This window comes from Streptomyces katrae (genome assembly GCF_000717655.1).
Classification (GTDB): Bacteria; Actinomycetota; Actinomycetes; order Streptomycetales; family Streptomycetaceae; genus Streptomyces; species Streptomyces katrae_B.
On record NZ_JNZY01000008.1, the window covers coordinates 114491 to 222448 of the forward strand.

Genomic DNA, 107958 nt, shown 5'->3' on the forward strand with positions numbered 1-107958 from the left:
GTATCGACGCGGCCTCCACGGCGACCGTGCAGGAGGCCCACCTGGTGGCCGTGCACCTACTGTGCGAGTCATTCGACACCGCCCTCGCCGCCTCCGGTACCTTCGCTGTGGGTTCGGAGCCCCGGCGCGCCGTCGCCCGCGTCCGGAGCACGCGATGAGCGGCCGCGAACCGCTGGTCGTGGTCGGCGACGTCCTGCTGGACCGCGACGTCCGAGGCGTCGCGTCGCGTCTCGCTCCGGACGCCCCGGCGCCCGTCGTCGACGTCACGGACGACCTCTCACGGCCCGGAGGCGCCGGATTGGCCGCCGTGCTGGCCGCCCGTTCGGGCCGCGAAGTCGTTCTGGTCACGGCACTGGGCGAGGACAGTGCCAGCAACCGCGTGCGGGAGGCGCTGAGCGGCCGTGTCCGGCTGGTGGAGATTCCTCTGGAAGGCTCCCTGCCGGTCAAGACACGGGTACTGGCCGACGGCCGCCCCCTCGTCCGGATCGACCGCGGCGGCGGCGAGGTCGGCCCCGTCAGCGCTGCCGTGGGCCGGGCACTGGCCAGTGCGCACGCCGTCCTGGTCGCGGACTACGGCAGGGGCACGGCAGAGGCACTGCGGCCCCTGCTGACCGGCATCGCGCGCCGCGTTCCTCTGGTGTGGGACCCGCACCCGCGGGGCGGACCTCCGGTGCCCGGAGCACGTCTGGTGACACCGAACGCGGCGGAGGCGACCGTGCTGTGCCCCGATGACGGAAGCTCCTTGGCGGCGCACGCCCGGCGCGGCGCGGAGCTGGCGGAGCGCTGGGGCGCCGCTGCGGTGGCCGTCACCCTCGGCGAACGCGGGGCCTTGCTGACCCGGCCCCTGTCCACGGCGCCGATGCTCGTATCGTCCCCCTACCGGGCCGTGGGCGATCCGTGCGGAGCGGGCGACTGCTTCGCCGCCGCGGCGGCCTGCGCACTCGCGGACGGGGGCCTCCCGGAGGAGGCGGTACAGCTGGCGGTGGCCGCTGCCGCGGCCTTCGTAGCGGCCGGTGGGACCTGCGACCCCGCCCTGTGGCGAACGGCCGTCGAACCCGGCCTCGTCCGCCCTGCGGGCGACGACGCTTTCGCGCTGGCCGCCGGCGTACGGGCTCGCGGCGGCACGGTGGTCGCCACGGGCGGCTGCTTCGACCTGCTGCACGCCGGGCACGTCGGCCTGCTGGACAGCGCGCGGCGGATCGGTGACTGCCTGATCGTCTGTGTGAACTCGGACGCCTCGCTTCGGCGGCTCAAGGGGCCGGGGCGCCCCCTGAACCCGTTGGAGGACCGGGTACGGGTGCTGGCGGCGCTCGGCAGTGTCGACGCCGTCGTGGCCTTCGAGGAGGACACGCCCGAGACACTGCTGGGCCTCCTGCGGCCGGACGTGTGGGTCAAGGGCGGCGACTACTCGGCCGACGATCTTCCGGAGGCGCAGGCGCTGCGCGCCTGGGGCGGTCAGGCCGTCGTCCTGCCCTATCTCGACGGCCGTTCCACGACCGGTCTTGCCGATCGCGCGGCCCGGGCCGCCTCGGGGGCCCGGCCCGCCCTGTGAGCGGGCCTGGACGGCACGCGCACGAGGTGCCGGCCGCGCCGGGGCCTCGTGCGCGTCGTGCGCGTCGTGATCAGGCCGCGGTGCTCAGCCGGGCACGGGCGGGCACGACCGCATCGGGCACGGGGATGAGCGCCCCGCTGCGGGGCCTGCGGCCCCTCAGCAGATAACCCGTGGTCACGAACGTGGCGATGGCCAGCCCGCCCACGATCAGCGTGACCCGGACGCCGGCCAGCTCCATGAACAGTCCCAGCATCGGCGGCGCCGCCAGGCCCCACACGGTGCGGATGCTGGACCAGGCACCGAGCACCCGGCCCCTCATCTCGGCGGGCGGGTCGGTCTGGAGGACCGTGGACTGTGCGGTGTCCCCGACCGATTCCGCCACCGCCATGGGCAGGACGAGGACCAGCAGCACCAGGAGGGAGGGGGCCAGTCCGGCGGGAATTTGCAGGAGCGCCCCGGCCAGGGTCAGGACGGCCACCATGCGGACGCCGGGCTTGCGCAGCCGGGCGCCCAGGACCGCACCGACGATCCCGCCGGCGGCCAGCACCGTGGACACCTTGCTGAAGGAACCCGCGTCACCGGCGAGGGGTCCGGTGACCAGCACCACCAGGGTGAGGGAATAGTTGCGGCCGAACAGCGCACTGACTCCGTTCAGCGCGGCGAGGGCGACCAGCCGGGGGCGCCGCATGAAGAACGCGAGCCCTTCCCTGGCGCTCATGCCCCGCGCCGCGACCGCTTCCGGCGCCGGCTGCTTGGCGGGAACGGGCAGCACCGACCGGGTTGCCACGGAGGGGCGCGCCGCCTTGAGGAACGGGATCACGCAGGCCACGAACATGAACGACAAGCCGTTGGCCGCGTAGGCCGCCGCCGTGCCCAGGAAGCCGACGGCCACGCCGGCGAGGGCGGCGCCCGCGAGCCGCCCGGCGCTGTGGACCAGCGAGCCCACTCCGATGGCGGAAGGAACGTCCGGGGCGGGGACGAGATCGTTGCCGAGCAGCGCGCACGCAGGACCGTCGACCGTGGCTATCAGGCCGGTCACCGCGGCCAGCGCCAGCAGCACCGGGAGGTCGAGGCGGCCCAGCGCGACGAGCACGGCCGTCACCAGCGCCACCGCCCCGAGCAGGGCCTGAGCGACGGCGGCGGTCAACTTGCGGGGCCAGCGATCGACGGCCGCGCCGCCTGCCAGCCCGAGGAGCAGGCCGGGTGCCATCTGGATGGAGACGGACAGACCGGTGGCGGCGGCCGATCCCGTGATCTGGAGGACCAGCAGGTTCTGCACCGTCAGCTGCATCCACGTGCCCGCGTTGGACACGAAGTTCGCGACGGCCCACCAGCGCATGCTGCGGTAGCGGAGCGACCGCCACGGAGAGCGGTCGGGGGTGGGGGCGGAAGAGGACGCGGAGGAGGACGGGGAGACAGTGACAGACACAGGCAGGACCCAGGACGGAGCGCGAGGCGCAAGAGGCGGAAGGCGGGGCGGGGAACGGGCGCTCCGCACCGCCGGCGCGCACGGCGACGCCCGGCAGCAGAAGGGGGAGGAACGGTTCCGCGGACCATGGTGGCAGAACCTGTTGCCTGCTTGGGGGGCCTGAGGCGTCCGGCGGCCCGTCCGCGGGGCCCCGGGCCCTGGACCGCCAAGGCCGAGGGGGCAGCCGGTGTGTTTGCTCACAGCGGCCGTCCGGAGCCGGCCGCCCACCTTGCGGCCTAACCCGGCGTGCCCCGCAGGACCGTCCTCGGGACAGTGGAGTGCGGCAGCCGCGCGACGCGGCTTCTCGCGGTCGCAGCGGCCCGGCGGCGACGCGGGTGGGAGCACCGCAGGCGCGGATCCCGATCCTGGCGGCAACAGTCGGGCGAGCGGCCCTGCCAGCTGCGGAAGGACTTCATGAGTGCGCACGAGCGAGCGGGCCCCGCTCCGACGCAGCGGGTGCCCGGGGACGGCCGCCCGCAGCTGCTGGTCCTGCGGGCCTTGGGCCTCGGCGACCTGCTCACGGTGGTGCCCTGCCTGCGGGCGCTGCGCAGGAACATGCCGGGTTGCGACATCGTCCTGGCAGCACCCGCCCGGCTGGCCACCGTCGCCGTCGCCACCGGCCTCGTGGACCGTGTGCTGCCCACGACTGCGCGAGGCCGCGGCGTTCCCTCCGAACTGAGCTGGCAGGGACCGCCTCCCGAGCTGGCGGTGGACCTGCACGGGAACGGGCCGCCCAGCCATCTGCTCCTCCAGCGGCTGCGGCCGCGCCGGCTCCTGGCCTACCGGCACGCGCAGACCCCGGACGTCCTCGGCCCCGAGTGGCGCGACGACGAGCACGAGCGGGAGCGCTGGTGCCGCCTGCTGCGCTGGTACGGCATCGACGCCGACCCCATGGACCTCTCGATCGCCGCCCCGCCGTGTGCCTCGCCCGTCCCGGGTGCCGTCGTCGTCCACCCCGGGGCCGATGCCGGTTCACGCCGGTGGCCCCCGGAACGGTTCGCAGCGGTCGTACGTGCCCTGCGCCGGGCGGGCGAGGACGTGGTCGTCACAGCTGGCGCGGGCGAGGGTGCGCTGGCGCGGCGGGTGGCGGGTGACGCCGGGCTGCCACGGGAGGCGGTGATCGGCGGCTCCGGTGACGTGCCCTTCCACGAGCTCTGCGCGCTGGTGGCCGGCGCGCGCTGCGTCCTGGTCGGCGACACGGGTCTGGCGCACCTCGCCACGGCCCTGGGTACCCCGTCCGTCGTCCTCTTCGGCCCTGTGGCCCCCCGCCTGTGGGGCCCGCCCCCGCACGCGAAACACCGGGCACTCTGGTGCCCCCGCGCGGGTGAGGACCCATTGCGTCCGGGCGACGCACACGCGTCGCTGCCCGACGCCCGGCTCCTGCGCATCACCGTCGGCCAGGTGGTCGAGGCGGTTCTCAGCCACTGTCCCTGAGCGGCGGGCAAGGTGTCGACGCAAGGAGCAGGTGGCGGAGAACCGGTGGGACGGGCCCGCGCGGGTAGGCGCCCGACATGGACACAGTCAACCCACTGGCAGTCGTCACCGGCGCATCGAGCGGCATCGGATACGAGCTGGCCAAACAATTCGCCGAACACGGCTTTGACCTGGTCATCGCGGCGGAGGACGCCGCCATCGCCTCCGCCGCCGCCACGCTGCTCAACCAGGGCACAGGCGTGGAGGCCGTCCAGACCGATCTGACCACCGGGGAGGGCGTGGAAAAGCTCCACCGTGCCATCACGGCCACCCGACGGCCCGTCGCGGCTGCGGCGCTGAACGCCGGTGTCGGGCAGGGTGGCCCCTTCCTGGAAACCGATCTGGCGGACGAAATGGAGATCATCGACCTGAACATCACCTCCACGGTCCGCCTGGCGAAGCTGCTGCTGCCGGACATGGTGGAGGACGGGGAGGGGCGGATACTGATCACGTCATCGATCGCGTCCACCATGCCCGGTTCCTTCCAGGCCGTGTACAACGCGAGCAAATCGTTCCTCCAGTCTTTCGCACAGGCGCTCCAGAACGAGCTGAAGGACACCGGAGTCACGGTCACCTCGCTGATGCCCAGTCCGACCGAGACCGAGTTCTTCGAACGGGCCGACATGCTGGACACCAAGGTCGGCCGGTCGGACAAGGACGATCCCGCCCAAGTGGCCGCTCAGGGCTTCGAGGCGATGATGGCCGGCAAGGACAAGGTCGTCGCCGGCTCCTGGAAGACGAAGGCGCAGGGCTTGGCCAATCGCGTCCTGCCCGACAGCGTCAAGGCAGAGATCCACCGCGGCATGGCAGAACCGGGTTCCGGGGCCGCCGGCTGAACCGGCGAGGGAGTCGGGCAGCATGACGAACATCGTGCCGGCCTGCGCAAGGGGGACGCCCGCTCGGCCCGCGCGAGGTGCGGCGCGATCGCGGTACCCGCACCATGACCGTGACACCACATCGTCGATGAAGGGTTCCGTCATGCCTCGAGGATCAAGCCCCAAGCGCGAGCGCCAGTACGAGCACATCAAGGAGTCGGGTGAGAAGCGCGGTATGTCGGAGGGCCGTGCGAAGGAGATGGCTTCCCGCACGGTGAACAAGGAACGCGCACGCTCGGGCGAGAGCAAGACGGCGAGCCGCAGCTCCACTCAGGGCAAGTCCGCCTCGCAACGGGGCGGTGAGAAGTCCCGAAGCAGCGGCAGCTCCTCCGAACGCACCAAGGACGACCTCTACCAGGAGGCGAAGAAGCGGGGCATCGAGGGCCGCTCGACGATGACCAAGCAGCAGCTCGAGAACGCCCTGGGCCACTGACGGCCCACGGGAGCTGTCCCGTCCGCCGGAGGGTTCGCTGCGCCGCCTGCGCGAGGGTCAAGAGGAGGGCCGGCGGCGGGTGGCGTGATCGGCCAGGGCCTGGGCGGGGCGGCTGTGGAGGGTGAAGACGGCGTCCGTGTCGGTGACGGACAGCATCCGCATGGCTTGTCCGGGTACGGCGGCCAGGGCGAGGCTGCCGCCGGCTGCGGCTGCGTGGCGGCGCAGCCGGAGCAGGGTGTTGAGGCCGGAGGAGTCGCAGAAGGTGACCTGGGACATGTCCAGGACCAGGTGGGGGTGGGTGGCCGGCACGGCGGTGGCCTGCTCGTGAAGGTCCTGGGCGGTGTGGATGTCCAGTGCGCCGGCGACTGCGGCGACAGCCAGGCCGTCGCCTGTCCCCTGGAGGACCAGTTGCGGTTGCGGGTCACTGTTCACCGGCGGGCCCGCCTTCATCGCTGCTCGGTGCGGTTGGCCGTCCGGGGGACGCCGGCGAGGGCTGCCGCCCGCTCCGTGGGGCGTCGGGTGGGGCCGAGCCATTCGCACAACAGGACGGTGGCGTCGTCCTGGAGGTGGCCGTCGTGGTGCTCCAGGACGGCGTGGATGAGTCGGCGCAGGGTTTCGGGGACGGGCAGGCCGTCGGCGTGGTGGCGGATGAGGAAGTCGATGAACCGGTCGAGGCCGAATTCCTCGTTCGGGGTTCGGCGGGCCTCGGTGATGCCGTCGCTGTACAGCACGATCCTGTCACCCGGCTCCAGTTGGTGGCGGCACAGACGGATGGGGAGACCGAGGTCGGTGCCCATGGGATGGCAGGGCGGGCAGTCCAGCAGGGTGCTCCAGCGGCCGCCACGGATGATCACCGGCGGATGATGGCCCCGGTTGACCCATGTGAAGACGCCGTTGCGCGTGTCGAGGTCGGCGAGGATACCGGTGGCGTAGCGGCCCCGGCGGTACTGCTCGATGAGTACTTCTTCGACCCTTTCGCTGGTCTCCACCAACCCCGCGCCCCCGCGGCGCGCGTTGCGGCAGGCGCCCATGGCCAGGTTGGCGGTCAGGCCGGCGGCAGTGTCGTGTCCCATCGCGTCGATGAGCGACAGGTGCACCACAGCCCCGGCGGTCGCGTAGTCGTAGGCGTCCCCGCTGATCTCGTAGGCGGGCTCCATCGCCGCGGAGATCATCACGCGGCCGTCCGCGTAGGTGGGCGGGGGCATCAGGTGCCACTGCATCTCCGCTGCGATGTTCAGCGGCCGGGTGCGGGTCAGACGGGCGTGGAAGTCGCTGCTGCGCCGCTTGCTGTCGATGATCAAGGCGACCAGAGCCGCCAGCAGTTTCATGTCCTCCGCAGCCCGCGGGTCGTCAAGGGGCGTGGTGATCCGCAGGACGCCCAGACGATCGGTGCCGTCGACCAGGGGGACCCACCAGTAGCCCCCGCCCTCACCCGGGTCGGCGCCGGCAAGGACCTGCCCGTACTGGAACGCGCGCCCCGCGACGGTTCCCTCGATCTTCAGCTCGGTCTCCTCACCGGCCGCCGCGGCGGTGTCGGCCGCCTCACCGGACAGCAGGCGCATGACGTCGCCCTGGAGATCCGCCACGTAGATCAGCACCTGCGTGAAGCCGACCTGTGCAGCGTGCTCGGCCGTCTTGGCCGACAGGAGCTCCAGCGGCATCAGGTGGCTCGCCGACAGCAGGCCGGCCAGCATGGCCCGCCCGTGTGTGTCGCGGTCCCGGTCCTTCACAGCAGCACCTCTGCTCCTCGGCCCCAGCCGACACCACCTCTGCTCCTCGGCCCCAGCCGACATGCTGCCTATCGCCGATGCACAGGTGCCCGTACCTCCACTGTCCTCCTCCCCCGCCCATTCGGACAGCAAGAGCCGAACCACGGACGTGACCGTCGGCTCCCGGAAGCAGGCTCGGCGTACGGGGTGGGCACGTCGCTGCAAAGGACCGAATCCTCCGCCGCGCAAGGGGCTGTCCGGTGGTACGGGTACACGGGCCGGGGTGGGCCCGGGAAACACCGTGCTCCTCCATTACCGAAACGCTCCGGATGTTCTGGAGCTGGATGTGGAAACGAACCTGACGCATGACGAGCTGGTCCCGGCCCCGCCCGCCGACGAGCCGCGACTGGTCGTCCACGAGATCTGCTTCGCCACCCGGCAGGTTCGCGCAGGAACGAGCGGCTGCTGATCTTCTGGATGCCTCCTGAGGCCGGCGGGCAGGGGGAGGCGTACACCGGCGGCTGCGCCGCCCTGAAGGAGTTCCTCACCGACGTCCACGTCCACCTCACGGCCCGGCGGACGGACCAGCTGGCCTACCCGAGACTCGTCGCCCTGGCCGGCTGAGGCCCGAGCACTGCCACGGCCGGACGCCCGAGCACGCCGGCTGCCGCCGTGCGGGGTTCCCGCTCGGCGGCAGCCGGCCGCTGCGTTCCCCCGTCAGGCGGAAAGGGCTTCGAGGAGATCGCCGACCTGCGGATCGGGAAGCGAGCGGGCGACATCGGCCTGGGCGACGATCCCGACGAGGGTGTGGCCGTCGATGACCGGGAGACGGCGGACCTGGTGCTCGCTCATGGTCCGCAGGATCTCATCGGCCTCGTCGTCGGCGCCGATCGTGACCGCTTCTCCCTGAGCCAGTTCGCCGGCCTTCACCTGCGCAGGGTCCTTGCCCGCGGCGAGGACCTTCACGACGATGTCCCGGTCGGTGAGCATCCCCTTGAGTTTTTGGTCGTCCCCACAGATCGGCAGCGCGCCGACTCCGTGCGAGGCCATCTTCTTCGCCGCCTCCAGCACCGTCTCCTGTGCGCCGATGCAGGTGGCATCCGGTGTCATGATCTCCCGGGCGGTGGTCACGGTGATCCCTCCTTGTACCTCGGATGACTTGTCAGTGGTCATAAAGGCGCCTGCCCGGCCGGCCTCTCCGTACACGATTCGGAGAAAGCCGTCGACCGGATTCGCGGCGGGGTACCCGACGACGGTGGTCCCTGGTCAGGGCTCGCGGCGCCAACGCTGCTGCTCACGGGTGCGGCGCCTGATCACGTAAAGGTCAGCGAGAGCCACGGCGGCGAGCAGGAAGCAGAAGGCCGCAAGCACCGCGCAGAGGGTGCCGGCCGAGGGCGTGTGATCACTGGATTCGGAGGCCAGGAACACGAAGAGGGCGCCTCCGGCCGCGAAGACGGGCGCGAAGACGGCCGAAAGCAGGCGCCGCAGCCGCAGATCGCTGCGGGCCCACTGGGCTTCCAAGCCGTCGTGACGCCACCTGGTGGCCGCCGCACGCGCGTGCCGGTCCGCCGCACGTCCAGCAGCCGGGCCGTGCCGCTTGCGAGCGGAGTTCATGCCGGCCACCTCCCGTTTCGCGCCTCATGATGCGCCTGCCCGTGCTGCGGGCGCCGACACGCCCCTGCCGGTACGAAGGCGCCGGATTCGCGGTCATCGGCTGTTTTCCCCCGGTCGTTCGCGGACCACTTCGCGAGCGGATTTTTCCTCGCGCAGGCCCAGGCAGCGGGGGTGGCGGAGCAGTCCGGCACAGTGCGCGGTCCGCTCCCGTACCTCGGCGGCCGGGAACGGGGCGTGGTCCTCTTCGAGGGCGTCGAGCCTCCGGCACAGGGTGCAAGGGTGGCGGTGTCGTAGCGCGTGACGACCTTTCCGGCGAAGCGCAGTCGGTCGTGCTCGTATTTGCCCAGCAGCAGGGCTCCGAAGCCCACCGCTGGCCGGCCGGCTCGGTGAACCCGCAGATGAGGAACTCCTGACCGGCCTTGCGGGTGCGCAAGGGCAGTTGGGTGATGTCGTTGCCGTCCAGGCGCAGGAGGCCGAAGAGGTAAGAGGTGACTTGGATGTGCCCGGCGGCCCGGACGGCCGCGGGACCGGTGCTCACCGTCCGCGGTGCAATCACCGCGGTGTTGCGCCGCCAGCGCCTCGGCGACCTCCGAGTAGGTGGCGTTCAGCAGCCTTCCGTTATGGGAGAGCAGCTCCACCTCGCCGTCCCGGCGGGTGGCGAGAGCACGGACGCCGTCGAGTTTGCGCTCGGAGATCCAGTCGCGTCGAACTCCCGGCGCGAGCTGAGGGTGGTGAGCATCGGTGTGTCCAGCGGCCCGTGTGCGGGACGCAGCAGGTGCCGTTGGGCTCCGGTGACCGGTGCAGGGGCCCTCGCCACCGCTCACCCGCCGATGCCGCGGTACGACGGCGCCGGCCGGGTCGGGGTCGCCATGGCGTCCTCCTCACACCCGGTGCGCACACCCCCGGTTCCTACTCCAGCACGGTGGCGGCCACGGAGAGGTCGGCCACCAGACCCGCGAAGGCCGCCTCCCGGTCGTCCGCCCGCAGGACGGCGGAGGGGTGAACCGTCGCCAACAGCTGTCCGGCGGGGGAACCGGCCTCCTCGCCGATGGGGCCCGGCATCGGCAGCAGGACACCACGCCGCTCGCCGACCCGGAACGAGGACCCGAGCAGTGCCTTTCCCGCCGTCCCTCCCAACACCACCAGCACCTCGGGGGCGACCCGTCTCAGTTCCTCCGTCAGCCAGGGCTTGCACGCGGTCATCTCACGCAGGCTCGGAGCCTTGTGAATCCGACGCTTGCCCCGTGGGGCCGGTGTGAACTTGAAGTGCTTGACCACGTTGGTGAAGTACGGGTCCTCGTCCCCCAGCCCGGCCTCGTCGAGCGCCCGGCGCAGCAGCTGCCCCGCGGGGCCCACGAACGGCTCTCCCTTCACATCCTCCTGGTCTCCGGGCTGCTCCCCGACCAGCATCAGCCGCGCACGCGCCGGGCCCTTGCCGAAGACCGTCTGCGTGGCGTCCCGGAACAACGGGCACCCGTGGCAGTCGGCCGCCGCCCGGCGCAGAGCCGCCAGCCCGCCGCGCGAAGGCAGGTAGGGAGTCGCGTCGTACCCCTGGCCGCTGTCCGAAGCCGGGGCGGCACCTGCGTCCACGTCCATGGCCACCGCCTTCGATCCGTGTATCCCGTCGGCGTCTGCCCGAGCCGCTCGGTCCGAAACCGCCGGGCGCGCGGGCCCCGGGGGACCACCCGGTTGGGCAACAGCCGCCTCCAGACCTGATCCGGCGCAGTGATCAGCCGCCCTGCGACAGCTGCCGCGGCTCCAGCCGGTTGACGGCGATCATCTCCTCCGCTGCCAGTGGCGCGCCGTGCGCACTGCGCTGGCCCATCACGACGCAGAGGGCGTACGCGGCCTCCTCCAGCTCGCGGACGAGGTACGGCGCTTCTACCCCTTCGCCCCCTCGTCGGCGGCCTCGCGGCGCAGGACCTGACCTGGCACGGCGAGAACATCGCGCAGGACTCTCTCGTCCTGCGCGACCTGTACGACCGGGACCACGACCCCGGCCCGTGGGACACCCGTACCGCTTCGGCCCGCTCCGCTTCGCCGCCCCGAGGGGCCCGCAACCTCCCCCCATGGACAACCTCGCCCCGCAGGGCGGCGCGGAACCGGCCCACGGGCGCCGCTGCCGCGGCGATGACACCACCGCGTGACGGTACTCGCGGCCCTCGCCGGCGAGCTGGCGCGCCTGGACCACGGCGTCCCCGAGCAGGATCTGAGCAACGCCCTGTCCCGCATGCCGACCCGGCCGCGCAGCGGTTTCGAGCTGTGCCCGGCCTGACCGGACCGGTCCCCTGCCCGCCCCGCCCACAGGAGTGCCGGGACACCGGCCGGGTAGTGCTTCGGTGACAGCGACCTCTACTTCCTGGCGAGGTGAGACGCCATGGAATGCGACTTCCGTATCACCGAGCGGCAGTACGGGCCCACCGTGCACCTGGCACCGGCCGGCGAGCTCGACCGCGACGCCCGCCCGGTGTGGGACGGGGTGGAGGCCAGGATCGACGACACGGTCGACGTGGTCGTCTGCGACATGGCGCGCGTCGGGTTCATGGACATGACCGGCCTCACCCGCCTCATCGCCTTCGCCGACACCCTCCGTGCCCGGGGGACCACCCTGTTCGTCCTCAACGTCCGGACCCAACCGGCTCACGTCATGGACGTCCTGGACGACCTCGCAGAACGCAGGAACGCCTGCACCGGCGGCGGCTCGGCCGAAGCGCCGACCGCCGCCCTGCGCCGCACGCTCACCCTTCGCGCCACTGCCGTCCGGTACCGCGCCGCCGACCACGAGCACAGGCCCGTACGGTCCGAGGACGAAGCGCGGCATTCCGTCTGAAAGCGCACCCCGCCGTCGTTGCTCCCCGCCGAAAGTTGCTCCCCGCCGACGCGCGTTCGGCGGGGAGTCCGCGTGCCGCAGGGATTCAGCGGCCGAGTGCGCGCTCGAGTTCGGCCTTGTCCATCTTGGAACGGCCCTCGATGTTCCGCTGTTTCGCCTCGTTGTACAGCTGCTCCTTGGTAGGGCCCTGCGAGCCGCTGTGGGAGCGTTGCCCGCCGCGCTTGGAGGACGACATGTCCTGGAGGGAGGACCGGCTCGCGGTCTTAGACTCGCCGGAGCGGGCTCGTTCCTTGTTGACGGTGCGCGCGGCGATCTCCTTGGCGCGCTCGGTGCTCTCGCCGCGCTCCTCGGCGCTCTCCTTGATGTGCTCGTACTGGCGTTCACGCTTGGGGCTGGAACCGCGGGGCATGGTCACTCCTCGACTCGTCACCGTGGCGATCCGGTGGCGGATTCCACCAGACCCGAACGGCGCCTGCCCGGACGAGGACGGTTCACACCGCCTCAGCCGGTCACACCGCCTCAGCCGGCCGCGCCGTCGACACGAAGGCGCACCTGCTCCTCCAAGCGGGCGAGGCTGCCGTCGAGGGCCTCGTTCGCCGCCTGCTCCCCGGGGTCGCTCTCCCCGGTGAGGAACGAAAGGTGGACCGTCACCTCCGCGGGACCCCCGTCATGGCCGGCCACCTGCAGCCACCCGGTGTACCCACCGTTCTCCCGTGTCCCCCACTCGAGCCGCATCTGATCCTTCCTGGCGCGCAGAACGGCTGCCTTGTCCTCCTCGACGCCGTCCTCGCGCACGCTCACGGCAGGCAGCTCCTCGGCATGCACGTGCAGTTCGCGCGGGAGCCAGTGGTCCATCTGCCCGACGTCGGACGCCTGGTCGAAGACGTGTTCCGGGAGCGCGGGCATCGTGCGGGAGCGCTCGTACTCGGTCATCGATCGTCACCCTTTCGTCCGTTCCGCATCGTCCGTACCGGCGTCTGCCCGCGCCGGCCGCTGCCACGCACACGCGTCAGGCCGGGAGCCCGCGACGGTGCCTGCGGCACGCCGTACCGGGCTGCACGTCCGCAGTCCGGCATTTCCTGGGGCGGGCACGGGTTCGCCCGCTCCGAAAGGTGGGATGGTGGGAGGGATGGACCAGCCTGGTTCCGTCGTATCGAGGCTTCGGCGCCCCCGCCTGCCGGACGGGCTCCCCTCGCGGCCTTAACGCGCCGGACATGTTCACGGCGCCTGCCGTGCACCCGGACCAAGGCCCTCCCGGGTCCGATGTTCAAGGCTGCCGCCCCCGGATGGGGAAGCCCGTGACCTCCTGTCTTGCCCGGACCCAGTTCCTGGGCACCTACGCCGTACTCACCCTGTGCCCCGAGGCCCACACCGGCCAGGCCGTGGAATGCCGGAGCCGACTCGCTCCCGCCCTGGCTCTGCTCCCGTCCCGCGTCACGTGCCTCCTGCTGGATCTCGGGCACCTCCCTGCCGTCGACACCGCAGACGTCCTGTCCATCGTGGAGGCCTGGGCGGCGAGGCGCTCGGTGTCCCTGGTCCGGATCGGGGCCGGTGGCGCCCCGGGCCCTCCGCCCGTCCGCCTCATCCACCTGCCGCCCGCCCCGGAGGGACCATCGCTCCAGGACGCGCTCGCGGCGCGGGTACTCGCACAACGGGCAACCGGGATCTGCCTCGCCCGCAGGGCGGATCCGCCGTGCCGCAACAGCACCTGAGCCCCGTACCGGCGCGTGGAACGGTCCCTGGCCAATGGCGCGAGCGCGGTGCCCGATGGAGGAAGATGGGGTTGCGGGCCGCCACTGGAGGTGAAGCGCCGTGGATCCTGTCCACCCCGACGACGTACCTGCCGGCGGCAGCGCTCCTCTCCCGCAGGGCGAGGAGGAGAGCAGGCTGCACGGCCTGTTCAGCGGGGCGGTCGACGGCGCTGCCGCCCGCGACGTGCCCGCCGCCCTGTGCCGGGCCTGCGTGGATCTGATGGACGTCACCGGAGCCTCGGTGTCGCTCTCGGGTGAGGACCCCGAGGCCCGCACCCTGTGGTGGTCGAGCGACGACGTGGCGGGGCGTCTCGCCGAAGCCCAGTACACCCTCGGCGACGGCCCCTGCGTCACCGCGCTCACCCACCTCGCCCCCGTCCTGGCCGCCGACCTCACCCGGGGGCCGGACGCCGTCCGCTGGCCCGTCTTCGCCCAGCAGGCCGTCGAGCTGGGCGTTCGGGCGGTGTTCTCACTGCCCCTGGCCCTCAGCGCCGTCGCGATCGGCACCCTCGACCTCTACCGCGACCGTACCGGCCCCCTCTCCGAGGAGGACCGGGCCTTCGCGTTCCCCGCCGCCGACGCGATCACCACGGCCCTGCTCGCCGTCCAGGCCCAGGACGACTTGAACGGCCTGGGCGGATCCTGGCTGGACGAAGCGGAGACCGATCACGAGGAGGCCCACCAGGCAACCGGAATGATCATGGTTCATCTGGGAGTGGATCCCCATTACGCACTGGCCCGCCTGAGGGCCCACGCCTTCGCCAACGGTCAGACCGTGACCGAGGCGGCTTTCGACGTCATCGCCGGGAGAATCAGGTTCCATGACTAGGCCCGCCCCCACCTGTGGGCCGGAGCAGGGAAGCGGTGAAACCGGCATGAACACCCGAGAGCAGCAGCTCACCGAAGCTTTCGTCGCGCTCAGCGACACCCTCTCCGACGACGTGGACGCCCTCGTCCTACTCGACCGGCTCACCCGGCACAGCGTCGCCCTGACCGGCATCGACGCCGCGGGCGTCATGCTCGTCAACGCACGCGGGCAGCTGCGCCCCGCCACGGCCACGGTACACACGGTGGAACTCACTGAGATGTGGCAGACCCAGATCCGCCAAGGGCCCTGCATCGACGCCTTCGACCAGCGCATCCCCGTCCACGCCATCGACCTCGAAGCCGACCAGGACCGGTGGCCCGAGTTCGTGCCCCTCGCCCTGGCCTCCGGCTATCAGAGCGCCCACGCGGTGCCCCTGATCGCCCAAAGCCAGCCCATCGGCGCCCTCAACCTCCTCGCCCAGCGACCCACCCCACTCAACGGGGCCGAGACACAACTGCTGCGCGCCCTCGCCGATGTCGCCACCACCGCCCTGATGACCTGGAAGAAGGAAGGCCTCCGAACCGAGGACATCGCCACCCGCACCCAGGCCGTGCTGTCCGGCAAGGCCGTCTTCGACACCGCCACCGGGATGCTCGCCGCCACCGCCGCCATCAGCCCCGCCCTGGCGGTCCGGCACCTCACCACGTTCGCCGGCCGGCACCGCCGGCGCCCCACCGAGATCGCCGCCGACATCGTCCAGCGCCGCATCACACCGCAGGCCGTGCTCGGCGAGCTCTCGTGACGCCGGCGGCACGGTGCGGACCGGTCTGCGCGAGTTCGAAGTAGCGCGGCCAGAGGCAAACGGCGGATACCGAGACGGCGACCGCCGTCACGACGATGCCGTACTGGGTGAACTCCCAGAAGCTGGGGTGCGTTCGGCCATGCCGAGGACGACGGCGTTGGAGCGGCGAGCCCTCCGCTCTGGTGGCCGCCCGGGTCGACTGAACGGACCACCCGGTCGGCGGTACCGTTTTGTAAGGCTTGCATCGGGTATTCGACGTTTCACGACTATGTATCCGATATGAATGGAGACATCGTGTCCGTCGTCAAGAACGCCCTCCCGGAAGCCGACCTGAAGGTCGTCGGTGAAGCGCTGCAGGGCGCTCTGGTGGACCTGGTAGACCTCTCGCTCGTGGCCAAGCAGGTGCACTGGAACGTGGTGGGGCCCCGCTTCAGGTCCGTACACCTCCAGCTCGACGAGGTCGTCACCACGGCGCGCACCCACTCGGACGTGGTCGCCGAGCGAGCATCCGCCCTCGGGATCACCCCGGACGGCCGCGCAGGTACCGTGGCATCCGCCACCGCGATCACCGGCGTGCCGGAGGGCTGGATCAAGGACGTGGACGCCGTCCGCATCCTCGTCGACGCCCTGAGCACGGTGATCACCCGTATGCGCGAGCGCACCCGGTCGACGGACGAACCCGACCCGGTCACCCAGGACCTCCTGATCGCCTTGACCGGCGACCTCGAGAAGCACCACTGGATGTTCGCGGCCGAGAACGCCTGACCGCACCGCCGGCACGGCCCCGGCACGTGCCCGCTGCATCAGATGTCGCTGGTCCAGACCTCGGGGCCACCGCCCTCCCGCACCGGATCGGCCCGTCCTCGTGCAGCTCCACATCCTCCGGGCCTGCCCGCCGAAGGAACTCTGACACGTCCCCGGGCGAACGCCCGGGCAAGGTCCGCGTCCACGCCGAGCGTATGCACGGTGGCCTTACGCCCGCCTTGCGGCGAACGGGGGCATCTCGGGTCCACCCCGCGCACGGAACGGCAATGCAGTGGCTCCGGGCGTGGGTCGCGGCAGCAGGAGCTGTTGACGCTCCCTCAAAAATTTTGGCGCACAAGGCGTTTGAGAGGCCGGGACGGGGTCAGACGCGTGGATACCGGAAGCGAACCCCCCGGAGGGTGTGTGCTTCCGGAGCGGCCCCGCCGTATGGTGCCCCTCCCCCGGTGCCATACGGCGACCGCCCGCACGACGGGCTGCCGCCCGGATCCGTAAGGAACCCGGACGCCCCACTTCCCGGCCCCCTCCCCTGCCGGGAACCCAGGGCAACCAGGCGGACCCCCGGCGCCGGCGCCCATACCGCCGCCCCCGGGCAAGGGATCCGACGGCAGCGGCCCGGCACACGCGCCCGCAGGGGTCCTCTTGGGCCGATCGGTCAGCAACCTGCCGATCAGATGCGTCATGTGCGTGCCCGTTCAGGCCGGGGGTCCTGGTACTTGAGCAGCGCCTCGTCGTTGCTGACCAGCCCGCTCACCCTGCCGCCCGGGAACTCCCCTCCGCCTGGCGTGTCGCCGGAGCAGGTGCGGTACCGCTGCGGCATGTTCAGGTGGCAGGCGATATGCGAAGAGCACGATGAATCAGCGCTACCTGGAGGTGCCCGATGGGTCCGAGCGACGTCGGGCAGGGGCAGCCGGACGACGTGCCACCGCCGAAGGACACCGAGCAGGAAGGGCCGGCCGCCCCTGCTGCCTCCCCTCCTGCCTCCGGATCCTCGCCCGACCGGGCTACCGGCGCCGGTAAGCCGGGCCGGACGAAGGCACGGCCCGGTCCACTGGCGCGGTTGCGAGAGGTCGGAAGCACGGCCCTGGGAGCGGGGCCGCCCCCGGGGCCGGCCCGTCCGGAGTTCTGGCGCAGTCCCCTGCGGGGGCCGTGGCTGACCTCGGTGTTCGGGCTGGTCCTGCTGTTCGGGGTCACGGTGCTCTTCATGACGGGCCTGCTGTCGTACGCGGCGTACAACCCCGATCTCGCGGCGGTCAACGACCAGACGCCGGACAAGGGATGGCTCGGCTTCTACCTGTTCTCCTGGCCGACCTCTCCGTACTGGCTCTACCGTCTCACCCAGGGCGTCCACGTGACGCTGGGAATCGTCCTCGTGCCCGTACTGCTGGCGAAGCTGTGGTCGGTCATTCCCAAGCTGTTCGAGTGGCCGCCGATCCGCTCGGTCAGCCACACTCTGGATCGGCTGTCCCTGCTCCTGCTGGTCGGCGGCGCCGGCTTCGAGTTCGTCACCGGCATCCTCAACGTCCAGCTGCACTACGTCTTCCCGGGCTCCTTCTACACGCTGCACTTCTACGGGGCTTGGGTGTTCATCGGCGCCTTCGTCGTGCACGTGGCCTTCCGGCTGCCCAGGGCCCTGCGGGCCGTGCGTACACGACTCGGGGAGCCGGCGGCAGGCACCGCAAATGCGGTCGGGCTGGTCTCGCCGCGCCCGGCGGCGCCGACCATCTCCCGCCGAGGCGCCCTGGCCATGGTGGGGCTCGGGTCGGTGGCCCTGCTGGTGGTCACGGCGGGACAGAGCATCGGCGGATGGTGGCGGCAGACGGCGCTGCTGGCCCCTCACGGCCGGGACCCGGGCCCGGGCCCGAATGGGTTCCAGATCAACAAGACCGCCGCCTCGGTCGGCATCCGGCCCAGCGACATCGGCCCCGCGTGGCGGCTGACCCTACGCGGCCCGGGGCGTCACGTCGACCTGACGTACGAGCAGCTCCTGTCGATGACGCAGCACGAGTCGGCCCTGCCCATCGCCTGTGTGGAGGGCTGGTCCACCACCGACCAGCGGTGGGGCGGGGTGCGGCTGACCGATCTGGCCGCCCTCGTCGGGCTGGGTGTGAACACGCCCGAGGTCCTGGCGGAATCGGTGCAGCGTAGTGGCTCGTTCAGGTCGGCCGTGCTGAGCGACAGCCAGGTCCGTGACGGCCGATCGCTCCTGGCCGTCCGCGTCAACGGGGCGACCCTCTCCGCCGACCACGGCTACCCGGCGCGGGTCATCGTCGCGGGGGCGCCCGGGGTCCACAACACCAAATGGGTCACCCGCCTGACCTTCGGAGAGCCCGTGTGAGCGCCTCGACCGCTTTCCGGCGCCGCTATGGCGCCTCCCCTCTGCACCTGCTGCTCGTACTGGTCTCCTTCACCCTCGCCGTGTACGCCGGTCTGCGCCTGTTCGAGGGTGACACCGTGGGGGTCGCCGTGTGGTTCGTCGGGGCGGCGCTTCTCCACGACCTGGTGCTGCTGCCCCTGTACTCGGTGACCGACCGTGCGGCCCAGGCGCTGTTCCCCCGGGGACCGAGCGACGACCGGCCCGCGCCGCGGGTGGGCGTGAACTACGTGCGTGTACCCGCGTTCGTCTCCGGTGTTCTGCTGCTGGTCTGGTGGCCGCTGGTCTTCCGCCAGGTCGGGCACTACACGGCGGCGACCGCCCTTCCGGCTGACGGGTTCCTCGGACGCTGGCTGCTGATCACCGCGGCGCTGTTCGCGGCCTCGTCCCTGGTCCTGGTCGTACGGACCTGGCGCTGGAGCCGCGCTCAGCGGCAGGCCCGCAGCGCAACGAAGTGACGGCCTCGCGCGCTGGTCCACCGTGCGGCCCCGGTCCACCCCGACGCCGCGGCATGGCGGCCGGGGGCGGTGACCCGACCACGGCCGGCCGCCTGCCGGTCGCCAGCACCGCCGCGGACCACCCGAAACCACGCTCTGCCCCTCGGCCACGGCCTGCACTGGTCATCGCGCTAGGGCCAGACGGGGCCCTCGTCGGTCCAGGTGACACCCTTGTTGTGGCAGAGGCAGAAGGGGTGACCGATGGGGTCGGTGTAGACACGGAAGCCGTAGCCATCGGGGCCGATGCAGTCCCGCTGCAGGGTCGCGCCGAGGGCCAGGACGCGGCTCTGTTCGGCCTCGATGTCGTCGACTTCGAAGTCGAGGTGGAACTGCTTGGGGTGCTCGCTGTCGGGCCACTGCGGGGCGCGGTAGTCCTCCACCTGGATGAAGGCCAGTTCAATCTCGCCGAACTGGATACCGGCCCAGTTCGCGTGGCTGCCCTCCTTGACCGGGCGCCCCGTCACCGTGGAGTAGAAGGCCGCCAGTTCCATCGTGTCCGGGCAATCGATGATGAAGTCGGTGAGTCTCAACATCCCGCGATCTTGCCACAAGACCAAATAAGCCGGACCGTGGGACAGTTGCCAGCCCCCGGCTGTCTTCTCCGAGCGTATTGCACCCCATCTGTGCAGGGCGCTTTGCCATGCCCATCCCTTGCCCGCGGTGCCGCAACGGCCCCGGGTCACACCCGCAACGGGAGTGATGCGCGGACCCTTACAGGAGCAACTGACACAGGAGGACGGTGGTGTGTTCAGAGTGCGTGGACAGGCTCCGCCGCAGCCGGGCTTTCAGGTGACCGGTTCCGGTGCCGGTACGGGGCCGGGCAGGGGGCCCGGCTGCGGGTGCGGATCGGGGCGCGGGGCCGGCGGCGGCTGCGGGTCGGGTCCCGGCTGCGGCGGTGCCGGCGGCACCGGGTCGGGGCCACCCGGCGCGGGCACGGGCCCCGGCACGGGCCCGGGCTGCGGACCGGGTCCGGGACCCGGCGCAGGGGTGGGGCTGGGAGGTACGGGATCGTTGGGAGGGGTACCAGGGGTGCCCATGGCTAGGCTGCCTTCCTTCCGGAGAGTCCGGCCTTCCCCGAGAGCTCGACCCGGACGAGCCCGGCCGCCAGCTTCGGCAGGTCCGGGGCGTCGACCAGACGCGCCAAGCCCTCGGCGGTCTTGGGGAGCCCGAGTTCCGCCGCGGCGTGGCGGGCCCGGCTGTCGAACGCGGGGCGCAGCTCGGGCCACAGCCCCTGTGCCTCCCGGCAGAAGATGTCCGCGCCGACCGGCCCGATCCGGGGGACCTCCTGGAGCAGCTCGCGAACGCGGTCCGGGTCTCCGCCCGCGGCTTCGCGCAGTCGGCGAAGATCTCCGCGGTACCGGTCGAGTACCAGGTCGGCACCGGCTCCCAGTGCGGTGGCCGTGCTCTCGTCGTAACGGCGGTAGTGGGCCCGGCCCAGTGCGTCCACCCGGTCCTGCCACGAGGCCGCCGCCATCGCCCGGGGCGTGCGCATGCCGTCCTCGAACAGCGCGCGGGCCGCGGCCACCGCGATGTCGGCCTTGATGCGTACGGAGAACAGCACGCACAGGGTCAGCAACTGGTACAGCGGCGCGGGCGTGTTCCGCAGCCGGATGCCCGCTTCCTGGGCGTGGGTCTGCCCGTACTCCTTCATCAGCCGTCGTGCGGTGGTGCGCTGTGTCACGGCGGGCCACCCTTCGTCAGGGGGTCAGGTGGGTGAGCAGGCTGCGGGCCCTGCCGAGGGACCGGGGCCGAGGGGGATCCTGCCAGGGGTTGTCGGCGAGGAGCCGGTCGGCGCCGGTGAGCGTCCAGCGTCGCGCGGTGAGGTCCGGATCGTCGAGGACGTCCCAGGGCAACGGGGCCGCGACGGGGGCGCCGGGGCGGGCACGGACGGCGTAGGGGGCGACGGCGGTCTGGGCGTAGGCGTTGCGCTGGATGTCGAGGTAGAGGCGGCCGTGGCGGGCCTTCTTCCTGGGCTCGGTGGTGAACCGGCCGGGGTCGCGGGCCTCGAGGACTTCGGCGACGCCGCGCGCGAAGGTCCGTACGTCGCCGAAGGGTGCCCCGCGGTCGAGGGGCACGATGACGTGGAGGCCGCGTGAACCCGTGGTCATCAGCAGGGAAGGCAGCCCCAGTTCGTCCAGCAGCTCGTGGAGGGCGTGCGCGGCTCTCCGTACCAGGGCGAAGTCGTCTCCGGGCGGGTCCAGGTCGAACACCAGCCGGTCCGGGTGGTCCGGGCGGTCCGCACGGGACAGGAAGCGGTGCGGGGTGGTGCACGCCTGGTCGGCGAGGTGGAGCAGGGTGGCGGTGTCGTCGCAGACGGCGTAGGTGACGGTGCCGTCCTCCTTGGGCAGCTCGACGCGGTGGATCCAGTCGGGGAAATGGTCCGGCACGTCCTTCTGCATGAAGGCCGGGCCGTCGATGCCGTCGGGATGCCGTTCCAGCATCAGCGGGCGTCCGCGCAGGTGGGGCAGCATCCGGGGGGCCACGGTGCGGTAGTAGTCGGCGAGGTCTGCCTTGGTGATGCCGTCGTCGGGGAACAGGACCTTGCCCGGGCGGCCGATGCCGACGGTGCGCCGGCCGGCCCGGATGCGCTTCGGCCCTGCGGGCGGCTGCTTCGGGCTCATCGGGTTGCCCCTCGTGCGGCCGCGGCGACCTGCTTGAGCGTACGTCCGCTGCGGGTCGACCGGGCCCGGCGGGGGTCCGGCGTCCCGCCGGCGGCGGGACGCTCGTCGGCGTGCTTGACCAGGAGCCACGCCTCCTTCTCGCCGTCCTCCTCCGTGCGGAAGCGGGTGAGCGAGTAGCCGCCGTGCAGCTTGCGGCCGTCGAGCCAGAACGAGGCGTGTCCCCGCTCCAGTGCCTCGGCGAGGGGGATCTCCTGGCCGGCGCGGTCGGTCGAAGCGTTGCGGTACGTGCCCTCGTCCCACACGATGACCGTGCCACCGCCGTACTGGCCCGGCGTGATCACGCCTTCGAAATCGCGGTACTCCAGGGGGTGGTCCTCCGTAGGTGTCGCGAAGCGCTTGTCGTGCGGATTCCTGGACGGGCCTTTGGGCACGGCGAAGGATTTGAGCACCCCGTCCGCTTCGAGCCGGAAATCGAAGTGCATGCTCCGCGCGTCGTGGATCTGGACGACGTACGACGCGGGCCCGACGGACGGCTCCGCGAGCCGGCCCTCCGGCTCGGCCGTCCTCGAGAAGTCACGCCGCCGGTGGTACCGGGCCAGCGCTCCCGTGGCCGACATTGCATCCTCCTCATGCCCGTCGCGAAGGCGGTCCCACGGATGCGGCTACCCAGCTACGCCGCCGCCATCCGCCCGCGCTCGACGGGATCCGCATGCAGTGCGGGGCCGCGCACCCGGCAGGCGGCGGGCCGGCGCCCGCATGGGAATCCGCCCCCCGGGTAGGCGCCGGGCACCTTGCGAGGAGCGGTACATGGACATTCTGACCGTGGGGGTCGAGGAGGAGTACCTCCTCGTCGACCGTGAAACCCGGGCCCCTGTGAACCGAGGCCCAGCCGTCATCGGGGCACTCGCCAACCAGTTGGGCGAGCAGATCCAGGCCGAGTTCTACACCACCCAGGTGGAAGTCTGTACACGGCCGACCCCCGACCGGGACGACCTGCGCGAGCAGCTGGTGCGGCTGAGGCGCGCCGTGGCGGACGGCGCGCGCCGGGGCGGCTGCGCGGCCGTGGCCTCGGCCACGCCGGTGATCAGGCCGCAGGAACCGCTGACGGTGACCGAAGGCGACCGGTACCGCCGAATGGCGCAACGGTTCGCCGCGCTGCTGGGCCCGGACCACCTCGTCTGCGGCTGTCACGTGCACGTGGGAGCCCTTGACCGGGAGAGGGCCCTGGCGTTGGCCGGCCACATGCGTCCGTGGCTGCCGGTGCTCCAGTCGATCACCTGCAATTCGCCGTTCGTGTGCGGGCGGGACACCGGGCTCGCCAGCTGGCGCGCCGTCGCCCACGCCGGCTGGCCGACCGTCGGGCCGACTCCCGCGGTGGACGAGCAGCAGTACCTCGCGTACGTCGACGGCCTGGTCAGTTCCGGGGTGCTGCTCGATCGCCGCATGGTGTATTGGTACGCCCGGCCTTCCGAGCACGTGCCGACGCTGGAGATCCGGGTCACCGACGTCAACGCGGACCTCGACACCGTGGTCCTGACGGCCATGCTCGTACGAGGTCTTGCCGGGGCGCTCCTGGCGGACGTGGACGCGCGCGTGCCCGCTCCGCTCCCGCCGGAGCCCGAACTGCGCAGGGCGCATCGGCTGGCGGCGATGTACGGCATCGAGGGCCCCGCGCTGGACCTGGAGAGCGGCCGCGAAGCGCCGGCCGTGTCACTCGTCGATCGCCTGCTCGATCGAGCCGCCCCGGGGCTGGCGGCGGCCGGGGATCTGGGCGCCGTCGCAGCCCTGTGGCAGGGACTGCGCCGGCAGGGCACCGGGGCCCGTCGGCAGCGCGCGGTCTACCGGGCCACGGGCAGCCTGGCGGCCGTCGTCGACAGCCTGGAGGTGGCCGCGGCCGGCCGGGCGCTGGAAGCCGCCTGACGGGGAGCGGAGCACGGGGGCCGCTGCGCGCTACCGGCCTTCTTGTCGCATCGGACGGTCCAACGGAAGACGAAGCAGGCCAGAGCCAGAGGTGCCACAGGTGAATGGTCCGTTCGACGGGGTGAGAGGGCGACCACCGACCACGGGGAGGGCGTGGCAGCAGGCCGGCGAACGAGGCAGGCGTCCCTCCCAGGGGGCGTCAAGTCGACCGTCTCGTCTGCCACCCGCCCGGCGGCCCAGGCGCGCACTACGGCGCCTCGGCGGTTCGACGCGATCGAGGTCCAGGGAGAGGAACTCGGTGCCGTCGGGAACGACGGCGAGGACCCGCACGAAGCGGTCACGGCAGACGGTCGTCGCCGCCGCCGCACCACCGGGGCGGAGGGTGAGGAGCGCGTAGGAACCCAAGGAGCTGGAGATCGGCGCGATAAGGCTTCGTGAGGCTTCCCCACACGAGGCGGCGGCAGCCCAGGGTCACCGAAGCCCCCTGTGCGGCGGAACCAAGCTGTTCCGTCTCCACCACCGTCCCGAGGCCGGCGGCAACGGCTGGACACCCGATCACCGGTCCGTCCCACTGCGCGCGGCGGACCGGCGCCGCTCATCGCCGGCCGGAGCGTCACCGGCCTCGCGGGGCTGATCGGGCAGGGAGGGCCCCCGCTCGTCCCGCTCGCGGGTCCGTCTTTTGCCCGTGCCGGGCGTTTCCTGCGCCCCTCAGCGGTTAGGCGGCGGGCAGGACGTCGGCGGGTGTCCGCCGTGATCAGTTCCGAGTGGCGCCCGAAGAGGAGGACGCGATGCGGGGTCCCGGCACGGTGGACGTGGACCTGGACGTCACAGCGCTGGAGCGGGCCCTGCGCGAGAGGGTCGACGGTGAGGTGCGGTTCGACGCGGGCAGCCGCGCCGCCTACGCGACGGACGCCTCTAACTACCGCCAAGTGCCCCTCGGCGTCGTGGTGCCCCGCAATGTCGAGGCCGGAGCCGAAGCGGGGGCCGGCTGCGCACGGTACGACGCCCCTGTGCTGTCCCGCGGCGGCGGTACGAGTCTGGGCGGCCAGTGCACGAACGCGGCCGTGGTGATCGACTGGACGAAGTACTGCAACCGTTTCGTCTCCGTGGGCACCGAGCGCCGCACCTGCGTGGTGGAGCCGGGCACCGTGCTCGACGAGCTCGACCGGCAGCTCTCCGGTACCGGCCTGAAGTTCGGCCCGAAACCGGCCACGCACAGTCACTGTTCCCTCGGCGGCATGATCGGCAGCAACTCGTGCGGAGGCTCCGCCCAGGCGTACGGCAAGACCGCGAACAACGTACGACGCCTGGAGAGCCTCCAGACCCACTGCCACCAGGGGCTGAAGTACGACGCCGACCGCGAACTCATGCGCCGGGCCGGCATCGAGGCCGATGTCCTGGACGGCGGCTGCTACGGGCTCGCCGGTGACTTCGGTTTCGCCGATGGGTTCAGCTGCCGGACCCAGATCGAGCAGGGGGGCACGGGCCGGCAGGCGATGCATCCGGCCGAAGTCCTCGCCCTGGGCCTGGACGGCCCGGCACCCGCCCACTATCCGGAGAAGCTCGCGACACGACCGCGACCGTCCGCCCGCGACGCCCGGCTGGTGACTTCAGCCGTGGCCGCCGCCGCGGCCGCTTCGGCCGTCGCAGCCCTGCGCGCCGCCACACGGCGACGCAGACCACCGCGCGGGTGAAGACCACCGTCCGCCGCCGCCCGTGCGCACGTAAGCACACACCCCGCACGCACGCCGCCCGAACGCCCGCCCGATGAGAAGGAGCGTCATGTCGATCAAGGTTTCCGACTTCATCCTCCAGCGCCTGCGCGAGTGGGATGTGGAACACGTATTCGCCTATCCGGGCGACGGAATCAACGGCCTGCTGGCCGCATGGGGCCGCGCCGAGAACAAGCCGCGGTTCGTCCAGTCCCGCCATGAGGAGATGTCCGCGTTCGAAGCGGTCGGCTACGCCAAGTTCTCCGGCAGGACCGGTGTCTGCGCGGCCACGTCCGGCCCGGGAGCCATCCACCTCCTCAACGGGCTGTACGACGCCAAGCTCGACCACGTACCGGTCGTCGCGATCGTCGGACAGACCGACCGCAGCGCCATGGGCGGCTCCTACCAGCAGGAGGTCGACCTGATGAGCCTGTACAAGGACGTCGCCTCCGCCTTCTGCGCGACGGTCACCGTGCCCGAGCAACTGCCGAACGTGATCGACCGGGCCATGCGCACCGCGCAGGCCGAGCGGACCGTCACCGCAGTGATCATCCCGGCCGACGTCCAGCAGCTCGACTACTCACCGCCGACGCACGCCTTCAAGATGGTTCCCTCCAGCCTCGGAAGCCCCTCCTACGCCCCGGTTCCCCCTTCCGCGGAACTCGCCCGGGCCGCCGAGGTGCTCAACGCCGGCAAGAAGGTCGCGGTCCTGATCGGCCAGGGCGCCCGCGGCGCCCGCACCGAGGTCGAGGAACTGGCGGACGTACTGGGTGCGGGGGTGGCCAAGGCGCTGCTCGGCAAGGACGCCCTGCCGGACGACCTGCCGTACGTCACCGGCTCGATCGGGCTGCTGGGTACCCGTCCCTCGTACGAGATGATGCACGACTGCGACACCCTCCTGGTCGTGGGTTCCAGCTTCCCCTACACCCAGTTCCTCCCGGAGCTCGACCAGGCCCGGGCCGTGCAGATCGACATCGATCCCTTCATGGTCGGCCTGCGCTACCCCTTCGAGGTGAACCTCGTCGGAGACGCGAAGCAGACCCTCCAGGCCCTGTTGCCGCTGCTGGAGCCCAAGAAGCACGGGTCGTGGCGCAAGAAGATCGAGAAGGACACGGCGCGCTGGTGGCAGGTCATGGAGGGGCGCGCGGCAGTCGGTGCCGACCCGATCAACCCCGAATACGTCGTACACGCGCTGGACGCGCAGCTGCCCGAGGACGTGATGCTCGCGGCCGACTCCGGTTCGGCGGCGAACTGGTACGCCCGGCACCTGCGGATGCGCGGGACCATGCGCGGCTCCCTGTCCGGAACCCTCGCCACCATGGGCCCCGGAGTGCCGTACGTCATCGGCGCGAAGTTCGCCCGGCCCGACCGCCCCGCGGTGGCGATCGTCGGTGACGGGGCCATGCAGATGAACGGAATGGCCGAACTCATCACCGTCGCCAAGTACTGGACGGACTGGCAGGATCCGCGGCTGGTCGTCGCGGTGCTCAACAACCAGGACCTCAACCAGGTCACCTGGGAGATGCGGGCCATGTCCGGCGCACCGCAGTTCCTGCCCTCGCAGGCCCTGCCCGACGTCCCCTACGCGGACTTCGCGCGCTCGATCGGGCTGGGAGGGGTACGCGTGGAGGAGCCCGGAGGCGTCGAGGGCGCCTGGCGGCAGGCGCTGGCCGCGGACCGGCCGTTCGTCATCGACTTCCGTACGGACCCGGCGGTCCCGCCGATCCCTCCGCACGCCGGCCTCGACCAGATCGAAGCCACCGCGTCCGCGGTCCTGCAGGGGGACAGCGACCGGGCCGGCATGGTGCGCCAGGGCCTGAAGGCGAAGCTCCAGGAGCTGCTCCCGGGCCACCGCCACGGCCACGGCGACGGCGACCGTGCCGACGGTCCGGCCTGATGAGGGAGCGGGGAGATGAGCCTGCACGTCCATGCCGCCGCGGCCGTCCCCAACCTCCGGCACCTGGAATGGTTCCACGATCACGTACGGATCGAGCGGCGGCTCTTCGACGGCACGTCGGATCCGTCGGGAGGAACGATCCGGCCCGGCGCGTCCGGCGCCCCGTGGCTGGGGCTGACCCCGCGCGCGGAAGCGGCCGAGCGCCACCGCACGGCCTGACCTGCCGCCCGGCCGAAAGGGGCACGGCCGGCGGCGGTGCACGCCGCCTGCGGCGCTCCGGGTTCGGGCGGCAGTAGCCCGCTCGGCGTTACGCGCCCGTCCATCGGGGAAGGGGCGGGAAGGAACGAAGACGAGGAAAGGCGGACCCATGTTGAACTCAGTCGCTCTTCTCGGCATCGGCGTCATCGTCACCGCGTTGCTGATCTGCGCCGTGTGGTGGGGTATCAGGCGACGCGCCGCAGAGCCGCCTCCGGGCAGTACGGCCACGCCGCGAGGCCCCGTACGTGACGTGCACGGACCCGAGGCGGACGGCGCCGCGTTCCCCGCCGACGGGAGTCGTCGCAAGCCCCACGAGTTCAAGGGGTACGGAAATCTCGGTACGCCCGGAACGGAAGACGATCAGCGATGAGGACCTGAAGGCACCCCGGGCTAGAGGACACTCCTGGCGGAGGCGGTGCGCCGTGTAGACGGGAGTCCTCAGCCGGCGAGGGCGACGGGCTCCCCAGCTGGTCCGGTCCGTCTGGCCGTGAGGTGGACGTGGAGGTCCACGAGGTGCTCCTGCTCACTCCACCACGCCGGACACCGGCCACTCGGTACCACCCGCGTCGGCATGTCCCCGGCACCCGGCCCGGCCGCCGACGGTCATGGGCTTCGCGCCCCCGAGCGTCTTTGAGCCCGGGACACGGCCCCGTCGCGGCCGGGAGGCCGGACCGCGCCCCGGTGTCAACCCCCTACCCACGTCCAGCCCCGACACCGCCTCCAAGCGCACCGGATTCCGCGGGGCCGGGCAGCCGACTGAGTTTTTCGCGGCGAAGTGGAACCGGCCGCTCCTGCCCGGAAAGGGCGGCCACGGAGGAGCCGCCCCAAGGGCGATCGTGGCATCCTCAAAAGATGAAGGGCGATGCCACGCCAGGGGGAGACGCCGCCGGACCCGACGTGCTGGCTCTCGCCAAGGTGGTCGCCAGGCTGCGCTCGGAGATCGCGGACTTGGAAGGCATCTCCGCCACCACGGCCGTCGTCGAGCGGGCCAAGGGCGTACTCATGGCCCAGGAGGAGGTCTCCGCCCACGCTGCATACGAGATGCTCCTCGGCAATGCCCGGGAGCGGCGCCGCACCCTCCTTGAGGAATGCTGGATCACTTTGGGGCAGGTCCGCTCCCGCCCGCAGCCGGGAATCGCCCCGCTCGCCCACCCCGGGGCCCTCGGACCGCTGAGGGAACGGGTCGATTCGGCCTTCAGCCGCGAACGCTGCGTCGTCGACCGCCGCGATGCGGACGCCGGGCTGCGCCCACTCCTCGCCCGGCTCGCCGACGGCCTGGCGAGCACGCAGGGCGGTGACGACATCGCGGAGCTGCTGCGGACCGTCATCGGCTCGGCGGTCGGCGTGGAAGCCGTGATGATCTATTCGCTGACCCCCGCCGGGAGCCTGGAGCTGGCCGGACGCGCCGGCATCGACGAGGCGCTGGCCGAGCAGTGGCGCCACGTCCCCCCGCTCAGCGGCGTCGCCGCCCTGGAAGCGATCGCCGCACGTCAGGCCCTGTGGCTCGAGGACCCGGCCGAGGACGGGCGCCGCTATCTGCTGATCGGGGACCCGCCGGACCGGTGGCCTGCGCGCGCCTGGCTCCCCGTACCGGGCAACGGGTCCCCGGAGGCGGCCATCGGCTTCCTGCGGACGGAGCCGGGCCCCTTCGCGGCCGACACCCGGGCGCTGTTGCGCCGGGCGGCCCAGTTGTGTGCGGGCCGGCTCGATGCGATGGAGCCGCTGAGCGGCGCCGAGGGGGCCGATGTCTCCGTGACGTCCGTACAGCGGGTCTTGGACGCGCTGTCCGGGCCCGCGGTCCTGCTCAGTCCCCTGCGCTCGGAGTCGGGCGAGGTCGAGGACTTCCGCATCGACGCGGCGGCGCCCGAGTCGGTCGACATGGCCGGGCGGCGCGGCAAGGAACTCGTGGGCCGTCGGATCTTGGAGACGTATCCGACCGTGGCGGGCACCCCCCTGTGGGACGGCTACCTGGAGACGCTCACCACCGGAAGCAGGTACGAGGGAGATCCCTTCACGTATGAGGAGGTGGTCGCCGGCGTCCCGCGGCAGTCGGTCTACTCCGTCCGGGTGTCCAGGCTGGAAGACCACCTGGTGGTGTCCTGGATCCGGCACGACACCAGCGAGCGCGAGGAGCGGCGGCTCGCCGACATGCAGCGGCTGGGGAACCTCGGCTGGGCGGGCTGGGACCTGACGACGGACGCCATCACCTGGTCCGATCAGGTCTACGCCATCTTCGACCGCGACCCCCGCGAGGGCCCGATGACCCTTGAGGAGCTGCCGCGGCACATCCTGCCCGACGACCTTCCGGCACTGGGCGCAGCCGTCCGGCGACTACTGAGCAAGGGCGAGGCGATCGACCAGCCGTTCCGGATCGCCACCGCGCGCGGCGTACGACATCTGCGGATCGTCGCCGAGACCCAGACGGACACCGACGGCACCCCGGTCGAGGTGCACGGGTTCTTCCAGGACGTCAGCGCGCAGCGGGGCGCCGAGCTCGCGCTGCTCGAGAGCGAGCGCGCCGTTCTCCTGCAGCGCGGCATGCTCCAGGCGGAACGTACGCTCGCCGCGCGTCTCCAGGAAACCCTGCTGCCGATTCCGGAGCAGTCCCTGGAGCTGGCCGGCTTGTTCATCGACGTCGCCTACGTCCCCGCCGACAGCGGGGTCAACGTCGGAGGCGACTGGTACAGCGCCATCGAGCTCCCCGACCGGAGCGCCCTGTTCGTCATCGGGGACGTGGCCGGCCACGGTCTGGCAGCCGTGGGCACCATGGCCCAGCTGCGGTTCACCACGAAGGGGATGGCGGTGACCGGCTCTCCGCTGCCCGACGTCCTGCGCAGACTCAACACCCTTCTGCTCCACAGCGCTTCGGACCCCTCCACCAGCGCCACCGCCACCGCCACCATGGTCATGGCCCGGTACCAGCCCTGGGACCGGCGCCTGATCTGGGTACGGGCAGGGCACCTGCCGCCCTTGCTGATCCGCGGTGCCCGGGCGGGCTTCCTCGATCAGCCGCAGGGCAGCCTCCTCGGCGCCACCTTCGCCACGTCCTACGGACAGGCCGCCATCGATCTGCTGCCCGGCGACCATCTGCTGCTCTACACCGACGGCCTCGTGGAGGTGCCGGGCGAGGACATCGACGACGGACTCGACCGGCTGGCGGCAACAGCCGTGCGCCTCCTTCAGGAGGGCCACGGCGATTCCCTGGCCCGGACACTGGCCGCGCAGTGCTCGGACAGCCGGGACGACGTCTGCATCCTGGACATCCACGTCCCGGACGACGCCAGGGCGCCGTAGCCCGTCCCGGGGGCCACGGTCGTGGCCCTGTCCGGCGAGCTCGACCACGACACCGCCGAGCCCCTGCGGCAGGCCCTTGAGACCGCGTGGCAGGACGGCGGGCGGTTGTTGGTCGACTTGAGCCGCCTGGACTCCATGTGAAAGGGGCTTTGGCAACGGCCCCGCGCGGGTAGCCGAGCCCCGCGCACGGGCCTGCGGCGGCGGGCATGCCGCGTTTCGGCGGAAGCGGACTCCGGAGTGCACGGACCACGTCGCTTCCCCGAGGAGCCGGGGCGGTGAGACCCGATGTCACGATGCCCGACGTCCGCTACGACACCCACGGCGTCCACCCGGAGTGGTCAACGGACCGCCGGTGTGTTCCCCGCGCCCCAGGCCGGGTCGGCTCCGTGCCGGGTGTCTTCCCGTCGGTCATGCGGTCGACGGCTCCGCCTCTCGCCGCCCTCGCCACACGCACTCGGGGGGCCCGGGGCACCGTCGGGGCGGCACGCTCCGCGCAGATGCAGATGGATGCATCTGTAACGGCCGCTTCACCGGTCTCTCCCTTCGGCGGCCGCAATGGCGGAGAGGGGCGACCCCGGATCGCGTTCGACCTCCAGATCGCCAAGGGTGACGATGCCGACGAGTTCGCCGTTCTCGGCTTCCACCGGCAGGCGCCGCAGCGCGTGCCGACGCATGAGGTCGACGGCCTGGTCGACGCTGTCGTCGGGCCGGACCGTGAGCGGATCGCCGCTGCAGATCGCCCTTACGGTCGTTTCGGCCGGGTCCCGGTCCTCGGCCAACGCGCGGACGACGATGTCCCTGTCGGTGAGGATGCCGCGAAGCCGGCCCTGGTCGACGACCAGTACGTCCCCGATGCCGGCGTCCCGCATCACCCGTGCGGCCTCTGCCAGCGATGTCAGCTGCTCGACCGTCACCGGATTTCCCGTCATCACCTCGTGCACTCGTCGGGTCATTGATCCTCCCGATGCTGGAAGGGGGTCTTGCGGTGGAACGTCTACCCGCCGTCACTCAAGGTAAGCCCGGGTTCCGGTGCCCAGATCTTGGGGATTGACCTCGGGCACTGCGGGTATGCGCTCCTCGGCGACTCCGTTCGGATGTCTTCGCCGTTCCCGCGACAGGGGGCGACCACCCACCGATTCACTCCCGCCGGAGGCGGTCTCATGATCCACGTCACGATTCCGCTCATCCCGGGAGACGATGGCGTTCCGCTGATTCCCGCCGACCGGGTCACCGCCCTGCTGCGTACCCTCGCCGTCGACTGGACGAACTCGGCTGCCGCCGGCGATCCGGCGGTGGACCGTCAGACCGTCGACAGTCTGGCAGGCGTATTGGACGAGCTCGCCGACAGCATCGACGTGGAGTGCATCGCCTTCACGTCGGCCCCGGAAGGCTGGGCGCGCGACGGAGAGTGACGCGGCAGCGATCAGTCCGTACTGTCTCAGTCCCTGCTGTCGGCGTACGGATGACGGATGTGCCCTCACTCGGAGTCGGCGTGGCGCGCGCCGCGGGCTCCCGTCGTCCTGCTCGCGGCCATCTCACGCTCCCGCATCCTCCTCACGTCCTCCGGGCTCGGGCCGGCAGCCGGCCTGCTGGCCTCGGGGTGCACCGGGTCCGGACCGGGATGCTCCTGCGGCTGCTCCTCGCGGCCCGCCCGCGGATCCTGACGCTTGTACTCCTTGCCTTTCCCCTTCATCGCTCCCGCTCCCTCTCCGCTCACTCACGTGGATTCCGGCTCCCCAGCGCCTACCCCGTCCGCACCCGGCCAGTCACTCCGGGTCTGTGCGCCGTCCCTCGCCGTACGGGCAGCCAGCCGGTCTCAGCCGACGGCCTCCAGCGTGCGCTGCGCCGTGGCGCGGGCATCGTCCGGGTCGGCGTCGAGGGTGGAGTCCGCGCCCAGGGCCGCCAGGGTTTGCGCGATGCGGGTCAGGGAGTCGTCGGAGGCGTCGACGAGTCGAAGGTGATGATCTCGTGGTCACGGCACGCGACGGCGAGCGTGGCGAGGAACGCCGGATCGGCCCGCGGTCCGCGGTCCTCCCAGGTGATCCCGCGACGGCCCCTTGGACTGCGGTGACCTGTCCGCGCAGGCGCCGGGGCAGGACCTGTTCGAGTTTGACCAGCGCGCCGGGCCGTCTCCTCGATCCCGGTGGGCCCGCCCGCGGCGGTACGCAGGGCCTCGTCGTCGTCCAGGAGCAGCGGCAGCGGCAGCGGCAGCGGCAGCGGCAGCAGGTCCGTACCGGAGGCGAGGCGGTAGCCGCCGCCGTGGCCGCGGGGGCTGTCGACGGGGTAGCCGAGCTCGTCACCGCGACGTGCGGTGGGTCGACGACGGTGACATCCTGACGTCCGCAGGCATCAGCGCGGGCATCGACGCCGCCTCCCCGTCGTCGGGCGCCTCCACGGTGTCGAACTCGCCCGCCGCACCGCCCCCCCCCAGATGGAATACGGCTGGAACTCCGCAGACGTGCGCGGCTGCCCGGCCCGCCTGTGATCATCTGCCCACTGGATTACGGCGGGCCGTCAGCGGGTGCGGCGGGGGCCGCCGCGGTACGGGCGGCGGCGGGAGACGGCTTCGGGAGCGGCTTCGGGGGACGAGAAGCCGCCGGCCACTGCCACACGTGCCGGAGCCGGTGTGGCGGGGAGGGCTGAAGCGGGGGCCGGTCCCGCGGAGGGACGGGGAGGCGCCGACTGCTGAACGCGACCGAGGACGGCGGTGTGGGAGATCAGGGGGGCGCAGGCCTGGCAGATCTCGGCGAGCGTCCAAACCTGTCCGACGGCCGGGTTGTGGATGAGGACGAGCAGCGGGGCACCGGTGCACGAGGCCCTGGTGTCCTCGTGGAATCCGCATTCGGCGGCCCGGCAGGCACACGCCGCGTGGGGGCGGACCGTGGCGAGGCGGGCGTGTGCACGGGCGTGCTCGGCGGCGAACCGTCGCATGGCCGCGGTGTCCTTGGACCGGGGCGGCATGCGGCACGCCTCGGTGCTGCAGGCGACGGAGACGGTGTGGTCACCGTGGCCGGTCAGACGGACCGTCCAGGTCCGCCCCGGGACACGGGATCCGGGAATCGTGGTCAAAGGAGAGTTGTCCGTTCACTTCTGCGCGGTGGTGTGCCCACTGTTCGACAGTTTCGCGTGTGGCGACAGTGAATTTTCACGCGGCCCCGGCGTCGGCACGGGCCCCGTGGCGGTGGCCCGGTCACGCGGAGAACCGCACCTGGGACGAGAGGATACCGGCCGAGCGCACGGGGACCTTCGCCAGGTGGCTGAGGGCCTGTCGTACGGTCCTCCGCGACCCGCTGCCGGTCGGCTCAGCGACCACGCACAGGCTCCTCCGCGCCCCGTCTCAGAGGTGCTTGAGGATGGCGGACGTGAACTCGCCGGTGGAGGCGGAGCCGCCGAGGTCGCGCGTGCGCACCGGGGTGGTGGGCAGGGACGCCGGCGATGGCGTCGGTGATCTCGGCCGCGGCTCTGACGGCAGCCACTCGACATCGAGGAGCGCCCGGGGCTCGACCTGAGGCCCCACGAGGGCACGGCACTTGTGGCACGCGCATTCTGCCGCCAGGGTCACCGCGTACGGAGGTTCACTTTCCGTCGGTGATGTAGTAGTCGTTCTCGAGGTACTCCAGGGTGTAGCTGCCCAGGTCTTCCTCGGAGAAGGTGGCGGAGGACCTGACCGCTTCCAGCGGCATCTCGATCTTGTCGAGGGTGCGCACGGGGACGCGCTGCGGATCGACCGTCGCGGTCTGCAGCGCCTTCTTCTGCTCGGGTGAGATCATCTGAAACACGATCACGTACGTCGACGTGCACGGACCGAAACCCTGGTCCTCTGCCTTCTTCGCGCCGGGCCCGGCCACTTCGCAGACCGTGGCGATGTCCTCATGCCCGAGGCCGTGGAGGTACTGCTCGTACCGCTGGATCGCGCGCTCCTTCGTCCTGGGCGCAGGCCGGATACCGGGCACGGTGGCCGACGGCTTCTCGGTTCCGGCGGACGCGGACGGCGTGCCCGACGGCACTTTCGCCGGTGTGGACGCGGACGGCTGCGAAGGCCTCGCGTCAGCGCTCTCCTTCGCCTTCTCCGGACCGCATCCGCACGCCACCAGCGCCACGCATGCCGATACCGCCACGCTCACCGTCGTCCGCGTTTTCATCAGAACCCCTCCATCAGCCGACTGCCCCTCAAGAGCTCACGCAGGATCCGGCGGAACGGTTCCCGACGCGACCCGCCCCACGGACCGCACCACCGCCCCGGTGGTCTTCTGGAGTTCGCGCGCCAGTCCGGCCTGGCCGCTTCGGGGCACGGCCCGCCGCCCATGTCCCGGTCGCCGTGGGTGCAGACGAGCCGAAAGCCGCCGCCCAAGTCCGCACCGCGATCGACGGCCTCCTGCCGCTGCGCACCCGTACGGCAGCGGTCCAACCGGCGGTGCTGACGGAGGAAAGCCTGCAGTTGCGGTTCACCGCGCCGGTCGGCGTCCCGGACGGGCTGTGAACGCCGCCCGCCAGTCCCCTCGAACCGTCCCGGCTGGCTGCCGGGACGGAACGAGAGCGCGTACGGGTCGGGCTCAGCCGGTGCCTGCGCGCCGGCGCCGACGGAGCACAGCGGCCCCTCCCACGAGGGCGAGTGCCGCGCTGGAACCGCTGGCAAGGAGCAGGGTGGCAGACGGCGCGTCGTCGTCCGCCTTGCGCTGGGTGCTGTATCCGCTGGAGAAGCCGTCGGTGTCGTACTCCGAGCCGGGCAGCTTGTCGGCGTAGCGGGCCTTGACCAGTTTCTGGTAGTCGCTCAGAGACACCGACGCCTGGCCGCCCAGGCCTTGCCGGGCCTCGTCGTTGAGTGGCTCGACGGTGGTGAGCTTGAGCTGGTACCAGCCGCGGATCTGTGGCTCGGTGAAGACCAGCGTGCCCAGGGTGGCCTTGCCGGCGTATGTGGCGTCGCTGTCGCCGTCGCGGATGGCTGCCAGGTGCCAGCCGCCGCCCTGAGTGGGGGCGAGCATGACGGTTGCGTTGCGGCCGTTGATGGTGGTGCTGAGCGAGGAGACCAGCTGCGTCAGCTTGACCGCCTCGGTGGGCAGTGGCTTGGCGGTGCCCGCGACGAACCCGGGGGTGATCTCGTTCCGGGCCACCGGGTCCTTGATCGTGAAGACCGGGAGGTCCTGGCACGGCTCGGCCGTTTCGGGGATGGTCTGCACCGACCCGCCGACGCCGCCGGTGGGCACCGGGGTGCGCAGGAAGCGACAGACCGCGTTGCGCACGTCGGTGGACTTCACCGCGTCGAGGGCAGCCTGATAGTCGGGGATGTCGGCCGGGAGAGGGTCCTTGGCCGGGGCCGCATGGGCCGGACCGACGACGGACAGCAGCGCGGATGCACTCAGTGCGATGACGATGGACAGGCGGGAGAAGCGAGAGCCCGTCCGCTTGCTGGACATTTCGGTGTCGCGCATGTCGCCTGCCTTAGCGGGAGATGCCGATGCGGGAGTGCGTCCACTTGGACGAGCTGTTGCTCACGTAGTCGTTGTAGTTCCACCACGTGTACGTGGTGGTGTCCGGCCACGGGTCGGCCACGGCGATCGTGGTGTTCGACGTGTCGAAGCCGTAGACCACGTTCATGTGCCCGCCACCGGACGTCCACCCGATGCGGGCACCGATCGGCCGGGCCGCCTTGACGTCGGTGTACACCTGGTTGAACGTGGCCGCGCTGTTCAGGCCCGAGCCGGTGTGGGCCATGCCGAGGCTGCTCCAGCCCCTGGCCATGTCGTCGAGCGTGGCGGGCTGGTTGTTGCAGCCGTAGTAGGGCTGGGCCCGGTTGCAGAAGTCCGCCTGTGTGGAGCCTAAGCCCTGGAACTTGGCGATGGTCAGCCCGGAGGCGACCCAGCACCACTGGGTCTTCTCCTGCTTCAGCATGCTGATGGTGTCCTGACCCGCTTCCGCGTGAGCCGTGCCGCACACGGCCGCGAGCGATCCCAAGGCGGCCAGCACGATGGCCGACGCCGTGGTTCCATACCTGAATTTGCCCATGTTCCTGCCTTCCCCCTGATGGGTGCAACGAGATGAGCGGGGTGATCTGATGCGAATATGACAGCGCAGCATTCCGAAGACATAGGGCGTTTACATCAATTCAACCCCTAGTGATTACTTGTCATGTAATCAGGCGAATAACGGCTGTTTCGTTTGGGTCGGGCGTTATCCCGTGATGCATCCCAGGACCGCGTGGGCCGGCCGGGCCGGAAGGTTCGCAGGCGCGCTGCCCTGGACAGGATCGACGCATGTACTCCGTGAAGACCGTGCTGCCGGCCACCGCCGCAATGCTCCTCGCCCTCGCCGCTCCCGCGGCCGCAATCCCCGCAACTCCCACCACCCCGGCCCGCCCCCTCGTGTCGGCCGCACCACGTCCCTGCGACGGCGCCGCGACCTGCTACGTCGACGTGGCGGTCGCTCAGGTCTGGGTGAGCCCCGGACAGGTCCGGCCCGTGGACGCTCCGGCGACCACCAATCCCGCAGACATCCGCGGCTGGTTGACAACCATGTCCCTGGACGAGCGGCGTGAGGTCGCCGGGGAGACGCAGGCTCTCCACGGCGTCCCGGTGACCGTCGACCGCACCGAGTGGCACGACGGTCTGCTCTGGGACCACGTATGGGTGCACGGCCAGCCCACCCCCAGGGACCAGGCAGGACGGGGCGCCTACCCCGGCTGGATTCCCGACCGGCAACTGACCTCGGAGCACCGGCGCCCGCCCGGCGGTACTCACGGGGAACGCGTTGCCCGCCCCACCGCCCGGGGCTTCGCCACCGCCCAGGCCGCGCTGGCCGGCCGCCCGTCCGGGCAGGCGGGCGAATACTCGTACAACACCTCCTTCCCGGTGAAGGCCGGTCCGCTGCCCGGAGTCGTCACCGCCTACTCCCCCAGCGGTGGCCGGCTGTTCTTCCGGGCTGACGACCTGGCGAGGGTGCCGGCCGCACCGAGCGGCGCGGACGTGGTCGCCGCCGCCCGCGCCTTCCTGGGTCTGCCCTACCTGTGGTCCGGCACCTCCGGATTCGGCTACGACTGCTCCGGTCTCACCGGCCAGGTCTACTCCGCCCTCGGTGTGACGATCCCCCGCGACGCCCAGCCGCAGTTCGAGGCGGGCGGCGGGCAGGTACCCGCCGGCTCGGCCGCGGGGGTGCGGATCACCGGTACGGAGGACCTCAGGCCCGGCGACATCGTCGCCTTCCGTCCCGCCACCGGCACCGAGGTCACCCACGTCGGCATCTATTCGGGGACGAGGAACGGCGAACCCATGATGATCAACTCGCCTCGGACCGGTGACCCGGTCAGGGAGGAGCCCATCGGTTCCACCGGCCGCGTCTACGTGGGCGCCACCCGTTTCCTGACCCTCTGACGCGCGTACGGCACTGCCGTGCGACGAACCCTGGCCACCACTTCGCCGTCGGGGACGATGAAGAGCGTGTCCCACGTGGCCGTGAGCGTCGTGTGACGTTGCGGTTGTCCCATCTCGCCAGACGTTCCATCTGAGCCGGCCGCTCGTTATTCTTTTCGATCATGCGAGCCCTCTTCCCAGGATCCTTCGACCCGGTCACTCAAGGGCACCAAGACGTTCTCCGCCGCGCCGCCCTCCTGTTCGACGAGGTCGTCGTCTGCGTGATGTTCAATTCGAGCAAGACCGGCCGCTTCCCCATCACCGAACGGCTGGACCGGCTCCGCGCGGCAGCAACTGACCTGAGCAACGTCACGGTCGACTCCCACACCGGCGGCCTGCTGGTCGATTACTGCCGCCGAGCCGGAATCGACGTCGTCATCCGCGGGGTCCGCGGCGGTCCGGACCTGAACTACGAAATGCCGATGGCCCGCATGAACCACGAACTGGCCGGAGTCGAAACACTCTTCATCGCTGCAGACCCCGCTCTGGCCCACATCTCCTCCACCCTCGTTACCGCGATCGGTCAACAGGACCGTGTCTCGAATGATGATTTGAGCGAGCGTCTTCCAGCAGGTGAGGCGTCAGCGGGGGACGCCTCGGCATAAGCCCTGCCCGTCGCACCTGAGGGCGGTGCCGGACGAACCTCGTCGGACACCGCCCTCGGCTATCGACGGTAGGCCGTCAGAGCTCCTGGTGCGTTCTCACGGCTGGACGTCGATGTGGTCTGCCAGGTGGGCGGCGATGAGCTCTTCCCAGGAGCGGATGAAGGACGGGTACTCGGTGGCGAACTCGTCGAGCGTCTTTGCCGCGGCCGGGGTGAGGGGAGTCATGTCGTAGGTGACCGTCACCTCGCTGCCGACTTCGGTCGCCGCCAGGGTGACGGTGACCGTCCCGGCCCGGACGCCCGGGGTGATCCGGGCGTAGGAGACCGACCGTGGGAAGTCTCGGGAGGCAACCAGCCATGTCGTCTCCTCTTCGTGCGACGCGGTGAGCCAGACGGTTCCCGGCGCGGTGTCGTCCGGCGTCTCGACCGGGAACACGGGCTCCCAGCCCGGCACCCAGTCGCGCTCACCCCGGGCGGTGAAGAGCCGGAAGGCCTCTTCGGGCGGAAGCGGGACATTCAGCGCGGCGCTCGAGATACGACGGTTCATTGAGTCTCCAGTGCGTGGGCGCGGGCGTCGGCGGCGGCCGCGCATGCCCTGCTGGCCGCCCCGTGCAACTCTGCCAGCGCAGCCCGCGCCGTCGCCGGGCAGGACCATGAGCTCGGCGGGCTCGGCCACCGCGCCGGACCACCCCGGCATCGGCGGGGAGCACTCGTTGGGCAGGACCGGCGGCCTGCGCCGGATTGAGCGGGTCCGAGGCGAGACGGGACAGGGCCGTGCCGAGGGCCGGCGGGCGGCGATCGACAGGGCCTGTCCGGCCGATCATGCTGGACGACGCCGTACAGCCGGGCTTGGGGCGGCATCGGGACGAGTTGCGGCCCGTTGCTGTAGCCGGCTGGTGCGATAGCGCGCCTGCTGGGGGAGCTGGTCGAGCAGCGGCCCGCTGCCCTTTGCCGGTGCTTCCGGCTGTCAGTCGAAGATGTCCAGGAGGTCCAGCCAGGAGCCTGCGTCGGCGGCGAGGCGGCTGGGCCGCATCGGGAGTGGATCCGGGTAGGTCTCCACTGCGGCCCTCGCCCGGACGATGTCAGGCCCGCCGCACGCCGCGACCGCGAAGGCGCCGAAAACCTTGGCGAATGCGGTCGGGTCGCGGAACTCCACGCCGAACGCCCGGCCGTCCCGCAGTGGCACCCACACCACCCGATCGAGCGGTCTCCATTCTCCTACCGGCTGGTCGTCCGCGGTTGACAGCCCTTCCAGCCACAGCCGCGCCACGTGCAGCAGGTTCACCTTCTCCATCGGCAGCCGCTTGCGCCGCACCCGCAGTTCACGCGCCGTCAGCTCGACGCGGTGGTCCTTCTTCGGGTACCAGACGACGCCGATCCCGAACGGCACCCACAGCAGGATCCCCATCATCGGCCAGACCAGAGCGTCGCCCCACGACCGGAGCAGCCCGCCGTCGAGCAGGTACAGGGCCCCGAAGACCACAAACCACTTCGCCGTCATCCGCCAGAACCCGCTGCCCTGCCGGTACAGGACCCGTCGCTTCCCCGTCATCGCCATGCCCGCACGCTATCCGCCGCCCCGCGGCTCACCGTAGGCGCCCTTCGCCACCGCCGGGGGCGAGTGGCGTCAAGAGGCGCCTGTGACGCCTACCGGCCGCCGTAGCAGATGACGTCATCCCTACCGTCGGGCCGGGGACGAACCTGCCCGAACTCGAAGGAGGAGCAGGAGCACGGGGCGAAAGGGCGGAGCTGTAGTTCACCTGTACGACTCCAAGCGAACGTGACGGGGTCGAAGCCCGCTGCGCGACGATCTCCGGCTCCTCGTCGGCGCCCTCTTTGCATGCGGTGCAGTCCTCGCTATGATCATAAGTAAGTACTTACTTGCAGGAGGTGGAGCGTGGACAGCCGTACACGTGTGGTGGAAGAGGCCATGCGGCTCTTCGGCGAGCAGGGCTACGCCAAGACGACCATCGCCGAGATCGAACGGGCCGCCGGGCTCTCGCCGGGGTCCGGAGCCCTCTATCGGCACTTCCGCTCGAAGGAGGAGCTGCTGGCCCAAGGTGTGCGCTCGAAGGTCGCCGAGAACGCCGGGCTGCTCGCACTCCTCGGTGAGATGCAGGCCGCAGCCGCGCTGCCGTTGCGCGAGCGTCTGGCGGCACTGGCTCGTGCCGGCCTGCGGCGTCTGGACGAGGAGCGCGACCTCAACCGGATCGTGCTGCGTGACCTGGCAACCTTTCCGGCGCTGCTGGAAGAGGTCCGCGAGGGCGAGATGCGCCGCATCCACGCCGCCGTGGCGCAGTGGCTGAGGATGCAGGCCGGCCCGGCGGAACGGGACTGGGACGCGCTCGCCGTGGTGCTCGTGGGGGCCGTCTCTCACTTCTGGCTGCTGCGGGACGTGTTCGACACCCATCCCAGCGGCCTCGATGAGGACCGCTTGGTGGCTGCCTTCGTGGACCTCGCCGTAGGGCTCCTCCAGCAGCCCGCTTCCTGAACGGTGCCAGAACAGCCGATCGACCGACACAGACAATCGGAGTGGCTCGATGAACATCGCATTGTGGATCGCACAGGGCCTGCTGGCCACCGTCTTCATGGGGTCGGGATTCCTGAAGTCGACGCAGACGAAGGAGAAGATGATCGCCACGGGCCAGACCGGCGTCGCGCCATTCCCCCTGCCGGTGATCCGTGTGGTCGCGGCGCTGGAGATCGCGGCGGCCCTCGGGCTCATCGCTCCCCAACTGACCGGCATAGCCCCAGTCCTCACCCCGTTGGCTGCCCTCGGCCTCGCCGCCGTCATGATCGGTGCCGCCGTCGCGCACTGGAGCCTTAGGGAGTACAAGCAGGTCTTCGGCGCGAACATGCTCCTCTTGGCCGCCTGCGTCTTCGTCGCCCTCGGCAGGTTCTGAACGCCGGCGCTCCTCTCGGATGCTCTGGCAAGTGACCAGCCTTTGCTCGCTCACACCTACGCACGCAGGACCCGGCCGGGCCCGTAGACCCGGCCGGATCCTCTCATGTTGTCCCGCTCCCCGGAGCCGCTCCCGCTCCGCCTCGTCGGCCGCGCGGCCCCACCGCAGCTTCGTCGCTGTTTACTGGCCCGGGTCGTTCGCGTACGCCTCCCGACGCGCCGCCGTCCACGCGGAAGCCCCAGCTGGCGGGGAGCCTCATTCGAAACGTGCGATATTCCTGCCTGATCCCGGTGGTTGAGAGGTTCGAGCCGGCGGTCTATTGGTGCGGCCGGGTCCGGCAAGAGTGTGCGTTCCCGCCGGCGGCAACCGGCGTCAGGAGTGGGAAGCGGTCTCATCCCGCTTCAGGCGTGCTGGTCAGCGGGGCTGGCCTGACGGGCTGCCGGCCTACTCGTGTTGGTGGTGGGCGGCAGCCTGGCGTGTAGATCGTTTGGCAGGGGGTGTTTGCGGATTCCGCTCCGTCCCTGTCTGGGTGGCCTCCTCTTCTCCGGCAGAACATGCCGGGAGCGGCGCCCGGGGCTGTCGGACCGGGCCTGCCGATCCGGGCCTGTCGGTCCGACAGCAGCCGGCGTCAGGCCAGTGCGGCTCCGCCGTCGAGGGTGAGCACCGTGCCGGTCGCGTAGCCGTTGCTCAGGAGGTAGAGGTAGGCCGCCGCAGCCTCCTCGGGGCTGCCGACGCGCTGGACGGGAAGGCCGCTGCCCTGCGCTCGGAGGAAGGCCTCCGGCTCGGGCACGGTGCTGTCCCAAAGCTCGGTGCGGATCGCGCCGAGGCGGACCGCGTTGACCCGCAGTGGGGCGAGTTCCAGTGCCAGGGCTCGCGTCAGACCTTCGACGGCTGCTGTGATGCTTGCGCCGAGCGAGGCTCCGGGGGCGGGCCGGGTGGCGAAGGCGCCGGAGGTGAAGGTGATCGAGCCGCCGGGACGGAGCTTCGGCGTCGCGTACTTCGCGGCGAGCAGGGCACCCCAGAAGCGGCGCTCGAAGAACGCTCGGGACTCCTCGGCGGTGAGGTCGGCGAGCGGCTTCAGCAGCAGGGACTCCCCCGCCGTGTAGACGAGGTGGTCGAACTCGCCGATCCGGTCGAAGAAGGCGGCGAGCGCGGCCTCGTCGGCGACGTCCAGCAGGATGCCTTCCGCCGGGCCACCGAGCTTCTTCACCGCCAGGTCGACCCGGGCCTGGCTGCTGGAGGCGACGACCACGTTCGAGCCCTGAGTCGCTGCGGCCTGCGCCACCGCGAATCCGATGCCGGAGGTACCACCTATGACGACGACACGCTGGGTGTCTGCTGTGTTGTTCATGGCGAGGACGCTACGTGTCCATGACCGAGACAATGAATGGCCTCAGGTCTTGATTCTTTGTCTGATCGTCTCGATCGCAGCGCGCTAGGGTGAGCGTGTGGACATACTCAGTGACACGCTTGCGGCCCTGCGCACGGGGCGTCCGTCTGTTGTCCGTACCGACGCGCAGGCGCCGTGGGGTGTGCGCTTCCAGCCCATCGCGGGAGCCGGATTTCACGTCGTCGTCGAAGGCCACTGCTTTCTCCTGCCGGTCGGCGGCGATCCGATAGCCCTGGGCCCCGGCGACGTCGTATTCCTGCGGCGCGGGACCGATCACGCCATCTGCGACGCGGTCAGCAGCGAGCTGGTCGCCTTCGAACCCGACCGCGTCGACACCTCCTCGCCGATCGGGCGTTTCACCGTCGAGGGCGACGGCGCTCGCAGCGTGCTGGTATGCGGGGCCTACCACCTCGACATCGACCGGCCGCATCCGCTGCTCGGCGACCTCCCGGAGGTCATCCACCTCCCGGCCAGCCCCGGTCGTCATCCGGCACTGCGCTCGGCGGTCGACCAGCTCTGCGCCGAGATCCACCAGCCTCAGCCGGGTACGGACTCAGTGGTCACGGCGCTCGTCGATCTGCTGCTTCTCTATGTTCTGCGGTCCTGGTACGCCCAGTTGCCCAGAGAGCAGACGCAGGGGTGGGCCTCGGCACTGAACGATCCGTTGATCGCACCGGCGCTGAAAGCGATCCACGACGACCCGGCACATCCGTGGACCGTCGAATCGCTGGGGAGCCGGGCCGGGCTGTCGCGCGCCGCGTTCGCCCGGCGGTTCACCACGGTGGTCGGCGAGCCGCCGCTCAGCTACCTGACGACGTGGCGGATGGCCGTTGCGGCGCGGATGCTGCGCGAGACGGTCGACTCGCTGAGCATCGTGGCCGAGAACACCGGCTACACCTCGGAATTCGCGTTCGCGAAGGCCTTTAAGCGGCACTTCGGCGCCCCGCCTGGGGCATATCGGCGGGAGCGGAGGACGGCGTCGGCTTCGGAGTCGGTGCCGGTTTGATTCTCTCGGGCGGTCCACGGCCTCCCGGCCACCCCGTGATCAGTTCCCTCCTGGACCGGCCGGGCTCGACTCCCGCCGACCGTGTAGTGGCACCCGCATGACGAGCGAGCGCGTCCCCACGCCTGGGCCGACATGCCCACGCCCGGCAGCAGCCGAGCGGCAATACCCGAGAGCGTGCACCTGCACCGCCTCGAGACTCGGACCGCTCACGAAGACTGCCGTCACCCCTGAGGAACGCGCCGGCCGGCACCCTGCCGGAAAACCGGTCGAGCACGAGCCGGGCAGTGCCGTATGGTGGGGTTCACCGACGCGGGGTGGAGCAGCTCGGTAGCTCGCTGGGCTCATAACCCAGAGGTCGCAGGTTCAAATCCTGTCCCCGCTACTGCCGAGAAGGGCCCGGATCCTGAAATGGATCCGGGCCTTTCTTCCTGCCCGCCGCGATGAGCGATCCCCGAACGACACCGCCACCAGCGAGGCCTGAACCGGCGCACCGTGCGCGAATATGCACGACTGGGACGAGAGTCCGTTTGCTTGTCGAGCTGAGTCGATCGTGTGGTCCTACGCCTCCCTCAGCTCGCGCTTGAGGATCTTGCCGGTGGCATTGGTGGGCAGGGCGTTGCGAAACTCCACGAGGCGGGGGTACTTGTAGCCCGCCATCTCGTCCCTGCACCAGTCGATCAGCTCCTCCTCGGTGAGCGTCGAGCCTGGGGCGCGCACCACGCAGGCCTTGATCTCCTCGCCGTGGCGGTCGTGGGGCACGCCGATGACGGCCGCCATGCTCACGTCGGGATGAGTGGCCAGTACCTCCTCGATCTCCCGGGGGTACACGTTGAAGCCACCGCGGATGATCATGTCTTTGGCGCGGTCGACGATGTAGAACCAGCCGTCGGCGTCCCGGCGGGCCAGGTCCCCGGTGCGGAACCAGCCGTTGCGCATCACCTCGGCGGTCGCCTCGGGGCGGTTGTAGTACCCCTTCATGATGTTGTGGCCGCGGATGACGATCTCGCCGATCGCGTCGGCGCCCTGGACCGGTGTCCAGTCTTTGTCGACCAGGTCCACCTCGACGCCCCAGACGGGGCGCCCGATGGAGCCCGGCCGCACCTCCTCGCCGGGCGGCACGAAGGTCGCCGCCGGGCTGGTCTCCGAGAGGCCGTATCCCTCCATGATGGTGACCCCGAAACGCTCCCTGAACCGGCGGTGGAGGTCGACCGGCAGTGGCGAGGCTCCCGACCCGGCCATCCGCAGGTTCTTGGCGATCAGCGACAGGTCGGCATCGGGTGCCTCGTCTTCGAGCAGGGCGCAGTACATCGTGGGAACACCCGCGAAGAAGGTGACCGCATGACGCTGCATCAGGGCCAAGGCGGAGCGGGCGTCGAAGCGTGGCAGCAGCACCAGCGTCGCCCGCGAGGCGAGGCCGGCGTTCATCTGCACGACCTGGCCGAAGGAGTGGAAGAGCGGCAGCGTGATCAGGTGGACGTCGTGCTCGACCTCTCCGAACAGCTTGTGGCAGATCAGCACATTGAGCATCACGTTGGAGTGGGTGAGCTCGGCGCCCTTGGGCCGGCCGGTGGTGCCGGAGGTGTACAGGATGAGCGCGGTGTCACCGGACTCGGTGGCCACCGTCTCGAAGTCCGCGCTCTGCCCGGCCAGCGCCGCCGTCAGGGACTCGGCGCCCCCGATCGGGGAGACCTCGGTGGGGGCGGCGGTCATGAGGAAGAAGTCCTCGCAGCCGGGTGTCTCACCGAAGCCGGACCAGCCCTCCTGCCCCATCGGGAGGGCCGCGGTGCCCTCGAAGCAGAAGTAGGCCTTCGCCTCGGAGTCGGCGAGGTGGTACGCGATCTCCCGGCCCTTGAGCAGCACGTTGAGCGGGACGACCACCGCGCCGGCCTTGAGGATGCCGTAGTAGGCGATCGGGAACCAGGGGAGGTTCGGGCAGGACAGGGCGACCTTGTCTCCGGGCTGGATGCCGCGCGAGCGCAGCAGGTTGGCCACCCGGCGGGCGGCCGTGTCCAGCTCGGCGTAGGTCACCCGTTGGGTGCCCAGCACGACTGCCGTGCGGTCGGGCGAGGTGCGGGCGCTGTTCTCCAGCAGGGCGGCGAGATTGAGCATGAGGTCTCCGTGGGGGATGCTTCGGCGGGGCCATGGACGTGGCGGCTACGGGGGTCGGCAGGACCGGGGGTGGTCGGAGTCAGCCCCGCAGCGCGGCGGCGAGGAGTGCGGGCAGTTTCGTCAGGCTCGGCGCCGCTGTGAAGCGGGCGAGGCGCTGCACCGTCGTCAGCGCGGTGCGGTGGGTGACGAAATACGGCGGGCGCGGGGACAGAGACGGATCGCCCGTGAACAGCCCCCGGGGGGCCGGTGTGAACGGGGCGCGCAGCACGGTCTTCTCGATGTCTTCGAGCATGAAGGCGTTGTGCACGAAGCCGACGCCGCTGCCGATGTCCTGGCGGGTGTGGCCGGGGAAGGCGCCCCACGGGGTGAAGCCGAGGAGGAAGCCGACGCCCGACCAGCAGTTGACGCCCAGGGTGCCGTAGCGCAGATCGGCGATGGCGGTGCGCACCGCCTCCCGGTGGGCCTTCTCGGTCTTCGGATCGACGATCAGGGTGGCGCCCAGGGTGCCGGGCAGGGTGTCGTTGGCGAAGTCGACGGCGTGGCACAGGAATTCGGCAGGCGTCGCGCCGGGCAGGCGTACGACGCCCAGGGCGCTGCCGAAGACCTCGTCGGTGATGAGGACGTCGTCGTGGTGGTCGGTGATGTCGGGGACGAGCAGCCGGCAGTCGTCGCCGTGCGCCTCCGCCCGCGGGTGGGCCTCGCGTACCGCGGCGAGACGGTCTGCGGCGCCGGGGTAGTAGTCGGTGCGTGGGAGCAGATCGCGCAGTATCCGCCGGATCTCGTCGAGCAGCCGTTCGGTGCCGTCCCAGTCGCGCGGCAGGACCAGGATCTGGCTGGCGATGCAGTTGTGGCCGGAGTTGTTCATCTTGCTGGTGACGATGTGCTCGGCCTGGAAGCGGAAGTCGGCTTCGCTCCATGGGCCCGGCGTCACGATGCACGGGCTGACGCCGCCGAGTTCGCTGCTGAAGGGCTTGGCGATCAGCGGCAGGTCGTCGCGGCGGCGTTGCTCCGCTTCCTCGTCGGTGCCCCAGACGATCGCGTCGTGGGTGCGGTCGCTGCCGGTGACGTGAATGGTGTCGATGCCGTCGTGGCGGGAAAGATGGCTGCCTTCGGCCGCGCCGCCGTCGACGAAGCGGACCCAGCCGCGTTCGACGAACTCGGCGAAGACGTATTCGAAGTGGGGGCGGAGATAGTCGTTGACCGGGTTCATCTTGGCGATGACGACCTGGCCCTCGGCGTAGAGCTTGTGCAGGATGTCGAGCGCCGTGATGGCGGCGACGTTGCCGGCGCCGAGTACGAGGGCCAGGGCCGGGTCTCCCTGCCTGCCCCGGTACTCGCCCGCGGCGCGCGCCCGCGCCTGCTCCGCCGTGACGCCCGGGCGCATCCACACCTGCGCCCGGAACCCGCCCAGCAGCAGGGTGTCCCAGCCGGTGGCGGGGAAGACGTCCACCCGGGTGCGGCCGTGCTCCTGATGGACGGCCTTGGCGTCCAGCGGATCCCGGCCCGCGGCGATCCGGCGCAGGACGTGCAGGAGCGCCGCGGTGTTCTGGGCCAGGGCCCAGGGGCCGCCCATCCAGTCTTCCGCCGCCCAGGAGGAGTCCGGTTCGTATCCCTTCGCGCGGGAGCCCGCAGCGGCCATCTCGGCCGCACGCGCGATGACACGCGGCTGCAACCGCTCCAGGAGGGCGATGCGTTCGGTGAGCGGGGTGGTGGACCATGACTCGGCGTTGCCGCGCACCTGGGCCACGGTGCGGTCGAGGAAGGGGGTGTTGAGGGTACTGGTGTTCAACGTCGTCCCTTGCGGATGGTCGGGAGTGGGAAGGGCGGGGCTGCCCCGTGCGTCGTGACCAGGAGCAGGGCGGTACGTGTCGTCAGACGGAGAGCAGGCGGGCGTCGCGGTCGGGGTTGATCAGCGTCACGGCGGCGGTTCCGCCCACCAGGAGCAAGGCACCGGTGATCAGGACCGCGTACTGGTAGCCCTCGGCACCGTGGGTGTCCACGAGGCTGCCGATCAGCGTCGGGGCGATCAGACCGGCGGTGGTCACCACGGCATTCATGAGGCCCAGGGCGCCGCCGCGACGATTGGCGGGAGCCAGCTCCATGATGGTGGTGGCGGCGATGCTGCCCATCGCTCCTGCGAGGCCGAATGCGCCGATCAGCAGCACGGCGGTCACGGCACCGGCCGGGGCGACGGGCAGGGCCAGGCAGGAGACTCCGGAGGTGAGCAGAAGAGCGCCGCCGACCCCACCGCGGGCCCGTCGGCTCGTGATTCCGCGGCGCAGCATCCATCCGGTAAGGCCCGCTTGTGCGAGCACAAGGATTCCGCTCAGACCCCAGAACAGCATCAGCAGCTGTGTGGACACGGCCGAGGAGTAGCCCAGCCCGTCACGAAGGTAGGAGGGGAGCCACACCAGGGCGAAGGCGATCACCCAGTAGGTGCCGAAGTAGCCGATCGTGACACCGATCCAGGTGCGGGTCGCGAGGATTCGGCGGTACGGCATCTTGGGCTGTGGCTCGCCGGCGGTCCCGGCCCCGGTCTCCTTGCCCGTCCCCGGCCCGTCGTCGGAGGCCGCCTCCCCCGGGGAGTCGTTGTCCGACGTGGCCGCGTACGGCCCCTCTCCGCCGAAGGGGATCCACAGCAGCGTCCACACCACGCCGGTCAGCGCCACCGCGGCGACGGCCGAGCGCCAGCCGTGATGGTTGATCAACCACGTCAGCGCGGGAGCCGCGACCAGGACTCCCAGCGTGATGCCCAGGACGATCAACGCCCCGGGCAGGTTGCGGCGGTGATCGGGGAACCAGGACAGGGTCGTCTGCTGGGCGACCGGGTAGGCGGGCCCCTCGGCGGCGCCGAGGAGAACACGTGAGGCGATGAGCACCGCGAGCCCTCCCCCGACGGCCAGTGGCGCCTGGGAGACGGACCACAGGACAGCCATGATCAGCAGCAGCCACTTCAGCCGTACACGGTCGGCGAGCAGCCCCACCGCGGCGCCGGAGAGCGAGAACAGCAGGAAGAAGGCGCTGCTGGCGAGCCCGAAGGCCGATGCCGACAGGCCGAGGTCCTGCCGGATCTCCTCCGCGGCCAGACCGAGCACGGACTTGTCGGCGAAATTGATCATCATGAAGACAACGAGCAGCGCCGTGACGATCCACGCGCGGCGTCTCGTTCTGCTCGGCGCCTTCGGGGCGCAGGCGGGCACAGCGGGTGCGACGTCGGTGTCGGTCACAAGAGCTCCGCGGAGACTGGACGGGGAGGGGAGGGGAGGACGGGCCGGGAGCTCGATCAGGAGAGCGGGACGCCGGCGATCGCGATGCGCTCCATGACACGGCGCTGCGGGAAGTAGTCGTTGATCGCGTAGTGCTGGGTGGCGATGTTGTCCCAGATCGCGACGGAGCCCGGCTGCCAGCGGAAGCGCACCTGGTACTCGGGAATGCGGGCCTGGAGGACAAGCTCGCCCAGCAGTTCGCGGCTTTCCACGTCCGACAGGCCGAGGATCCGGGTGGTGAAGGGCTCGTTGACATAGAGCAGCTTGCGGCCGGTGCGCGGGTGGCGGACGACCACCGGATGCTCGACGGCCGGCAGGTTCTCACGGTGCGCCGCGAGCTGGGCCTCCGTCATCAGCGACCCCCAACTGGGCACCCAGTCGTGCACTGCGGTGAGGCCTTCGATGCGCTCCTTCATGGACTCGGTGAGGTTGTCGTAGGCGGCCGCCATGTCGGCCCACATGGTGTCGCCGCCAGCGGACGGGACCTCGACGGCGCGGAGGACGGAGCCGAGTGCCGGCGCGGCCATGAACGAGTGGTCGCTGTGCCAGATGTTCTCGGTGCCCATCGCCATGGCGTCCTTGGCCAGACGGGAGACGCCGACGGTGTTGCCCTTGGGGAAGAAGGGGTTCGGCTCCGGCTCGCCCCACAGTCCGGAGAAGGCGAGTTGGGCCTGCGGGTCGAAGGCGTGCTGGTCGCGGAAGAACAGCACCTTCCACTCGAGCAGGGCCTGCCTGAGCTCCGCCACGAGGTCCTCGCCGATCGGGAGCGAGAGATCGACGCCCTCGACCTCGGCGCCGATGTGCGGCGTGAGCGGGCAGACGTCCAGAAGGAGGTAGTCGGGCTGCTCCGCGCCCGGCGCGATGCGGTCCAGTGTGCGCTTCCCGTAGTGCATGAGCGGCTTGTCGAGCGCAGGGACGGGGGTGGTGACGGCGCTGTCCATGAGGCCTCCGTAACGAGACGGAAAATCGTTACCGGAAGTATCGTTATTGAGTCATGGAGAGGCAAGAGACCTGGTGGCACGAAAATATGAAGCCGGAGGCCGGAGGCCGGAGGCCAGAAGCCGGAAGCGGTCAGCCGGAAGCCGTCAGCCGCCCGCGCTGACCGCCCGGGCTACGAGATCGACCAGCGCGTCCACGAAGCGGGCATCCGGCAGCTCCTGCTCACCGATCAGCCGGAAGAGCAGTGGTGCGGCCACCAGGGTGGCCGCAGCCCGGACGTCGGTGCCCGGGTCCACGTCACCACGGGCGATCCCCCGTTCGAGGATGCGCCTCGTCTCGCTCGTGATCCGCTCGGTGTACTCCGCGTACTGGGCCCGGCCCGCCCCGATCTCGGCCGCCGCACCGATGAGGCCCGCGATCAGCCGGTCGGAACCCGGCAGCCGGTAGGCCTCCAGGCGAGCGGTGAGCACGAAGCGGAGCTCCGTGCGGAAGTCGCCCAGATCAGGCACCGACAGGACGCCGATACGCGTCTCGGCAGCGGCGATGATCAGCTCCTGCTTGGTGGGCCAACGCCGGTAGATGGCGGGCTTGCTCACCCCGGCCCTCGCGGCCACGGCGTCCATCGTGACCGCCTCGATCCCCTGCTCGGTGACCAGTTCCACGACCGCATTGAGGACGGCTCCGGTGACCCGCTCCTCCCTCGGTCGCCCCGGTCCCCGCTCCGTACCGCGCGACTGCGTATCCACCATGCACCCGAGCCTACGATCCCCACCGAACCATGCGGACCAGGGGTGCGGGGCGACCGACGTTCAGTGGGGGACCAGTCGCCCGGAGCCGATGGGCTGACTCGCGAGTAATGGGGTGTGCGGCCTGAGGTTCGACTGCGTGTGACCACCGGCGCTTCCGGAGGGCGACGGCGTGCCTGCGGCAGGCCCTCATCCGTGTTGCCGCCGCATCTGGGCGGGGGTGTACTGTGACGAACGGTTGAACGTGTTCAGTTTCAAGATCGTCCGGTACTCCCGGAGCGAGCAGGGGGAATGTGCAGTGGTGCGGAAGATGACGGGCAGGCGGCTCCTGTGCGTCGCGGGGTACGCGACAACCGCCCAGTACGCGGCCATCGGCACCGCCCTGATCGCACTGTCCCTGGTCACCGAGGGGCTGCCCATCGAGCGCAGCGACTGGCTGTACTCGCTGGTGTGGCTCGCCTGCCTCAGCGCCGTCCTGGGGCTGGCCCAGGCCTTGCTGTTCGCCACTCCGACGGCCTTGATCGGCGAAGCCCTGGCCCGGCGGCTGCCAGGCGGCCGGATTCTGTGGCACCTGGCACCCGTCCCCCTCCTGCCGCTCATCCCGGCCGCCGTCGCCTACTCCTTCGACGGCGCGGCCTGGCAGTGGTGGGCCTACCTGACCCTGCTGGGTTGTGTCCCCGCTGTGGCAGCGGGGCGGGTTCGGATCCCGGCCGCCCTGTTCGCCTCCTAGGAGACGTAGGGCCTGTCCGACGGATCAGGCCCTGGTGCCTCTCCAGCAGGGCTTCGGGCTTGGTCATCGTTCAGGCAGTCCTTGCCTGCGACGGCGAAGCACCGCGGGCGCTGTTCCTTGACCCAGGATCTGCGGGCGACCTGCTCGTGCCGTGGCGATGGCGCCTTCGGGCGCAACGCCCGAAGAGCGGGCAACGACCTGTCCGGATGGTCAATGTCCGCCTCTCCTTCCCTTCAGCAACCATGCTCACGTCGTCAGCGGTGAGGCAGGCGGCCAGCAGGCTCTCCTGGCTCGGGCCCTGTTGGACGCGAGCCATCAGTGCCTCGGGCTTTGGCCGCCACCACGCGGGCGTCACTCCGCGCCCGCCTCACAGCACCGAACCGAATGACGGAACGAGCGCGTTGCCCGCATACCGCTGCAACTACCCCAGACGGCCCAGCGAGAAGATGGATGCAATCGGCAACAACCTGTGACCGTCAGCGCGTCCCATCGGGAGCTCCCCCCACAGGGCGACCCCGCTCCTCTGTTGGAGCGTGCCTTTCAGCGGCGGCGTGCGCAGGTCCAAGCCCCCATGCCCTGGACCTTGGCGAGTCTCCTCGCCGTCGCGATCTGCTCCGCCTTTGTGGCGAGGTCCGCGCGTGGTGCGTACTTGCGGCCTCCTGCCGCGTTCCAGCTCGACTGGGTGAACTGCAATCCCCCGTAATGGCCGTTGCCGGTGTTCGCCCGCCAGTTCCCGCCGGATTCACACCGCGCGATGGCGTCCCAGTCGCGGTTCGGTTTGGAGTGGACCGTAGCGGCGTCAGCCCCGGAAGCGTTCACCAGGGCCACAGTCAACAAGACTGCAGAGGCGCACAGTAGGCCGAACTTGCTCCGGCCTCGCCGGTCCTTGTGTTGGCGCGACATCAGTCCTCCTTCGCTGTTGGGGCGGGCCTGCCACGACAGCGGGTGGGCCCGCGTACGACCGCCTTCGGGCCGTTGCCACAGCACAGCACGGACCGACGTGCCTTCAGCGGCACTTGCCGTCGGCGAAGGAGTGACGCCACCCGAACGGACGCTACGGCCCCTCCTGAGGTCTCCCCTGCGCAAGAGGAACCCTTCCCGAACGTGACACGCCGAGGTGACGGCTTCGAACCAGTGCACCGTCCACGCCGACCCCGGCCGCCACCAGGAGCGTGGATCGGTAACGAGCAAGGGGCCTGCTGATCGTGATCGATGGGATCGGTCGCGGCTCTCAGCCGCCCGCCGCTGAACCCGACAACTCCAGAACCACCGTCAACGTTACGGACCGCTTCGTGACCGGGGACGTGAACGGCCCGTTCTCAAGGCGCCTCTGCCCGCGCAGGAGTTCGCCCACCTCTGGCGCATCGGGGCCCAGGCACCTGACCGTTGCCCGGTGGCGAATCGGCGGCGCACGAAGCAGGCTTCCCGTGTCGGGCCACCCGAGCCAGATGGTGCGACGTGCCGGCGGGACTCGACATGGTTGGTCCCCGGGAGTCAGGTGGACGGCGGCCGGCCCGGCCCGAAGTCACTCCTTGCTCAGCCGCACCGTGTCTCCCGTCCGTCCGCCCGCGAGGACGTCGATGCGCACGCCGGTCGCGGGGTCGGTGAAGCTCTGGCCGGGTGCGTACGCGGCCAGGTCCAGCGGGGTGCAGCCGGTGGGCGGGGTCGTGGTCGGGTTCGCATTCGTGATCCGGACCGGACCCTCGCCGGTCCTGGCGGCGGAGTCGACCTTGTAGATGAGGACGCCGGTGGAGCAGGCGGCCGCGTCATTTCCCTCGGTACGGCGGGATTCCGCCACGTAGGCCGTCGTCTCGCCGGTCCGCACCACGGCGATCTTGGTTCCGCCGGGCCGTTCCACCGAGGTCAGCCGCACCGTACGGCGACCGGACGCGGGCAGGCAGGCGACCTGGTCGTCGCGGGTCCAGCCGAGCTTCCACGAGTGCCAGCCGAGGTGCTGCGGGGCGTGGCCGGCGATGTTGCCCATGACGTCCCAGCCGCCCACGTACTGGTGGGTGGCGCCGGTGAACGAGTACAGGTCGGGGAGCCCGAACGTATGGGCGGTCTCGTGGGCCACGACCTTGTGCCCCCAGCGCCACATGTCCTGTCCGAAAGTGACGGCCCATTTGAGGCGGGTGCCGTCGGCGGTGATGCCGGGTGCCGACGGGTCGTACAGGTAGGTCGGTGAGAAGGGGATGGCGGTCGCCGTCCTGGCGGGGACGACATAGACCATGTCGTAGCGGGAGAAGTCCGCGTAAGGGTCGGCGGCCGTGATCGCGTCGCGGAGGTACTTCTCGTGGGCCTCGAAGGTGAGGCCGCGCGCGAAGCCGTAGGAGGTGGACTCGGCGGGCATCCGGATCCAGCGGTGCAGTGACGTGTTGTCCAGTCGCAGACGGCCGTAGCTCGCGCGGCCCATCCAGTCGGCGGCCGGGGCGAGGTGAGCGGCGTAAGGCTCGGTGGAGTCGGCGGCCGGGGCGTCGGGGAAGTCGACGTACAGCGTCAGGACGCGGCGGGTTCCGGTGGCGGGCTGGAACTGGGTCCGGTCGGTGTCGCGGCCCTCGTCCGTCCAGCCGGTCCGGCCGGGGAGGGCGCAGCCGGCGGCCGGGGGCGGCGAGCCGGGGGCAGCGGCCGCGGTGGGGGCGGACAGGCAGGAGATGAGGGCGACGGCTGCGGCGAGTGGCTGCACGCGGTGGAGCGGGGTGGTCATGTCTCTCCCGTCGGTGGCAGGCTGAGGGGTTACGCGGGCGGGTGGGAAGGAGCTGCGAGGGCGCTATGCGCGACCCGCGGCCAGGTCCATCAGGCGGGACAGCACACGGCCGCCGGAGGCGGTGACGCCGTCGTGCTCCCATTCGTTGGTGACCCATACCCGGGTGGCGCCGACCTCGCGCGCGGTGCGCAGGGAGAGCCCGGCGTCCACGTACATGTCGTCGTGGTAGACGAGTGCGGCGAGTGGGACCCGGTTGGCGGCGAGGCGGCGGGGGTCGTACAACGGTGGCCAGTCGGGGCGTTGGGCGAGCAGATCTGCGGCGTCCGCGAAGGGGCGCAGGCCTTTGACCTCTCGGAACATCCAGGGGTAGATCATTTCTCCGGTGAGCAGGAGGGGGTCGGCGTCCTCGGTGAACTCGGGGAAGGCCGCCAACGCCCTGGACGCCGCCCAGCCCGTCGGCCCCGCGCCTTGGCCGTACAGGGTCTCCTGCATGACGGCGAAGAGCGGGTTGTCGGTGAAGCCGGTCAGTGTCATCACCTGGTGCAGGAACGTGTCGGTCAGCTTCGCTTCGCGGTCAAGGGATTCGTCGAGGAGCCAGTGGATCCGCTCGAAGCCGTCGCCCATGCCGAGGACGAGGCCCAGCGTGCGCAGGCGGCGGGGGGTGAGCCGGTCTCCGTCGGGCAGGCGCACATCGGTGGCAGCGAGGAGGCGGGCGATCTCGCGCAGCCGGGCTGCGTCGTCGGGGTAGCGGGCGTAGAAGTCGAGGACGCGGTCCCGCACCCGGGGGTAGGTGCGGGCGTAGACGTCTTCGGCGGTGGCCGAGAGGCCCGGCAGGCCGCCGGTCACGTAGCACGCCCGCAGCCCTTCGGGCGCCTGGGAGAGATAGGTGAGGGTGATGAAGCCGCCGTAGCTCTGGCCGAGGGTCTCCCAGGGCTCGTCGCCGCACAGCTGTCGGCGGATCAGTTCGGCGTCCGCGACGATCGAGTCGGCGCGGAAGTGGCCGAGATGGCCGGCCAGCCGGGCCGGTGAAGCGAAGCGGGAGGCGGCCTGGGCGGTAACGGGAGTGGATCGGCCCGTGCCGCGCTGATCGAGGAGGAGGACCCGGTGGGTTTTGAGGGCCTGCGGCAACCAGCCGGGTGAATCGGCCGACGGCCTGGGCGACTTGCCACCGGGTCCACCCTGCAGATAGAGCAGCCAGGGCAGTTGCCGACCTGCCTGGCGCGCGGCGGTGACCTCCCGGGCGAAAATCTGGAGGGTCGGACCGTGCGGGGCGGCGTGGTCCAGGGGGACGGTGAAGTCGTGGTCGACGGTCGCGTACGCAGGGTTCATACGGGGTCCCTTTCGCGGCCACCTGACCGCACAGTGACGTGTGACATTGCGCGACAGCATGGCGCGGCCCAAGGTGACCGTGGAGCCCCCACTTACCCATAACGCTGCGCTATGGACGCGCGACAATTGCGGGTGCCATTTCACATAACTATGTTATCGGTCACATTCCAGCCCCCGCGGGCTGCCCGACTGTTCACGGAGTGACCACTGATGAACAAGCGCACTCTCCACGCCGTCGCCAGCGCCCTGGCGGCGACCGTCACACTCGGCATGGCCGGCTGTTCCAGCGGCACCCACTCCGGCAGCAGTCAGCAGGACAAGGGCCAGAAGAACCCGGCACTCACCAACGCGGGGGCCATAGTCGGCGGCACTGCTCAGAAGGGCGGCACGCTGACCATCCTGTCCAACCAGGACTTCTCCCACCTCGACCCGGCCCGCAACTGGGTGATCGGAGACATGGACTTCGGCACCCGGCTGCTCTACCGCACGCTGGTCACGTACAAGGCGGAACCGGGCGCGAAGGGCGGCGAGCTCGTCCCCGACCTCGCCGAGGACCTGGGCGTCTCCTCCAACGGCGCCAAGACATGGACCTTCAAGCTCAAGAGGGGCCTCACGTACGAGGACGGCACCCCGATCACCGCACAGGACGTCAAGTACAACGTCGAGCGGTCCTTCTCCCCCGACCTGCCCGGCGGGCCGGACTACGCCGCCCGCTACCTGGCCGGCGCCGACGGCTACCGGGGCCCCGCCCAGGGGCAGCACCTCGACTCCGTCAAGACCCCCGACGACCACACGATCGTCTTCGAACTCCGCAAGCCCTTCGCGGAATTCCCCAACGCCACCGTCCTGCCCACCTTCGCCCCGGTGCCAAGGGCCCAGGACAAGGGCCCCCAATACGACAGCCGGCCGTTCTCCTCGGGCCCCTACAAGATCGAGTCGTACGACCGGGACAAGCGACTGGTGCTGGTCCGCAACCCCCACTGGGACCCGGCTACGGACGTCGTGCGCAAGGCATACCCGGACAAGCTGGTCGTGGTGATGGGACTGAGGGCCAATCAGATCGACGACCGGCTCATCGCCTCGGAGGGCGTGGACGCCTCTGCAGTCTCCTGGGGCAAACTGCGCCCGGAGAGCACCCCCAAGGTGCTCACCAAGGCCGACGTCAAGGCGCGCCTGCTGGCCGAGTCCACCAACTGCACCGAGATGGTGCAGATGCACACGGGCCGTGCACCCTTCGACGACATCAAGGTCCGCCAGGCCGTGCAGTACGCCCTGGACCGCGAAGCGGTGCTGACCGCCTCGGGCGGCCCGGCCCTCAACGACCTCACCACCGCACTCATGCCCGGCTCGCTCTTCGGCGGCAAGCAGCCCGACACCCTGGGGATCCCGGCCACGGGCGACGCGGAGAAGGCGAAGCAGCTCCTGAAGGAGGCGGGCAAGCCGGACGGGTTCACGACCACCATCACCGTCTCCAACGGGGACAAGGGGGTTGCCGAGGCGATCCAGCAGTCCCTGGGCCGGGCGGGAATCAAGGTGACGATCGACGCCGTCGACCCGTCGGCCTTCTACGACACCATCGGTGACACCAAGAACCGCAGCGACCTCGTCTACACCGGCTGGTGCCCCGACTACCCCTCCGGCTCCACCTTCCTGCCCTTCGTCTTCGACGGCCGCTACATCAAGGAGAAGGGCAACTCCGGCAATCACTCGCTCTTCCGCGACGAGGCGACGATGAAGCGGATGGACGAGATCGCCGACATGACCGACGCCGCGCAGGCCAACACGGCGTGGCGGCAGCTGGACGGGGAGATCCTCGCCAAGGCCCCGACGGCGCCCGCCGTCATCGAGCGCATGCCGCTACTACTCGGCACCAACATCGCCGGCGCCTTCGGCCACACGTCCTTCGGCGGCCAGCTCGACTACGCCACGATCGGGCTCAAGGACCCGGCGAAGAGCGGCACCTGAGCCACCCCGCGCATTGCTCCCGGCTCCTTGGCACGGGGCCGGGGACGCTGCCGCGTCCGTGCCGCGCCTACGACTTCGTGACGCGTACGGTCTTCCGCCGTACCCGTCGGCGGCGAGCACGTCGATCCTCACTCCGGCCGCCACATCGGTGAACGACTCGTCGGCCCGGAACGGGGCGTCGTCCAGCGGGCGGCAGCCGCCGGCAGTTGCGGCGGCCGGCTTGGCGTCCATCACCCTAACCACCGGCCCCTGGCCGGTCCGAACGGAGGCGTCGACCCGGTAGACAAGGGCGCCGGTCGAGCAGGAGCCCGCGTCCGCCTCGATCCCGCGCCTGGACTCGACGACGTACGCGGTCGTGGGCCTCATGGACGCACGACCTCCAGTAAATCACGTGTGACATTTCACATAGGATGGATGGGATCCGGCTCCTGTCCGAAAGCTGTTGCCGCTCCATAACATGCGCGGCATGGAACTGGAGGTACGGCACCTGCGGGTGGTGTGCGCGATCGCCGAGGCCGGCAGCCTCACCCGGGCGGCCGCCGCGCTGTCCATGACCCAGCCCGGCCTCAGCACGCAGTTGCGCCGCATCGAGTCGATGCTCGGTGGTGTCCTCTTCGACCGGCGCCGGGCCGGAGCAACACCCACGGCCTTCGGCGAGCTGGTGCTGGCCCGGGCCCACGCCGTCCTGCCGGGCATCGACTCCCTCCTCGCCGACACCGCCCGCGCGGCCCGCCACCTGTCCTCCCCGGACCGGGTCCGCGTCGGATCGGTCGGTGCTCCCCTCATCGGCCACCTCCTCCTGGCCATAGGAAGGTTGCTCCCCGAGGCCGAGGTGACGTCCCGGTGCCACTACTCCCCCGTCACCCTCCTGGACGACCTCGCCGCCGGCCGCCTGGAGGCAGCGGTGCTCGGAGACCACCCGGAGCAGGTCCTGCCCCCGCGCGAGGGGGTGGTCCTCACCCCCCTGGTCACCGAACCCGTCTTCGCCCTGCTGCCCGCGACGCACACGCTGGCCGGCCAGGAGGCCGTGCCCCTGACCGAACTCGCCGATCACGACTGGGCGATGCCCCGGCCGGACGGCGACCGCACCCGCGAGTACTGGTCCTCCGTGTGCGCGCTGGCCGGCCGGCGCCCGTTCGCCCCACACGAGGCCGAGGGGCGCCAGCTGATCGAACTGGTCCGCGCGGGACTGGCCGTCAGTCTCTGCCAGGCCACCTTCGCGGAAACCCCCGGCGTCGCCGTCCGCCCCCTCGTGGGAAACCCGCTCTGGTACCGCCACGTGCTGGCCTGGCACCGCGAAGGCCCACTGACACCCCACGGCGACGTCATCCTCCGCACCGCGGCGGCCGGCTACCTGGACAGCTGCGCCGCCAGCCCGGTCTACGCGAACTGGCGCCGCCGACATCCGGACCTGGCCCAGCCCTCCGCATAACAGCAGGTCAGGCTCGCTCGCATACGAGGGGGTTCCCATGGCGATGTACAGCCGAGCGTCGTTCCGGCTCCTCCCCCTCCCCTGATTTCCGCAGTCGGCCAGCATGTGGGCGCCCACGAGGGCCAGGCGGGTGCCCTGCCCCGCGAGGGGGGAAGAGCAGCGGCCGGCGTCTCCGAGCAGGGTCATCCGGACCCGCGACCACGGGTCCATGTGCATCTAAGCCATGGCGTCGCAGTGGAAGTCGGGCGCCTTCCGGGCGGCCTCGGCCAGGCGAGCGCGGGAGGGGAGCGGCCGTTACCTGTCCATGTCCGGGGGCGGCGCGGTGGCACCCAGGGTCCGCCGGGCGTCCAGCCATACCCTCTCGAACTCCTCGGCCGAGATCGCGCCGGCGCGCGGCGCTTCCTCCCATCCCGTGAGCCTGCCCTCGGCGACGAGGCCGTACCGCTGTTCGTAGCGGCTCATCGTCGCGATGTCCGCGCGCTCCTGAAACCGGAGAACCTCCGCCAGGGAGGCGGCGGTCACCGGGGTGCCGTCCTCGGATCGCAAGTCCACTTGCCGTAGAACCCACCCCTCCTCGTCACCCTCGTAGTACTGCCACAGGCCTCGGGCCACGTCATACGTGCGGATCCACATCACCATGGCACCACGCTCGCGCAGGCAACAGGGCTGCTCCGGTACGGCACGCGCGTGCCTGCGGATGACTCACCCCGTCGCCGAGCACGCGAACACCGCCGTGACGCCGTCCGGCAACACTGCGATCTCGTGGCCCGAGAACGCCACGCGCTTCCCCACGCCCGCGGCCGCCTTGCCGGTGTGCTTCGCCACGCTGGTCACCGGGCCTGCTTCTGGTTGACGCCGATCACGTAGCCGTCGAGGTCGGTGAAATAGAAGAGCTTCTCCCCCTGGTGCTCCGTCACGTCCTTCTGGACCGTGACCAGGGGGCGGATGCGCTCGACGTAGGCGTCGAAGTCGTCCACGGCCAGGTAGAACATGCCGAACGCACCGACCGGGGTGTCCTTCAGAACGGGCAGCCAGCTGCGCAGGTGCTCGTCGCGGTAGACCATCAGCGCGAACTCGCCGGCGAAGAGCAGGATGCGCAAGTCGTCGTCCGGGTCACTACCGGCAGACAGGGCGGTGAAACCGAGCTTTTCGTAGAACTCGACGGCCGCCTGGGTGTCGGACACACCCAGGCAGGGGGCGATGACGGGAGGCTTCACGAAGATCACTCCTTGAGAGGAGACCCGAGGGAAGGGGCGGAGCTCCTGACGGCACACGACCTGGCCCGAGAAGCCCTAGCGGAAGCACGGCCTCCATATAGGACAGATCGCGTCCTGATGCGTGCGGCGCGCGGAACGCTTGCGGACCGCTACCCGCAGATCAGCCGCCACCGCCTGGACGGATTCACCCGCGCGCAGCCGGGCCAGCTGAGTGGGCCCGAGGCGGGCCGGGAGCCTGTCGGGCACGAGCGCTGCGCAGGGCCGCGCCCTCCCAGCCGGCACTCCGGACGACCACGTCGCTGGCACACCCTTGCTTTCGACGGGCGGCGGTCAGGTGTGCAGGCGGCTGTTGGCGCCGTCGCAGTCGTCGGTGCTCTCGTCGTTGAACCAGTAGTCGCCCGCCGCCAGGTAGCGGAAGGACTGGGTCGTCCCGCCCGGCAGTGCGACCGTGACCGCCCGCTTGCCGTCCTTGCGCGGCTCGAGCGTGTGGGCGCCGGGCTGCCAGTCGTTGAAGTCCCCCACCACGCTCACCGGCCCCGGCGGATCCTCCCGCGGCAGAACGAACGTGACCTCGGTACCGTCCTCGCGCGGCCTGCGCTCCAGCATGAGTGGCTCCAGTCGACGGCGACACAATGGGAACCCCATCTTCAGCCGCCCCGATGCCCGCCGCGCCCCGGCGAAGCCGCAGGCGTGAGCGTTCACCCGCCCGGCGTTCCCCGGGGCGCAGTGGGGGCCCTTGCATGTCAGGGTGGCAGGGCGACGAGAAGGTCCACACGCGCGGGACCCGGCCGGTCGAAGCCACCCCGACCGGGTCCCGCCACGGGCCCGTGTATCGCCCGGGACAACGCACCCGCCGTGCCCGGCCCTCTCCAGTGCGGCCTGTGGATGATCACGGGACGGACCTCCAGGACACGGTGCGCGCCGCTCGTGTCGCAGCAGGGTTCGATCCGGGCAGCGGGGGCGGCCGGGGCGTGCACCTGGTCCGGCACGCCCGGTGCGTGAGGTGGGCTGGGTGCCCGAAGAGATCGACGAGTTGCCGCCTCGCACCAACGGCGCACCCACCCCGGAGGAGGGCGGTACGGAGTTGGCCGGGCTGCACCACGCCACCGGTCTCGCCCTTGCCGCCGCGCTCCGTGCCGCAGGGCCACCACCGAAACCCGCAATGGCCACCGACCACATCCTCGTACTGCCCCACGGCCAGCGTGAGCATCACAACGGCCGTGCGGAGGGGCGCCCCTGCTGACGCCGTGCTTGCGAGCCGGGGCGGCGACAAGCGATCGATACCCAGCACGACCGACTTCGCCACGTTGGCGACGAGGCATCCCGCGGCGTAGGCCGGGGCCTGCGCCGAGACCCGCACGTGCCAGGCGCCCCACACCACACCCACCGTCGCCGCGGAGACGAGCGTCCCGACCCGGGGAGGGTGGAAGCCCTGGCGCTGGCGGAGCGCGGCCCGCAGGTGCGTACGCACCACCACGAAGCTGACGGGCGATGCCGTCGACGGGCTCGAACTCGGCGGGTTCGACGCCGTGCCGGAAGTCGCCGGACGTGCCGGGGCGGCCGGGGCAGGGGCGGCCGGGGTGGCGGCCGCGGCCCACGGGTCGGGGGATTCAGCGGTCCGGGCGGGCGGGAGAGTGGTTGCGGGCGCTGCGGCGCCGGCTCCACCGCCCAGTGGCTTCCGGGTCGCGAGTGCGGCCGCAGCCCCGAAGTCCGCGACCGAAGGACCCGCGAAGGGTCACCACTGCTCCCGCGGCCAGCTCGGTGATGCGCGCGTCGCGTTCTGCCGCGCGGACGCAGGTTACTCGCGTCCGGCATACGACACTGGACCCATGAGCCAGGACCGCTTCACCCTCGAGACCACCGGTGCCGCCATCGCCCCGGCCGCTGTCCGCCCACACCACAACCTGCACAACCTGCGATACAAGAAGCCGACGGAGGCGGCCCGGACCAGCCCCGAGGGGCACACCCTGCGCGCCCTGTCCGACCTCACGGTGGTGACCTGTGCCTGCGGCCTGACGACGCCAGCGCTCCCGAACGACGACGCGCGACTCGCATACGAGCAGCACCGCAACGAGATCCGTGACGAAATGGCCTGAGGACCGGCTCACCGGCTCAGCGGCCGATCGCCTCTCGGACCAAGCCCTCCGGGGTCGCTCGGCGCAGCAGGTCGGCCCACCGGCCGCTGCCTTAGGCCTTCGGCCGTCGTACCGGCGGTGCCGTCGGCGACCGCCTGACGGACGGCAGCGGCCATCCGGCCCATCTGCGGGAGAGTCGCAGTCTTCCGACGTTCGGGCGGGGCACCGCTCACCGCGGTCACCCCCATCGGTAGTGGCCGTTTTCAGCCACGTCCAGGCGGTGCAGGCCAACTCCGACGCGGCGGCCTAGGAGTGTCGTCGAAGTTCCGTCTGGCCGGCGGGCGGACGACGCCACTTCGACGACGCCCCCTCGTTCGCGGCGGACAAGCGGGAGCGTGGGCTCCTTCCAGCCGGCAGTGTCCGAGGGGGCCCCTTCAGCGCGTCCCCGTCTGCGGGGCAGCGCTGGCACGGATGGCGGAGATGACCGTGCGCGCCCAGTCGGCGGGGTCAGGGGTATCCAGCAGGGCCGCCAGACGGGCGATATGGGTAGCGCGTTCGTCCACCGGCATGGCCAGCGCGGTGCGCAGGGCGTCGACCAGGTCATGCGGAAGCAGTGGGTCGGTCAGTACGGCCGCGGTGCCCAGGTGCTGGGCGACTCCCGCGTGGCGGGAGAGGATCAGGACGCCCGGGCGGTGGGCGGCGTGGTGTGCGGTGATGTACTCCTGGGCGGTGAGGTTCATTCCGTCGGCGAGCGAGGTCACCCAGAAGACGTCGGCCTCGAGGTATTGGTCGACGACTTCGGTGAAGTCGAGGGTGTGGGGGACGTACTCGACAGGCTGCCAGCCGGCAGTGCTCCACCGCTGGTTGATGTAGGTGATGGCGTTCTCGAGTGCGGTGCGGGTCGTGTCGTAGGCGTGGATGCCGGGCTCGGGCGGTGGACAGATCAGGCGGTAGCGGACGTGTTGCCGGAGAGTGGGCTCTTCGGCGAGGAGGGTGTCCAGCGCGCGGATCTTGTGGACGGGGGCTTTGGCGTAGTCGAGGCGTTCCACCGACAGCACCAGCTGGATGCCGTCGTTCTCGTGGTGCGTTCGGGACCCGGCCCGGGAGCGGGAGCGTGCGAGGTGGGTGACGGCGGGGCGGTCGATGCCGAGGGGGTGCACGCCGATGTTCGGGGCGGGCACCGCGGTGCCGGCGAGGAGCCGATGGAAGTTGTCGGCGCAGTCGGGGGTGTGGAAGCCGGCCCAGTCCAGGCGGGCGAGTGAGTCGCGCAGCTGGTCGGCTGCCGGGATGCGGCGGAAGACGTCGGGGTGGGGGAAGGGGGTGTGGTGGAACAGGCCGATGGTCAGGTCGGGGCGGTCGGCCTTGAGGGCGGCGGGTACGAGCCAGAGGTTGTAGTCGTGGAGCCAGACCGTCGCATCCTGTTCGGCGAGGGAGGCGATGTGCCGGGCGAAGGCGGTGTTGACGGCTTCGTAGTCGGCCCAGTGCGCGCGCCGGTGCCGGATGAGCTCGGGCTGGGACATCAGGGCCGGCCAGAGGGTCTCCTTGCATGTGCGGTGGAAGTAGCCGGCCCACCGGTCGGGGGGCAGTGGCAGGAGGGACAGCGTCGGGACGCCGTCAGTCCGGGGCGGTGCAGGCGCAGGTGCTGCGCCGACGTGGGCGGCGGCCCATACGGCGTCCAGGTGCTCGTCGGCCAGAGCGGCCTGCAGGGTCGGCAGAATGCCGTTGGGGCTGGAGGGCGGCCGCCATGCTCCGTCGCGCCAGCACACGGGCGGGCGGTGGTAGCCGACCACCACCGAGCGCTTCGGCGGCCGGCCCAGGAGCTCGATCCCCTGCAGCACGGCGGCCGCTCCGTCGAGGGCCGAGTGGTGGATGCGGTCACTGGCAGGGACCTGCGCGGTCAGCGCGGGTTCCGCGTTGGCGACCACAACGGCGGGCGTGCCCAGGCGGAACAGCGAAAGGTCGTTGAGGGAGTCCCCGGCCACCAGCATCGTCTGCCGGGGCCAGCCGAGCGTCTGGGCGAGGAGCTCCAGCGCACGTCCCTTGCCGGCTCTGGGCGGCAGGACGTCGAAGTACCGGCCCGAAGAGTACGACCAGGAGCATCCCAGCGCCTCCACCGCACGGATCAGCTCGTCGGACAGGGCCGCGGGGGCAAGATGGAAGGAGCAGCGGCCTTCCTGGGGTACCTCCTGGTACACCAGGTGCGGGAAGGCCTCCAGCGCAGCCCTGACCCGTCCGGCGCCCGGCCATCCAGCGCGCAGCCGTGCCTCCAGGGGTCGGGCGTGCGCCATGCGGGCGGCGTCGACGATGGTGGACCCGACGTCGGCGATGATCCAGTGCGGGGGCGGCAGGAGAGGGTCGTCGCGCAGCAGGGCCCGGACCGATGACAGGCCGCGGCCGGTCGCGAAGACGACCGTGATGTCCGGGTCCATGTTCAGGGCGTCGAAGAGCCGCCGCCGGTCGTGCGGGCTCCCGCCCAGCAGGGTGCCGTCCAGGTCGGCGGCCAGCACCCTGAGTGCGCCTGACGATGCGCTGCGGGCCCTCACCACGCGGGGTCGTGGGTCACCGGGTCGATCACACGCGTCCCCTCACAGGCATCGGCATCCGGCGGCTCCGGCGGGGCGTCCCGCAGGTTCCGGATCGCCTGACCGAGCCGCGCCGTACGCACGTCCGTGCTGTCCAGGAGCCGGGTCACCAATTCCCCGGGCGCCTTGAGTGCGGAAGCCACCAACTCATCGATGACAGGACCGGTCTGGGACACAGCACCTCCTACAGAACGGGGCAGCAGGGGTCGGCCTCTAGGGGGTGGACACAGGGGAAACCCATCAGGCGCCGCACATCCTTTTCCTGACCATATATGCAGTTGCTGCTCACCGGGGCGCGTCCGGCCGTGCCAGGGCGAACTGGACGGCCTACTTGGCCGAGAGGTGACGTTCTGCACGCGGACGCCTGGCCCTTCTCGGCCCTTCTCGGATGGACGCCCTGGAGTGCACCGACGATGCCGGCGGCTTAGCTTCGCAGTGCGGTGCCGCGTGCCGTCCGGCCGCGGCGCGTCCAGGCAGTCGAGAGGACACTCCATGGCAGTCGTGATGACCTTTTCCTGGCCCGAGATCACGCCCGACGTGTACGACGCGGTTCGCCAGAAGGTGCGCTGGGAGGAGGACGCACCGGACGGGTGCGTGCTGCACTCCGCCTGGTTCGTCGACGGCGGCCTCAACGTGATGGACATCTGGGAGTCGGAGGGCCACTTCAACCGGTTCATCGAGGCCAGGGTCGCCCCCGTACTCAAGGGCGAACTGGGCGTGCAGAGCGACCCCGAGCCGCAGTTCTACCCCCTGCACCGGCGCTTCGTCGCCCCTGGCGTCAGCGGCGGCGGCTCCTGACGTAGTCCTTCCGCGCCAGGCGAAGCGCACGTGGACGAGGACGGTGCGGTCGTCGGCGGGTTCGGGGAACCCGCGGGTGGGGGTGTTGAACAGGAGCGTCACCTCGGCGTGCTTCGACTCGCCGACGAAACCCAGCTCGGGCGCGTCCTGGCGGGATCGGGCTCGAGGTGTTCTCGGCCCACCCGCGGGTCGTGGGTCTCGCCGGGTTCGGCCCGTGCCTGATCGCCGCCTGCCACCTGGACCGGGTCGGCCGCCGGCATCCGTACGGCAAGACCCGCACTCGGCGCCTGCGCGTGGTCCGTCAAGAACCCGGGTTCGACGAGGCGTGGTGGCGCACCAGGACACCCCGCGCCCGGAGAGCTCGTCTCCCTTCGGGTTGAGCTTGCGGCAGCCGGAGTTGACCATGAGGTCGGGCCCGTCGATGCCGTCGCGGAAGCCGGGGAAGTGCTTCACCGCGGCGGTCGTGGTGAGGGAGCCGCCGACGAAGACGGAGCTGCCGAAGAGCAGGGGCTTCAGCGGCGCGCGGGCGGTGTAGAGGGCGGCGGTGCATCCGGCGGGGCCGGAGCCATGACGGTGATGTTGCGGACGTCGTCGGCGGGGGTCGTCTCGGTCTCCTGTTGTGCCTCAGGCCTTCGACTTGGCGTCGATCTCGGTGATCAGGCCCTCGATGAGGCCCTTGATCTCGTCGCGGATGGGGCGGACGGCCTCGACGCCCTGGCCTGCCGGGTCTTCGAGCTGCCAGTCGAGGTAGGTCTTGCCGGGGAAGTACGGGCAGGCGTCGCCGCAGCCCATGGTGATGATGTAGTCGGATGCCTGGGCGGCCTCGGGGGTGAGGACCTTCGGCTTCTGGTCGGAGATGTCGATGCCCAGTTCGGCCATGGCGGCGACGGCGGAGGGGTTGATCTGCTCGCCGGGCACGGATCCGGCGGAGCGGACCTCGACGCGGTCGCCGGCGAGGTGGCGCAGGAACCCGGCCGCCATCTGGGAGCGGCCCGCGTTGTGGATGCAGACGAACAGGACGGAGGCGGCAGGAGCGGTGGACATCTGTTCTTCCTTGGGGTGAGGCGACTGCGGTGGGGCTTCAGGGGGCGAGCTGGGTGAGCAGCTCGGTGATGTGGGCGTCGATGGCGTCGCGGATGCCGCGGACGCCGGCGATCGGCGCTCGGTCAGCGGCTTGGGGTACACATCGGCGAGGATCGAGCCGGCCCCGGTGAGTGCCTGGGCGATGTGCGGTTCCACCGCGTCGGCGAGGTGGATGCCTGCCCGCGGAGGAGACGGTGACGCGCTCGCCCGCCCGGGGGGCGAGGAGCGCGGCGGCCATCGGGGAACGCCCGGCGTTCTCGCTGCACACGACCAGCACCCGGGTCGGGCCGCTCGCCAGCCCCTGGGTGTGGGCGAGGGCGTCCAGGCGCTCGGCGGTCAGCCGTTCCGCCAGCACGAACAGGTGCGTACGGGTCCGCGCCTGCTCGGCAAGACGTGTGGAGGAGTCGGCGAGCAGGCCCAGCACGATTTCCGGCGAGAAGTGGCCGGCGTATCGGGTGGCGAGGCGGGCTGCCCCTGCGGTCAGGCGTTCGTCCGGCAGGAGGGGTGAGGAGGGCGTGGGCATGGCGATCCCGTTCAAAGGAGCCAGTAAGGTCAGCTCGGACTGGTGTCAGCCCCAGCTGATGTGACAGTATCAGCCCATGATGACGTCAGTCGACACTGATCTGATCCGGGTTCTGGCCGACCCGCTCAGGCTCAAGATCGTGACCCTCCTCGCCGAGGAGACGCTCTGCACCACCCACCTCGTGGAGGAGACGGGCGCCAAGCAGACGAACCTCTCCAACCACCTGAAGGTGCTGCGCGAGGCCGGGGTCGTGGATACGGAGCCATGCGGGAGGTTCATCTACTACCGGCTGCGCCCGGAAGTCATCGAAGCCCTAGCCGGTCAGTTCGCCGACCTCGCCCAGACCGCGCGTGCCACCGCCGAAGCGAACCTCAAGCGGTCCTGCCCATAGCCTTCCGCGCTTTGCCTCACCTCCCCGAGGAGAACCCGCCTTGACCGCCACCGAGCCCGTCGGCACCGCCGCCGCAGCGGACACCGTCGTAGCCGCCGACGCGCCCCGGCCCGCACCCGGCGCGACCCCGCCCCGCGCCCCCCTGATCGCCCGTGCCACCGCCGAGCTGGTCGGCACCGCCGCCCTCGTCGCCGTCGTGGTCGGCTCCGGCATCCAGGCCACCGAGCTGACGCAGGACGTGGGCCTGCAGCTGCTGGCCAACTCCACCGCCACGGTCTTCGGGCTCGGCGTGCTCATCGCTCTCCTCGGACCGGTCTCCGGCGCCCACTTCAACCCGGCAGTCACACTCGCCGAGTGGTGGACCGCCCGCCGCGGCGGCGCGGGAGTCAACGGGCGCGAGCTCGCGGTTTACGTGCCTTCCCAGATCGCGGGCGCGATCGCCGGCGCGATCCTGGCGGACGCGATGTTCGGCGAGCGGCTGGTGAAGTGGTCCACCCACGACCGCTCCGCCGGAAACCTCCTCCTCGGCGAGGTCGTCGCCACCGCCGGCTTGATCCTGCTGGTCTTCGGCCTGGCCAAGACCGACAGGCTCCGCTTCGCGCCGGTCGCGGTCGCCTCCTACATCGGCGCCGCCTACTGGTTCACCTCCTCCACTTCCTTCGCCAACCCGGCCGTCACCATCGGGCGCACGTTCACCGACACGTTCGCGGGCATCGCCCCGGCCTCCGTGCCCGGCTTCATCGCCATGCAGCTGGCCGGAGCCGTGGTGGGCCTGGCCCTGGTGGCGGTCATCTTCATGCGCGGCAACACGGACAGCGGGACACCTTCGGCATGACGCAGCGCACCGAGGTGGTGGTGATCGGCGGCGGCCAGTCCGGGCCCGCCGCCGGCTACCACCTGCGCCGTCTGGGCATCGAGCACGTCATCCTCGACGCCCGGACGGCACCCGGCGGGGCCTGGCAACACACCTGGGACTCCCCACGCCGTTCTCCGCCCCGCAGCTGCCGCAGGCCCCGGCCGGCAGCGACGGCACCAACGTCCACCGTGTACTTCGCATCGTGCTCGAGGACATCGGTCTCACTCCGCTCGGCGAGGCGCCGACGTAACCCAACCGCTTCACCGTGCTCTCCGAGCTCGACCGGCTCCCCGTAGCAGCCAGGACGGAGTGGGGTCACCTGCTGCTGGACATGCTCCGCGATGTCCCGGGAGTACCCGAGGGCCACGGCAAGTGGCGCTTCCGGCGCCTGCTCGACGCGGACAGGACACACCCGCTCATCGTCGGCGTCGCCACCTGCTCCGACCGCACCATCCGGGTCGCCTTCACGGCCTACGCGCAGCTTCGCCACCACGAAGTCACCACACGCACAGGCCGGACCGAAGAGTCCTCGGCCCTCGGAGTGCCGCTCACCCCCGCCCCGGAGGAGGTCGGCCTTGGGACACCAGCACCGTGCGCGTCCACGGAGAGCTCGGCATCCCGCGGCTTGCCCTGACCGCTCTCACCCCCCCACCTTCGGGCTGCGGCGCTCCAACAGGACGACGTCGCGCCACACGCCGTGGTGACGGCCGATCCGCTCGCGGGTGCCGAGGATCCGGAAGCCGGCCCGTGCATGGACGGCGAGGCTGGCGGTGTTCTCGGGGAAGATCCCGGACTGGATGGTCCAGATGCCCGCGGTCTCGGTCGAGGAGATCAGCGCGTCCAGGAGCGCGCGGCCGACGCCGCGGCCACGCGCGGCGGGATGGACGTAAACGGAGTGCTCGACCACGCCCGCGTACGCGCACCGGTCCGAGACCGCGCTCGCCGCGACCCAGCCCACCACACGGCCGTCGTCGACGGCGACGAAGCGGTGGCCGGGCAGCTTGGCCTTGTCGAACGCGGCCCAGTCGGGTGCCTGCGTCTCGAAGGTCGCGTTGCCCTCGTCGATCCCGGCCTGGTAGATGCCCAGCACCTGCTCGGCATGCTCGGGCCGCAGCGCCTCGATCCGCACCGCGGTCACGCCGGCTTCGCGGCGCCGGCCAGCAGCGCGCCCATGGCGGCGAGGACGGACGGCTCGACCCGGTAGTACACCCACGTCCCGCGGCGCTCGGAGGAGAGCAGGCCTGCCTCCTTGAGCTTCTTCAGGTGGTGGGAGACGGTGGGCTGGGATACGCCGACGTCGGAGATGTCACACACGCACGCTTCTCCGCCCTCGTGCGAGGCGACGGCGGAGAACAGGCGCAGGCGCACGGGGTCACCGAGGGCCTTGAACATCTTCGCGGCGACCTCGGCTTCCTCGGCCGACATGGGCCGCTCGTCCAGCGGCGGACAGCAGGCCGCGACGGGATCGGGCTCCAGGAGCGGCAGAACCTTCGAATTCGACATACGCCTATGTTGACATACGTCGAACTAGAGCGGCAGGGGTTGACCTGCGAGCGCGTGCGCGGCAGCGAGGCCGGCCTGGCCCCTCCGATACGGACTACGTCCACACGCCCCACAACAACACCGTTTCGATGAATGTCTATGTTGACGCACATCGAAACAGGTGTAATGCTGGCAGCGCAATCCATCGACAGGCATCGAAACAACCAGGGAGCCGATCGTGAACGCGCCAGCCATCACCGACCTGCCCGTCGTCGTCATCGGGGCCGGCCCGGCCGGTCTCGCGGCCGCCGCCCACCTCACCGGCCGCGGCATCGAACCCCTCGTCCTGGAAGCCGGCCCGGTGGCCGGAGCCGCGGTCCGCGAGTGGGCGCACGTACGGCTCTTCTCCCGCTGGGCCGAGCTCGTCGACCCCGCCGCCGAGAAGCTCCTGGCCCCGACCGGCTGGGCCAAGCCCGCCGCGGACACATACCCCTCCGGCGGGGACTGGGCCGACCTCTACCTCCAGCCCCTCGCCGACGTCCTCGGCGAGCAGGTGCGCTACGGCGCGACCGTCACCGGCGTCTCGCGCACCGGCCGCGACCGCGTCGTCGACGCCGACCGCGAGGCCCAGCCCTTCGTCGTCCACTACGAGAGTGCCGACGGGCGCGAGCAGCGGGTCCTGGCCCGCGCCGTCATCGACGCCTCCGGCACCTGGTCCACCCCGAGCCCGGCCGGTGGCAGCGGCCTTGCCGCCCTGCACGAGAAGGCCGCCGCGGACCGGATCACGTACCGGGTCCCGGACCTGAAGGACCCCGCCGTCCGTGCCCGCTACGCGGGCAAGCGGATCGCGGTCATCGGCTCCGGCGCCTCCGCCTTCACCGCTCTCGCCTACCTCGCCGATCTCGCCAAGTCCGAGGACGGCAAGGGCACCCACGCCACGTGGATCCTGCGCCGGGGGATCTCAGGCTCCACCTTCGGCGGCGGCGAGGCCGACCAGCTCCCCGCCCGCGGCGCCCTCGGCCTCGCCGCCAAGGCGGCCGTCGACAACGGGTACGCGGACGCGGTCACCGGTTTCCGCACGGACGCCGTCGAACGCGACGGTGACGGCCGCGTGGTCCTGGCCGGTGAGGACGGCCGCCGCCTGGACCCGGTCGACGAGGTCATCGTCCTCACCGGCTTCCGTCCCGACCTCGGCTTCCTGGACGAGCTGCGTCTCGGTCTCGACGAACGCCTGCAGGCCCCGACCGCGCTCGCTCCGCTGATCGACCCCAACCAGCACTCCTGCGGCACCGTCTACCCGCACGGCGTGGGCGAGCTCTCCCACCCGGAGAAGAACGTCTACCTCGTCGGCATGAAGTCCTACGGCCGCGCCCCCACCTTCCTCGCCATGACCGGCTACGAACAGGTCCGCTCCATCGCCGCCCACCTCGCCGGCAACCGCGAAGCCGCCGAGCGCATCGAACTCACCCTCCCCGAGACCGGCGTGTGCGGCGGCGCGGGCCTCTTCGACGAGCCCGAGGCCGCCGAGGCGACCGGTGGCGGCTGCTGCGCAGCCCCGGCCACCCTCACCATCGGCAGCGCGCCCGCCTCCTCCGGCGTCTGCTGAACCGTGCCCGAGACCCAGGCCAGCGTGGCCGCGACCGGAACAGGGGACCGGTCGCGGCCACGCGCCGTCCTGCCCGCCCTCTGCCTCACGCAGATCACCAGCTGGGGCATCGTCTACTACGCCTTCCCCGTCCTCAATCCCGCCATCACCGCCGACACCGGCTGGAGCGCGGGAGCAACCACCGCAGCGTTCTCCGCCGCCCTCGTCGTCTCCGCCACAGCCGGGATCTACGTCGGCCGCGTCCTGGACCACCGTGGGCCCCGCACCGTCATGACCGCAGGCTCCGTCCTGGGCGCCCTGAGCCTGCTGGTGATCGCCGCAGCCCCCAACCTGCCCCTCTTCTTCACCGGATGGCTGCTCGCCGGGGCAGCCATGGCCGCCACCTTCTACCAGCCCGCCTTCGCCGCCCTCACCCGCTGGTGGGCCCCCGATCACATCCGCGCACTCACCATCGTCACCCTCGCCGGCGGACTCGCCTCCACCGTCTTCGCACCCCTGACCGGGATACTCGCCGACCACATGTCCTGGCGCGCCACCTACGTGGTACTCGCCGGGATCCTCGCCGCCCTGACCGTCCCAGCCCACGCCCTGGCCCTGAAAGCGCCCTGGCCACCGGCCCCGCCGAGCCCTCCGCACCTTACCGGCGGCCACGAGCAAGTCGTGCGCAGCCGGGCTTTCCGGATGCTGGCCGCCGCCTTCACCCTCTCCGCGTTCGCGATGTACGCCGTCGTCATCGGCCTCGTCCCCCTCCTGCTCGAACGCGGCTACACCACCACCCAGGCCGCATGGGCACTCGGGCTCGGCGGCGCGGGCCAAACCCTCGGCCGCACCCTGTACGCGACCCTCGCCCGCCACCTGGGCGTCACCGCCCGCACCGTCACCCTGATCGCACTCGGCGCCCTCACCACCGCGGCCCTCGGGGCCGTGGCCGGCCCGTATCCCCTACTCCTTGCGGCATCCGTCCTCGCCGGGGTGATCCGAGGCAACCTCACCCTCCTCCAGGCCACCGCCGTCACCGACCGGTGGGGCACCACCCACTACGGCCGGCTCTCCGGACTCCTCGGCGCACCGGCCCACGCCGCAGCCGCCCTCGCCCCCTTCGCCGGCGCGGTCCTGGCCGGACCCCTCGGCGGCTACCCCGCGCTCTTCACAGTGCTCGCCGCGCTGTCGATCACTGCCGCGGTCACAGCCCTCGCAGCCCGCCCCCACAGCCAGGAGGGAAGCACTCACCCGAACCGGCCACAGCGCCACACGTTGCAGCCACCACGGTGACCACTCCGCGCGCTGAGCTGCACAGACTCCCCGCCTTCCGCCTCGCGCCACACCTGCTCCCCCGGAGAAGCCGCTCTGCACGCCATGCCGACAGGCCCGGCAGGAGCCGCTCGCCCGCCCCTGACCGTGACCGAACCCGCACCACCGCCCGCACCGATCAAGCCGCGAGCCCCGCGCAGCTGCGTCCCGTCCCCGGCGTCCACCTCAGCGTCGTGCCCAGGGGGCGGCGGGCGCCGGGCGGTGGCGGGGGAGGATCCCCAAGCAGGTCGCGGTCTTCACCACCACGGCGGGTGACCGGCCCGCCAGGCGGTCGAGGGCCTGGCTCATCCGTTGTCCACGACCCGTCCCGCATCGCGTGTCGCGTGAAACCCTTCCGTCCCGTGCGAGTTGTCACGTGTCCCTGGAAGAAGTTGTCGGTACTGCCGCCTCGAAGTGGTCCGTACCGCCGCAAAGTTGTCCGGTGGAGAACCCAACAACCCTGGGGAGCACTCACCACTTGTCTGGTGAGCGTCATGACAACTCGGTGCGCCGCGGTCCGCCGGGTACCGTCGGTCAGACGACCCTGGTGCCACCGCCCTGCCGCGAGGTCACGAGGCCGCTGTTCGCCAGGAGACTCAGGGCTCGTCGTACGGTGTCGCGCGAGACCACGAACTCATCGCACATCGCGGCCTGGGTGGGGAGCCGGTCCCCACGACCGTAGTCGCCCTGGCGGATCCGGTCGAGGAGTGCGGCCGCCACCTTCATGTACTCCGGGCTCCTGCTGGACCGCGCCTGGCGGTACCAGCTGTCCGGGTCTTCGGCCAGGCGGTCGGCGACGACGTCCGGACGGACGGCCTCGTCGTCAGGGCGCACCTGATCGCGCGCCGACCGCAGCAGCTCGTCGCCCTCGTCGAGCACTTCCCGCATCCGGTTCAGGGCGGCGGCCCGGTAGGCGAAGTCGGTGGGCATCCGCAGGATCAGCTGCTGCTCCTCGCGCTCGACCGGTCCGCCGTATCCGGGCGGGCTGGTGGCGCCGACGCGGTGCGCCGCCAGTTCCACGGTGAGGTCGTGGATCCGCCGGGCCGCCTCGTCGGCGAGCGCCTGGGCGTCGTCGCGTTCCCGCTCGGCCCGGATACGGGCGGCCACGGCCTCCACGTGCTGCTCGCGCACGGCAGCAATCTCCTCCGTGAGCTCCGCGACCCGCTGTCGGTCGGCGGAGCCGGCGGCCAGGGCGTCGCGCCGGCGGGTGTAGTCACTCATCTGGTTCGTGGTCTGGCCGAGCATGGCGTAGAGGACCAGGGCCACCTTCTGGGCGTTGTCGCGGGCCAGAATGCTGTCCGCGTATGCCTGTTGGAGCCGGGTCATCTCGCCCTGGACCGCGATGACCCGGTTCTGGGCGGCGATGACAGCGGCAGCGCCGGAACCGGTGGCAGCCGGGGTGGCCCAGATCTCCTGGATCGCCGCCCGGCGCCGGGCGGAGACCCCGTAGCTGTCGGAGCACGCGTCCGCGAGGGCCTCTGCGGTGCTGTCGGTGAGACCGACGCCCGCGAGCCAGTCGTAGAGCTGGTGCCGGCTGGGAAGGGTGTGGTCGGCAAAGTGCTCGGGCGTCAGTGCGCGGGCCAGGTCGGAGACCCGCAACCCCTCCTCGTCGAGCCAGGTACGCAGCGCGCCGGCCAGCTTGTTGGCCCGTTCGCTGGTGCCCCGCAGCGAACCCCAGGGACGGCCGTTGCGCCGCGCGCTCTCTGCCACCCGCCCCCCTTGTCCCGGACAACCCGCACTCCGGCGGGAGTTGTCCGGGACAAGCCCCCGCGCTCGGTGCACCCCCATCCGATCCGGGCCACGGTCAGGGTGTCAACCCAGTCGCTCCGATCGGCCTTCCGGGAGTCACCGATGAACACCAACGACCGCACACCGCAGGACCGCACCCCCGAGGATCGGGCCCACGGCCTGCGCGTCCGGGCCGCCCTGACCCTCACCGGTGCCGTGCTCTCCGGAATCGCCCGGGCCGTCGCCTCCTGGGCCCTGTCCCTTCTGGAGGGGTGAGGGAAGGCAGTGCGGAGCTCCGCAGTACGCCGGGCGCGCGCTCGGTGTGGACCCTTGGCCTGGGCATCAGTGCCGACAGCGCTTGGGCCGGCCGTCGGTCGCGGCCGCGCGGCTGTTGGCCGTGGCCGTATGTGGAGGAGCGGGAACTCGACCACGGCGAGATGGTGGTTGGGGTTGGACCTGTCCTTGAGCGGGGTGCGGGCGCAGGGGGTACCGGCCGGTCCGGCCTTGGGAGCGGGCCCGTTCCTCGTAGGCGCGCAGAAGGTCGCGCACCAGCCCATCCCCCGACGAACACCGCGACGGGCGGCGCCCCCACACGCACACGTTCACACGCGGCGACGCCACCGGCTCGGGTGTGCCGCGAGCCTGCGGTTCACCCTCAGGGCCGGCGGGGCGCGCCGCTCAGTCGTCGGCGATCTGCAGGGCCAGCGCGAAGTGCTCGCCGTCCGTCCCCGCGAGCAGGCTGTCGAACAGCGGGGTGAGCCCGTTGACGGCGCCGCAGCCCGCGTCGTGGTTGGTCCACCAGCTTCCCTCCGGCCCGAGCAGGGAGACCACCCGGTCCGCCACGCGCTCGGCGGCCTCGGCAGGCATGTGCCGGTGGTCCGGCCATACGAGGTCGACGGCCGCGACCCCGGCGAGGAACGCGGCGGCCTCGTGCGTCTCCAACGGTTCCAGGGCGGCACAGATCTGCGGGACGGACGGCGGGGCGTACCGGGGGATGAAGCGCTGCCAGGCCTCGTCGGTCGCGGCCTCGGCCAGCAGGGCACGGATCCGGGCCGCCAGCTCCGGCAGGTCGGGTTCCGGCTCGGTGAACCGCCCGGCCGCCACGTACACCCGCGTCGGCGTGGACAGTTCCGCCATGCGCGCTTCCAGCTCGGCCAGATCCCCCGTGGACTTCACAGCGGCATTCTGCCCTGTGCCCCGGTCGGCGCCGTGGGAGAGGGAGGCCTGCATGGATGTGATCGAGCAGGTCGGCAGCAGGACCGGGGCCGTGGCCCTGCCGTCCGGCCCCGTTGTCAGGGATCGGATCCGGGTGTTCGCCCCTCGGCCGTTGCCGGGCTCGGGCATGCCGACCCAGGGCGGGGCAGTGCGCTCGCTCGCCGAGCGGGTGCCACTGCACGGCCGACGGGAGCCGAGTCGGGTTGGGTCGGTTGGGCAATTGCGCGGCCGGCGACGACGCCAACGGTAGGCGGCGACGGCACCGGCACTCGTCGGCACCAGACAGTCCAGCAGCTCACGGACGAACTCAAGGAGAGCTCAAAGCAAAGCTCGGCAAGCCGCGCACCGTGCGGCTGACCGGGAGCGCCGTGCGCTCACGGAGCACAAGCCTCGGCGATTGACAGGCTGTTCTCGTAGAGGTGGTGCCGGGTGATCCGGCCGTCCTCGACGGTGAGGCGCAACGCGAACGGGCCCTCGAAGGACTTCGCCGTCACGCGTACGGTCCCCGCCAAGTGTCCCGTCAAGACCGCGTCGGTGCCGTCAACGAGCAAGGTGTCGACGGAGGCGCGCGCATCCTCCGGCACGGTGTGCTCCATCAGCTCCGCGAACTGGGCGGCGCATTCTGCGGCGGTGGATCGCGGGCGGATCCACGGGGCGGCGGGGTTCTCGGCCAGCAACCAGTCGACCTCGTCGGCGAAAAGCGCGACGAGCCGCCTGATGTCCCCGGCCGCCCGGGCGGCGAGGAACTCCTGTACGACGGCCCGGGTGGCCTCGGCGACGGAACTCGCACGGGTGACTGAACTCGCTGTGGGTTTGGCGGGCATGGGACGCTCCTCGCGGCTGCGGCCGGATCCCGGCGGGGGTACCCGTCGGCGTGCTTGATCCTGCCGGTAGAGGTCAGGGCGGTCGATTACCCCGGGGGTAATGGGGTCCAGTAGTGGCTGGGCGTACCTTTCTTCGGCGAGGGCGAGGGCGAGGGCGAGGCACGGCGAGGGAGGCGAGATCCTCGGAGAGGAACAAGCCGGTCTCCCGGTCCCTCGTGCGGAGCGGCCGGGCGCCGCATCGTGGATACCGCGCCCCATCGGGGGAAGTGTCCTCGGACCGGAACGGTTCGTCGAAGGGGTTGACGATATGCGTGCTCTGAGCTTCGTCGTCGGTACGGGGCGCAGTGGGTCGACCGCGCTGTCGGGCATCCTCAGCGCGCATCCGGACGTGCTCAGCTTGAACGAGCTGCTGTCGTCGGTGCAGAGCCGGGGCCTCCCCGAAGGCCTCCTCGGCGGCGGGGAGTTCTGGCGGCTCCTGGCCGATCCCAATCCCCTGTTCGAGCGGATGATCCGCAACGGGGTGCCCATGCCGGAATTCCTCTACACGCGCCGTCCCGGGCGCTTCGCGACCGAGACCACCGGGATCCCCGCCCTGTCCCTGATGGTCCTCCCGCACCTGACCGAAGATCCGGACGGTCTGTTCGACGAACTGGAGAAGCAGGTGTGCGGATGGCCCGGGCGGACCGCCGCCGGACATTACGAGGCTCTGTTCGACCTGCTGTGCGAGCGGTTCGGGCGTACGACCGTGGTCGAGCGGTCGGGCTATTCGCTGGACCGGGTGCCGCTGCTGCGGAGGACCTTCCCGCAGGCACGCTTCGTCCACCTCTTCAGGGACGGGCCCGATTGCGCCCTGTCCATGAGCCGGCACACGGGCTACCGGCTGATCTTCCTGCTGCGGGAGATCCTCGCCCGGACCGGCGCCGAGCGCGTCGAGGACCTGACCGAGAAACAAGTCCGCTCCCTGCCGCCTGAGCTGTCGCCACTGCTGACCGAGCGGTTCGACCCCGCACTGGTACTGGACCGCGAGCTGCCGACGGCGGGCTTCGCGGCGCTGTGGTCGGAGCTCGTCGTGCGGGGTGTGGCCCTTCTCGAGGACGTGCCCGCGCCGATGCGGACCACGCTCTCCTACGAGGACCTCCTCGAGGACCCCCGCCGGGAACTGACGCGCTTGGCAGACTTCATCGGTGTCGAGCCGCTCCCGCAATGGCTCGACACCGGGACCGCGCGCCTGGACGGCAGCCGGCGGGGCACCTCCCGGCGGCTGCCTGCGGCCGAACTCGCGGCACTGCGGGAGGGGTGTGCCCTCGGGGAACGGGCCCTGGCCTGCACACACGGGTGATACCGGCCGCCACGCAGCCGCCGCGCGAGGGCCGGTATGCGATTGCCGTTGATCCCGGCCCGGCTGCGGCGTCCTCACCGGGGTGCGTCAGGATGCGGGGCACATGGTCGCGCGCAATGCGACGTTGATGGCTTTGCCCTGACCGTCGGTGAGCGGGTGGGCATCGTTGCCGAAGCGCTGTGCGGCGGAGTGGTCTACGTTTTGAGCCCCGCCGTTGAGCGCAGAGCATTGGTTGCGGCCTGCGTCGATTGCCTTGTCGGGATCCGCGGCAGCGTTCGCCGCGACAGCCTTGATTGCTGCGAGGTACGCCTCGCGCTCTGCGCCGGTGGGCTTCGGCGGAATGCCGTTCGCGGGCTTGCCGGCCGATGCGGTCGCCGACTCGTCGGGCTTGGGCGCGGTCGTGGTGACGGTCGGCGGCGTGCTGGGTGCGGCCTTGTTGTCGCTGCTGTCCCCACAGGCGGTCAGCGTCGCGGCGAGCGTTGCCGCGACGAGAACGGCGATGGCCATCGTGCGCTTCATGGTTCCCCTTCGTCCCGTGTGCATGTCGCCTGTGTGACACGCGGGCGGGACGGGAGGTTGTACGCGGTGGCTCCCCGTTGATGCCGCCGCCGCAGAGTCGCCGGCGCCCGGCAGGCCGTCGAGCGGGACGGGGACGTGGCCTGACGGGCCAGCCGCTCTCCCGCACTCGGCGGCCGGGGGCTTGATCAGTCGTCCTCGAGTCGCTGGAGATCGCGGGCAACTCTTCGGTATGGATCAGCCCGGCGATCACGTTGGCCAGCCTGTCGGTCTAACGGTACGTCGGCTGAACGGTACGGCGGCTGGTGGGCGCTGCGGACTACGCAGCGAGCGCCGCGCTCTCCCCGAGGTGGGCGGCCGCGGTGCGCCAGGCGCCGGTGACCGCGGTCCGGGCCCTCGTCGTGCACACCTGGTGGTCGCCGATCAGCTGAAGCGGAGCTCCCACGTGCACGTGCAGGTCTGGACGGCGCAGCGGTGCGGTGGCGAGCCCCGCGAGTTGTTTGGCGACGCTGCCGGAGGTGATGCGGCGGGCGCCGGCCTGGCCCACGGGGACGACCGGCGCGGCCGTGCGCTCGGCGAGGCGGGCGAGACCGCTTCGGAAGGTACCGGGGGCGGCCTCAGCGGCGTCCGTACGGCGTGGCAGGCCACCCTCCGCGTAGATGAGGACCAGCCGCCCCTGTGCAAGAGCATCCGTAGCGGCGTCGAGAGCGGCCGCGGCCCGCGCGTCCCCGCGGAACACCGGGATGTGGCCCCCGCCGGCGAGGGCGCGGCCGAGCAGCGGTACGCGCCAGAGGCCGGCGGCCGCCATGACGACCGGCTCGACGCCGAGGCGGTGCAGAGCAGCGAGCACGATGGCGGGATCCGCGAGCGAGGTGTGGTTCGCGGCGATGATGCTGCCCGGCGCGAGCACGGTGTCGGCGTCGGTGGTCACCGACAGACGCCCGAAGGCGGGCACCATGATGTCGGCGATGCTGCTGAGCATGGAAGATCTCCCGGTCTCGACGGTGGTGATCCTCATCGTCGGGTGACCGGTGCCGCTGGAGCGTGAGTCTTCGTACTCATCTTGGCCTGCCCACCGTACCCAGCATGAGTGCCGGCGCCCGCCTGGTCCCCGGCCGGGGGCGCGGGTGCGTCCCTCGCAGGCTTGCGGGAGGCTGCCCGCACACCCGCCGGTCCTCGCCGGCAGGAGGCGCCGGCACGGGGGCGCCCGCCGCGTCGCGGCTCACCGCGGCGATTCCTTTGTCCGCGGACCTGCACCTCGAAGCCGAACCCCTCGTACGCCCGGTCCTCGACTCCCGCCTGGAGCTGCTTCGCGGGCTTGGCATCCCGAACAGCTGCACTGGCAGAGCACGGGCTACGCGCGCGCGGTACGGATCGGCCTGGGCGCGGACAGGCCGATCACGACCTGGTCGCTCGGGCGGCTGCTGAAGTGCAGAAGCGGCCGCGGATGAACCACCCGCCTTCCGCCCGGCAGGGGCCCCGGCGCAAGGCAGCTGCCTGCTCCAAGCGGGTGAGGCGCCCCGTGCGCCCGAGCGCCTGCCGGTCCGGCGGGGAAGCGATCGGGTCGGGCCGCAGCAGCCCGACCCGAACACACATGGAGGCGACATGGGACACGGCGGGAATGTGATCGACGAGCTGATGGCCGACCACCGGGAGGTGGAGGAGATGTTCAGCCGTCTCCAGGCCATGACGGGCACCGGGCAGGAGCTCCGCGATCTCATCGACGAGATCACCATCGAGCTGGTGCGGCACTCGGTCGCCGAGGAGCAGTACCTCTACCCGGCGGTACGCGAGCACGTCGAGGGCGGCGGGCGCATGGCGGACAAGGAGATCGAGGATCACAGTCGCGTCGAGAAGATCCTCAAGCAGCTGGAAAAGATGAGCACCGACGACGGGCAGATCAGCCCGCTCCTCCAGCAGCTGATGGAAGAGGTCGCCACCCACGTCCAGGACGAGGAGACCAACCTCTTCCCGATGCTGAAGAGGGCCTGCACCCCCCAGCAGCTGGACGATCTCGGTGACAAGATCCGCCGCGCCAAGGCCACGGCGCCCACCCGCCCGCACCCTGCCGCACCGAGCAGTCCCACGGCCAGCAAGCTCCTCGCACCGGGCGCCGGCCTGGTGGACCGGGCGCGCGACTTCGTGACCGGCCGCGGCAAGTCCTGAACCCCCATCCAGGGCGGCGGGCCCGCAGGCATGCTTCCGGGCCCGCCGCCCTGGACCACGGTGACGTGCGTCATAGCGGAGCGGCGCAGCTTCGCGCCGCAGCTCGCTACTTCTGGGCCCACGACCGGTCCTGGGTCCTGTGCACGGACCACGACATGTGGGCCACTAAGCTCGCCGGCCCGGCCCCACTCGTCGAAGCCCTCCTCGCAGACCCGGAGATCGAGGCCGTACGGCTGCCCTGGGCCCACTGATTCGACCGCCCGACGTGGCAACGGCCAGGCCGTGACGAAGCTCAGGCGGCTGCCCGCTCTGCCGTGGCCCTTCTGGCGTAGTCGTCAAGGAGTCGCGGTCACAGCCGTTTTCCAGAATCGCCATCAGTAGCGCGCTCACGTGCGCCTGCACCTGCGCCTGGACAGTCGTCACCGGTGAGCTCGATCGGCGACTGACACCCCTCACTGGGCATCAGTCATGGCCGGTGAGCCCTGGTAGACGAGGATGAACTCCCCGTAGGGGTGGGTGCCGTGACGGTCTGCCGTCTCGTCGAGGGCTCTGCGCAGGGTGTGCAGATGACCTGTGGTGAGCTGGAGCGGCGGCTCGTCGGGCTGGTACGTGGTGCCGCGGGGGTAGTCCTCGCCCGCCGTGGTGGTCATCTCGATGTGGCAGCCGAGGACATGGCGCACGGGCCGGGTGGCGCAGAAGTCCAGCAGCCGGTCGACGGTGGCCGAGTAGGCGGTCCGGTCCTCGATGTAGAGCCGCCCCGGATAGAGGGAGTCGCCGGTCAGCAGGAGGCCGGTGTGACGGTCGTGGAAGACCACTGCGGCCCGCTGGTGGCCTGGGCCGGGGATCACATCGAGGATGCGGCCGCCCAGGTCCAGTGCGCCGGTGCGGTGTGGCCAGTCGGGGAGGTCGAACGCGGCTGTGACCTCGTCCAGTCCGGGTCCCACGATCGTGGTGAGGGGCCGGTCCGCGAACTGCGGGTCCGCCGCGGTGTGGTCGCCGTGTCCGTGCGTGTGGGCGATCAGCAGCGAGTAGGCGCGCCTCGGATGGCGTTCCAGCCAGTCCGCGACGAGCCGGTCGACCGTCTCCCGCAGGGGGAAGTGGGCCGGGTCGGCGGACGCGCCCGTGTCGAGGAGCAGTGCTCTGTCATTGCCGAAGAGGAGGAAGAGGAACGGGGCTTCGTAGTGCACGGATTTGTTCTGGCGCAGGAGCACCGTGTGTTCGGAGTAGGCGTGGACCTGGATCTCCGGGGCCGGGTCGTGTTTCGGAGAGGGCCAGCCGGCGTGCCAGACGACGTCGAGACTGCCTGCGACCGGGGCGCCCCGGAGAAAATCGATCACGCGTCCAACCTACCCCTTGGCGTCGCGCGCGGGAGCGGGCCGTCGGAGCCCTGCGGGTGTCGTCCGCCACGAGCGCGATACCGCGCGGGCCGCCGGCCGGGGCTGTGCCCCCCGTCAGCCAGGAAGGGCCTCGGGGCGCTCGGGCGTGGGCCGGGGTGCTTCAGGCCGCCCGAACGGCGCAAGGGCGGTAGGTCGGGGCGGCGGGCTGAGACCTCCCTGTTCAGAGGCGGGCCCAGCAGCGGTCGGCTCGCTCCGCGCTGGACGGTCCGGGAGGTCGGAGTGCCGGTCCGGCTCTACGCTCCGGTGCCATGAGCCCCGTACACGGCGATCCGCACTCCGGACCCACGCGTCGCACCCTCCTCACAGCCGGAGCAGGAGCTGCGCTCCTGGCAGGCTGCGCCCCCGGCGGCGCCCCCGGCGCCCCGGCCGCGGCCACCAGCAGCTCGGCCGCCGCTGAGGGAGGCAACATCACCCCGGGCGCGATGACGCTGTTCAAGAACCCCGCGTACAACTTCAACGGACTCCTCGCGCTCGGGGCGTCGGGCGCCGGCTCCGCGGAGGTCGGCGAGGTCCTGACGGCCGTGAACGCGATCAACGGAGCCGGACTGACGGCGCAGTCGTACGTCAAGACGTTCCGCAGCCTCGGCGACCAGCTCATGGCGGCGCCCCCGGGCGCCCCCGCCGACGGCCAGACCAAGCGGTTCCGGGCCCTGCGCGCGGCCCAGTACTACGGCCAGGCGCTGTTCTTCGTCCTGGGTTCGGACGACCCCGGCAGCGAGGAGCAGCTCTACAAGGCGGGACGCGCCGCGTGGGACACCTTCTGCGACCTGTGCGAGCCAGCCCCGGTGAAGGCGAAGGTGCCCTACGGGACCACACCGCTGCCGGTGTGGTTCTTCCGGCCCGACACGTCCGGCGCTCCGCGCCCGACGGTGATCCTGACCAACGGCAGCGACGGCCAGAACGTGGACATGTGGACGTACGGCGTCCCCGCCGCGCTGGAACGGGGCTGGAACGCGCTCGTCTACGACGGACCGGGCCAGGGGCAACTGCTCTTCGTGGACCGTGTGGTGTTCACCCCCACCTGGGAGCGGGTCGTCACACCCCTCGTCGACTGGCTGGCGGCCCGCTCGGACGTGGACTCCCGCAAGATCGCCCTGACGGGCCTGAGCATGGCGGGCGACCTCGCACCGCGGGCCGCGGCGTTCGAGACACGCATCGCCGCCTTGGTCGCGATGCCGGGCTGCGTGGAGCCGTGGCTGGGCTTCCCGCCCGAGATCCGGAAGATCCTCACCCCAGACAAACAACAGACGAACGACATCTGGAACAAGGAAGTCGTCCCCGAACTACCCCCGGATGCGGCTGACGTGATGAAGAAGCGGTTCGAACCGTTCTCCGTGGCCGCGATGCTCGAAGCCCGCCAGGGCAAGCTGTTCACCGACTTCTACACCCCGGCCAACCGCGTCAAGGCGCTGTCCATCACCGACGTCGTCGGCCGTATCAAGGCGCCGACCCTGGTGCTCGATTACGAGGGCGAGCAGTTCTACCCCGGCCAGCCGCGGCGCATGTACGACGCCCTCACCTCGCCCAAGGACTACCTGAAGCTGACGGCGGCCCAAGGGGCGCAACTGCACTGCTCCCCCATGGCCCCGCAACTGCACTGCGAGGTCGTCTTCGACTGGCTCGACAAGACGCTGGGCTCGTAGGTGGGCGAAGTGGCCCGATCAGCCGTCAGTTCTTCTTCAGCTCTTCGGCGAGCATCACCAGGATGCCGCTGGGGCCGCGGAGGTAGGTGAGCTTGTAGACGTCCTCATAGGTCGCCACCCCGCGAAGCGGCCTGCATCCGTGCTTTGCGGCTGTCTCAAGGGCTTTGTCGATGTCGTCCACCGAGAAGGCGACGCGGTGCATGCCAATCGTGTGGGGACGAGTGGGCTCCGACTCGATCGCTTCGGGGTGGATGTACTCGAATAGCTCAAGGCGACCGTGACCGTCCGGCGTCTGGAGCATCGCGACGTTGGCGTGATTGCCGTCAAGGCCGACAGCGGTATCGGCCCACTCACCACTGACCGTGTCACGGCCGACGACCGTGAGGCCGAGGTCGGTGAAAAAGGAGATCGCTGCTTCGAGATCGCGCACGGCGATCCCGACGTTCTCAAGTTTGATGGCCATGCGTTGCATGCTATCGAGCCGGACCGATCGGGTGGTTCCGCCGAAGACGCAGCCGAGTGCCAGGGCGCCGTCACGGTCGACCGCGGCCGAAGACGGCAGCGACAGCGCCAGGCCCGGCCAGCGCGGCGCGGCCACCGTCATAACACGCGGGCCGCGCCGCCCTGCCCGGCTGGGGGATTGATCAGCCCCCGATGGGCCGGAAGATCCCGCCCGGAATGACCACCGGACGGTCGATCGCCTTGAAGCGGTACTCCATGTTCACGTCGTCGATCAGGAACGGCATCCGGTTCGCCGCGTCCTCGATCGCCATGAAGCTGATGTTCACCTTCTGCGGAGACGAGCCGTAGAAGGCGTCGGGCAGTGTGACCGTCACCTTCTCGTAAGAACCGTTCGTCCCGGCCTTGTTCATGCGGTCGTGCAGCTCATAGGGCGTGCCGTCCTCCGCCGTGGCCTCCACGATCAGCTGGCGGAAGCCGAAGCCGCTCGCCCCGCCGGAGACCACATCGCTGCGCACCCAGAACGAGAGCACCGGAACCCGGTACGCTGGGATCGTGACCTGCTGCGAGATGCGGCTTATGCCCGTCAGACCGTTGCCGCCCAGCTCCGCCTTGCCGGTGCCCGTGTGAGCCGGCCACCCGGAGGAGTTGTTGATGAGGTGCCCTGCGAACGGGGTCACCTTCTCGTTCCAGGACGCGTTGCCGCTCTCGAAGCCTGCATTCGCGATTTCGGACGTGCCCGCGCTGGCGTTCGGTGCGGCCATGAACATGCTCGTGGCCGCGACGGCGGTGGCGGCAGCGAGAATGCTCGCTCTCCGCGCTCTCTTTCTCATGGATCTCCTGGCTGTTTCTCGGTATCTCAACGAGGACGCGCCGCAACAGCCGACGGCCCGCCCTCGTACACCCCTGACGTCATGTCAGAGGATGCTGCGGTGGGCCACGCCCGAGGAGTCGGTGGTCAGCCATCTCAACCGCGGCGCACACTGTAACGCCTCGGTGTGACAATCCGACCTTGGGGCTGGCGAGCGCTGCTGTTGCGAGCCACCATCCGGGGTGCATCGGGCGAGACTTGCGCACTGCGGCTGTGGAGCCCACCGCCGGCCGAGGACCGGATCGGGCTGCATCAGCGGCGCGCACGGCTGGGCCCCGCGGGCAGGGCGGAGATCAGGCGGGCGCCCTGGGCCAGTTCCCACACACCGAAACGCCGGGGCAGTAGGCGTCGCCGACGGGCGTCACCCGCCCCCGCGACCGGGTGTCCATGCGGAGCTGGGTGATCGAGTCGAAATGGAACGCCGGGATGCGGTCGATCTCATGGCCGGCCGCTGAACGCCCGCCGAACCACCCGCCAACCAGGGATCTCCGGCTCGGTCGCAGGCCGAAGGTGTGACGGCTACCGCTCTGAACGGCGCCGCGATCGACTGCGCTCGGCGACCGAGACGCTCGCCGGATTTCGTACGTCAACGATCGGTCGAACTCGGCCCAGCAGCGCCCAAGGCGTCGGCCACAGCGTCCCGCACCTGCTCCTCCGTGGGGACCGGCGCGTCGAGGGTCACGGCCATGCGGGCCAGGGAGGTCATGCTCACGTCGGGCAGCCCGCATGGGGTGAACGCCGTAAAGGCATTCAGGTCGGGCGCGATGTTCAGGGCGAATCCGTGGCTCGTCACCCCGCCGCGGATCCGCATGCCGATGGACGCGATCTTCTCGTGTTCAGGTGTCCACACACCCTGAATCAGGCCACAGCCTCGGTATGCGGGACCTCTCCCAAGTCGATCCGCTCCGGCCACTGCTCTGCCAAGGCCGTTCCCCCCTTTTTCGATCACCACGATCTCCCGCACACAGGAAGATCAGCAGGCTCAAGATGGAGTGGCAGAGCGGCCTTTGGCAACCCTTCGACCGAGTCCGGCGCGGAAACCGACGCGGCAGCGGAGCCAGACGATTCTCGAGCCGAAGGGACAGGTTTCGACGCGATCGGGATCCACCCGGCGTTCGCGCTGCGGAAACGCGCGGCGGGGGCGTCGGTCGCGCACTGGAGCATCCCGCCGGGGTGCGGCCGCATCGGGCACGTTGCATCGGATGTGGGTGTTGTGCGCGACGAGCATGATGCGGGTATCGGGGGCGGATCGGTCGAGTAGCTTCAGCAGGCTGTCGGCGAGGCAGCGATCGCGGGCGGAGAGGTCAGCGGCGTCAGGTTTCCCCTCCGAACAGGCCGGCCATCGAGCCGGACCGGGGCCGGGGCGAGACCAGAGCCTCCTCCAAGTGGCTCGGATAGCGAGGGCAGTTCGGGCGTAGCGAATTGCGCCGGGGTCGATGTCGGCCAGGTACCGGACTACCGGTTCAAGCTCCGGGGCCAGCGAGCCGCCGGCCGCAGGGATGTCGAGTCCGGCGAAGTGGACCGGGCGCGTCGCTTAGAGGCGCCGTATGCGGAGGAGACGACCCAACGGCGCCAGATCGTCCACCGAGCCAGAAGGCCGCCGCCGAAATTCGCTTGCCCCTGCCACGGGTCAACGCTGCAATGTGGGCCTGACACCACGAGTCGTGGTGCCGGTGTCCCGAGGAGGCAGCAGCAATGGAGATCCGTCCCACGACCGACAAGGATCTCGACGTTTTCATCGACACAGTCCACGCCGCGTTCGGGCGCTTCCCGGAAACCCCGGTCGAGGGCGGCGGGCTCTGGTGGTCGGCGCTCGAAACGGACCGCTGCATGCTCGCCCTGACGACAGAAGGGCGGCCCGTGGGCACCGCGGCCACGTACTCCTTCGAGCTCACCCTGCCCGGTGCGGCCCTCGTCCCGGCCGCCGGGGTGACCGCCGTCGGCGTAGTGCCCTCGCACCGGCGCCAGGGCGTGCTCAGCGCGATGATGCGGCATCAGCTCGCCGAGCTGCGGGCCCGCGGGGAATTCCTTTCCGTGCTGCTGGCCTCTGAGGCCCCGATCTACGGCAGGTTCGGCTACGGACCGGCGACCTACACGGCGCGGCTGAAGGTGGCGCGCCACGAGGCCGCTCTCGCCGTTCCCCGGGCGCGCGAAGTGGCCGGCGCAGCAGCGACCGGCTCGGACAACGGCTCGGTCGAGGTGCTCCGTCGGGCCGAGTGCGGAGAGATCCTGGAAGAGGTCTACGACCGGTATCGCCGCGCCCAGCCCGGCGCGCTGTCCCGGCCGCACCGCTGGTGGGCCTTGCGCGCGGGGCAGCCCCCGATCTCGTCGGCGCCGCGCTACGTCGCTGTCCACCGTGACGCGGACGGCGTCCCGGACGGATATGCCAGCTACTTGATAGGCGAGTCCGAGACCTTGACGGTCGACGAGACGATCGCCACCGACGACGCTGTGTTCACGGCCCTGGCCCGGTTCGTACTCGGTCACGACCTGGTCTCTCAGGTCGTGTTCAAGCACGTCCCGCCCGAGCACCCGCTGCGCTGGCAGTTCGCGGACTTCCGCGCCGGTGAGGTGAGCGGCGACACCGACTGGCTGTGGGTACGGCTGCTGGACGTCCCGCGTGCGCTGACCGCGCGCGGCTGGTTCATGGACGGCGAGCTCGTCCTCGACGTCGACGACCCGTTCCTCGGCGAGCACGGCCGCTACCTGCTGACCGTCCGGGACGGCAAGGCCGACTGCGCCCCGACCGACCGGGAGCCCGACCTGTCCCTGGACATCAGGGACCTGGGCTCGGTCTACCTCGGCGGCACCGCCCCGAGCACCCTCGTGCGTGCCGGACACATCCGGGCCCACCGCCCGGGCGTGGCCACCCTCGCGGACGCCCTCTTCCGCTCCGAGCGCTCCCCGCACTGCCTGCACTGGTTCTGACCGCGCTCGCGACCCCGCACGAGTCCCGCTTCGCGTACGTCCGCAGGCACCGGACGCGGGGCCAGTACGCCACCCACGCAGAGCACGGTGCCTGTCTCACCACGCTCAGCGAGGACGGGCTGACCACCACCGGCGCATCAGCAAGTCCGTCACCGCCGACCCGGTCGCGGCCCGCCGAGCTCGGCCCCACCGGGCCGCGCTGCCGGTCAGTCCACCCGCTTGGGCATCACGATCCGGCTCGCTCGCTCTCCCGGGCCCGAGATCAAGCACCACGTCCCGCGGTCCAGGATGCCGTCCCGCTCGGGGCGGGCATCCACCGTTTCGGGGAAGGTCACCTCGGCTGCCAGCAGTTCGAAGTCCAGCGGCAGTTCCAGCTCGCAGGCGGCGCCCCCTCGAGGGTCCACGATGAAGCCCTCGCGGCCCGGCACGTACCGGTTGCCATGGGCGAGCAACAGCGCGACCACGGGCAGCAAGGTGCTGTACGGCGCTGCACTGCCCGGATCGCCGGGGGCGATCTCAATCATCGTGTGGCCCTCTCTTTCTCGGTCACTCTCCGCCGCCGCCCCAGTGCTGCATCGGATGGTCCCGTATGTCTGGCGGTGCATGTCATTGCGGGCACCCTCCTGGACGGCCTGATGGTAGGCCGTCGCGTCCCGCCGCGTCGCCACGGGCGAACGTGGACCCGTCGGCCCGGGCAAGACCGTCCGGGCCGACTGTGTCCTTTGGCCGCACGGCTAGAGCTTCGCGATGTCCTTGTGCATCACGTCAACGCTGTCGGAGTGGTAGGCGGCCAGGCGCACCTTGAGCGGGTGGCCCGCCGGGGCCTTGATGATGACCTCGCGCGTCTCACCCATGCCGATGCCGTGACACGAGGGCTCGGGCGTGAGGGAGGTCCAGCCGTCCCTGACGGCCTTCGGGTCGTTCCACTGAACCCAGGCGCAGTCACGCTCGCCGGAGGTGATCAGCACGTAGGTGACCTTGACGGAGTTCACCGCGCCGTCGATGCGCTCGTAGTTCACCGTCGCGGTGTTGTGGTGGAGGTTGGCACCGGCCTCCAGGTTGACCGTGCTGAGGGTGGTCTCGGCGGCGGCCGGGGTCACCCCTCCCGCGAGTGTCGCGGCGGTCAGGGCAAGGGCGGCGGGCAGGGCCGTGGATATGCGCATGTTCCTTCTCCACCAAGGTAGTTGGGGCGCTCGCGCGCACCCTATCCCGGGGGGTCGGACATCCCCCTCCCGTGACGTGTCAGTTCAGGCCGCAGAGGGCGGAGTTGACGCGAATCAGCGCTTGGGCGTGACACTCGGCCAGGCCGTTTGGACTCGCGGTGCCGGGAGAGGGACCGGCGGACGCAGGACGGCAACGTCCCGGCCTCAGCGGGTGCCGTGGATGCAGAAGGGCTGGCCGGAGGGGTCGAGCAGGACCGTCCAGTCCTTTCCGCCGGGCTGGTGGCCGGGTTTGGAGGCGCCGCGCCCCAACAGCTGCTTCTCGGCCGTCGCGACGTCTGGGAACGAGAGGTCCATGTGGAAGGGCAGTTCCTCTTCGGGCCAGTTGGGGGCCTGAAAGGAGGGGGAGGTGTAGAAGAGGTACATCGACCCGTTGACATGGAAGGCGCACGCGGCGGCGTTGCCGGTCTCGTCGGGGTAGGTCTGGGAGACCGTGGTGCCGAGTGCGGCGGCGTAGAAGTCGGCGAGCCGGCGTCCGTCGCGCGCCCACATCGCATGACACATGATCTTCCCGGGCAGGGTGGCGGTGTGCTTGTCGTTCATGAGCGTGTCCTTGCGTGCGGTGCGGGTCAGCGGACGACCTTGATGCCGAAGTGGCCGCCGAGGCCGAAGCCGATGGCGGAGTGCATGTGCGCGTACATCTCCATGCCGCGGGAGCAGACGAGCGGGCCGAGGTCGAGGATGTCGCTCCAGCCGTATGACTTCAGCAGGTCGGTGACCTGCTGCTTGGCGCCGGTGTCCTCGCCGGCGACGAACATGGTGTGATCCCCGCCGCCGATGGCCTGCGGGGCGACCACGGTGGTCTGTTCCTGGGTGACGAAGGCCTTGACGACCTTGGTGCGTGGCAGGGCGCGCTGGATCTGCTCGCCGAGGCTGTCGGTGTCGCACGGGTCGATCTTGGGCATGGTGCCCCACGGCGTGGGCCAGGGGTTCTCCGTCTCGTGCTGGTAGACGTAAGGGACCGCGTAGTCGATGAGCGTCTTGCCGGCGAGCTGGTCCGCGATGGCGGACAGTGCGCGGACGGCGTTGTGGCCGTCGATGCCGCTGATCACCAGGCCGTCGGAGGCGGCCGCGGCGTCGCCGAAGGTGTGCACTTCGATGCCGGGCTGATCGGCGAGGAAGTCCTTGAAGGGCTCGGTTCCCATCATGTCGGGCTCGGTGCGGGCCAGGGTGGCCTGCGGGTCGCGGGTGCCGACGTGCACCTGGTGACCGAGCTCGGCGAGCCGGGCGATGTGGGCGCGGGCTCCGCCACCGGTACCGAGAACAGCGATCTTCATGGGGAAATCTCCTGATGTGCTCCGTGGGACGTTTCCACCGTAGGGGTGGTTCAGGACAGGAGCTGTCCTTTGACACGGGCATCATGGAGCTCATGACGAGCGACATGACCGCCCGCGTGCTGCGACTTCTGTCCCTGCTGCAGACCCGGCGGGAATGGTCCGGAGCCGACCTCGCCGAACGCTTGGCCGTGACCGTACGCACCGTGCGGCGCGACATCGACCGTCTGCGCGAGCTCGGCTACCCCGTCGACAGTGCCCGCGGACACGCCGGCGGCTACCGCCTCACCTCCGGCTCCGACCTGCCACCGCTCCTCCTCGACGACGAGGAAGCGATCGCCGTCGCCGTCGCCCTGCGCACCGCCGCCGGGGGCCTGACCGGTATCGAGGAGAGTGCCCTGCGGGCCCTGGCCAAGCTCGAACAGGTCCTGCCCCGCCGCCTGCGCGGCCAGGTCACCGCCCTGCAGAACAACCTCGCCGGCATCACCTGGGAGGAACGGGGGCCGCGCGCCGACCCCGCCCTGCTGGCCACCCTCGCCGTCGCCTGCCGCGACCACGAGATCATCACCTTCGACTACACCACCCGGCAGAACACCGCCACCCGGCGCCGCGCCGAGGCATGCCACCTGGTCGAGTCCGGCGGCCTGTGGTACCTCCTCGCCCACGACACCGACAAGGAGGACTGGCGCCTCTTCCGGCTCGACCGCATCAGCGACGCCCTACCCACCGGCCGGCGCGTTGCGCCCCGCCCCGTACCCGGTGACGACCCCGCCGCGTTCGTCGCGAGCCGGCTGTCCGCCGCCCCGACCCGTCACCGTGCCGTCGCGACCGTCCAAGCCCCCGCCGACCACGTCCGTGCCCGCATCCGGGGCCTGGCCACCCGCCTGACCCCCATCGACGAACACACCTGCCGCCTCGACGCCTCCGACGACCACCTGCCCCGCATCGCCCGGACCCTGGCCGGTCTCGACACCGACTACACCCTCGACGCCGACCCAGACGTCATCCGCCACCTCCGCGACACCGCCCACCGCACCCTGCGTGCCACCGCCTGACACCGCGGGCACCACGGGCACGGCCCTGCCGCCTGCTGTTGGCGCGGCGGGAACCGGCCCGCTCACCATGCGTGCATGGCAACCGGGACGCGTCGCGCGGAGCGACAGGAAGAACCGCTCTCCCGGGAGCGCATCGTCGAGGCGGCGACCGGCATCCTCGACACGGCGGGCAAGGGCGGACTCACGTTCCGCGCCCCGGCCGAGCGCCTCGCCACCGGGCCCGGTGCGATCTACTGGCATGTCGCGGGCAAGGCCGAACTACTCAGTGCCGCCACCGAAACCGTCGTCGCCGAAGCCATGACCGGGGCCTGAGTTCCTCACCGGAATCGACCTCATCCTCACCGGAATCACCGCCCGTTCGTCCTGAACCCGGACCCGGCGGGCAGGTCGGCCTCGGGACTCAGCCGAGGGTGCGGTCGAGGTTGAAGGCGGCGCTGATCAGCGAGAGGTGGGTGAACGCCTGGGGGAAGTTGCCCAGTTGTTCTCCGCTCCGGCCGATCTCCTCGGCGTAGAGGCCGACGTGGTTGGCGTAGGTGAGCATCTTCTCGAAGGCCAGCCGGGCCTCCTCCAGGCGTCCGGCGCGCGTGAGCGCCTCGACGTACCAGAAGGAGCAGATCGAGAACGTGCCCTCGGAGCCGCGCAGGCCGTCCGGGCTGGCCTCGGGGTCGTAGCGGTAGACCAGCGAGTCGGAGACCAGATCCGTGGTGAGCGCATCCAGGGTCGAGAGCCACTTCGGGTCGGTGGGCGAGATGAACTTGGCCATCGGCATCATCAGCACCGAGGCATCGAGTACGTCCTCCCCCAGCCCTTGGACGAACGCTCCGCGCTCGGCCGACCAGCCCTGTCGCATGATCTGCCGGTAGATCGCGTCCCGGCTCCGCTGCCAGCGCGGAAGATCGGCCGGCAGGCCGCGCCGGTTGGCCATCCGAATGGCCCGTTCGATCGCCACCCAGCACATCAGCCTCGAGTAGACGAAGTTCCTCCGGCCGCCCCGGGTCTCCCAGATGCCCTCGTCGGGCTGGTCCCAGTGGTCGCAGAGCCAGTCCACCACTGCGCCGACCTCGTCCCAGTGATCACTGCTGATGGGCCGGCCCCACTTGTCGTAGAGGTAGACCGAATCGATCAGCGCGCCGTAGATGTCCAGCTGGAGCTGCTTGGTGGCGGCGTTCCCCACCCGCACCGGAGCGGACCCCAGGTGTCCTTCGAGGTGGGACAGTTCGGATTCGGGCAGGTCGGTGCGCCCGTCGATGCCGTACATGATCTGCAACGGACCAGTGGGACCGACGCCCCTCATGATGCCCCGGTCGGACAGGAAGCCCATGAATGCCTCGGCCTCCGTCGTGAAGCCCAGGCGGAGCATGGCATAGGTGGCGAAGGCGGCGTCGCGTACCCACACGTACCGGTAGTCCCAGTTGCGCCCACCGCCGACCCGTTCGGGCAGGCTGGTCGTCGGCGCGGCCACGATCGCACCGGTCGGCGCATAGGTGAGCAGCTTGAGCGCCAGAGCGGAGCGGTGCACCATCTCCCGCCACCGGCCGCGGTAGCGCGAGCGGCCCAGCCAGTGGCTCCAGAACCTGACCGTCGCCTCGAACTGTTCCTCCGCCTCGGCATGCGGACAGGCCCGCGGGCGGAGGTCGTCGCTGATCTTGTCGAGGGCGAACACCACGGATTCGCCTTCGAGGAGCTTGAAGTGCGACCACACGTCCGTGCCGTCGCTTTCGAGCGGCGCGGTGGAGGTCAGCGCCAGTGAGATCGACGGGGACTCGAAGACAGCCTCGTGGGCCTGCGCGCGTACGGTGTGCGCTTCGGCGCCGTAGCCGAAGCGAGGGGCTATCCGTGCCCTGAAGGGGAGGGTGCCCCGCACGCATATCACCCGCCGGATCAGCCGGTGCCGGGACGCCTCGCGCGACTCGTCGACGACCGGCATGAAGTCCTGGATCTCCGCCACCCCGTCGGCGGCGTAGAACCGTGTGATCAGGACGTTGGTGTCGGGGAAGTAGAACTGCCGTGTCCGCGCCGGCACGTCGGCGGCCAGCTCCCACGACCCGCCCTTGTCGGCGTCGAGGATGGACGCGAAGACGCTCGGTGCGTCGAAGCGCGGGCAGCAGTACCAGTCGATCGTGCCGTTGGTCCCGACGAGCGCGACGGTGCGGAGATCACCGATCAGGCCGTGCTCGGAAATCGGCAGATAGCGTGCGCCATCCACTCCCCCGGATCCGTTCCCGAACTCCATGCCGGCCTCCCAACCGTCTCGGCGTGAGCAGGCGCGGGAATCAAGAAGACCTTGCCTTTCATGGTAAGACGCCCCCGGATTCCGGCGCGGCAGATCCGCAGGGCAGTGGCGAACGAGCGTCCTTGCACGCTGTGCGGGTCAGCGGACGACCGGACGGCGGGGTGTTCCGGGGCAGGAGGACGGTGACCGGTGCGGTCCTTGCGCGGCGTGTGCTCGAGCGTGAATGAGTTCCTCCCGGTGACACCGGACGGGCACATCGTCGGTGACGGCCGCATCGGCCGCATCGGCCGCATGCCACGCGTGCCCCGGTACACCCGCACACCACAATCAGTGACAGAAACAGTGCGAACTGCGACCATCCGTCGTGGGCGGTATGCAGGATATGCAGGACAAGCGCCAGGGGCCGGGCACGGGCCGCCAGGAGCTTCCTGTCCGGGAGGCGAGGTCCTTGACGAAAGCCCATCCGCTGCGGGGCTCGGCGGCGGGAACCTGGGAGGCCAACTGGCGGGCGGCGGGATCCGCGGGGCCTGACGGGTGTGGCCGCGACGTCCGCGTGGGGTCACGGCAGTCAGTCGTGGTGGGGGCGGCCGAACAGCAGGTCGTAGCCGGGCGGGAGCTGGAGCAGGAGGCGGTGGGTGAGGTCTTCGCCGGCTGCGTCGGCGACGACGCTGAGGACGGCGCTGACATCCCAGGCCGCCGTGGCCTGCGAGGCGCCCTCGATCCAGGCCGCGGTAGCCCGGACGAAACGGTCCGCGGAGAGGGGTTCGGTGGCCTGGAGGGGGTTGAGCAGAACGAGTGCGTAGGACTCGGGAAGGCGGGCGGCGAGCTGGGCCCGGTCGGTGCCGACGACGTGGGCGCCGAGGAGGGCCAGGACGACGCGGGCCGCGCGGTCGGCCTCTGCGGGGGTGTCGTATTCGCCCCGCTCCTGGACGTGCTCGAGGAATGCTTCCTGACGCAGGGGCATGTGTCGCTCCTCCGGTGGAAGGGGGCGGAGGACGGGCTGCCGGGGGGAAGGGGGCTTCCGTCCTCCGCGCTCGGGCCGGCCGATGCCGGGATCAGTCGGAGATCTGCTTCCGGTCGCTCGCGGTGCCGATGGCGATCTTGCGGGGCTTTGCCCGTTCGGCGATCGGGATGCGCAGGGTCAGGACACCCGCGTCATAGTCGGCCTCGATGTTTTCGGAGTCGAGAGTGTCAGCCAGCATGATCTGGCGCGAGAAGACGCCGAGCGGCCGCTCGGAGAGCTCCATCTGGACGTTCTCGCCCTTGACCGCGGGGCGCCGTTCGGCCTTGACGGTCAGCTGGTTCCGCTCGACGTCGATGTCGATCGCGTCCGCGCTCACCCCGGGTACGTCGAAGGCGATCACATACGTGTCACCGTCGCGGTAGGCGTCCATCGGCATCACGGACGGCTTCGACCAGGTCCCGGTCGTACCCGTGAGCTGCTGGGTGATCCGGTCGAGCTCGCGGAACGGGTCAGTGCGCATCAACATCGCGAAACACCTCCAGTCGGTAGCGGCAGGAACCGCCAATGCGCTTCAACGTGCCTCCGTTGTAACATGTCATCCAAACGATGACAAGCAAGGTGTCAACGACAGGATGACGTAGCGAGCAGCGAGGAAAATGTCATGACCGCAGCCCAGCCGTCCCCCCCGCCCCGGCACCCGGGGCCGCGGCCCGGACCGGCCTCGTTCGTGGCCGCCGCGGCGGCACTGCACACCATCGACCAGGCCCTGCGCGACGCACAGCACGCCCCCGAGCTCCTGACACCCCGGCCGAACGACGGGCCGCACCCGGCACTCGCCTCGCTGCTCCTGCTGCGCCAGGTGCGCGAACAGCTCGCCGACTGGGAGAGCGGACTGATCGAAACCGCCCGGGAGGCCGGCGCCAGCTGGGCCGACCTCGCCGAACCCCTCGGTGTCGCCAGCCGGCAGGCCGCCGAACGCCGCTACCTGCGCCTGCGCCCCGGCGCCGCGGGCGCCACCGGCGAACAGCGGGTCCAAGCCGTGCGCGACCGCCGCGCCGCCGACCGCACCGTCACCACCTGGGCCCGCGACAACGCCGCCGCCCTGCGCAGCCTCGCCGGACAGATCACCGCACTGACCGACCTCCCCGCCACCGCGGACCGGCAACTCGGGGAGCTGCACCTAGCCCTCGCCCATCCCGACCCTGCCCACCTCGTCCGCCCCCTCACAGACACCCGCCCCCACCTCCAGCCCGTACACCCCGACCTCGCCGACCGCATCGGTGAGATGACCCGCCACACCGACCGACTCCGCCAGGACAGCAACGAGCAGCGCAGCCGTCCCTAGCGGGTATCGGCGGCGAAGGGATGACGGTAGCGGCCGGGCCGCGCCCTGCCCTCGAAACCGCGGTGACGAACGTGCTGTACCGGACAAACGGTGTGATGGGCTGTCTCAGCGAGGACGTCGGGCAGCGCCGCAACGGTGGCCGAACACCGCCGTCACGGTACTGACCGCACCGATCCACGCCGTGACCGCCGCCACGGCCACGGCCGTCGAGCCGCCGGCGGCCCTCGTGACGACCGCCACGAGGGATGCGCCCAGAAGCAGGGCGGCCACGGCCCGTTTCATCGGAGCCGCGGACCCGGTCCGGCCCCGGACCTCCGGCGCGGGCGGCAGGGCGCCGCCCGCCACCTCCGCGGTGAGCTGCCATTGCAGCCGGTTCCATGCGGCGGCCTCGCGCGCGGTCAGCCGGCCCCGAGCGGACATCACGTCTCCAGGATGCGGTACGGCCCTCTCGGGCAGGGGATGCAGGGAAGTGGTTGCGGGCCTTGCCCGCCCGGGCCCGGACGGTGAGCGCCCTCAGCTGTTCGCGCGCTCCGTGTTCCGGGCCCGGTGCGGTGTCGCCGGCGGGTCAGAGACGACCGCCCGTCAGCCGGGAGAGCGGGCCCCGCTGCCGCCGGCCGGCCCGTCGGCCGACCGCGTACGAGGCGGCCACGAGGGTGGCCGTCCCGGTGGCCGCGCCGGCGGCGAGGGCCTTGCGGGCGCGCACGACGCTCCACAGCAGACCGGCGCGGTCGACGGTGCCCCGCAGTGCCTGGGCAGCGACACGGGTCTTCTCCGCGAGCGGGGCGGGCAACACCGTCAGCGTGCCCGCCGCGGTGTCCTTGGCGTCGGTGGCGGTCTTCGCCCCGGCCTGTGCGGCCTGGGTGGCGCGCTGCCTGGTGGTGGCCCCGTTCGAGCGGGAACTGCCGGAAGAGGCCTTGGAGTTGGTGGACTTCTCGGATGCAGTCATGTTCCGCGTCTGGCCGCATCCGCCCCTGCTAAACCTTTACAGAAGCCTGCCGATCGGCCCGAGATCGAGGTTGAGGTCCTCTGGGGTGAGCCCGAACCGGCTGCGCAGCAGCCCCATGCGGTCTTCCAGGAGCATGAGGGTCAGGCCGAGCCGCTCCTCCTGCTCCTCGCTGAGGTCGCCGCACTCCACGCGCCGCAGGGCCTGCCGTTCCATCAGCTGCCGCAGCAGCTCGATGACGGTCAGGACCAGGCGGGCCAGGTCGCGTTCGACGGTGTCGGGGTCGAGTTCGACCCGCTGGGGCCGGCTCATGGCGCCACCTGCTTCCAGGGGGAGGGTACGGCGTCGTTGACGGAACTGATCAGGGCTTTGAGGTCGATGCGTACGAGATCCACGTCCGCGATGCGCAGGGTGATGTCGCCGGCCAGGACGACGCCCCCCGCCAGCAGCCGGTCGAGCAGGTCGACGAGGGCGACCTCCTGCTGCCCCGTCATGAGGCGGGCGCCCCGCCACGGTCGCCCGCCGTGAAGGAGTAGGGCACCCAGGGGCCGGTGACCTCCAGGCGCAGCCCCGGGGGCAGCGCCTGCGCGGAGGCGACCGCGTCGATGAAGTCCTGGCGGGCGTGCACGGGGACGAGGTAGGCGGCGTTGAGGACGTTGCGTCCGGCCGCCCCGGACAACTGGGGCTGCTGGGGTGGGTGCAGCACCGCGGCGGAGGCGTACCCGCAGAGCGTTCGGTGGACGTCTTCGCAGGTACGCGCAACCTGTTCGTCCGCGGTCTCCCGCGTGCGGCGGTCCTTCAGCCGACGGCGGAGGTAGGCGCGCCCCGCCGAACCGCCCTCCGGTCCTGTGGCCTGCGGGCCTCCGGGGGCGTACGTGGGCGCCGGCGCCGGATCCGGCGGCGGAGCGCCCGAGTCGGCATGGACCTTGACCCCCCACTCCTGCGCCCCGGCGATGCGCGCGAGCGTGGCGGTGAGCTGCGGGTGGGCCTCCTCCAGCAGGCGGCGTACGCCGTCCTCGCCGCGGCAGAGCGTCGCCAGCTGCAGCGGGACCGTCGTGGTGCGCTCACCGACGGCGGCCACCACGCTGTGGTGCGCGCGGGCCAGCGCGGACAGCCGGTCGATGTCCTCCAGTTGGGCGCGCAGCGGCTCCTCGTCGAAGAGGCGCGCGTCGACCGGCTCGACCACGGCCGCGAGCTGTGCGTGCTCCACCAGTCGCAGGCCGGCACCCAGGGGCGGTGGGAAGTCGGGAAGGGCGTCGCGCGCCGATGCCTCGACGACCGTGTAGACGTACAGCAGGGTGCCGTCGAGGTGGCCGTCCCGGGGTGTTGTGTCGTCGTCGTGGTTCATGACCGCTCCGTCTGCTCGTGCCTGGTTTCCAGCTCGGCGATGCGGCGGCGCAACTGTTCGTTTTCACGGCCCAGTTCGGTGTGCCGGGCCGAGGAGGACAGGGCCGGGTCCTGCTCCCACCAGTCGATGCCCATCTCCTTGGCCCGGTCGACCGAGGCCACCACCAGCCGCAGCTTGATCGTCAGCAGCTCGATGTCGAGCAGGTTGATGCGGATGTCACCGGCGATGACCACGCCCTTGTCCAGGACGCGTTCGAGGATGTCGGCGAGGTTGGCGCTGCTGTTGTCTTCGTAGGGGCGTGACAGCCCTGAAGGCATGGTCATGTCCGCCCCCGGCCTTCGTCGTCCTCGTCCGCAGGGAGGTCGTCCAGCGGGAAGTCGTCCACGTCCTCTTCCTCGTAGGCCTCGTCGTACGTGTCGTAGGTGTCGGGCTCACCGAAGCCCTCGGGCTCCCCGGACTCCGCGAACTCCTCCGCGCCCTCGTCGGCGGGATCGTCGTGCGGGCCCTCGGGGGGTTCCTCCTCCAGGGCCAGGAAGCGGGCGTAGTCCCGCAGGTCCCGCCGGACGCGGCGGTGCCGCGCCCCGCACGCCGTGCCCACCCGCTCCCGCAGCCCGTGCGGGTGGTACTCGACGGTCACCAGGATTCGGGTGAGGTCGGGGGCCAGGTCGTGGAAGGTCACCGCGCCGCGCACGGCTGCCCCGTCGTCCTCGGAGGCCCAGGCGATCCGTACGTCGGGGACCTCCTCGGTGGCACCCTGCACGAACCGGAGCACACCGCGGTGGCGGGTCCACTCGTCGTAGGCGTCCTTGACGGGCACTCCCACGTCGACGGATGTGAGGACGACCGTGGGACGGCGCCTGCCGGAGCCGCCGGAGCGGACCCGCTCGCGCAGCGCCCGCAGGCCCCGGTCCCTCAGCCGCGAGGCGGCCACCTCGAACGCGGCCCTGACCGGGCTGCGACCGCGCGCGATCCTGCGCGCACCGTCGAGGGCGACGGCCTTCAGCGCCGGGCTGTTGCCCTCGGCCACGCCCTTCAGCACCACGACGGACCGGCCCAGGGCCCTGCCGGTCCCTTCCAGCAGACGCTGGGCCTGGGCCGCCAGGTAGCCCTCCCACTCTTCTCTGAGCCGGTCCGCAGCGGGGCTTTGGCCGAGCCCGGCCGGCACGCCCTCAGCCATCGCCGCCGGCCTCCGCCTTACGGCCGCCGGTGCGCTTGGCCGTGCGCGCCCTTCCCGCAGATCCGCCCGCGGACCGGCTCGTGGACCTGCCGTTGGGCCTGCTCGCGGACTTGGACGCGGCCTTGGCCGTGGGCTTGCGGTCCGGCTCCGCGGAGCCGGACCACCCGCTCGAGGTGAGCCGCTCCTGCACGCCGAGCGTACGCGCGTGCAGCCGGTCGGCCACCGCCTCGAGCTGCCGGTCCACCAGTGCTCCGACGGCCGCCGATCCCACCCCGGCCAGGTCCTCGCGCAGTTGCTCGCGGAGGTCCTTGAACCGGGGGTGGTCACCCAGCCGGTCGCCGAGGAAGGAACCCACGGCCGCGGCATCGGGCGTGAGCCGTCTGCCCATGACCAGCGCCCCCAGTCCGAGGGCGAGCTTGGCCTTCCTGGTGCGGCCGAGCACGTACCCCGCGCCCACGGCCAGCCCGATCGCCATCCGGTTGTTCATCGCGGTCGCACCCTGCTTTCCAGTCGGTCCAGGAGCTCGTCCTCCCGGCGGTCGAACTCGGCCTCGTCCATCTCGCCCGCCTCGAACGCGGCGACGAGCTGCGCCAGTTCCCGCTGGATGACGGCCGGGTCGTAGTACTGCCGCTCTGCCTCCGCCACGACCTGCCGCAGCACCCATGCGGTGCCGCGGACCGGAGCGGCCGGCAGCAGCAGTATTTCCGTGAGCAGCCCCATCGCGGCGCTCAGTTCGCGTCGGCGAAGCTGTACGCGGGCAGCGGGCCGGTGATCTGCACCTGCAGGTGCTCGTGCTGCTCGGCCAGCGCACGGACCGCCTCGAGGAACTCCTCCCGCCGCTCGCGTTCGACCAGGAACGACAGGTTCGCCAGCCAGCCACCGCTCTCCGGTCCGCGGCGCAGCGAGGCCGCCAGCGGGGCGAGGGCGGACTCGATCAGCAGTGCGTCCGCCATCTCGCGTTCCTTCACCGCCTTGGCCATCAGCTCGCCGAACTCCAGACGCTGGTCGTAACTCCCGCCCCCTGCGGCGCGGTTGGCCTGGTGCCGGGCCGCCAGTTCGGGATGTGTGGACAGCACCTCGTACAGGACCGCCTGTTCGTCGTGGGTGGCCTTCACGTTGTACTCGTCCTTGCCCTCGAGGGCTTCGAGCCGTTCGAGGTAGCTGCTCTCGTGCTCGCCGAGGACGGCGGCGACCGTCTCGTCGTCGGGAGAGACCCCGCCGAAACGCAGCGGCAGGACGGGCCCGTCGGCCCCCGCCTGGATGACGACGCGCTGGTGCGCCAGCAGGTCGCGCCGCTTGGCCTTCAGTTCGGCCGGCGCATCGCTGACCAGGGCCAGCACGCGTCCGCTGCGTACGGTCCGGACCGGCAGGGCCGGCTCGCCTATGCCCGCCAGTTCCTCGGGCAGCGGCTGGGAGGCGCGGGTGATTCCGTAGACGTAGGTGCTCATTCCTTCTCCTCCCGTCGGGTGGTGGTGCGCCGGCGCGGACGGCTCTCGGTCTTCTCCTCCGCCTCGTCGCGGGCCTGGTGGAACGCGTCGGAGACGGCCTGTGCGGCTCCGCTGAGCGCGCCCTTGGACTTGCCGCGGGCTCCGGACTCGGTGATCTCGCCGACCAGGTCGGGGAGGCCGGGGCTCTTGCGCGGACCGGCTTCCAGGTCCAGGCGGTTGCAGGCCTCGGCGAACTTCAGGTAGGTGTCCACGCTGGCCACGACGACCCGGATGTCGATCTTCAGGATCTCGATGCCGACCAGGGAGACCCGCACGAACGCGTCGATCACCAGACCGCGGTCGAGGACGAGTTCCAGGACGTCGTACAGACCGCTGGAACCACCCCCGGAGGCGGTCGGCGCGGACTGGGCAGGGACGACAGTCATTGTTCCGGTTCCCTCTCGTGTGGGAGGCGGGCGGGGTCACCTTCGGTCCGCGCGCCCCCGTTCGTAGCGGCGGGTACGCCGGTAGCCGAGCAGTTCGCCGGCCGGGTCGAGCTCGACGTCGTACGACGCCAGCAGGCTCGTCGTGTCGGGGATCCGGGAGAGTTCGAGGACCTCGACCGACAGCTGCCAGGCGCCGTCCTCGGCGCGCTCGCAGGAGCTGACGGACTCGACGGGCAGGCGCAGCAGTTCCGACAGTTGGTCGATCGCCGCACCGATGGCGCGGGCGGCCGACAGCGGCCGTTCCTTGTCCGCCTCTTTCGGTGTTCCGTGGTGGGACGTGTCAGTCATGACTTCCTCCTGCTGCGTATGGCCGGTCCTCCCACCGCCAAACCCCTTCGGTCGCAACCAGATCGAACGCGCGTCTCCGCACGCCTCTTCCGGCACCACTCCGGCGGGCCGCCCAACGCCCGTCGGCCGCGGGCCCGCTGGGAGCCCGGAACGCGGCGGGGCCGTGCCCGCTGTACGCGGCACGGCCCCGAGCGGGATCGGGATCCCGTCACGTCACGCTCGGACCGGGGACGTACTCCGCCCGCCGCCGGGTGAAGTACTCGGTGTCCTTGGGGCGCGCGGCGTCATGGCTGCCCGGCCGTGGGGCCGGCTCCATGTGCGGTAGGTGCTTGGAGCAGTGGACGTAGGCCTCCTCGACGGAGAGGTGGACCCACAGGTGCGGTGTGCGGCCCGGTGCGATGTCCTGGGGCAGGTCGGGGTGGCTGCGGCGCAGGTCGTCGTCGTGGCAGAGACGCGCCACGCCGTTGACGTGCAGTCCCACGTGGTGGTGGGTGAAGTCGACGAAGAGCAGGCCCAGATGGGGGTTCTCGAGCATGTTGCCGGCACTGGCGAGCACGCCGTTGCCGCGGTACTCGGGGTAGGCGAGGGTCCCTTCGTCGATCACGTGCACGAACCCCGGAGGTCCTGCCCGGAAACTCGCGTCGCATTCCCCGTGGGAGTCGGCGGTGGCCAGGAACACCATGGTCTGGCAGCCGATGAAGTCGCGCATTTCCTGGGTGAGATGGGGGTGTACCTGCTGGTCGTAGAAGCGGGCGGCGCGGTCGGCGGTTCCCAGGTGCTGCTGAAGGCGGTGTTCACCGGCTGATCCGAAGGACGGCGGTGGCAAGATCACGGGGGGTCTCCTGGCGGGGCGGACGGGGAGCGGCTCAGCGCGCGGACAGGACGGGCGTCTCGAAGGGGTCGTGGTGGATGTGGTCGGGCAGCGTGCCGTGGAGGGTGAGCGTCTCGCCGGCGGAGACGACCATGGAAGCGGGTCCGCTGAGGAAGCAGTCGTGCTGGTACCAGGGCCCGTACTCGGCGAGGACCTGCGGCAGGGATCCGCGGATGCCGGGGATGTGTTCGTGGGAGACCGCGCCGCGCAGGGTCAGCCAGTGGTGGCGCTGGGCCATCCGGAGCATGTCGTCCACCCCGTACAGCTCCGCTCCGGTGCGGGCGCCGAGGAACAGGTCCACCTGGTGGCGGCCGCCCCGGCGGGCTACCTCCTCGATCAGCGCCCGGATCGGCGCGAGGCCGGTGCCTCCGGCCACGCACAGCAGGTCACGCTGGCTGGCGGCGTCCAGCACCATGTCGCCCATCGGCGGCCCGAGCCGGAGGACGTCACCGACCACGGCCCGGTGGACGAGGGCCTCGCTGACCGTGCCGCCGGGGACGGCGCGCACGTGGAAGGTGAGAGTGCCGTCCTCACGCGGTGCGTTGGCGGCGGAGTAGTAGCGCCACTGCTTCGGCCACCACGGGGTCTCCAGGCTGACGTACTGTCCGGCGGCGTACTCGTACGGCAGGTGCGGGCGTACGGTGATCTCGGCGATGCCGTGTCCCCGCGAGAGCCGGTGCACCACCGTGGCGGGCCAGGTGGCGGGCCGTACCGCCGCGTCCTGCTCCGCCGCGCTCATCATGACCTGGGCCACCGCTCCGTACGCCTTCGTCCAGATGGCGGCGATCTCCGCGTTCCAGGCCTGGCCGGCGAAGCGGGCCAGGGAGGCCAGCAGACACTCGCCCACCGCCGGGAAGTGCTCCGCGAGGGTGCCGAACTTGCGGTGGTCGCGGCCGAGGTGCCCGCAGAACCGCACCAGGCCCACGGGGTCGTCGACGAGGTCCACGATGCGCAGCAGCGCGCGCAGCAGGCGGCCGCGCTGGGCGTCCATCCCGGGCGGGAACAGGGGACGGACCTCGGGGTGCCGGGTGAACAGGATGGCGTAGAAGTAGACCGCCATGTCCGCCGCGAGGGGCTCCACCACGGCGACGGAAGCCCTGAGGAGGGACGTCTCCCTCTCGGACAGGAGTGCTTGGGCGGCCGGCGGCGCGAACGGCGGCGCGGCCGGGTCCGGTACCGGCTGCCTTTCCTCCTCGGGACGGGGCGTGTACGGACTGCTGGGACGGCTCATCCGGAACCTCAACGGGTCAGCGCTCCCCCCGTCACCACAGTCGATGGGTTCCGCCGGGTGGGGGGAGGCGTGGCCTGTTCCTGGGGGTGCCACCGCCCGGGTGTGTGGACGGCGGAGGCGAATCCTTCACCGAATCCACGCGTCCCGGGAGGGGAGGGAGAGCCGAACAGTGCAAGCATGGTGCCTCATTTGGGGTCGATGGCCGACAAAGTGGACGGAATGCTTCCGGTTGCCTGGTGATCCTCAAGGAGGAAGCCCGAACGGGGAAGGGTCGTATCCGCCAGATCTCCCCCGGAGGTCTTGTCGCTTCCCCAGAACCCGCGGCCGGTATCCCGTCACCGGGCAATGACCGGTCCCCCTACCGGTCCCGCCCCTGCCCCGAGAACGGGTCGGCATCCGTTTCCGGGGCAGGGGCGGGTGTGACGAGCGACGACGACATGAAGGGACGGGCCATGGCGGGAGCGTTGATCGCCGGCGGGTGGGGGCTGTTCGCGGGAGCGGCCCTGTTGGCGGGCGCCGCGGCCGGCTCGCTGTTGCGGGTCTCCGCCCAGTGGATCGCACTGATCATGGCCTTCGGCAGCGGCGTGCTGATATCGGCCGTGTCCTTCGAACTGGTGCAGGAGGCGTACGAGCAGGGCGGTGCCCTGCCGACCGCCGGCGGTGCGTTGGCCGGGGCGACCGTGTACTCCCTGGCCAACGTGGTCCTGGCCCGGCACGGCGCCAGGCACCGCAAGCGCTCGGGCACCCGCCAGCCCTCCGAACCGCAGCGGCCCGGCTCCGGCAACGCCATCGCGCTCGGCGCCCTGCTCGACGGGATCCCCGAGTCGGTGGTCATCGGCACCAGCCTGCTGGGCGGGGGGAGCGTCGGCATGGCCACCGTCGCCGCCGTGTTCATCAGCAACGTCCCGGAGGGGATGGCCAGTGCGGCGGGAATGAAGCGCGCGGGCCGCAGCCGTACGTACGTCTTCACCCTGTGGTCGGCCGTCGCGGTGGTGTCCGGCCTGGCCGCGCTCGCCGGATACGCCTTCCTCGGCGGAGCCTCCGGTACGTGGATGGCGGCCATCACCGCGGTGGCCGCCGGGGCGATCCTCGCGATGGTCGCGGACACGATGATCCCGGAGGCCTTCGAGGAGGCGCACCTCCTCGCCGGGCTCACCACGGTCCTGGGGTTCCTCACGGCCTTCGTCCTGTCCCACACCGTCTGAGCACCCGGCGGGCGAGGAAGGTGGGCGGCTTGGGCGCTCCCGCAGATGCTCAGCGCTCACCCCGGCGGGGCCACCCCTCCCAGGAGGCGGCCGACCGGGTCGGCCACGCTGTCGACGGCGCGCAGGCGGCGCCTTGCGCGCGGGCCGGGCCCGGTCACCGGGCACGCCGTTTCTCCTCCTCGCTCCACTCCCGCGTGTCGCGCGGCTCCACGTAGGGCTCGTCCTCCGCGGCAAGTCCGCCGACGATGGCGCGCTCGCGGCTCATCTCGGCGTCGAACTCCAGGCCGAGGAGAATGGCGAGATTGGTGATCCACAGCCAGATCAGGAAGACGATGACGCCGGCCAGGGTGCCGTACGTCTTGTTGTACGAGTTGAAGTTGGCCACGTACAGGGCGAATCCGGCAGAGGCGGCCATCCAGATCACCAGTGCGAGGAAACTTCCCGGGGTGACCCAGCGGAAGCCGCGCCCCTTGGCGTTCGGGGCGGCCCAGTACAGCACAGCGATCATGATGGTGACCAGGAGCACCAGCACGGGCCATTTCGCGATCGACCACACGGTGACCGCGGTTTCGCCGAGCCCCAGAGCGTCCCCCGCGCGGCGGGCGAGGCTGCCGGTGAACACCACGATCAGGGCGCTTGCCGTCGCCATGACCATCAGCCCGACGGTGAGCACCAGCCGCAGGGGCAGCACCTTCCACACGGGCCGGCCCTCCGGCATGTCGTAGACGGCGTTGGAGGACCGGATGAACGCCGCGATGTACCCGGAGGCGGACCACACCGCGGCGATCAGGCCCGCGACCGCCAGGATGGACCCGGTTCCCGTACTGCCCTGGAGCTGGCGGACCGCGCTGGAGACGATGTCGCGTGCGGCGCCGGGGGTCAGCCGCTGGAGGTTGTCCAGGACGGAATGGGTGGCCGACTCCCCGACGACTCCGAGCAGGGAGACCAGGACCAGGAGGGCGGGGAACAGCGACAGGACGCTGTAGTAGGTCAACGCCGCAGCACGGTCGGCCAGCTCGTCGTCCTGGAACTCCTTGAACGTCCGTTTCAGCACGGCCGACCAGGACTTCTTGGGGAGTTCCGTGGGCTCGTCGGGTGCGTTGCGCTCCACTTCGGGGCCCGGGCCGAGGGTCGGGCCGGGGCTCGGGCCGGGATCCTCCTCGGGTCCGCGCCGGGTGTCGTGCCGTCTCTTGTCCCTGTCCGCGGGAGCCGGGTTGTCCTTCATGTCAGGCGACTGTCCTGTTCCGTCCAGGGCAAACATGCCCGTCCGGGACGGGCGAGGGGCCCGGTGGATGCCGGCTGAGCGGGTGCACGGGTGCAGGGCGCCACTTCCTGGGGGCTGCCGCGGCCGTCGCGGAGACCAAGGTCAGTGCCGGGGCCATATATCTGCCCATGGCGGGGACCGGGCAGTGACGTGTCTGTTCACGGGTGCTCCAGCGCTCGCCCGTACCGAACCGGGCCAGGTCGCCGAAGGTCTCGCGGCCCCCTCCTGTCACCAGCACGTTCGAGGGCTTCAGGTCGCGGTGGAGAAGGCCCGCCCGGTGGATGGCTTCCAGGGCCTCGGCTAGAGCGACGGCCAGCCTGCGCAACTCCGCGGGCGACAGTGTCCCTCCGTCCGCCGGCAGCTGCCCAGGTCGGGCGCCTCGATCTCACGCCGGAAGCGCTGCCGGGAAACCGCTGGCCACAGCAACCAGCAGCCAGATGCCAGCAGCGCCCATCATCCGTACGTGAAATGCGGCGCGGGCCGAGCTAGGGCTCGTCGTCGACGGCGCCGGGTGCCAGGGCGGGGGCCGGAAAGGCGTGGCGTGCCTCGCCACCGGTCCACCACACACCGATGGCGAACACCGCGGCCGCTTCCAGGAGCGCCGCGCGGGACAGTCCGCCGCAGGACAGCGGGGAGCAGCCCATCGACGTGATGAGCTCTTGCGCGAGGGCGGTCGCGGCGGGGGTGCCGGTGCAGAACGGCACGGCCAGGGGTGCGCCCTCGAAGGCGGGTCGCGGCAGGGTCCAGATGCTCTCGTGGCAGATGCCGAAGACCTTGGCGACACCGGCGTCCGGCGCGGCGGCCGCGATGCGCGCGGCGACGGAGTCCGTGCCGCCGGCGGTGGACAGTGAGGGCCCGTCGGGGCCGGGCGTCATGGGCACCGTGCAGTCGAGCACGGTCCGTCCGGCCAGAACGGGGGCGAGGTGCTGGGCCAAGCGCGGTGCACTGTCCGCTGGTACGGCCATCAGGACCGCCTCGCCGAAAGCAGCCGCTTCGGTCAGGCTGCCGTGCCCGGCGGCGCCGATTCGGGCGGCGGTCGCGGCTGCGGCCGCCGCGTTCCGGCCGCCCACCAGGACGTGGTGGCCGGCTCGCACCCAGGCACCGCCGAGGGCCGTGGCCATCGAGCCCGTGCCGAGAATGCCGATGCGCATGATGCTGCTTGCCTTTGCGTTTGAGTCGTGGGATGTCATGTACCGGACGCTAGGCGGGCTGATGCACACCGCGTGGTGTGCATCAGCCGGGCAGGATGGGCGTATGGGAGAGCATGAGGAGCTGGCAGGGGACGGGTTCGCGGCGGACTGCAGGGCCCGGGTCGCCTTCGAGGTGCTGGCGAACCGGTGGGACAGCGTGGTGGTCTTCATCCTCGGTGAGGGCGGCCCGATGCGCCCGCGGGCCCTGCTGGACCGGATCGGTGGGATCAGCCCCAAGGTGCTCAACGACGC

122 protein-coding genes, 1 tRNA gene and 7 pseudogenes (2 of these 130 only partly in view) are annotated in these 107958 nt (G+C 71.1%); 54 read left to right on the forward strand and 76 right to left on the reverse strand.

Annotated elements, in window-relative coordinates; genetic code table 11:
* Both IF09_RS0112075 and rfaE2 read left to right on the forward strand, forming a co-directional pair.
* Nucleotides 1-158 carry the 3' portion of a D-sedoheptulose-7-phosphate isomerase gene (locus IF09_RS0112075; RefSeq protein WP_030294780.1) on the forward strand. Its footprint begins 490 nt before the window's first position, so only the last 158 of its 648 coding nucleotides appear in the window; its start codon lies off the left edge, out of view; the stop codon is at nucleotides 156-158.
* Complete coding sequence (gene rfaE2, locus IF09_RS0112080; protein ID WP_030294782.1) at nucleotides 155-1552, forward strand: D-glycero-beta-D-manno-heptose 1-phosphate adenylyltransferase; 1398 nt, start codon at nucleotides 155-157, stop codon at nucleotides 1550-1552. The genes IF09_RS0112075 and rfaE2 overlap by 4 nt, the downstream gene beginning before the upstream one ends.
* Before the next feature lie 70 nt (nucleotides 1553-1622).
* Here the strand turns inward: rfaE2 and IF09_RS0112085 are convergent, their stop codons facing one another.
* Nucleotides 1623-2891, reverse strand: a complete 1269-nt coding sequence (locus IF09_RS0112085; protein ID WP_030294784.1) for an MFS transporter — start codon at nucleotides 2889-2891, stop codon at nucleotides 1623-1625.
* Between the two features lie 543 nt (nucleotides 2892-3434).
* Between IF09_RS0112085 and IF09_RS0112090 the strand changes: the two genes are divergently transcribed.
* From IF09_RS0112090 to IF09_RS0112100, 3 genes are all read left to right on the forward strand, one after another.
* Nucleotides 3435-4454 (forward strand): glycosyltransferase family 9 protein, encoded by a 1020-nt coding sequence (locus IF09_RS0112090; protein WP_051832360.1) that lies wholly within the window; start codon nucleotides 3435-3437, stop codon nucleotides 4452-4454.
* A 77-nt stretch (nucleotides 4455-4531) separates the two neighbouring features.
* Nucleotides 4532-5329: an SDR family NAD(P)-dependent oxidoreductase gene (locus IF09_RS0112095; RefSeq protein WP_030294788.1), complete on the forward strand. Its 798-nt coding sequence runs from the start codon at nucleotides 4532-4534 to the stop codon at nucleotides 5327-5329.
* Nucleotides 5330-5471: 142 nt separating this feature from the next.
* Nucleotides 5472-5801: a plasmid stabilization protein gene (locus IF09_RS0112100; RefSeq protein ID WP_030294789.1), complete on the forward strand. Its 330-nt coding sequence runs from the start codon at nucleotides 5472-5474 to the stop codon at nucleotides 5799-5801.
* 57 nt (nucleotides 5802-5858) lie between these two features.
* On the opposite strand, the gene IF09_RS0112105 is transcribed toward IF09_RS0112100, so the two are convergent.
* Together IF09_RS0112105 and IF09_RS0112110 are read right to left on the reverse strand one after the other, a co-directional pair.
* Nucleotides 5859-6233, reverse strand: coding sequence for an STAS domain-containing protein (locus tag IF09_RS0112105; RefSeq protein ID WP_234320961.1), 375 nt, complete (start codon nucleotides 6231-6233; stop codon nucleotides 5859-5861).
* Nucleotides 6234-6247: 14 nt separating this feature from the next.
* A complete protein-coding gene (locus IF09_RS0112110) occupies nucleotides 6248-7495 on the reverse strand; it encodes a PP2C family protein-serine/threonine phosphatase (RefSeq protein ID WP_051832392.1) in 1248 nt (415 codons plus the stop codon).
* A 361-nt stretch (nucleotides 7496-7856) separates the two neighbouring features.
* Here IF09_RS0112110 and IF09_RS47900 point away from each other — a divergent pair, with 361 nt between their 5' ends.
* A complete protein-coding gene (locus IF09_RS47900) occupies nucleotides 7857-7979 on the forward strand; it encodes a hypothetical protein (RefSeq protein ID WP_267882144.1) in 123 nt (40 codons plus the stop codon).
* A gap of 8 nt (nucleotides 7980-7987) precedes the next feature.
* Nucleotides 7988-8134, forward strand: a complete 147-nt coding sequence (locus IF09_RS45555; RefSeq protein WP_158709947.1) for a hypothetical protein — start codon at nucleotides 7988-7990, stop codon at nucleotides 8132-8134.
* 93 nt (nucleotides 8135-8227) lie between these two features.
* Here IF09_RS45555 and IF09_RS0112120 read toward each other — a convergent pair whose 3' ends face one another.
* The 4 genes from IF09_RS0112120 to IF09_RS48460 form a co-directional block, all read right to left on the reverse strand.
* A complete protein-coding gene (locus IF09_RS0112120) occupies nucleotides 8228-8641 on the reverse strand; it encodes a CBS domain-containing protein (protein WP_030294794.1) in 414 nt (137 codons plus the stop codon).
* Nucleotides 8642-8776: 135 nt separating this feature from the next.
* On the reverse strand, nucleotides 8777-9124 hold the full coding sequence (locus tag IF09_RS0112125; protein ID WP_234320962.1) for a hypothetical protein: 348 nt from the start codon (nucleotides 9122-9124) through the stop codon (nucleotides 8777-8779).
* Nucleotides 9125-10033: 909 nt separating this feature from the next.
* Nucleotides 10034-10720 (reverse strand): UdgX family uracil-DNA binding protein, encoded by a 687-nt coding sequence (locus IF09_RS0112130; RefSeq protein WP_030294799.1) that lies wholly within the window; start codon nucleotides 10718-10720, stop codon nucleotides 10034-10036.
* 133 nt (nucleotides 10721-10853) lie between these two features.
* Entirely contained in the window at nucleotides 10854-10949 is a 96-nt protein-coding gene (locus tag IF09_RS48460) for a hypothetical protein (RefSeq protein WP_418953040.1), read from the reverse strand.
* Here IF09_RS48460 and IF09_RS47905 point away from each other — a divergent pair.
* The 3 genes from IF09_RS47905 (at nucleotide 10929) to IF09_RS0112150 (ending at nucleotide 11954) form a co-directional block, all read left to right on the forward strand.
* On the forward strand, nucleotides 10929-11051 hold the full coding sequence (locus tag IF09_RS47905) for a hypothetical protein (protein ID WP_267882145.1): 123 nt from the start codon (nucleotides 10929-10931) through the stop codon (nucleotides 11049-11051). The genes IF09_RS48460 and IF09_RS47905 overlap by 21 nt on opposite strands.
* Before the next feature lie 216 nt (nucleotides 11052-11267).
* Nucleotides 11268-11399: a hypothetical protein gene (locus IF09_RS47910; RefSeq protein WP_267882146.1), complete on the forward strand. Its 132-nt coding sequence runs from the start codon at nucleotides 11268-11270 to the stop codon at nucleotides 11397-11399.
* Nucleotides 11400-11501: 102 nt separating this feature from the next.
* Nucleotides 11502-11954 carry an STAS domain-containing protein gene (locus tag IF09_RS0112150; protein ID WP_030294801.1) on the forward strand — a complete coding sequence of 151 codons (453 nt, stop codon included), beginning with the start codon at nucleotides 11502-11504 and terminating at the stop codon, nucleotides 11952-11954.
* 85 nt (nucleotides 11955-12039) lie between these two features.
* Here IF09_RS0112150 and IF09_RS0112155 read toward each other — a convergent pair whose 3' ends face one another.
* Both IF09_RS0112155 and IF09_RS0112160 read right to left on the reverse strand, forming a co-directional pair.
* Nucleotides 12040-12363: a hypothetical protein gene (locus IF09_RS0112155; protein WP_030294803.1), complete on the reverse strand. Its 324-nt coding sequence runs from the start codon at nucleotides 12361-12363 to the stop codon at nucleotides 12040-12042.
* 110 nt (nucleotides 12364-12473) lie between these two features.
* Nucleotides 12474-12887, reverse strand: coding sequence for an SRPBCC family protein (locus IF09_RS0112160; RefSeq protein ID WP_030294805.1), 414 nt, complete (start codon nucleotides 12885-12887; stop codon nucleotides 12474-12476).
* Between the two features lie 365 nt (nucleotides 12888-13252).
* Here IF09_RS0112160 and IF09_RS0112165 point away from each other — a divergent pair, with 365 nt between their 5' ends.
* The 6 genes from IF09_RS0112165 to IF09_RS0112195 all read left to right on the forward strand — a co-directional run bounded on the left by IF09_RS0112165 (nucleotide 13253) and on the right by IF09_RS0112195 (nucleotide 18909).
* Nucleotides 13253-13666: a hypothetical protein gene (locus tag IF09_RS0112165; protein WP_030294807.1), complete on the forward strand. Its 414-nt coding sequence runs from the start codon at nucleotides 13253-13255 to the stop codon at nucleotides 13664-13666.
* 100 nt (nucleotides 13667-13766) lie between these two features.
* Nucleotides 13767-14534 (forward strand): GAF and ANTAR domain-containing protein, encoded by a 768-nt coding sequence (locus IF09_RS0112170; RefSeq protein WP_234320963.1) that lies wholly within the window; start codon nucleotides 13767-13769, stop codon nucleotides 14532-14534.
* 46 nt (nucleotides 14535-14580) lie between these two features.
* On the forward strand, nucleotides 14581-15315 hold the full coding sequence (locus IF09_RS0112175; RefSeq protein WP_051832361.1) for a GAF domain-containing protein: 735 nt from the start codon (nucleotides 14581-14583) through the stop codon (nucleotides 15313-15315).
* Nucleotides 15316-15609: 294 nt separating this feature from the next.
* Nucleotides 15610-16080, forward strand: a complete 471-nt coding sequence (locus IF09_RS0112180; RefSeq protein WP_030294813.1) for a Dps family protein — start codon at nucleotides 15610-15612, stop codon at nucleotides 16078-16080.
* Between the two features lie 1057 nt (nucleotides 16081-17137).
* Entirely contained in the window at nucleotides 17138-18415 is a 1278-nt protein-coding gene (locus IF09_RS0112190) for a molybdopterin-dependent oxidoreductase (RefSeq protein ID WP_418953041.1), read from the forward strand.
* On the forward strand, nucleotides 18379-18909 hold the full coding sequence (locus tag IF09_RS0112195) for a hypothetical protein (RefSeq protein ID WP_030294993.1): 531 nt from the start codon (nucleotides 18379-18381) through the stop codon (nucleotides 18907-18909). The genes IF09_RS0112190 and IF09_RS0112195 overlap by 37 nt, the downstream gene beginning before the upstream one ends.
* A 170-nt stretch (nucleotides 18910-19079) precedes the next feature.
* Here IF09_RS0112195 and IF09_RS0112200 read toward each other — a convergent pair whose 3' ends face one another.
* The 4 genes from IF09_RS0112200 to IF09_RS0112215 form a co-directional block, all read right to left on the reverse strand.
* Entirely contained in the window at nucleotides 19080-19481 is a 402-nt protein-coding gene (locus IF09_RS0112200; protein ID WP_030294817.1) for a VOC family protein, read from the reverse strand.
* A gap of 506 nt (nucleotides 19482-19987) precedes the next feature.
* On the reverse strand, nucleotides 19988-20629 hold the full coding sequence (locus IF09_RS0112205; protein ID WP_037634662.1) for a hypothetical protein: 642 nt from the start codon (nucleotides 20627-20629) through the stop codon (nucleotides 19988-19990).
* A 16-nt stretch (nucleotides 20630-20645) separates the two neighbouring features.
* Nucleotides 20646-21569 carry a non-homologous end-joining DNA ligase gene (gene ligD, locus IF09_RS0112210; protein ID WP_030294821.1) on the reverse strand — a complete coding sequence of 308 codons (924 nt, stop codon included), beginning with the start codon at nucleotides 21567-21569 and terminating at the stop codon, nucleotides 20646-20648.
* A complete protein-coding gene (locus IF09_RS0112215; protein ID WP_030294824.1) occupies nucleotides 21566-22186 on the reverse strand; it encodes a DNA polymerase ligase N-terminal domain-containing protein in 621 nt (206 codons plus the stop codon). The genes ligD and IF09_RS0112215 overlap by 4 nt, the downstream gene beginning before the upstream one ends.
* 190 nt (nucleotides 22187-22376) lie before the next feature.
* On the opposite strand from IF09_RS0112215, the gene IF09_RS0112220 reads away from it, so the two are divergent.
* From IF09_RS0112220 to IF09_RS42870, 7 genes and pseudogenes are all read left to right on the forward strand, one after another.
* The gene (locus IF09_RS0112220) at nucleotides 22377-23489 is read left to right on the forward strand and encodes a carboxylate-amine ligase (RefSeq protein ID WP_051832363.1); all 1113 of its coding nucleotides are present in this window, start codon (nucleotides 22377-22379) and stop codon (nucleotides 23487-23489) included.
* Nucleotides 23490-24277: 788 nt separating this feature from the next.
* Nucleotides 24278-24808: pseudogene (locus IF09_RS44595) on the forward strand (FAD-binding oxidoreductase); the annotation flags it as partial.
* A 463-nt stretch (nucleotides 24809-25271) separates the two neighbouring features.
* Nucleotides 25272-27098, forward strand: a complete 1827-nt coding sequence (locus tag IF09_RS0112230) for a thiamine pyrophosphate-requiring protein (RefSeq protein ID WP_030294828.1) — start codon at nucleotides 25272-25274, stop codon at nucleotides 27096-27098.
* Nucleotides 27099-27122: 24 nt separating this feature from the next.
* Nucleotides 27123-27317: pseudogene (locus tag IF09_RS0112235) on the forward strand (mandelate racemase); the annotation flags it as partial.
* 1 nt (nucleotide 27318) lies between these two features.
* Nucleotides 27319-27726, forward strand: coding sequence for a DUF6479 family protein (locus tag IF09_RS48465; RefSeq protein ID WP_418953043.1), 408 nt, complete (start codon nucleotides 27319-27321; stop codon nucleotides 27724-27726).
* A 482-nt stretch (nucleotides 27727-28208) separates the two neighbouring features.
* The gene (locus tag IF09_RS0112240; protein WP_030294830.1) at nucleotides 28209-30650 is read left to right on the forward strand and encodes a SpoIIE family protein phosphatase; all 2442 of its coding nucleotides are present in this window, start codon (nucleotides 28209-28211) and stop codon (nucleotides 30648-30650) included.
* Nucleotides 30651-30668: 18 nt separating this feature from the next.
* A pseudogene (locus IF09_RS42870) lies at nucleotides 30669-30791 on the forward strand (STAS domain-containing protein); the annotation flags it as partial.
* Between the two features lie 386 nt (nucleotides 30792-31177).
* Here IF09_RS42870 and IF09_RS0112250 read toward each other — a convergent pair.
* Entirely contained in the window at nucleotides 31178-31603 is a 426-nt protein-coding gene (locus tag IF09_RS0112250) for a CBS domain-containing protein (RefSeq protein ID WP_030294832.1), read from the reverse strand.
* A 207-nt stretch (nucleotides 31604-31810) separates the two neighbouring features.
* Here IF09_RS0112250 and IF09_RS0112255 point away from each other — a divergent pair, with 207 nt between their 5' ends.
* A complete protein-coding gene (locus tag IF09_RS0112255; protein WP_030294834.1) occupies nucleotides 31811-32062 on the forward strand; it encodes a DUF6213 family protein in 252 nt (83 codons plus the stop codon).
* Between the two features lie 65 nt (nucleotides 32063-32127).
* On the opposite strand, the gene IF09_RS0112260 is transcribed toward IF09_RS0112255, so the two are convergent.
* The 5 genes and pseudogenes from IF09_RS0112260 to IF09_RS0112285 form a co-directional block, all read right to left on the reverse strand.
* A complete protein-coding gene (locus IF09_RS0112260) occupies nucleotides 32128-32343 on the reverse strand; it encodes a hypothetical protein (protein WP_030294836.1) in 216 nt (71 codons plus the stop codon).
* Between the two features lie 248 nt (nucleotides 32344-32591).
* A pseudogene (locus IF09_RS48205) lies at nucleotides 32592-32942 on the reverse strand (DNA-binding transcriptional regulator); the annotation flags it as partial.
* Between the two features lie 222 nt (nucleotides 32943-33164).
* Entirely contained in the window at nucleotides 33165-33719 is a 555-nt protein-coding gene (locus IF09_RS0112270; RefSeq protein ID WP_030294840.1) for a hypothetical protein, read from the reverse strand.
* Between the two features lie 268 nt (nucleotides 33720-33987).
* Entirely contained in the window at nucleotides 33988-34167 is a 180-nt protein-coding gene (locus IF09_RS0112280) for a hypothetical protein (protein ID WP_158709949.1), read from the reverse strand.
* 58 nt (nucleotides 34168-34225) lie between these two features.
* Nucleotides 34226-34792, reverse strand: a complete 567-nt coding sequence (locus tag IF09_RS0112285; RefSeq protein WP_030294843.1) for a hypothetical protein — start codon at nucleotides 34790-34792, stop codon at nucleotides 34226-34228.
* Between the two features lie 176 nt (nucleotides 34793-34968).
* Between IF09_RS0112285 and IF09_RS45570 the strand changes: the two genes are divergently transcribed.
* Nucleotides 34969-35130, forward strand: coding sequence for a hypothetical protein (locus IF09_RS45570; RefSeq protein WP_158709950.1), 162 nt, complete (start codon nucleotides 34969-34971; stop codon nucleotides 35128-35130).
* A gap of 73 nt (nucleotides 35131-35203) precedes the next feature.
* Here IF09_RS45570 and IF09_RS0112295 read toward each other — a convergent pair whose 3' ends face one another.
* Nucleotides 35204-36079 carry a hypothetical protein gene (locus IF09_RS0112295; protein WP_030294845.1) on the reverse strand — a complete coding sequence of 292 codons (876 nt, stop codon included), beginning with the start codon at nucleotides 36077-36079 and terminating at the stop codon, nucleotides 35204-35206.
* Nucleotides 36080-36089: 10 nt separating this feature from the next.
* Nucleotides 36090-36653: a papain-like cysteine protease family protein gene (locus tag IF09_RS0112300; RefSeq protein WP_030294846.1), complete on the reverse strand. Its 564-nt coding sequence runs from the start codon at nucleotides 36651-36653 to the stop codon at nucleotides 36090-36092.
* 248 nt (nucleotides 36654-36901) lie between these two features.
* Between IF09_RS0112300 and IF09_RS0112305 the strand changes: the two genes are divergently transcribed.
* Nucleotides 36902-38014 (forward strand): C40 family peptidase, encoded by a 1113-nt coding sequence (locus IF09_RS0112305; protein WP_051832366.1) that lies wholly within the window; start codon nucleotides 36902-36904, stop codon nucleotides 38012-38014.
* A gap of 161 nt (nucleotides 38015-38175) precedes the next feature.
* The gene (gene coaD, locus IF09_RS40110; protein ID WP_037634664.1) at nucleotides 38176-38658 is read left to right on the forward strand and encodes a pantetheine-phosphate adenylyltransferase; all 483 of its coding nucleotides are present in this window, start codon (nucleotides 38176-38178) and stop codon (nucleotides 38656-38658) included.
* A 96-nt stretch (nucleotides 38659-38754) separates the two neighbouring features.
* On the opposite strand, the gene IF09_RS0112315 is transcribed toward coaD, so the two are convergent.
* Complete coding sequence (locus tag IF09_RS0112315) at nucleotides 38755-39204, reverse strand: hypothetical protein (RefSeq protein WP_030294852.1); 450 nt, start codon at nucleotides 39202-39204, stop codon at nucleotides 38755-38757.
* 420 nt (nucleotides 39205-39624) lie between these two features.
* Nucleotides 39625-40215, reverse strand: a complete 591-nt coding sequence (locus tag IF09_RS0112320) for a hypothetical protein (RefSeq protein WP_030294853.1) — start codon at nucleotides 40213-40215, stop codon at nucleotides 39625-39627.
* Between the two features lie 339 nt (nucleotides 40216-40554).
* On the opposite strand from IF09_RS0112320, the gene IF09_RS0112325 reads away from it, so the two are divergent.
* Entirely contained in the window at nucleotides 40555-41148 is a 594-nt protein-coding gene (locus IF09_RS0112325) for a TetR/AcrR family transcriptional regulator (RefSeq protein ID WP_037634667.1), read from the forward strand.
* A gap of 49 nt (nucleotides 41149-41197) precedes the next feature.
* Complete coding sequence (locus IF09_RS0112330; RefSeq protein ID WP_030294855.1) at nucleotides 41198-41560, forward strand: DoxX family protein; 363 nt, start codon at nucleotides 41198-41200, stop codon at nucleotides 41558-41560.
* Nucleotides 41561-42188: 628 nt separating this feature from the next.
* Here the strand turns inward: IF09_RS0112330 and IF09_RS0112335 are convergent.
* Nucleotides 42189-42911: an SDR family oxidoreductase gene (locus IF09_RS0112335; RefSeq protein ID WP_030294856.1), complete on the reverse strand. Its 723-nt coding sequence runs from the start codon at nucleotides 42909-42911 to the stop codon at nucleotides 42189-42191.
* A gap of 97 nt (nucleotides 42912-43008) precedes the next feature.
* On the opposite strand from IF09_RS0112335, the gene IF09_RS0112340 reads away from it, so the two are divergent.
* Both IF09_RS0112340 and IF09_RS0112345 read left to right on the forward strand, forming a co-directional pair.
* On the forward strand, nucleotides 43009-43956 hold the full coding sequence (locus IF09_RS0112340) for an AraC family transcriptional regulator (RefSeq protein ID WP_030294857.1): 948 nt from the start codon (nucleotides 43009-43011) through the stop codon (nucleotides 43954-43956).
* Nucleotides 43957-44264: 308 nt separating this feature from the next.
* Nucleotides 44265-44338 (forward strand) — tRNA-Met (locus tag IF09_RS0112345).
* Nucleotides 44339-44514: 176 nt separating this feature from the next.
* Here the strand turns inward: IF09_RS0112345 and IF09_RS0112350 are convergent.
* The 5 genes from IF09_RS0112350 to IF09_RS0112370 all read right to left on the reverse strand — a co-directional run bounded on the left by IF09_RS0112350 (nucleotide 44515) and on the right by IF09_RS0112370 (nucleotide 51019).
* A complete protein-coding gene (locus IF09_RS0112350) occupies nucleotides 44515-46065 on the reverse strand; it encodes a long-chain-fatty-acid--CoA ligase (protein ID WP_030294858.1) in 1551 nt (516 codons plus the stop codon).
* Nucleotides 46066-46144: 79 nt separating this feature from the next.
* Nucleotides 46145-47854 (reverse strand): aldehyde dehydrogenase family protein, encoded by a 1710-nt coding sequence (locus IF09_RS0112355; protein ID WP_030294860.1) that lies wholly within the window; start codon nucleotides 47852-47854, stop codon nucleotides 46145-46147.
* Between the two features lie 82 nt (nucleotides 47855-47936).
* Nucleotides 47937-49292 carry an MFS transporter gene (locus IF09_RS0112360; RefSeq protein ID WP_051832370.1) on the reverse strand — a complete coding sequence of 452 codons (1356 nt, stop codon included), beginning with the start codon at nucleotides 49290-49292 and terminating at the stop codon, nucleotides 47937-47939.
* Between the two features lie 56 nt (nucleotides 49293-49348).
* The gene (locus tag IF09_RS0112365) at nucleotides 49349-50272 is read right to left on the reverse strand and encodes a TauD/TfdA dioxygenase family protein (RefSeq protein ID WP_030294863.1); all 924 of its coding nucleotides are present in this window, start codon (nucleotides 50270-50272) and stop codon (nucleotides 49349-49351) included.
* A 144-nt stretch (nucleotides 50273-50416) separates the two neighbouring features.
* Nucleotides 50417-51019, reverse strand: a complete 603-nt coding sequence (locus IF09_RS0112370; RefSeq protein ID WP_030294865.1) for a TetR/AcrR family transcriptional regulator — start codon at nucleotides 51017-51019, stop codon at nucleotides 50417-50419.
* Nucleotides 51020-51326: 307 nt separating this feature from the next.
* On the opposite strand from IF09_RS0112370, the gene IF09_RS0112375 reads away from it, so the two are divergent.
* Complete coding sequence (locus tag IF09_RS0112375) at nucleotides 51327-51746, forward strand: hypothetical protein (protein ID WP_158709951.1); 420 nt, start codon at nucleotides 51327-51329, stop codon at nucleotides 51744-51746.
* A 540-nt stretch (nucleotides 51747-52286) separates the two neighbouring features.
* Here IF09_RS0112375 and IF09_RS42880 read toward each other — a convergent pair.
* From IF09_RS42880 to IF09_RS0112390, 3 genes are all read right to left on the reverse strand, one after another.
* Nucleotides 52287-52565, reverse strand: coding sequence for a transglycosylase family protein (locus IF09_RS42880; RefSeq protein ID WP_324606843.1), 279 nt, complete (start codon nucleotides 52563-52565; stop codon nucleotides 52287-52289).
* A 706-nt stretch (nucleotides 52566-53271) separates the two neighbouring features.
* Nucleotides 53272-54450 carry a M6 family metalloprotease domain-containing protein gene (locus IF09_RS0112385; protein WP_030294869.1) on the reverse strand — a complete coding sequence of 393 codons (1179 nt, stop codon included), beginning with the start codon at nucleotides 54448-54450 and terminating at the stop codon, nucleotides 53272-53274.
* A gap of 63 nt (nucleotides 54451-54513) precedes the next feature.
* Nucleotides 54514-55779 carry an alpha/beta fold hydrolase gene (locus tag IF09_RS0112390; protein WP_030294870.1) on the reverse strand — a complete coding sequence of 422 codons (1266 nt, stop codon included), beginning with the start codon at nucleotides 55777-55779 and terminating at the stop codon, nucleotides 54514-54516.
* Between the two features lie 210 nt (nucleotides 55780-55989).
* Here IF09_RS0112390 and IF09_RS0112395 point away from each other — a divergent pair, with 210 nt between their 5' ends.
* Together IF09_RS0112395 and IF09_RS0112400 are read left to right on the forward strand one after the other, a co-directional pair.
* Entirely contained in the window at nucleotides 55990-57744 is a 1755-nt protein-coding gene (locus tag IF09_RS0112395; RefSeq protein ID WP_030294872.1) for an ABC transporter substrate-binding protein, read from the forward strand.
* 466 nt (nucleotides 57745-58210) lie between these two features.
* Nucleotides 58211-59176, forward strand: coding sequence for a LysR family transcriptional regulator (locus tag IF09_RS0112400; protein WP_037634701.1), 966 nt, complete (start codon nucleotides 58211-58213; stop codon nucleotides 59174-59176).
* A 294-nt stretch (nucleotides 59177-59470) separates the two neighbouring features.
* Here IF09_RS0112400 and IF09_RS0112405 read toward each other — a convergent pair whose 3' ends face one another.
* From IF09_RS0112405 to IF09_RS0112420, 4 genes are all read right to left on the reverse strand, one after another.
* A complete protein-coding gene (locus IF09_RS0112405; protein WP_030294875.1) occupies nucleotides 59471-59815 on the reverse strand; it encodes a hypothetical protein in 345 nt (114 codons plus the stop codon).
* A 63-nt stretch (nucleotides 59816-59878) separates the two neighbouring features.
* Entirely contained in the window at nucleotides 59879-60001 is a 123-nt protein-coding gene (locus IF09_RS47915) for a hypothetical protein (protein ID WP_267882147.1), read from the reverse strand.
* Nucleotides 60002-60006: 5 nt separating this feature from the next.
* On the reverse strand, nucleotides 60007-60393 hold the full coding sequence (locus tag IF09_RS0112415; protein ID WP_030294878.1) for a VOC family protein: 387 nt from the start codon (nucleotides 60391-60393) through the stop codon (nucleotides 60007-60009).
* 330 nt (nucleotides 60394-60723) lie between these two features.
* Nucleotides 60724-60999, reverse strand: a complete 276-nt coding sequence (locus IF09_RS0112420) for an isoamylase early set domain-containing protein (RefSeq protein ID WP_030294880.1) — start codon at nucleotides 60997-60999, stop codon at nucleotides 60724-60726.
* A 406-nt stretch (nucleotides 61000-61405) separates the two neighbouring features.
* On the opposite strand from IF09_RS0112420, the gene IF09_RS45575 reads away from it, so the two are divergent.
* Together IF09_RS45575 and IF09_RS0112430 are read left to right on the forward strand one after the other, a co-directional pair.
* A complete protein-coding gene (locus IF09_RS45575) occupies nucleotides 61406-61636 on the forward strand; it encodes a hypothetical protein (protein WP_158709952.1) in 231 nt (76 codons plus the stop codon).
* Nucleotides 61637-62222: 586 nt separating this feature from the next.
* A complete protein-coding gene (locus IF09_RS0112430) occupies nucleotides 62223-62489 on the forward strand; it encodes a hypothetical protein (RefSeq protein ID WP_030294884.1) in 267 nt (88 codons plus the stop codon).
* 413 nt (nucleotides 62490-62902) lie between these two features.
* On the opposite strand, the gene IF09_RS0112435 is transcribed toward IF09_RS0112430, so the two are convergent.
* Nucleotides 62903-64975 (reverse strand): trehalose-6-phosphate synthase, encoded by a 2073-nt coding sequence (locus IF09_RS0112435; protein ID WP_234320964.1) that lies wholly within the window; start codon nucleotides 64973-64975, stop codon nucleotides 62903-62905.
* 32 nt (nucleotides 64976-65007) lie between these two features.
* Nucleotides 65008-65226: a hypothetical protein gene (locus IF09_RS0112440; protein ID WP_030294887.1), complete on the reverse strand. Its 219-nt coding sequence runs from the start codon at nucleotides 65224-65226 to the stop codon at nucleotides 65008-65010.
* A 316-nt stretch (nucleotides 65227-65542) separates the two neighbouring features.
* Here IF09_RS0112440 and IF09_RS0112445 point away from each other — a divergent pair, with 316 nt between their 5' ends.
* Nucleotides 65543-65848, forward strand: coding sequence for a hypothetical protein (locus tag IF09_RS0112445; protein ID WP_030294888.1), 306 nt, complete (start codon nucleotides 65543-65545; stop codon nucleotides 65846-65848).
* 327 nt (nucleotides 65849-66175) lie between these two features.
* Here IF09_RS0112445 and IF09_RS46920 read toward each other — a convergent pair.
* From IF09_RS46920 to IF09_RS40115, 3 genes and pseudogenes are all read right to left on the reverse strand, one after another.
* Nucleotides 66176-66426, reverse strand: a pseudogene (locus IF09_RS46920) (thioredoxin-disulfide reductase); the annotation flags it as partial.
* A gap of 46 nt (nucleotides 66427-66472) precedes the next feature.
* Nucleotides 66473-66892, reverse strand: coding sequence for an arsenate reductase ArsC (locus tag IF09_RS0112455; RefSeq protein ID WP_030294890.1), 420 nt, complete (start codon nucleotides 66890-66892; stop codon nucleotides 66473-66475).
* Nucleotides 66893-66929: 37 nt separating this feature from the next.
* Nucleotides 66930-67454 carry a three-helix bundle dimerization domain-containing protein gene (locus tag IF09_RS40115; RefSeq protein ID WP_234320966.1) on the reverse strand — a complete coding sequence of 175 codons (525 nt, stop codon included), beginning with the start codon at nucleotides 67452-67454 and terminating at the stop codon, nucleotides 66930-66932.
* Between the two features lie 76 nt (nucleotides 67455-67530).
* Between IF09_RS40115 and IF09_RS0112465 the strand changes: the two genes are divergently transcribed.
* From IF09_RS0112465 to IF09_RS0112480, 4 genes and pseudogenes are all read left to right on the forward strand, one after another.
* The gene (locus IF09_RS0112465; RefSeq protein ID WP_030294892.1) at nucleotides 67531-67845 is read left to right on the forward strand and encodes an ArsR/SmtB family transcription factor; all 315 of its coding nucleotides are present in this window, start codon (nucleotides 67531-67533) and stop codon (nucleotides 67843-67845) included.
* A 40-nt stretch (nucleotides 67846-67885) separates the two neighbouring features.
* Nucleotides 67886-68680: an aquaporin gene (locus IF09_RS0112470; protein WP_030294894.1), complete on the forward strand. Its 795-nt coding sequence runs from the start codon at nucleotides 67886-67888 to the stop codon at nucleotides 68678-68680.
* Nucleotides 68677-68823 (forward strand): annotated as a pseudogene (locus tag IF09_RS44615) (NAD(P)-binding protein); the annotation flags it as partial. The gene IF09_RS0112470 and the pseudogene IF09_RS44615, both read left to right, overlap by 4 nt.
* Nucleotides 68824-68966: 143 nt before the next feature.
* Nucleotides 68967-69335, forward strand: coding sequence for a hypothetical protein (locus IF09_RS0112480; protein ID WP_078613206.1), 369 nt, complete (start codon nucleotides 68967-68969; stop codon nucleotides 69333-69335).
* Nucleotides 69336-69341: 6 nt separating this feature from the next.
* On the opposite strand, the gene IF09_RS0112485 is transcribed toward IF09_RS0112480, so the two are convergent.
* A complete protein-coding gene (locus IF09_RS0112485; protein WP_030294899.1) occupies nucleotides 69342-69839 on the reverse strand; it encodes a GNAT family N-acetyltransferase in 498 nt (165 codons plus the stop codon).
* On the reverse strand, nucleotides 69836-70204 hold the full coding sequence (locus IF09_RS0112490; protein WP_030294900.1) for an ArsR/SmtB family transcription factor: 369 nt from the start codon (nucleotides 70202-70204) through the stop codon (nucleotides 69836-69838). Before IF09_RS0112490 ends, IF09_RS0112485 begins: the two co-directional genes overlap by 4 nt.
* 217 nt (nucleotides 70205-70421) lie before the next feature.
* Between IF09_RS0112490 and IF09_RS0112495 the strand changes: the two genes are divergently transcribed.
* Both IF09_RS0112495 and IF09_RS0112500 read left to right on the forward strand, forming a co-directional pair.
* The gene (locus tag IF09_RS0112495) at nucleotides 70422-71789 is read left to right on the forward strand and encodes an NAD(P)-binding domain-containing protein (protein ID WP_030294902.1); all 1368 of its coding nucleotides are present in this window, start codon (nucleotides 70422-70424) and stop codon (nucleotides 71787-71789) included.
* Nucleotides 71790-71792: 3 nt separating this feature from the next.
* Complete coding sequence (locus tag IF09_RS0112500; RefSeq protein ID WP_051832372.1) at nucleotides 71793-73061, forward strand: MFS transporter; 1269 nt, start codon at nucleotides 71793-71795, stop codon at nucleotides 73059-73061.
* A 552-nt stretch (nucleotides 73062-73613) separates the two neighbouring features.
* On the opposite strand, the gene IF09_RS0112505 is transcribed toward IF09_RS0112500, so the two are convergent.
* Nucleotides 73614-74789 carry a GntR family transcriptional regulator gene (locus IF09_RS0112505; protein WP_030294906.1) on the reverse strand — a complete coding sequence of 392 codons (1176 nt, stop codon included), beginning with the start codon at nucleotides 74787-74789 and terminating at the stop codon, nucleotides 73614-73616.
* A gap of 141 nt (nucleotides 74790-74930) precedes the next feature.
* Between IF09_RS0112505 and IF09_RS45580 the strand changes: the two genes are divergently transcribed.
* The gene (locus tag IF09_RS45580; RefSeq protein ID WP_158709953.1) at nucleotides 74931-75083 is read left to right on the forward strand and encodes a hypothetical protein; all 153 of its coding nucleotides are present in this window, start codon (nucleotides 74931-74933) and stop codon (nucleotides 75081-75083) included.
* A 402-nt stretch (nucleotides 75084-75485) separates the two neighbouring features.
* Here the strand turns inward: IF09_RS45580 and IF09_RS0112515 are convergent, their stop codons facing one another.
* Both IF09_RS0112515 and IF09_RS0112520 read right to left on the reverse strand, forming a co-directional pair.
* Entirely contained in the window at nucleotides 75486-75983 is a 498-nt protein-coding gene (locus IF09_RS0112515) for a hypothetical protein (RefSeq protein ID WP_030294908.1), read from the reverse strand.
* A gap of 413 nt (nucleotides 75984-76396) precedes the next feature.
* Complete coding sequence (locus IF09_RS0112520; protein WP_030294910.1) at nucleotides 76397-76846, reverse strand: nuclear transport factor 2 family protein; 450 nt, start codon at nucleotides 76844-76846, stop codon at nucleotides 76397-76399.
* Nucleotides 76847-77153: 307 nt separating this feature from the next.
* Here IF09_RS0112520 and IF09_RS0112525 point away from each other — a divergent pair, with 307 nt between their 5' ends.
* The gene (locus tag IF09_RS0112525; RefSeq protein WP_030294913.1) at nucleotides 77154-78185 is read left to right on the forward strand and encodes a sulfotransferase family protein; all 1032 of its coding nucleotides are present in this window, start codon (nucleotides 77154-77156) and stop codon (nucleotides 78183-78185) included.
* An 87-nt stretch (nucleotides 78186-78272) separates the two neighbouring features.
* Here the strand turns inward: IF09_RS0112525 and IF09_RS0112530 are convergent, their stop codons facing one another.
* Complete coding sequence (locus IF09_RS0112530) at nucleotides 78273-78704, reverse strand: hypothetical protein (RefSeq protein WP_030294916.1); 432 nt, start codon at nucleotides 78702-78704, stop codon at nucleotides 78273-78275.
* Between the two features lie 316 nt (nucleotides 78705-79020).
* Complete coding sequence (locus IF09_RS0112535; RefSeq protein ID WP_030294917.1) at nucleotides 79021-79683, reverse strand: lysophospholipid acyltransferase family protein; 663 nt, start codon at nucleotides 79681-79683, stop codon at nucleotides 79021-79023.
* A gap of 623 nt (nucleotides 79684-80306) precedes the next feature.
* Between IF09_RS0112535 and IF09_RS0112540 the strand changes: the two genes are divergently transcribed.
* Entirely contained in the window at nucleotides 80307-80867 is a 561-nt protein-coding gene (locus IF09_RS0112540; protein ID WP_030294920.1) for a hemerythrin domain-containing protein, read from the forward strand.
* Between the two features lie 65 nt (nucleotides 80868-80932).
* Entirely contained in the window at nucleotides 80933-81118 is a 186-nt protein-coding gene (locus IF09_RS0112545; protein WP_030294921.1) for a hypothetical protein, read from the forward strand.
* 201 nt (nucleotides 81119-81319) lie between these two features.
* Here IF09_RS0112545 and IF09_RS0112550 read toward each other — a convergent pair whose 3' ends face one another.
* Nucleotides 81320-82204, reverse strand: coding sequence for an MBL fold metallo-hydrolase (locus tag IF09_RS0112550; protein ID WP_037634671.1), 885 nt, complete (start codon nucleotides 82202-82204; stop codon nucleotides 81320-81322).
* Between the two features lie 308 nt (nucleotides 82205-82512).
* Here IF09_RS0112550 and IF09_RS0112555 point away from each other — a divergent pair, with 308 nt between their 5' ends.
* On the forward strand, nucleotides 82513-83907 hold the full coding sequence (locus tag IF09_RS0112555) for an alpha/beta hydrolase family protein (protein WP_030294926.1): 1395 nt from the start codon (nucleotides 82513-82515) through the stop codon (nucleotides 83905-83907).
* Nucleotides 83908-83932: 25 nt separating this feature from the next.
* On the opposite strand, the gene IF09_RS0112560 is transcribed toward IF09_RS0112555, so the two are convergent.
* From IF09_RS0112560 to IF09_RS46325, 3 genes are all read right to left on the reverse strand, one after another.
* A complete protein-coding gene (locus IF09_RS0112560) occupies nucleotides 83933-84370 on the reverse strand; it encodes a VOC family protein (protein ID WP_030294928.1) in 438 nt (145 codons plus the stop codon).
* Nucleotides 84371-84551: 181 nt separating this feature from the next.
* Nucleotides 84552-85199: a hypothetical protein gene (locus IF09_RS0112565; RefSeq protein ID WP_158709954.1), complete on the reverse strand. Its 648-nt coding sequence runs from the start codon at nucleotides 85197-85199 to the stop codon at nucleotides 84552-84554.
* 624 nt (nucleotides 85200-85823) lie between these two features.
* Nucleotides 85824-86087, reverse strand: a complete 264-nt coding sequence (locus IF09_RS46325; RefSeq protein WP_051832374.1) for a lipoyl protein ligase domain-containing protein — start codon at nucleotides 86085-86087, stop codon at nucleotides 85824-85826.
* A gap of 845 nt (nucleotides 86088-86932) precedes the next feature.
* Here IF09_RS46325 and IF09_RS0112580 point away from each other — a divergent pair.
* Nucleotides 86933-88165, forward strand: a complete 1233-nt coding sequence (locus IF09_RS0112580) for a GNAT family N-acetyltransferase (protein ID WP_030294936.1) — start codon at nucleotides 86933-86935, stop codon at nucleotides 88163-88165.
* Between the two features lie 206 nt (nucleotides 88166-88371).
* Here the strand turns inward: IF09_RS0112580 and IF09_RS0112585 are convergent, their stop codons facing one another.
* The 4 genes from IF09_RS0112585 to IF09_RS0112600 form a co-directional block, all read right to left on the reverse strand.
* On the reverse strand, nucleotides 88372-88689 hold the full coding sequence (locus IF09_RS0112585) for a hypothetical protein (protein WP_158709955.1): 318 nt from the start codon (nucleotides 88687-88689) through the stop codon (nucleotides 88372-88374).
* Nucleotides 88690-88899: 210 nt separating this feature from the next.
* On the reverse strand, nucleotides 88900-89328 hold the full coding sequence (locus IF09_RS0112590; RefSeq protein ID WP_030294939.1) for a hypothetical protein: 429 nt from the start codon (nucleotides 89326-89328) through the stop codon (nucleotides 88900-88902).
* 204 nt (nucleotides 89329-89532) lie between these two features.
* A complete protein-coding gene (locus IF09_RS0112595) occupies nucleotides 89533-89928 on the reverse strand; it encodes a VOC family protein (RefSeq protein ID WP_030294941.1) in 396 nt (131 codons plus the stop codon).
* Nucleotides 89929-89954: 26 nt separating this feature from the next.
* Entirely contained in the window at nucleotides 89955-90662 is a 708-nt protein-coding gene (locus tag IF09_RS0112600) for an NADPH-dependent F420 reductase (RefSeq protein WP_030294942.1), read from the reverse strand.
* Between the two features lie 92 nt (nucleotides 90663-90754).
* On the opposite strand from IF09_RS0112600, the gene IF09_RS0112605 reads away from it, so the two are divergent.
* Together IF09_RS0112605 and IF09_RS0112610 are read left to right on the forward strand one after the other, a co-directional pair.
* A complete protein-coding gene (locus tag IF09_RS0112605) occupies nucleotides 90755-91714 on the forward strand; it encodes a helix-turn-helix transcriptional regulator (protein WP_030294944.1) in 960 nt (319 codons plus the stop codon).
* Between the two features lie 75 nt (nucleotides 91715-91789).
* Nucleotides 91790-92020, forward strand: a pseudogene (locus IF09_RS0112610) (TetR family transcriptional regulator); the annotation flags it as partial.
* Nucleotides 92021-92114: 94 nt separating this feature from the next.
* Here the strand turns inward: IF09_RS0112610 and IF09_RS0112615 are convergent.
* The 3 genes from IF09_RS0112615 to IF09_RS0112625 all read right to left on the reverse strand — a co-directional run bounded on the left by IF09_RS0112615 (nucleotide 92115) and on the right by IF09_RS0112625 (nucleotide 95437).
* The gene (locus IF09_RS0112615) at nucleotides 92115-93947 is read right to left on the reverse strand and encodes a glycoside hydrolase family 15 protein (RefSeq protein ID WP_030294948.1); all 1833 of its coding nucleotides are present in this window, start codon (nucleotides 93945-93947) and stop codon (nucleotides 92115-92117) included.
* A gap of 568 nt (nucleotides 93948-94515) precedes the next feature.
* A complete protein-coding gene (locus IF09_RS0112620; RefSeq protein ID WP_030294950.1) occupies nucleotides 94516-94911 on the reverse strand; it encodes a DUF2267 domain-containing protein in 396 nt (131 codons plus the stop codon).
* Nucleotides 94912-95002: 91 nt separating this feature from the next.
* On the reverse strand, nucleotides 95003-95437 hold the full coding sequence (locus IF09_RS0112625) for an Hsp20/alpha crystallin family protein (protein WP_030294952.1): 435 nt from the start codon (nucleotides 95435-95437) through the stop codon (nucleotides 95003-95005).
* Nucleotides 95438-95572: 135 nt separating this feature from the next.
* On the opposite strand from IF09_RS0112625, the gene IF09_RS0112630 reads away from it, so the two are divergent.
* Nucleotides 95573-96256: a hypothetical protein gene (locus IF09_RS0112630; RefSeq protein ID WP_030294954.1), complete on the forward strand. Its 684-nt coding sequence runs from the start codon at nucleotides 95573-95575 to the stop codon at nucleotides 96254-96256.
* Nucleotides 96257-96361: 105 nt separating this feature from the next.
* Here the strand turns inward: IF09_RS0112630 and IF09_RS0112635 are convergent, their stop codons facing one another.
* The 14 genes from IF09_RS0112635 to IF09_RS0112700 form a co-directional block, all read right to left on the reverse strand.
* Nucleotides 96362-96676 (reverse strand): hypothetical protein, encoded by a 315-nt coding sequence (locus tag IF09_RS0112635; RefSeq protein WP_030294956.1) that lies wholly within the window; start codon nucleotides 96674-96676, stop codon nucleotides 96362-96364.
* 145 nt (nucleotides 96677-96821) lie between these two features.
* Nucleotides 96822-97202 (reverse strand): hypothetical protein, encoded by a 381-nt coding sequence (locus tag IF09_RS0112640; protein WP_051832376.1) that lies wholly within the window; start codon nucleotides 97200-97202, stop codon nucleotides 96822-96824.
* Nucleotides 97203-97238: 36 nt separating this feature from the next.
* Complete coding sequence (locus IF09_RS0112645; RefSeq protein WP_030294958.1) at nucleotides 97239-97511, reverse strand: gas vesicle protein K; 273 nt, start codon at nucleotides 97509-97511, stop codon at nucleotides 97239-97241.
* A complete protein-coding gene (locus IF09_RS0112650) occupies nucleotides 97508-97693 on the reverse strand; it encodes a gas vesicle protein (RefSeq protein WP_030294959.1) in 186 nt (61 codons plus the stop codon). Before IF09_RS0112650 ends, IF09_RS0112645 begins: the two co-directional genes overlap by 4 nt.
* Nucleotides 97690-98547 carry a GvpL/GvpF family gas vesicle protein gene (locus IF09_RS0112655; RefSeq protein WP_051832377.1) on the reverse strand — a complete coding sequence of 286 codons (858 nt, stop codon included), beginning with the start codon at nucleotides 98545-98547 and terminating at the stop codon, nucleotides 97690-97692. The genes IF09_RS0112650 and IF09_RS0112655 overlap by 4 nt, the downstream gene beginning before the upstream one ends.
* Complete coding sequence (locus tag IF09_RS0112660) at nucleotides 98544-98870, reverse strand: gas vesicle protein (RefSeq protein ID WP_030294962.1); 327 nt, start codon at nucleotides 98868-98870, stop codon at nucleotides 98544-98546. Before IF09_RS0112660 ends, IF09_RS0112655 begins: the two co-directional genes overlap by 4 nt.
* Nucleotides 98867-99724, reverse strand: a complete 858-nt coding sequence (locus tag IF09_RS40125) for a hypothetical protein (protein ID WP_051832379.1) — start codon at nucleotides 99722-99724, stop codon at nucleotides 98867-98869. Before IF09_RS40125 ends, IF09_RS0112660 begins: the two co-directional genes overlap by 4 nt.
* Complete coding sequence (locus tag IF09_RS45590) at nucleotides 99717-100211, reverse strand: hypothetical protein (RefSeq protein ID WP_051832381.1); 495 nt, start codon at nucleotides 100209-100211, stop codon at nucleotides 99717-99719. Before IF09_RS45590 ends, IF09_RS40125 begins: the two co-directional genes overlap by 8 nt.
* The gene (locus IF09_RS0112675) at nucleotides 100208-100444 is read right to left on the reverse strand and encodes a gas vesicle protein GvpG (protein ID WP_030294968.1); all 237 of its coding nucleotides are present in this window, start codon (nucleotides 100442-100444) and stop codon (nucleotides 100208-100210) included. The genes IF09_RS45590 and IF09_RS0112675 overlap by 4 nt, the downstream gene beginning before the upstream one ends.
* 8 nt (nucleotides 100445-100452) lie before the next feature.
* Nucleotides 100453-101172: a GvpL/GvpF family gas vesicle protein gene (locus tag IF09_RS0112680; RefSeq protein ID WP_030294970.1), complete on the reverse strand. Its 720-nt coding sequence runs from the start codon at nucleotides 101170-101172 to the stop codon at nucleotides 100453-100455.
* Nucleotides 101169-101597 carry a gas vesicle structural protein GvpA gene (locus IF09_RS0112685; protein ID WP_030294972.1) on the reverse strand — a complete coding sequence of 143 codons (429 nt, stop codon included), beginning with the start codon at nucleotides 101595-101597 and terminating at the stop codon, nucleotides 101169-101171. The genes IF09_RS0112680 and IF09_RS0112685 overlap by 4 nt, the downstream gene beginning before the upstream one ends.
* A gap of 36 nt (nucleotides 101598-101633) precedes the next feature.
* Nucleotides 101634-101945 carry a gas vesicle protein GvpO gene (gvpO, locus tag IF09_RS0112690; protein ID WP_030294974.1) on the reverse strand — a complete coding sequence of 104 codons (312 nt, stop codon included), beginning with the start codon at nucleotides 101943-101945 and terminating at the stop codon, nucleotides 101634-101636.
* 208 nt (nucleotides 101946-102153) lie between these two features.
* Entirely contained in the window at nucleotides 102154-102777 is a 624-nt protein-coding gene (locus IF09_RS0112695; RefSeq protein ID WP_051832383.1) for a pyridoxamine 5'-phosphate oxidase family protein, read from the reverse strand.
* 34 nt (nucleotides 102778-102811) lie between these two features.
* Entirely contained in the window at nucleotides 102812-104047 is a 1236-nt protein-coding gene (locus tag IF09_RS0112700; RefSeq protein WP_078613208.1) for a globin domain-containing protein, read from the reverse strand.
* A gap of 452 nt (nucleotides 104048-104499) precedes the next feature.
* Here IF09_RS0112700 and IF09_RS0112705 point away from each other — a divergent pair, with 452 nt between their 5' ends.
* Nucleotides 104500-105252 (forward strand): ZIP family metal transporter, encoded by a 753-nt coding sequence (locus IF09_RS0112705; RefSeq protein WP_030294980.1) that lies wholly within the window; start codon nucleotides 104500-104502, stop codon nucleotides 105250-105252.
* Nucleotides 105253-105406: 154 nt separating this feature from the next.
* Here IF09_RS0112705 and IF09_RS0112710 read toward each other — a convergent pair whose 3' ends face one another.
* The 3 genes from IF09_RS0112710 to IF09_RS0112715 all read right to left on the reverse strand — a co-directional run bounded on the left by IF09_RS0112710 (nucleotide 105407) and on the right by IF09_RS0112715 (nucleotide 107667).
* A complete protein-coding gene (locus tag IF09_RS0112710; RefSeq protein WP_030294982.1) occupies nucleotides 105407-106477 on the reverse strand; it encodes a YihY/virulence factor BrkB family protein in 1071 nt (356 codons plus the stop codon).
* A 1-nt stretch (nucleotide 106478) separates the two neighbouring features.
* Nucleotides 106479-106841 (reverse strand): protein kinase domain-containing protein, encoded by a 363-nt coding sequence (locus IF09_RS46925; protein ID WP_418953042.1) that lies wholly within the window; start codon nucleotides 106839-106841, stop codon nucleotides 106479-106481.
* Between the two features lie 160 nt (nucleotides 106842-107001).
* Complete coding sequence (locus IF09_RS0112715; RefSeq protein ID WP_030294983.1) at nucleotides 107002-107667, reverse strand: NADPH-dependent F420 reductase; 666 nt, start codon at nucleotides 107665-107667, stop codon at nucleotides 107002-107004.
* Nucleotides 107668-107770: 103 nt separating this feature from the next.
* Between IF09_RS0112715 and IF09_RS0112720 the strand changes: the two genes are divergently transcribed.
* Nucleotides 107771-107958 carry the beginning of a winged helix-turn-helix transcriptional regulator gene (locus IF09_RS0112720; protein ID WP_078613209.1) on the forward strand. The gene runs 277 nt beyond the window's last position, so the window shows 188 of its 465 coding nt (coding positions 1-188); its start codon is at nucleotides 107771-107773; its stop codon lies beyond the right edge, outside the window.

Excerpts from the sequence above, each read along its gene's own strand:
- IF09_RS0112330 (WP_030294855.1), top strand. The coding sequence starts at position 41,198 with ATGAACATCGCATTGTGGATCGCACAGGGCCTGCTGGCCACCGTCTTC.
- IF09_RS0112255 (WP_030294834.1), top strand. The coding sequence starts at position 31,811 with ATGATCCACGTCACGATTCCGCTCATCCCGGGAGACGATGGCGTTCCG.
- IF09_RS0112445 (WP_030294888.1), top strand. The coding sequence starts at position 65,543 with ATGGCAGTCGTGATGACCTTTTCCTGGCCCGAGATCACGCCCGACGTG.
- IF09_RS0112390 (WP_030294870.1), bottom strand. The coding sequence starts at position 55,779 with ATGAACCCTGCGTACGCGACCGTCGACCACGACTTCACCGTCCCCCTG.
- IF09_RS0112375 (WP_158709951.1), top strand. The coding sequence starts at position 51,327 with ATGACGGGCAGGCGGCTCCTGTGCGTCGCGGGGTACGCGACAACCGCC.
- IF09_RS0112085 (WP_030294784.1), bottom strand. The coding sequence starts at position 2,891 with ATGCGCTGGTGGGCCGTCGCGAACTTCGTGTCCAACGCGGGCACGTGG.
- IF09_RS0112490 (WP_030294900.1), bottom strand. The coding sequence starts at position 70,204 with ATGTCGAATTCGAAGGTTCTGCCGCTCCTGGAGCCCGATCCCGTCGCG.
- IF09_RS0112365 (WP_030294863.1), bottom strand. The coding sequence starts at position 50,272 with ATGGACAGCGCCGTCACCACCCCCGTCCCTGCGCTCGACAAGCCGCTC.
- IF09_RS0112405 (WP_030294875.1), bottom strand. The coding sequence starts at position 59,815 with ATGGTGATGTGGATCCGCACGTATGACGTGGCCCGAGGCCTGTGGCAG.
- IF09_RS0112660 (WP_030294962.1), bottom strand. The coding sequence starts at position 98,870 with ATGACCATGCCTTCAGGGCTGTCACGCCCCTACGAAGACAACAGCAGC.
- IF09_RS0112315 (WP_030294852.1), bottom strand. The coding sequence starts at position 39,204 with ATGAACCGTCGTATCTCGAGCGCCGCGCTGAATGTCCCGCTTCCGCCC.
- IF09_RS0112625 (WP_030294952.1), bottom strand. The coding sequence starts at position 95,437 with ATGTTGATGCGCACTGACCCGTTCCGCGAGCTCGACCGGATCACCCAG.
- IF09_RS0112645 (WP_030294958.1), bottom strand. The coding sequence starts at position 97,511 with ATGAGCCGGCCCCAGCGGGTCGAACTCGACCCCGACACCGTCGAACGC.
- IF09_RS0112600 (WP_030294942.1), bottom strand. The coding sequence starts at position 90,662 with ATGAAGATCGCTGTTCTCGGTACCGGTGGCGGAGCCCGCGCCCACATC.
- IF09_RS0112195 (WP_030294993.1), top strand. The coding sequence starts at position 18,379 with ATGGGTCACCCGCCTGACCTTCGGAGAGCCCGTGTGAGCGCCTCGACC.
- IF09_RS0112710 (WP_030294982.1), bottom strand. The coding sequence starts at position 106,477 with ATGAAGGACAACCCGGCTCCCGCGGACAGGGACAAGAGACGGCACGAC.
- IF09_RS0112705 (WP_030294980.1), top strand. The coding sequence starts at position 104,500 with ATGGCGGGAGCGTTGATCGCCGGCGGGTGGGGGCTGTTCGCGGGAGCG.
- IF09_RS0112675 (WP_030294968.1), bottom strand. The coding sequence starts at position 100,444 with ATGGGGCTGCTCACGGAAATACTGCTGCTGCCGGCCGCTCCGGTCCGC.
- IF09_RS0112650 (WP_030294959.1), bottom strand. The coding sequence starts at position 97,693 with ATGACGGGGCAGCAGGAGGTCGCCCTCGTCGACCTGCTCGACCGGCTG.
- IF09_RS0112160 (WP_030294805.1), bottom strand. The coding sequence starts at position 12,887 with ATGACCGAGTACGAGCGCTCCCGCACGATGCCCGCGCTCCCGGAACAC.
- IF09_RS0112620 (WP_030294950.1), bottom strand. The coding sequence starts at position 94,911 with ATGCCCCTGCGTCAGGAAGCATTCCTCGAGCACGTCCAGGAGCGGGGC.
- IF09_RS0112525 (WP_030294913.1), top strand. The coding sequence starts at position 77,154 with ATGCGTGCTCTGAGCTTCGTCGTCGGTACGGGGCGCAGTGGGTCGACC.
- IF09_RS0112700 (WP_078613208.1), bottom strand. The coding sequence starts at position 104,047 with ATGAGCCGTCCCAGCAGTCCGTACACGCCCCGTCCCGAGGAGGAAAGG.
- IF09_RS0112300 (WP_030294846.1), bottom strand. The coding sequence starts at position 36,653 with ATGGGCAAATTCAGGTATGGAACCACGGCGTCGGCCATCGTGCTGGCC.
- IF09_RS0112130 (WP_030294799.1), bottom strand. The coding sequence starts at position 10,720 with ATGGACGTGGACGCAGGTGCCGCCCCGGCTTCGGACAGCGGCCAGGGG.
- IF09_RS40115 (WP_234320966.1), bottom strand. The coding sequence starts at position 67,454 with ATGCCCACGCCCTCCTCACCCCTCCTGCCGGACGAACGCCTGACCGCA.
- IF09_RS0112420 (WP_030294880.1), bottom strand. The coding sequence starts at position 60,999 with ATGCTGGAGCGCAGGCCGCGCGAGGACGGTACCGAGGTCACGTTCGTT.
- IF09_RS45580 (WP_158709953.1), top strand. The coding sequence starts at position 74,931 with ATGAACACCAACGACCGCACACCGCAGGACCGCACCCCCGAGGATCGG.
- IF09_RS0112385 (WP_030294869.1), bottom strand. The coding sequence starts at position 54,450 with ATGACCACCCCGCTCCACCGCGTGCAGCCACTCGCCGCAGCCGTCGCC.
- IF09_RS0112590 (WP_030294939.1), bottom strand. The coding sequence starts at position 89,328 with ATGCGCATATCCACGGCCCTGCCCGCCGCCCTTGCCCTGACCGCCGCG.
- IF09_RS0112430 (WP_030294884.1), top strand. The coding sequence starts at position 62,223 with ATGAGCCAGGACCGCTTCACCCTCGAGACCACCGGTGCCGCCATCGCC.
- IF09_RS0112635 (WP_030294956.1), bottom strand. The coding sequence starts at position 96,676 with ATGTCCGCTCGGGGCCGGCTGACCGCGCGCGAGGCCGCCGCATGGAAC.
- rfaE2 (WP_030294782.1), top strand. The coding sequence starts at position 155 with ATGAGCGGCCGCGAACCGCTGGTCGTGGTCGGCGACGTCCTGCTGGAC.
- IF09_RS0112685 (WP_030294972.1), bottom strand. The coding sequence starts at position 101,597 with ATGACTGTCGTCCCTGCCCAGTCCGCGCCGACCGCCTCCGGGGGTGGT.
- IF09_RS0112630 (WP_030294954.1), top strand. The coding sequence starts at position 95,573 with ATGACCGCAGCCCAGCCGTCCCCCCCGCCCCGGCACCCGGGGCCGCGG.
- gvpO (WP_030294974.1), bottom strand. The coding sequence starts at position 101,945 with ATGACTGACACGTCCCACCACGGAACACCGAAAGAGGCGGACAAGGAA.
- IF09_RS0112370 (WP_030294865.1), bottom strand. The coding sequence starts at position 51,019 with ATGGTGGATACGCAGTCGCGCGGTACGGAGCGGGGACCGGGGCGACCG.
- IF09_RS0112295 (WP_030294845.1), bottom strand. The coding sequence starts at position 36,079 with ATGCGCGACACCGAAATGTCCAGCAAGCGGACGGGCTCTCGCTTCTCC.
- IF09_RS0112220 (WP_051832363.1), top strand. The coding sequence starts at position 22,377 with ATGGACATTCTGACCGTGGGGGTCGAGGAGGAGTACCTCCTCGTCGAC.
- IF09_RS0112560 (WP_030294928.1), bottom strand. The coding sequence starts at position 84,370 with ATGGCCATCAAACTTGAGAACGTCGGGATCGCCGTGCGCGATCTCGAA.
- IF09_RS0112125 (WP_234320962.1), bottom strand. The coding sequence starts at position 9,124 with ATGAACTCCGCTCGCAAGCGGCACGGCCCGGCTGCTGGACGTGCGGCG.
- IF09_RS0112320 (WP_030294853.1), bottom strand. The coding sequence starts at position 40,215 with ATGGCGATGACGGGGAAGCGACGGGTCCTGTACCGGCAGGGCAGCGGG.
- IF09_RS0112535 (WP_030294917.1), bottom strand. The coding sequence starts at position 79,683 with ATGCTCAGCAGCATCGCCGACATCATGGTGCCCGCCTTCGGGCGTCTG.
- IF09_RS0112540 (WP_030294920.1), top strand. The coding sequence starts at position 80,307 with ATGGGACACGGCGGGAATGTGATCGACGAGCTGATGGCCGACCACCGG.
- coaD (WP_037634664.1), top strand. The coding sequence starts at position 38,176 with ATGCGAGCCCTCTTCCCAGGATCCTTCGACCCGGTCACTCAAGGGCAC.
- IF09_RS0112580 (WP_030294936.1), top strand. The coding sequence starts at position 86,933 with ATGGAGATCCGTCCCACGACCGACAAGGATCTCGACGTTTTCATCGAC.
- IF09_RS0112095 (WP_030294788.1), top strand. The coding sequence starts at position 4,532 with ATGGACACAGTCAACCCACTGGCAGTCGTCACCGGCGCATCGAGCGGC.
- IF09_RS0112230 (WP_030294828.1), top strand. The coding sequence starts at position 25,272 with ATGTCGATCAAGGTTTCCGACTTCATCCTCCAGCGCCTGCGCGAGTGG.
- IF09_RS0112680 (WP_030294970.1), bottom strand. The coding sequence starts at position 101,172 with ATGAGCACCTACGTCTACGGAATCACCCGCGCCTCCCAGCCGCTGCCC.
- IF09_RS0112595 (WP_030294941.1), bottom strand. The coding sequence starts at position 89,928 with ATGAACGACAAGCACACCGCCACCCTGCCCGGGAAGATCATGTGTCAT.
- IF09_RS0112530 (WP_030294916.1), bottom strand. The coding sequence starts at position 78,704 with ATGAAGCGCACGATGGCCATCGCCGTTCTCGTCGCGGCAACGCTCGCC.
- IF09_RS0112555 (WP_030294926.1), top strand. The coding sequence starts at position 82,513 with ATGAGCCCCGTACACGGCGATCCGCACTCCGGACCCACGCGTCGCACC.
- IF09_RS0112100 (WP_030294789.1), top strand. The coding sequence starts at position 5,472 with ATGCCTCGAGGATCAAGCCCCAAGCGCGAGCGCCAGTACGAGCACATC.
- IF09_RS0112520 (WP_030294910.1), bottom strand. The coding sequence starts at position 76,846 with ATGCCCGCCAAACCCACAGCGAGTTCAGTCACCCGTGCGAGTTCCGTC.
- IF09_RS0112640 (WP_051832376.1), bottom strand. The coding sequence starts at position 97,202 with ATGACTGCATCCGAGAAGTCCACCAACTCCAAGGCCTCTTCCGGCAGT.
- IF09_RS0112110 (WP_051832392.1), bottom strand. The coding sequence starts at position 7,495 with ATGCTGGCCGGCCTGCTGTCGGCGAGCCACCTGATGCCGCTGGAGCTC.
- IF09_RS0112395 (WP_030294872.1), top strand. The coding sequence starts at position 55,990 with ATGAACAAGCGCACTCTCCACGCCGTCGCCAGCGCCCTGGCGGCGACC.
- IF09_RS0112465 (WP_030294892.1), top strand. The coding sequence starts at position 67,531 with ATGATGACGTCAGTCGACACTGATCTGATCCGGGTTCTGGCCGACCCG.
- IF09_RS0112250 (WP_030294832.1), bottom strand. The coding sequence starts at position 31,603 with ATGACCCGACGAGTGCACGAGGTGATGACGGGAAATCCGGTGACGGTC.
- IF09_RS0112350 (WP_030294858.1), bottom strand. The coding sequence starts at position 46,065 with ATGCTCAATCTCGCCGCCCTGCTGGAGAACAGCGCCCGCACCTCGCCC.
- IF09_RS40125 (WP_051832379.1), bottom strand. The coding sequence starts at position 99,724 with ATGGCTGAGGGCGTGCCGGCCGGGCTCGGCCAAAGCCCCGCTGCGGAC.
- IF09_RS0112150 (WP_030294801.1), top strand. The coding sequence starts at position 11,502 with ATGGAATGCGACTTCCGTATCACCGAGCGGCAGTACGGGCCCACCGTG.
- IF09_RS0112400 (WP_037634701.1), top strand. The coding sequence starts at position 58,211 with ATGGAACTGGAGGTACGGCACCTGCGGGTGGTGTGCGCGATCGCCGAG.
- IF09_RS45555 (WP_158709947.1), top strand. The coding sequence starts at position 7,988 with ATGCCTCCTGAGGCCGGCGGGCAGGGGGAGGCGTACACCGGCGGCTGC.
- ligD (WP_030294821.1), bottom strand. The coding sequence starts at position 21,569 with ATGAGCCCGAAGCAGCCGCCCGCAGGGCCGAAGCGCATCCGGGCCGGC.
- IF09_RS0112285 (WP_030294843.1), bottom strand. The coding sequence starts at position 34,792 with ATGAAAACGCGGACGACGGTGAGCGTGGCGGTATCGGCATGCGTGGCG.
- IF09_RS0112175 (WP_051832361.1), top strand. The coding sequence starts at position 14,581 with ATGAACACCCGAGAGCAGCAGCTCACCGAAGCTTTCGTCGCGCTCAGC.
- IF09_RS48460 (WP_418953040.1), bottom strand. The coding sequence starts at position 10,949 with ATGGGCCAGCGCAGTGCGCACGGCGCGCCACTGGCAGCGGAGGAGATG.
- IF09_RS45590 (WP_051832381.1), bottom strand. The coding sequence starts at position 100,211 with ATGAACAACCGGATGGCGATCGGGCTGGCCGTGGGCGCGGGGTACGTG.
- IF09_RS0112605 (WP_030294944.1), top strand. The coding sequence starts at position 90,755 with ATGACGAGCGACATGACCGCCCGCGTGCTGCGACTTCTGTCCCTGCTG.
- IF09_RS0112260 (WP_030294836.1), bottom strand. The coding sequence starts at position 32,343 with ATGAAGGGGAAAGGCAAGGAGTACAAGCGTCAGGATCCGCGGGCGGGC.
- IF09_RS0112565 (WP_158709954.1), bottom strand. The coding sequence starts at position 85,199 with ATGAGAAAGAGAGCGCGGAGAGCGAGCATTCTCGCTGCCGCCACCGCC.
- IF09_RS0112215 (WP_030294824.1), bottom strand. The coding sequence starts at position 22,186 with ATGTCGGCCACGGGAGCGCTGGCCCGGTACCACCGGCGGCGTGACTTC.
- IF09_RS0112655 (WP_051832377.1), bottom strand. The coding sequence starts at position 98,547 with ATGAACCACGACGACGACACAACACCCCGGGACGGCCACCTCGACGGC.
- IF09_RS0112615 (WP_030294948.1), bottom strand. The coding sequence starts at position 93,947 with ATGGAGTTCGGGAACGGATCCGGGGGAGTGGATGGCGCACGCTATCTG.
- IF09_RS0112090 (WP_051832360.1), top strand. The coding sequence starts at position 3,435 with ATGAGTGCGCACGAGCGAGCGGGCCCCGCTCCGACGCAGCGGGTGCCC.
- IF09_RS0112715 (WP_030294983.1), bottom strand. The coding sequence starts at position 107,667 with ATGCGCATCGGCATTCTCGGCACGGGCTCGATGGCCACGGCCCTCGGC.
- IF09_RS0112455 (WP_030294890.1), bottom strand. The coding sequence starts at position 66,892 with ATGTCCACCGCTCCTGCCGCCTCCGTCCTGTTCGTCTGCATCCACAAC.
- IF09_RS0112240 (WP_030294830.1), top strand. The coding sequence starts at position 28,209 with ATGAAGGGCGATGCCACGCCAGGGGGAGACGCCGCCGGACCCGACGTG.
- IF09_RS0112335 (WP_030294856.1), bottom strand. The coding sequence starts at position 42,911 with ATGAACAACACAGCAGACACCCAGCGTGTCGTCGTCATAGGTGGTACC.
- IF09_RS0112200 (WP_030294817.1), bottom strand. The coding sequence starts at position 19,481 with ATGTTGAGACTCACCGACTTCATCATCGATTGCCCGGACACGATGGAA.
- IF09_RS0112585 (WP_158709955.1), bottom strand. The coding sequence starts at position 88,689 with ATGATTGAGATCGCCCCCGGCGATCCGGGCAGTGCAGCGCCGTACAGC.
- IF09_RS0112155 (WP_030294803.1), bottom strand. The coding sequence starts at position 12,363 with ATGCCCCGCGGTTCCAGCCCCAAGCGTGAACGCCAGTACGAGCACATC.
- IF09_RS0112305 (WP_051832366.1), top strand. The coding sequence starts at position 36,902 with ATGTACTCCGTGAAGACCGTGCTGCCGGCCACCGCCGCAATGCTCCTC.